This window comes from Pseudoalteromonas lipolytica (assembly GCF_900116435.1).
GTDB classification, from domain to species: domain Bacteria; phylum Pseudomonadota; class Gammaproteobacteria; order Enterobacterales; family Alteromonadaceae; genus Pseudoalteromonas; species Pseudoalteromonas lipolytica.
The window spans coordinates 1-115,343 of record NZ_FPAZ01000005.1; the positions used below are offsets into that span (position 1 = coordinate 1).

The 115,343-nt window shown below is 41.8% G+C and carries 102 protein-coding genes and 1 other RNA gene; 49 read left to right on the forward strand and 54 right to left on the reverse strand.

Annotated features, from left to right (window positions below; translation table 11 throughout):
* The 5 genes from BM378_RS05860 to BM378_RS05880 form a co-directional block, all read right to left on the reverse strand.
* On the reverse strand, positions 1–243 hold a 243-nt coding region (locus BM378_RS05860), incomplete at its 3' end, for a transposase domain-containing protein (protein ID WP_218158192.1).
* A gap of 136 nt (positions 244–379) precedes the next feature.
* Complete coding sequence (gene dolP, locus BM378_RS05865) at positions 380–946, reverse strand: division/outer membrane stress-associated lipid-binding lipoprotein (protein ID WP_036971254.1); 567 nt, start codon at positions 944–946, stop codon at positions 380–382.
* Positions 946–1,533, reverse strand: a complete 588-nt coding sequence (locus BM378_RS05870) for an SIS domain-containing protein (RefSeq protein WP_036971252.1) — start codon at positions 1,531–1,533, stop codon at positions 946–948. The genes dolP and BM378_RS05870 overlap by 1 nt, the downstream gene beginning before the upstream one ends.
* Before the next feature lie 31 nt (positions 1,534–1,564).
* On the reverse strand, positions 1,565–1,936 hold the full coding sequence (locus tag BM378_RS05875) for a YraN family protein (protein WP_036971250.1): 372 nt from the start codon (positions 1,934–1,936) through the stop codon (positions 1,565–1,567).
* 25 nt (positions 1,937–1,961) lie between these two features.
* Positions 1,962–3,839, reverse strand: a complete 1,878-nt coding sequence (locus BM378_RS05880) for a penicillin-binding protein activator (protein WP_065978175.1) — start codon at positions 3,837–3,839, stop codon at positions 1,962–1,964.
* Positions 3,840–3,900: 61 nt separating this feature from the next.
* Between BM378_RS05880 and rsmI the strand changes: the two genes are divergently transcribed.
* The 4 genes from rsmI (at position 3,901) to BM378_RS05900 (ending at position 8,450) form a co-directional block, all read left to right on the forward strand.
* Positions 3,901–4,758 (forward strand): 16S rRNA (cytidine(1402)-2'-O)-methyltransferase, encoded by an 858-nt coding sequence (gene rsmI / locus BM378_RS05885; RefSeq protein ID WP_036971244.1) that lies wholly within the window; start codon positions 3,901–3,903, stop codon positions 4,756–4,758.
* A 42-nt stretch (positions 4,759–4,800) separates the two neighbouring features.
* An RNA gene (rnpB, locus tag BM378_RS05890) (RNase P RNA component class A) lies at positions 4,801–5,166 on the forward strand.
* A 185-nt stretch (positions 5,167–5,351) separates the two neighbouring features.
* Positions 5,352–5,594: an HP1242/YdcH family protein gene (locus BM378_RS05895; protein WP_036971241.1), complete on the forward strand. Its 243-nt coding sequence runs from the start codon at positions 5,352–5,354 to the stop codon at positions 5,592–5,594.
* A 171-nt stretch (positions 5,595–5,765) separates the two neighbouring features.
* Positions 5,766–8,450, forward strand: coding sequence for a M14 family metallopeptidase (locus tag BM378_RS05900; protein ID WP_036971238.1), 2,685 nt, complete (start codon positions 5,766–5,768; stop codon positions 8,448–8,450).
* A 325-nt stretch (positions 8,451–8,775) separates the two neighbouring features.
* On the opposite strand, the gene BM378_RS05905 is transcribed toward BM378_RS05900, so the two are convergent.
* Both BM378_RS05905 and BM378_RS05910 read right to left on the reverse strand, forming a co-directional pair.
* Complete coding sequence (locus BM378_RS05905) at positions 8,776–10,236, reverse strand: Gfo/Idh/MocA family protein (RefSeq protein ID WP_074988818.1); 1,461 nt, start codon at positions 10,234–10,236, stop codon at positions 8,776–8,778.
* Positions 10,237–10,418: 182 nt separating this feature from the next.
* Positions 10,419–11,492: a mechanosensitive ion channel family protein gene (locus tag BM378_RS05910; RefSeq protein ID WP_074988819.1), complete on the reverse strand. Its 1,074-nt coding sequence runs from the start codon at positions 11,490–11,492 to the stop codon at positions 10,419–10,421.
* A gap of 122 nt (positions 11,493–11,614) precedes the next feature.
* Here BM378_RS05910 and BM378_RS05915 point away from each other — a divergent pair, with 122 nt between their 5' ends.
* From BM378_RS05915 to BM378_RS05925, 3 genes are all read left to right on the forward strand, one after another.
* Positions 11,615–12,583 (forward strand): YihY/virulence factor BrkB family protein, encoded by a 969-nt coding sequence (locus BM378_RS05915; protein WP_036971231.1) that lies wholly within the window; start codon positions 11,615–11,617, stop codon positions 12,581–12,583.
* Positions 12,584–12,665: 82 nt separating this feature from the next.
* Positions 12,666–13,508, forward strand: coding sequence for a pirin family protein (locus BM378_RS05920; RefSeq protein ID WP_036971229.1), 843 nt, complete (start codon positions 12,666–12,668; stop codon positions 13,506–13,508).
* A 9-nt stretch (positions 13,509–13,517) separates the two neighbouring features.
* Positions 13,518–14,495, forward strand: coding sequence for a glutathione S-transferase family protein (locus BM378_RS05925; RefSeq protein ID WP_074988820.1), 978 nt, complete (start codon positions 13,518–13,520; stop codon positions 14,493–14,495).
* Between the two features lie 28 nt (positions 14,496–14,523).
* Here BM378_RS05925 and BM378_RS05930 read toward each other — a convergent pair whose 3' ends face one another.
* From BM378_RS05930 to BM378_RS05945, 4 genes are all read right to left on the reverse strand, one after another.
* Positions 14,524–15,099, reverse strand: coding sequence for an AAA family ATPase (locus tag BM378_RS05930; RefSeq protein ID WP_074988821.1), 576 nt, complete (start codon positions 15,097–15,099; stop codon positions 14,524–14,526).
* Positions 15,100–15,191: 92 nt separating this feature from the next.
* A complete protein-coding gene (locus tag BM378_RS05935; protein ID WP_036971221.1) occupies positions 15,192–15,449 on the reverse strand; it encodes a hypothetical protein in 258 nt (85 codons plus the stop codon).
* Positions 15,449–15,895, reverse strand: coding sequence for a hypothetical protein (locus tag BM378_RS05940; RefSeq protein ID WP_065978169.1), 447 nt, complete (start codon positions 15,893–15,895; stop codon positions 15,449–15,451). The genes BM378_RS05935 and BM378_RS05940 overlap by 1 nt, the downstream gene beginning before the upstream one ends.
* Positions 15,896–15,900: 5 nt before the next feature.
* Positions 15,901–16,239 (reverse strand): DUF883 domain-containing protein, encoded by a 339-nt coding sequence (locus BM378_RS05945; protein ID WP_074988822.1) that lies wholly within the window; start codon positions 16,237–16,239, stop codon positions 15,901–15,903.
* A gap of 470 nt (positions 16,240–16,709) precedes the next feature.
* Between BM378_RS05945 and mraZ the strand changes: the two genes are divergently transcribed.
* The 16 genes from mraZ (at position 16,710) to lpxC (ending at position 34,440) form a co-directional block, all read left to right on the forward strand.
* Entirely contained in the window at positions 16,710–17,168 is a 459-nt protein-coding gene (gene mraZ, locus BM378_RS05950) for a division/cell wall cluster transcriptional repressor MraZ (RefSeq protein ID WP_065978167.1), read from the forward strand.
* Positions 17,169–17,197: 29 nt separating this feature from the next.
* Positions 17,198–18,133, forward strand: a complete 936-nt coding sequence (rsmH, locus tag BM378_RS05955) for a 16S rRNA (cytosine(1402)-N(4))-methyltransferase RsmH (protein ID WP_036971210.1) — start codon at positions 17,198–17,200, stop codon at positions 18,131–18,133.
* Positions 18,133–18,459 (forward strand): cell division protein FtsL, encoded by a 327-nt coding sequence (gene ftsL, locus BM378_RS05960; RefSeq protein ID WP_036971208.1) that lies wholly within the window; start codon positions 18,133–18,135, stop codon positions 18,457–18,459. Before rsmH ends, ftsL begins: the two co-directional genes overlap by 1 nt.
* Positions 18,456–20,273 (forward strand): penicillin-binding transpeptidase domain-containing protein, encoded by a 1,818-nt coding sequence (locus BM378_RS05965; RefSeq protein WP_074988823.1) that lies wholly within the window; start codon positions 18,456–18,458, stop codon positions 20,271–20,273. Before ftsL ends, BM378_RS05965 begins: the two co-directional genes overlap by 4 nt.
* Entirely contained in the window at positions 20,266–21,744 is a 1,479-nt protein-coding gene (murE, locus tag BM378_RS05970) for a UDP-N-acetylmuramoyl-L-alanyl-D-glutamate--2,6-diaminopimelate ligase (protein WP_074988824.1), read from the forward strand. Before BM378_RS05965 ends, murE begins: the two co-directional genes overlap by 8 nt.
* Positions 21,741–23,129: a UDP-N-acetylmuramoyl-tripeptide--D-alanyl-D-alanine ligase gene (locus tag BM378_RS05975; RefSeq protein ID WP_074988825.1), complete on the forward strand. Its 1,389-nt coding sequence runs from the start codon at positions 21,741–21,743 to the stop codon at positions 23,127–23,129. The genes murE and BM378_RS05975 overlap by 4 nt, the downstream gene beginning before the upstream one ends.
* A complete protein-coding gene (gene mraY / locus BM378_RS05980) occupies positions 23,123–24,205 on the forward strand; it encodes a phospho-N-acetylmuramoyl-pentapeptide-transferase (RefSeq protein ID WP_036971198.1) in 1,083 nt (360 codons plus the stop codon). Before BM378_RS05975 ends, mraY begins: the two co-directional genes overlap by 7 nt.
* Complete coding sequence (gene murD / locus BM378_RS05985; protein ID WP_074988826.1) at positions 24,206–25,531, forward strand: UDP-N-acetylmuramoyl-L-alanine--D-glutamate ligase; 1,326 nt, start codon at positions 24,206–24,208, stop codon at positions 25,529–25,531.
* Positions 25,528–26,703 (forward strand): cell division protein FtsW, encoded by a 1,176-nt coding sequence (gene ftsW / locus BM378_RS05990; protein ID WP_036971195.1) that lies wholly within the window; start codon positions 25,528–25,530, stop codon positions 26,701–26,703. Before murD ends, ftsW begins: the two co-directional genes overlap by 4 nt.
* On the forward strand, positions 26,700–27,776 hold the full coding sequence (murG, locus tag BM378_RS05995) for an undecaprenyldiphospho-muramoylpentapeptide beta-N-acetylglucosaminyltransferase (protein ID WP_036971193.1): 1,077 nt from the start codon (positions 26,700–26,702) through the stop codon (positions 27,774–27,776). The genes ftsW and murG overlap by 4 nt, the downstream gene beginning before the upstream one ends.
* Positions 27,777–27,790: 14 nt before the next feature.
* Positions 27,791–29,227 carry a UDP-N-acetylmuramate--L-alanine ligase gene (murC, locus tag BM378_RS06000; RefSeq protein WP_206770699.1) on the forward strand — a complete coding sequence of 479 codons (1,437 nt, stop codon included), beginning with the start codon at positions 27,791–27,793 and terminating at the stop codon, positions 29,225–29,227.
* Positions 29,224–30,144, forward strand: coding sequence for a D-alanine--D-alanine ligase (locus BM378_RS06005; RefSeq protein WP_074988827.1), 921 nt, complete (start codon positions 29,224–29,226; stop codon positions 30,142–30,144). The genes murC and BM378_RS06005 overlap by 4 nt, the downstream gene beginning before the upstream one ends.
* Position 30,145: 1 nt before the next feature.
* Positions 30,146–30,925: a cell division protein FtsQ/DivIB gene (locus BM378_RS06010; protein WP_065978161.1), complete on the forward strand. Its 780-nt coding sequence runs from the start codon at positions 30,146–30,148 to the stop codon at positions 30,923–30,925.
* A complete protein-coding gene (gene ftsA, locus BM378_RS06015; protein ID WP_036971185.1) occupies positions 30,922–32,154 on the forward strand; it encodes a cell division protein FtsA in 1,233 nt (410 codons plus the stop codon). Before BM378_RS06010 ends, ftsA begins: the two co-directional genes overlap by 4 nt.
* Before the next feature lie 21 nt (positions 32,155–32,175).
* Positions 32,176–33,426: a cell division protein FtsZ gene (gene ftsZ, locus BM378_RS06020; protein ID WP_036971183.1), complete on the forward strand. Its 1,251-nt coding sequence runs from the start codon at positions 32,176–32,178 to the stop codon at positions 33,424–33,426.
* A 102-nt stretch (positions 33,427–33,528) separates the two neighbouring features.
* Positions 33,529–34,440, forward strand: a complete 912-nt coding sequence (gene lpxC / locus BM378_RS06025) for a UDP-3-O-acyl-N-acetylglucosamine deacetylase (RefSeq protein ID WP_036971181.1) — start codon at positions 33,529–33,531, stop codon at positions 34,438–34,440.
* 276 nt (positions 34,441–34,716) lie between these two features.
* Here lpxC and yjjG read toward each other — a convergent pair whose 3' ends face one another.
* From yjjG to BM378_RS06040, 3 genes are read right to left on the reverse strand one after another with little or no spacing between them, the layout of a single operon-like run.
* Positions 34,717–35,391, reverse strand: a complete 675-nt coding sequence (yjjG, locus tag BM378_RS06030; RefSeq protein ID WP_074988828.1) for a pyrimidine 5'-nucleotidase — start codon at positions 35,389–35,391, stop codon at positions 34,717–34,719.
* Positions 35,392–35,403: 12 nt separating this feature from the next.
* Positions 35,404–35,943: an inosine/xanthosine triphosphatase gene (gene yjjX, locus BM378_RS06035; RefSeq protein WP_074988829.1), complete on the reverse strand. Its 540-nt coding sequence runs from the start codon at positions 35,941–35,943 to the stop codon at positions 35,404–35,406.
* Positions 35,944–35,992: 49 nt separating this feature from the next.
* Positions 35,993–36,892 (reverse strand): phosphoribulokinase, encoded by a 900-nt coding sequence (locus BM378_RS06040; RefSeq protein WP_036971173.1) that lies wholly within the window; start codon positions 36,890–36,892, stop codon positions 35,993–35,995.
* A 168-nt stretch (positions 36,893–37,060) separates the two neighbouring features.
* Here BM378_RS06040 and BM378_RS06045 point away from each other — a divergent pair, with 168 nt between their 5' ends.
* Positions 37,061–37,930: a TolB-like translocation protein gene (locus BM378_RS06045; protein ID WP_065978157.1), complete on the forward strand. Its 870-nt coding sequence runs from the start codon at positions 37,061–37,063 to the stop codon at positions 37,928–37,930.
* 64 nt (positions 37,931–37,994) lie between these two features.
* A complete protein-coding gene (locus tag BM378_RS06050) occupies positions 37,995–38,360 on the forward strand; it encodes a hypothetical protein (protein WP_074988830.1) in 366 nt (121 codons plus the stop codon).
* Positions 38,361–38,525: 165 nt separating this feature from the next.
* Here the strand turns inward: BM378_RS06050 and BM378_RS06055 are convergent, their stop codons facing one another.
* The 6 genes from BM378_RS06055 to BM378_RS06080 all read right to left on the reverse strand — a co-directional run bounded on the left by BM378_RS06055 (position 38,526) and on the right by BM378_RS06080 (position 43,895).
* On the reverse strand, positions 38,526–41,096 hold the full coding sequence (locus BM378_RS06055) for a M1 family metallopeptidase (protein ID WP_074988831.1): 2,571 nt from the start codon (positions 41,094–41,096) through the stop codon (positions 38,526–38,528).
* Between the two features lie 112 nt (positions 41,097–41,208).
* Entirely contained in the window at positions 41,209–41,886 is a 678-nt protein-coding gene (locus BM378_RS06060) for a site-specific integrase (protein WP_074988832.1), read from the reverse strand.
* A gap of 105 nt (positions 41,887–41,991) precedes the next feature.
* The gene (locus tag BM378_RS06065) at positions 41,992–42,342 is read right to left on the reverse strand and encodes a DUF2750 domain-containing protein (RefSeq protein WP_036971160.1); all 351 of its coding nucleotides are present in this window, start codon (positions 42,340–42,342) and stop codon (positions 41,992–41,994) included.
* 17 nt (positions 42,343–42,359) lie between these two features.
* Positions 42,360–42,938: a glutathione S-transferase family protein gene (locus BM378_RS06070; protein WP_036971158.1), complete on the reverse strand. Its 579-nt coding sequence runs from the start codon at positions 42,936–42,938 to the stop codon at positions 42,360–42,362.
* Between the two features lie 60 nt (positions 42,939–42,998).
* Positions 42,999–43,280, reverse strand: coding sequence for a peptidylprolyl isomerase (locus BM378_RS06075; RefSeq protein ID WP_036971157.1), 282 nt, complete (start codon positions 43,278–43,280; stop codon positions 42,999–43,001).
* Between the two features lie 75 nt (positions 43,281–43,355).
* Entirely contained in the window at positions 43,356–43,895 is a 540-nt protein-coding gene (locus BM378_RS06080) for a glutathione peroxidase (protein ID WP_371915649.1), read from the reverse strand.
* A 111-nt stretch (positions 43,896–44,006) separates the two neighbouring features.
* Between BM378_RS06080 and BM378_RS06085 the strand changes: the two genes are divergently transcribed.
* The 3 genes from BM378_RS06085 (at position 44,007) to BM378_RS06095 (ending at position 47,727) form a co-directional block, all read left to right on the forward strand.
* Positions 44,007–44,519 carry a GNAT family N-acetyltransferase gene (locus BM378_RS06085; protein WP_074988833.1) on the forward strand — a complete coding sequence of 171 codons (513 nt, stop codon included), beginning with the start codon at positions 44,007–44,009 and terminating at the stop codon, positions 44,517–44,519.
* Positions 44,520–44,630: 111 nt separating this feature from the next.
* The gene (locus BM378_RS06090) at positions 44,631–46,580 is read left to right on the forward strand and encodes a hybrid sensor histidine kinase/response regulator (RefSeq protein WP_074988834.1); all 1,950 of its coding nucleotides are present in this window, start codon (positions 44,631–44,633) and stop codon (positions 46,578–46,580) included.
* 19 nt (positions 46,581–46,599) lie between these two features.
* The gene (locus tag BM378_RS06095) at positions 46,600–47,727 is read left to right on the forward strand and encodes a response regulator (protein ID WP_036971147.1); all 1,128 of its coding nucleotides are present in this window, start codon (positions 46,600–46,602) and stop codon (positions 47,725–47,727) included.
* Positions 47,728–47,762: 35 nt separating this feature from the next.
* On the opposite strand, the gene queG is transcribed toward BM378_RS06095, so the two are convergent.
* From queG to BM378_RS06130, 7 genes are all read right to left on the reverse strand, one after another.
* Positions 47,763–48,914, reverse strand: a complete 1,152-nt coding sequence (queG, locus tag BM378_RS06100) for a tRNA epoxyqueuosine(34) reductase QueG (protein ID WP_206770709.1) — start codon at positions 48,912–48,914, stop codon at positions 47,763–47,765.
* Positions 48,915–48,973: 59 nt separating this feature from the next.
* Positions 48,974–50,191 (reverse strand): methyl-accepting chemotaxis protein, encoded by a 1,218-nt coding sequence (locus tag BM378_RS06105; RefSeq protein ID WP_074988893.1) that lies wholly within the window; start codon positions 50,189–50,191, stop codon positions 48,974–48,976.
* Positions 50,192–50,278: 87 nt separating this feature from the next.
* Positions 50,279–50,977 (reverse strand): glycerophosphodiester phosphodiesterase, encoded by a 699-nt coding sequence (locus BM378_RS06110; protein WP_065978148.1) that lies wholly within the window; start codon positions 50,975–50,977, stop codon positions 50,279–50,281.
* A complete protein-coding gene (locus tag BM378_RS06115) occupies positions 50,974–51,840 on the reverse strand; it encodes a DMT family transporter (RefSeq protein ID WP_036971141.1) in 867 nt (288 codons plus the stop codon). Before BM378_RS06115 ends, BM378_RS06110 begins: the two co-directional genes overlap by 4 nt.
* Positions 51,841–51,926: 86 nt before the next feature.
* Positions 51,927–53,453 (reverse strand): polyamine aminopropyltransferase, encoded by a 1,527-nt coding sequence (locus BM378_RS06120; protein ID WP_227006841.1) that lies wholly within the window; start codon positions 53,451–53,453, stop codon positions 51,927–51,929.
* Positions 53,443–54,261 carry a hypothetical protein gene (locus BM378_RS06125; protein ID WP_036971135.1) on the reverse strand — a complete coding sequence of 273 codons (819 nt, stop codon included), beginning with the start codon at positions 54,259–54,261 and terminating at the stop codon, positions 53,443–53,445. The genes BM378_RS06120 and BM378_RS06125 overlap by 11 nt, the downstream gene beginning before the upstream one ends.
* Before the next feature lie 16 nt (positions 54,262–54,277).
* Entirely contained in the window at positions 54,278–55,126 is an 849-nt protein-coding gene (locus tag BM378_RS06130; protein WP_227006840.1) for a DUF350 domain-containing protein, read from the reverse strand.
* Between the two features lie 181 nt (positions 55,127–55,307).
* Here BM378_RS06130 and rnr point away from each other — a divergent pair, with 181 nt between their 5' ends.
* The 3 genes from rnr (at position 55,308) to BM378_RS06145 (ending at position 60,607) form a co-directional block, all read left to right on the forward strand.
* A complete protein-coding gene (rnr, locus tag BM378_RS06135; RefSeq protein WP_036971133.1) occupies positions 55,308–57,773 on the forward strand; it encodes a ribonuclease R in 2,466 nt (821 codons plus the stop codon).
* Between the two features lie 14 nt (positions 57,774–57,787).
* Complete coding sequence (gene rlmB, locus BM378_RS06140) at positions 57,788–58,534, forward strand: 23S rRNA (guanosine(2251)-2'-O)-methyltransferase RlmB (protein WP_036971130.1); 747 nt, start codon at positions 57,788–57,790, stop codon at positions 58,532–58,534.
* A gap of 171 nt (positions 58,535–58,705) precedes the next feature.
* Positions 58,706–60,607, forward strand: coding sequence for an alpha/beta hydrolase family protein (locus BM378_RS06145; RefSeq protein WP_227006839.1), 1,902 nt, complete (start codon positions 58,706–58,708; stop codon positions 60,605–60,607).
* A gap of 82 nt (positions 60,608–60,689) precedes the next feature.
* On the opposite strand, the gene BM378_RS06150 is transcribed toward BM378_RS06145, so the two are convergent.
* Positions 60,690–61,616 (reverse strand): manganese-dependent inorganic pyrophosphatase, encoded by a 927-nt coding sequence (locus BM378_RS06150; protein ID WP_036971127.1) that lies wholly within the window; start codon positions 61,614–61,616, stop codon positions 60,690–60,692.
* A gap of 151 nt (positions 61,617–61,767) precedes the next feature.
* Here BM378_RS06150 and BM378_RS06155 point away from each other — a divergent pair, with 151 nt between their 5' ends.
* Both BM378_RS06155 and mutM read left to right on the forward strand, forming a co-directional pair.
* Complete coding sequence (locus BM378_RS06155) at positions 61,768–62,277, forward strand: hypothetical protein (protein WP_036971124.1); 510 nt, start codon at positions 61,768–61,770, stop codon at positions 62,275–62,277.
* Positions 62,270–63,079 (forward strand): bifunctional DNA-formamidopyrimidine glycosylase/DNA-(apurinic or apyrimidinic site) lyase, encoded by an 810-nt coding sequence (gene mutM, locus BM378_RS06160; RefSeq protein ID WP_036971121.1) that lies wholly within the window; start codon positions 62,270–62,272, stop codon positions 63,077–63,079. The genes BM378_RS06155 and mutM overlap by 8 nt, the downstream gene beginning before the upstream one ends.
* Before the next feature lie 50 nt (positions 63,080–63,129).
* On the opposite strand, the gene BM378_RS06165 is transcribed toward mutM, so the two are convergent.
* From BM378_RS06165 to BM378_RS06180, 4 genes are read right to left on the reverse strand one after another with little or no spacing between them, the layout of a single operon-like run.
* Positions 63,130–63,618, reverse strand: a complete 489-nt coding sequence (locus tag BM378_RS06165) for a DUF3299 domain-containing protein (protein WP_036971118.1) — start codon at positions 63,616–63,618, stop codon at positions 63,130–63,132.
* A gap of 8 nt (positions 63,619–63,626) precedes the next feature.
* The gene (locus BM378_RS06170) at positions 63,627–64,919 is read right to left on the reverse strand and encodes an ABC transporter permease (protein WP_074988836.1); all 1,293 of its coding nucleotides are present in this window, start codon (positions 64,917–64,919) and stop codon (positions 63,627–63,629) included.
* On the reverse strand, positions 64,906–65,604 hold the full coding sequence (locus tag BM378_RS06175) for an ABC transporter ATP-binding protein (RefSeq protein ID WP_036971112.1): 699 nt from the start codon (positions 65,602–65,604) through the stop codon (positions 64,906–64,908). Before BM378_RS06175 ends, BM378_RS06170 begins: the two co-directional genes overlap by 14 nt.
* A 16-nt stretch (positions 65,605–65,620) precedes the next feature.
* Positions 65,621–66,694, reverse strand: coding sequence for a CDP-glycerol glycerophosphotransferase family protein (locus BM378_RS06180; RefSeq protein WP_174403865.1), 1,074 nt, complete (start codon positions 66,692–66,694; stop codon positions 65,621–65,623).
* A 217-nt stretch (positions 66,695–66,911) separates the two neighbouring features.
* Between BM378_RS06180 and BM378_RS06185 the strand changes: the two genes are divergently transcribed.
* The 3 genes from BM378_RS06185 to BM378_RS06195 all read left to right on the forward strand — a co-directional run bounded on the left by BM378_RS06185 (position 66,912) and on the right by BM378_RS06195 (position 69,778).
* Complete coding sequence (locus tag BM378_RS06185) at positions 66,912–68,018, forward strand: phosphoribosylaminoimidazolesuccinocarboxamide synthase (RefSeq protein ID WP_036971109.1); 1,107 nt, start codon at positions 66,912–66,914, stop codon at positions 68,016–68,018.
* A gap of 294 nt (positions 68,019–68,312) precedes the next feature.
* Positions 68,313–69,380 (forward strand): CDP-glycerol glycerophosphotransferase family protein, encoded by a 1,068-nt coding sequence (locus BM378_RS06190; protein WP_036971106.1) that lies wholly within the window; start codon positions 68,313–68,315, stop codon positions 69,378–69,380.
* On the forward strand, positions 69,377–69,778 hold the full coding sequence (locus BM378_RS06195; RefSeq protein ID WP_036971103.1) for an FAD synthase family protein: 402 nt from the start codon (positions 69,377–69,379) through the stop codon (positions 69,776–69,778). The genes BM378_RS06190 and BM378_RS06195 overlap by 4 nt, the downstream gene beginning before the upstream one ends.
* 62 nt (positions 69,779–69,840) lie before the next feature.
* Here BM378_RS06195 and BM378_RS06200 read toward each other — a convergent pair whose 3' ends face one another.
* Positions 69,841–70,593, reverse strand: a complete 753-nt coding sequence (locus BM378_RS06200; protein ID WP_036971101.1) for a glycosyltransferase family 25 protein — start codon at positions 70,591–70,593, stop codon at positions 69,841–69,843.
* A gap of 126 nt (positions 70,594–70,719) precedes the next feature.
* Here BM378_RS06200 and BM378_RS06205 point away from each other — a divergent pair, with 126 nt between their 5' ends.
* On the forward strand, positions 70,720–71,556 hold the full coding sequence (locus BM378_RS06205; RefSeq protein WP_036971098.1) for a sulfurtransferase: 837 nt from the start codon (positions 70,720–70,722) through the stop codon (positions 71,554–71,556).
* On the opposite strand, the gene BM378_RS06210 is transcribed toward BM378_RS06205, so the two are convergent.
* From BM378_RS06210 to BM378_RS06220, 3 genes are all read right to left on the reverse strand, one after another.
* Complete coding sequence (locus BM378_RS06210; protein ID WP_036971096.1) at positions 71,531–73,069, reverse strand: tetratricopeptide repeat-containing sulfotransferase family protein; 1,539 nt, start codon at positions 73,067–73,069, stop codon at positions 71,531–71,533. The genes BM378_RS06205 and BM378_RS06210 overlap by 26 nt on opposite strands.
* A 55-nt stretch (positions 73,070–73,124) precedes the next feature.
* A complete protein-coding gene (locus BM378_RS06215; RefSeq protein ID WP_036971094.1) occupies positions 73,125–75,557 on the reverse strand; it encodes a TonB-dependent receptor in 2,433 nt (810 codons plus the stop codon).
* A 181-nt stretch (positions 75,558–75,738) separates the two neighbouring features.
* The gene (locus BM378_RS06220; RefSeq protein WP_074988837.1) at positions 75,739–76,095 is read right to left on the reverse strand and encodes a DUF5522 domain-containing protein; all 357 of its coding nucleotides are present in this window, start codon (positions 76,093–76,095) and stop codon (positions 75,739–75,741) included.
* Between the two features lie 43 nt (positions 76,096–76,138).
* Between BM378_RS06220 and BM378_RS06225 the strand changes: the two genes are divergently transcribed.
* Entirely contained in the window at positions 76,139–76,459 is a 321-nt protein-coding gene (locus tag BM378_RS06225; RefSeq protein WP_036971092.1) for a hypothetical protein, read from the forward strand.
* Between the two features lie 94 nt (positions 76,460–76,553).
* Here BM378_RS06225 and BM378_RS06230 read toward each other — a convergent pair whose 3' ends face one another.
* On the reverse strand, positions 76,554–77,522 hold the full coding sequence (locus BM378_RS06230) for a class 1 fructose-bisphosphatase (protein WP_036971090.1): 969 nt from the start codon (positions 77,520–77,522) through the stop codon (positions 76,554–76,556).
* 161 nt (positions 77,523–77,683) lie between these two features.
* Here BM378_RS06230 and BM378_RS06235 point away from each other — a divergent pair, with 161 nt between their 5' ends.
* Positions 77,684–80,113 (forward strand): zinc-dependent metalloprotease, encoded by a 2,430-nt coding sequence (locus tag BM378_RS06235; protein WP_036971088.1) that lies wholly within the window; start codon positions 77,684–77,686, stop codon positions 80,111–80,113.
* A 151-nt stretch (positions 80,114–80,264) separates the two neighbouring features.
* Complete coding sequence (locus BM378_RS06240; protein ID WP_036971085.1) at positions 80,265–81,047, forward strand: YggN family protein; 783 nt, start codon at positions 80,265–80,267, stop codon at positions 81,045–81,047.
* A gap of 151 nt (positions 81,048–81,198) precedes the next feature.
* Here BM378_RS06240 and BM378_RS06245 read toward each other — a convergent pair whose 3' ends face one another.
* The gene (locus BM378_RS06245; protein ID WP_036971082.1) at positions 81,199–82,824 is read right to left on the reverse strand and encodes a methyl-accepting chemotaxis protein; all 1,626 of its coding nucleotides are present in this window, start codon (positions 82,822–82,824) and stop codon (positions 81,199–81,201) included.
* A 103-nt stretch (positions 82,825–82,927) separates the two neighbouring features.
* Complete coding sequence (rsuA, locus tag BM378_RS06250) at positions 82,928–83,626, reverse strand: 16S rRNA pseudouridine(516) synthase RsuA (protein WP_036971079.1); 699 nt, start codon at positions 83,624–83,626, stop codon at positions 82,928–82,930.
* A 58-nt stretch (positions 83,627–83,684) separates the two neighbouring features.
* Between rsuA and zapE the strand changes: the two genes are divergently transcribed.
* Positions 83,685–84,791, forward strand: coding sequence for a cell division protein ZapE (gene zapE, locus BM378_RS06255; protein WP_036971077.1), 1,107 nt, complete (start codon positions 83,685–83,687; stop codon positions 84,789–84,791).
* Positions 84,792–84,855: 64 nt separating this feature from the next.
* Here zapE and BM378_RS06260 read toward each other — a convergent pair whose 3' ends face one another.
* A complete protein-coding gene (locus tag BM378_RS06260; RefSeq protein WP_036971073.1) occupies positions 84,856–87,888 on the reverse strand; it encodes a TonB-dependent receptor plug domain-containing protein in 3,033 nt (1,010 codons plus the stop codon).
* A 341-nt stretch (positions 87,889–88,229) separates the two neighbouring features.
* On the opposite strand from BM378_RS06260, the gene BM378_RS06265 reads away from it, so the two are divergent.
* On the forward strand, positions 88,230–90,368 hold the full coding sequence (locus tag BM378_RS06265; protein ID WP_065978134.1) for a winged helix-turn-helix domain-containing protein: 2,139 nt from the start codon (positions 88,230–88,232) through the stop codon (positions 90,366–90,368).
* Between the two features lie 358 nt (positions 90,369–90,726).
* Here the strand turns inward: BM378_RS06265 and BM378_RS06270 are convergent, their stop codons facing one another.
* The 3 genes from BM378_RS06270 to BM378_RS06280 form a co-directional block, all read right to left on the reverse strand.
* Positions 90,727–91,776: a metallophosphoesterase gene (locus BM378_RS06270; RefSeq protein ID WP_065978133.1), complete on the reverse strand. Its 1,050-nt coding sequence runs from the start codon at positions 91,774–91,776 to the stop codon at positions 90,727–90,729.
* 915 nt (positions 91,777–92,691) lie between these two features.
* Positions 92,692–93,021, reverse strand: coding sequence for a 5-carboxymethyl-2-hydroxymuconate Delta-isomerase (locus BM378_RS06275; protein ID WP_065978132.1), 330 nt, complete (start codon positions 93,019–93,021; stop codon positions 92,692–92,694).
* Between the two features lie 10 nt (positions 93,022–93,031).
* Positions 93,032–93,619 carry an outer membrane beta-barrel protein gene (locus tag BM378_RS06280; RefSeq protein ID WP_065978131.1) on the reverse strand — a complete coding sequence of 196 codons (588 nt, stop codon included), beginning with the start codon at positions 93,617–93,619 and terminating at the stop codon, positions 93,032–93,034.
* 101 nt (positions 93,620–93,720) lie between these two features.
* Between BM378_RS06280 and BM378_RS06285 the strand changes: the two genes are divergently transcribed.
* From BM378_RS06285 to BM378_RS06310, 6 genes are all read left to right on the forward strand, one after another.
* Positions 93,721–94,191, forward strand: coding sequence for a CreA family protein (locus BM378_RS06285; protein WP_065978130.1), 471 nt, complete (start codon positions 93,721–93,723; stop codon positions 94,189–94,191).
* A 3-nt stretch (positions 94,192–94,194) separates the two neighbouring features.
* Positions 94,195–94,977, forward strand: a complete 783-nt coding sequence (locus tag BM378_RS06290) for a hypothetical protein (protein ID WP_036971055.1) — start codon at positions 94,195–94,197, stop codon at positions 94,975–94,977.
* Positions 94,978–94,984: 7 nt separating this feature from the next.
* Positions 94,985–95,605, forward strand: coding sequence for a LysE family translocator (locus tag BM378_RS06295; RefSeq protein ID WP_036971052.1), 621 nt, complete (start codon positions 94,985–94,987; stop codon positions 95,603–95,605).
* 7 nt (positions 95,606–95,612) lie between these two features.
* A complete protein-coding gene (locus BM378_RS06300) occupies positions 95,613–96,128 on the forward strand; it encodes a gamma-glutamylcyclotransferase family protein (protein ID WP_065978129.1) in 516 nt (171 codons plus the stop codon).
* Complete coding sequence (locus BM378_RS06305; RefSeq protein ID WP_065978128.1) at positions 96,125–97,672, forward strand: serine hydrolase; 1,548 nt, start codon at positions 96,125–96,127, stop codon at positions 97,670–97,672. Before BM378_RS06300 ends, BM378_RS06305 begins: the two co-directional genes overlap by 4 nt.
* 68 nt (positions 97,673–97,740) lie before the next feature.
* Positions 97,741–98,661, forward strand: a complete 921-nt coding sequence (locus tag BM378_RS06310) for a histone deacetylase family protein (protein WP_036971046.1) — start codon at positions 97,741–97,743, stop codon at positions 98,659–98,661.
* Here BM378_RS06310 and BM378_RS06315 read toward each other — a convergent pair.
* A complete protein-coding gene (locus tag BM378_RS06315) occupies positions 98,658–98,951 on the reverse strand; it encodes a DUF4144 family protein (protein WP_036971045.1) in 294 nt (97 codons plus the stop codon). The genes BM378_RS06310 and BM378_RS06315 overlap by 4 nt on opposite strands.
* A 78-nt stretch (positions 98,952–99,029) precedes the next feature.
* Here BM378_RS06315 and BM378_RS06320 point away from each other — a divergent pair, with 78 nt between their 5' ends.
* Positions 99,030–101,534 (forward strand): EAL domain-containing protein, encoded by a 2,505-nt coding sequence (locus tag BM378_RS06320; protein ID WP_036971043.1) that lies wholly within the window; start codon positions 99,030–99,032, stop codon positions 101,532–101,534.
* Here the strand turns inward: BM378_RS06320 and BM378_RS06325 are convergent.
* The 10 genes from BM378_RS06325 to dnaG form a co-directional block, all read right to left on the reverse strand.
* A complete protein-coding gene (locus BM378_RS06325) occupies positions 101,531–102,340 on the reverse strand; it encodes a DUF2797 domain-containing protein (protein ID WP_036971040.1) in 810 nt (269 codons plus the stop codon). The genes BM378_RS06320 and BM378_RS06325 overlap by 4 nt on opposite strands.
* A gap of 46 nt (positions 102,341–102,386) precedes the next feature.
* A complete protein-coding gene (locus BM378_RS06330) occupies positions 102,387–104,885 on the reverse strand; it encodes an EAL domain-containing protein (protein WP_065978127.1) in 2,499 nt (832 codons plus the stop codon).
* Between the two features lie 94 nt (positions 104,886–104,979).
* Positions 104,980–106,266: a phosphoribosylamine--glycine ligase gene (purD, locus tag BM378_RS06335; protein ID WP_074988838.1), complete on the reverse strand. Its 1,287-nt coding sequence runs from the start codon at positions 106,264–106,266 to the stop codon at positions 104,980–104,982.
* 16 nt (positions 106,267–106,282) lie between these two features.
* On the reverse strand, positions 106,283–107,104 hold the full coding sequence (locus BM378_RS06340; protein ID WP_065978125.1) for a class I SAM-dependent methyltransferase: 822 nt from the start codon (positions 107,102–107,104) through the stop codon (positions 106,283–106,285).
* 96 nt (positions 107,105–107,200) lie between these two features.
* A complete protein-coding gene (gene purH / locus BM378_RS06345; RefSeq protein ID WP_065978124.1) occupies positions 107,201–108,787 on the reverse strand; it encodes a bifunctional phosphoribosylaminoimidazolecarboxamide formyltransferase/IMP cyclohydrolase in 1,587 nt (528 codons plus the stop codon).
* 241 nt (positions 108,788–109,028) lie between these two features.
* Positions 109,029–109,319, reverse strand: a complete 291-nt coding sequence (fis, locus tag BM378_RS06350) for a DNA-binding transcriptional regulator Fis (RefSeq protein ID WP_002957804.1) — start codon at positions 109,317–109,319, stop codon at positions 109,029–109,031.
* Positions 109,320–109,340: 21 nt separating this feature from the next.
* Positions 109,341–110,312 (reverse strand): tRNA dihydrouridine synthase DusB, encoded by a 972-nt coding sequence (dusB, locus tag BM378_RS06355; RefSeq protein WP_036971025.1) that lies wholly within the window; start codon positions 110,310–110,312, stop codon positions 109,341–109,343.
* Positions 110,313–110,572: 260 nt separating this feature from the next.
* A complete protein-coding gene (gene prmA / locus BM378_RS06360) occupies positions 110,573–111,454 on the reverse strand; it encodes a 50S ribosomal protein L11 methyltransferase (RefSeq protein ID WP_036971022.1) in 882 nt (293 codons plus the stop codon).
* A 66-nt stretch (positions 111,455–111,520) separates the two neighbouring features.
* A complete protein-coding gene (gene rpoD / locus BM378_RS06365) occupies positions 111,521–113,374 on the reverse strand; it encodes an RNA polymerase sigma factor RpoD (protein ID WP_036971019.1) in 1,854 nt (617 codons plus the stop codon).
* Between the two features lie 123 nt (positions 113,375–113,497).
* Positions 113,498–115,249 carry a DNA primase gene (dnaG, locus tag BM378_RS06370; RefSeq protein ID WP_036971774.1) on the reverse strand — a complete coding sequence of 584 codons (1,752 nt, stop codon included), beginning with the start codon at positions 115,247–115,249 and terminating at the stop codon, positions 113,498–113,500.
* Positions 115,250–115,343 lie beyond the last annotated feature (94 nt).

The window sequence follows — 115,343 nt, forward strand, 5'->3', positions numbered from 1 at the left end:
AGGCAAGGATATGTCGAGTCTGTTAGCAATATCCCACACAGTTTCGTTTCGGAATAAACTCATTCCAATTACAGACCACATAATAGCTTCTAGCGGTAACCGCCTTCTGCGAACAGTGGCAACTCCCGCATGTTCAAATGCTTGTTCAAGAATATCTGGGTCAAGAACCTGCTTAAGTTTGTCGAGTGTATGTACATCATCTAAAAAGGAGGACATATCATCGAAGTGTTGAATTAGAGACATAAAAAAATCCGATACTATTTCTAATATCGGATTGTGAAGCTATGAAAAGATCAGTCAAGTGATCATAAAAATATGCTTAACTGATCTGCATTACGCTTAAATGCGGGTTTTTTATTAATGAATATTGAGTGATTAACTATAAATACTCAAACACCTTAATGACACGCTCTACACCTGAGATGTTACGGGCAACATCAACCGCTAAATTAGCCTCTGTATCGCTCACTAAGCCCATTAAAAATACCTCGCCATTCTCTGTGACAACTTTAATGTTATTGGCACTGATGTTCTCTGCGGTAATAAGCTGCGTTTTAACTTTTGAGGTTAACCACGAATCGTGAGTTTGCGTACTCATGCCTATATTTGAGCTGATGCGAATTTGATTATGAATTTTACGAATACCGTCAACACCTTCGATTGCTCGTTGCGCTTCGTCTTTCATTTCTTGGTTGGCGACTTGGCCGATCATCAGCACAATGCCATTAACGCTCACAACATTCACATTCGCGTATTTATGTATGCGCTCGTTTTCACTCAGTGCGATAGAGCTTTTTATTTCGATATTATTATCGTCAATTTGCGAGCCAATAGTACGACGGTCATTGGCCGCAGTGACAGCACCTGCGGTACCAGCAACAACTGCAGCTGCACAGCCTTGCAGCAATAAAATGGTACCAAGTACAATAAGAGACTGTTTAAACATTAATTTTCTTCCTGTGGGAATAAGGTTAAATCGATAAGCTCGCTCAGGCAGTGCAAGTTCACTAAATGAGATTCAACAATGCGGCTAGGGCGTTTTGATGGCACGCGGATTTCAACATCGTTAGGGCCAAGCAAGCCAACTAATTCACCCCCATCGTCACCTACTAACACAATCACTTTCATATCGCGAGTTAACGCCGCTTCTACGGCAGAAATTATTTGCTTTTCATTACCATTGACGGCGATAGCTAGCAGTAAGTCACCTTGTTGTGCGAAAGCACGGATTTGCCTTGCAAAGGTTTCGTGATCATCAATATTGTTGTTGGGACCTAAGTTAACTTGCTCCTGTGCCAAGGCTACTGCAGGTAGACACGGACGCTCAGTTTCGTAAAAGTTAATTAATAAACCAGCCATATGTTGTGCAAGCATATGGCAACTCGCGGTACCACAGCATAACAATTTATTACCATTGATAAGGCTTTGTGCAATGGTAAATGCCGCTGATTCAAGGGCGCTTGGGAGCACCTCGCCAGCCGCAATTTGAACTTGAATATTCTCGGTGAAAATCTTTTTTATTGTATCTTGCATAACCTACCAATTAAGCCGACGCCAAGCGGCGTTAGTACACATTTTTAAACCAGTTTATTTCGCTATTTAGTTCACCTGTTATGGCAACATAATCAATTCGCATAGCCTGATTTGATAATTTTTTTTCAGCAAGGTAATGGGCGATCGTTCGTCTAAGCCGTTGCTGTTTTTGCTTACTGAGCGCGTAATTTGCACCACCGCGAAGTTTGTTTTTTCTAAATTTCACTTCAACAAACACCAAGGTTTGCCCTTCGCGCATAATGAGATCAAGCTCACCATATTGGCATAAATAATTACGCCCAATGGCTGTTAGGCCATATTGCTTTAAATACTGCTCAGCCTGTTGTTCATAGTACAGGCCTTTTTCGCGGCTATTGTGCCACAATTGTTTAAACCACGACATGCTTTCATCCTTGTGCTGTCGTTACTTAATCAGCCGAATTAATCCCTGTTGCCGATTGCATAAATAACGGAATCGGTTGCTCTGTTGCTAATTCAACGGCAATGATTTGTTTGTTTTTGTACTGCGCCCAATCTAACGTACGGGTAACATACCCATTCGTTTCAATACTTAATTCGCCACTGATGCCAGCAAAACGTTTTCCTTGAATCATACTTAGTTGCTTAACATCACCTAATAGGCTGGTTGCATCATATGCCATGGCAAATAAGCGCTGACTTATATCTGTATTTTCAGGCCATAAGCGTTCGTATTGCTGACGCAAGTTATGCTGCTTTATCTGACCGTCAAGCATCCAAGGTAGTTCAGTAAAATACAGCCCTTCTAGATCACCTTTATCGGTACTGTCTATTTGTTTGCTATGGCTTTTAGAGCTTGCGTATAGCGGAATACGATCTGCGAAAGTACTTACATTAACATCTAAGTACGGTTTGATGAGGCGAGTTTCAGTTGCATCACCTAAAATATAAATAACATCAATATCGCTACGCGAGCGAGTTTCACTTTCGACTTCTTGCTTAAAGAGCGACTTAACCACTTGGATCCGCTCTTTACTTTGGTCCACTTCTAACAAGCCCGTGATAGTTTTTGGCATGTCATCTTTACCTGCGTAAAAACCAACTTGTGGTTTCACTTCACTGTAACGTTGCCATTGTTGGTTAAAGTACTCAACGAGGCGCTGGCCGTTACTGTTGTTTGGAGCAAGTAGCATTGGCTTTTGGTAACCAGCGGTTAAAAAGCGCTCTAATGCTTGTTGTATTTCGTGTTCAGGGCTTAATGCAAAGAAAAAATGCTGCTGTGAGATACGCTCACCCTCAAAACTATTAAGATGCATAACAGGGTAATCAATCAGCGTTTGTGCTGTGCTTAGCTTTTCAATATTACTTTTAAGCAATGGGCCAATCACAAAGTCAGCTTTAAATTCACTGAGTTTTAAGCTGATTTCAGCGGCAGAAAGTGATTCATCAATAAACAGTGTTTGTTCAAGTGGATGAGTATCAAGTGCGGCAAGTACACCCGCTTTTAATGCGTCGCCTAAGCGTTCGTTAGCGCCTGATAGTGGAATAAGCACCGCTAAACGATTGACATTAAGAGGCTCAACTTGCACAAGCTCAGTGACTTTCTTAGGTAAAATCTCTGCTGCAGGGTGACCTGGATAGCGTCGCATCCAGTTATTCATCGCTTGATGTAATTCAACCGGCGCCCCTAAATACACTTGGTGATAAAGCGCCAGATTAACCCAACCTTGTTGTACCACCGAGCCGCGATTAAAGCGCTCAAGCGCATAAGAAGATAGTTGAGTAAGGCTTGCCCATAAGTCTTTATTTAAATCAGCAACCGTGAAATTATTTTCGTTGCTAATGGTTGATGCTGCAAAGTAATAAGGCATTGCTTGTTTAGGCATGCCTTGTGATGCATAAACGCGAGCCGTTAAATATTGATGCCATGCTTTATGCTCTGGCAAGGTGAGTTGTGATTCGAGCAACTGTAGTTGCTCTAATGCGCGATCACTTTTACCTTGTTTCTCTTGTGCTAAAGCAATGTAAAGCTTGTTTTGAATTTGATCTACGCTTGGTGTGCTCTCGAGCTCAAAACAGATTGTTTCAAGCAATGACCAGCGCTGCTCAGTAATTGCTGCATCGCGAGCGGTATAAAGTAATTGAATTTTATCGGCACCTTGGCGATTTAACGCTGCTTGGTACATTGATTGCGCATCGGTTAGTTGTGATAGGGCTGTGTTTGCTTGCCCCGACTGATTTTCTGCCGTATTTGATGGTTTTTCGGTTGTGCTACAAGCCGATAACCCCGACAATACAATTAATAGACTAACAAGTTTAAGTCGCACAATGATTTCCCAATACGTTAACGCGATTTGCTTATATTACTGACTGACGCAGGAGACCTCAATGTTAAATGAGGAGAATTCAGATAAAATCGGCACTCTTTACATTGTAGCCACACCAATTGGCAACTTTGATGACATCAGCCAGCGTGCCATACAAACCCTATCTGAGGTTGACTTAATAGCCGCTGAAGATACTCGTCACACAGGAAAGTTGCTAAGCCACTTTAATATCAAAGCAAAAACCTTTGCTTTGCATGATCACAATGAAAAACAAAAAGCCCAGCAAATCGTCGATTGGCTAGAGCAAGGAATGAATATCGCGTTGGTTTCAGATGCGGGCACGCCACTGATCAGTGACCCGGGTTATGCCGTGGTAAACTTGTGTCGTGAGCAAGGTGCACATGTTACACCAGTACCTGGTGCATGTGCAGCCATTACGGCAGTGTGTTGTTCTGGTTTGCCGACCGACCGCTTTCAGTTTATCGGTTTTACACCTGCAAAAAGTAAAGCCAGACAAACTTTTTTTATTGAGGCTGTTAATTCAGGTATCACGAGCATTATGTACGAAAGTACCCACCGCATCATGGCAAGCCTTGATGATTTAGAAGCCGCATTAGGCTCAGACCAACCGGTGGTATTTGCCAAAGAATTGACCAAAACATTCGAAACTTTTTTCAATGGCAGCGTTGCTGAGCTAAAGCAGTTTTTAACGAATGATCCAACAAAGCAGCGCGGCGAAATAGTATTAATGCTGCCGGGTAAAGCGAAGCAAAGCGATGATATCCCAGAAGATGCCCGCCGTATGCTTGGCTTACTCGAAGCCGAAATGCCACTTAAAAAAGCCTGTGGCGTGGTTGCAGAGTATTTCGGTTTAAAGAAAAACGCGCTTTATAAAGCAATTATTGACGAAAAAGACTAATTCTTTACTGCACTCGGCTGCATGCTCAGGTATACTGCGCGCCGAGTCAGCCGAGATAATCGCTGCCTGCAACGAAAATGCGCAGGGGGAGGAAAGTCCGGGCTCCACAGGGCAGGGTGCCAGCTAACGGCTGGGGGGCGCGAGCCTACGACAAGTGCAGCAGAGAGGAGACCGCCAACTTCGGTTGGTAAGGGTGAAAGGGTGCGGTAAGAGCGCACCGGGCCACTGGTAACAGTTGGTTGCAAGGTAAACTCCACCCGGAGCAAGACCAAATAGGGTTCTATCATTTTAAATAATGAACGCGTGGCCCACGTGAGAACCGGGTAGGTTGCTTGAGCCATAGAGCGATTTATGGCCTAGACGAATGATTATCCACGACAGAACCCGGCTTACTGGCTGACTCACCAAATTAATGAAAGCCCACAGTGAAAACTGTGGGCTTTTTGCTTTCTAAATCACAAGCAATTTTTAACCAAGTATAATCATTCCCTAATCGCCATCATTATTGATCTTGAACAAGGTTGCTACGTTGACTCTGTTTCACAGAATGATACAGTGAATTTGAACTTTAATTCTAGCCAAAGGAGCTGCCCATGCTAGGCGAAAAACACTCGTTATTGAATGAATTCCCAGAGTTTAATGAATTAATCCACAACCTTGCCAAAAGCGATGCCCATTTTAAAAATACCATGCAACGATACGATGACATGGATAAAGAAATTAGAGAGCTTGAGCTTAATAGTTCTCCGATTGATGACAGTGAAATGCATGAAAAGAAACACCAAAGAGCTGCGCTGAAAGACGAACTTTATGATTTCTTAAAAGCGAAAGCATAAAACAGAAAATGACACCTAATGCCCCTTGCTCTTATGACTCTCGCTGACAAGGGGTGTTATTTCCCAGTTAACCCTAATTTATACCTTTCTAACGCTTTTAATTCCCTTATTTTCAATAGTTTTATATGTTAGTAACTGTTTATTCAGATTTTTTAAATGGGTGGAATTTATATGTTTGCGAAGGGAGCAATCAAAGCCGTCTCACTGTGTATTATGGCTATGTCTGTCAGCCTGAGTGCCGCAGCAAGTATCAACAATACAGAGACTATGTGGCCAGGCACGGTTTACAACACGGATATACCTACATTTAAGCAGGTTCTTGGTTATGATGTAGGTGAGCGCATTACTAATTACAACGATATGCGTCGTTATTTAACAGCCCTTGAGCAAGCCGCTCCTGAGCGTATTAAAGTTTTTAAGTATGCAAACAGCTGGGAAGGTCGTGAGCTTGTTTATGCGGTTGTTGGCACCGCTGAGCATATTCGCTCATTAGAAACCCTTGCAAAAAACACGCAATCGCTGGCAGACCCGCGAAGTACATCTGCGAAAGATGCAAAGTCACTCATCAAAAACTTACCCACTTCAGTGTGGCTGCAGTATGCAGTACACGGTAATGAAATTAGCTCGACCGATGCGGCACTGTTCACCGCTTACCATTTATTAGCGGCACCGAACGATACCATTAACAGTAAAATATTAGAGAATACCGTTGTATTTATTGATCCCCTACAAAACCCTGATGGCCGTGAGCGCTTTGTTTCTCGCTATTATGCCACTGTCGGATTAGAGCACAGCGCAGACCGTTTAAGTGCAGAGCATAATGAGCCTTGGCCTCGAGGTCGAGTTAATCATTATCTGTTCGATATGAATCGTGATTGGTTAGCACTTACTCAGCCTGAAACAAAGGGTAGAGTAGCTGCAATTAATAAATATAAACCTCAAGTGGTGGTTGATATTCATGAAATGGGCGGCGATCAATCATATTATTTTGCGCCGGCTGCTCAGCCATTCAATCCCCATATGACAAAAACGCAAATAGCCAATATGGATGCCATTGGCCAAAATCATGCTAAATATTTTGATGAGTTTGGCTTTGATTATTTTACCCGCGAAATTTTTGATGCTTTTTATCCTGGGTACGGTGATAGTTGGCCTGTATTTTATGGTGCGTCAGCATCAACCTACGAAGTAGGCTCTGCTCGCGGCCATGTTTTTGAAAAAAACACTGGTGAACTTCTCACTTATTTTAATACAGTGAAGCGTCAGTTTGTGGCATCAATTTCTACCGCCGAAGGTGCAGCTAATCAACGTGAGAAGCTACTTAATGACTTTTACCAATATCAAGTTGATGCAATTGATTCAGGTAAGAAGAGTAAAGAACGTGTGTATATTTTACCGAACCAAAGTAACCGTGAAGGAACGCATAAACTTGCTACGTTAATGGCTGAACACGGCGTAGAAGTTCAACAAGCAAATGAAGATTTCAAAGCATGCGGTGTTAAATATAAAGCGGGTAGCTACTTTATTGATACAGCGCAGCCGCGTGGTGTATTTGTTCGTACCACATTTACAGACCAAGTTGATATGGCTGAAGCCTTTGTAAAAGAACAAGAAAGACGCCGTGCTCGTAACCTAGGCGACGAAATTTATGATGTCACAGGCTGGTCGCTGCCAATGATGTTTAATGTTGATAGCGATAGCTGTAGTAAGGCTGTGAGCGCTGACAGTAAAGTGGTTCAGGCTAACGACACACTGATTGGTAAAGTGAATAACCCAGAAGCCTCAGTGGCTTATATTGTTGCTTGGGGCGACACGGCCGCTGCACGCTTTTTAACCGCAGCGCTGCAAGCAGGCGTTAAGCTTAAAAGTGCTGACCAAGCATTTGTATTAGGTGATAAAACTAACTACCCAGCGGGCAGTTTAGTGATTGAAAAGCGCTTAAACGATAAAGACTTACTGACTAAAATTAGTCAAATTGCAGAGCAAACAGGTGCAATAGTCGATGGTGTTGATTCAAGCTGGGTAATTGATGGCCCCAGCTTTGGTAGTAATAAAACAGTACCAATGGTGGCGCCAAAAGTGGCGATTGCATGGGATGTACCTACCAGTGAGCTAAGCGCTGGTAACACCCGTTTTGTTATAGAAAGACAGCTCGGCTATCCGGTAACGGCTATTCGTACACCAATGCTTGCATGGGCTGATTTAAGTGATTACCAAGTGTTGATTTTACCGGAAGGTAATTACGAGCAAGCATTAGGTAAATCGGGCGCGGCTAATTTAAAAAGTTGGGTTGAAGCTGGTGGCGTGTTGATTGCACTCGGTAATGCAAACCGCTTTACCACCCATGCTGATTACGGCTTATTAGATGTTAAGCGCGAGCAAGCCTACCGAGAAGAAAAAGCCGACAGCAGCGATGATAAAAGCAGTAAAGTGGCAGGGCAGTTATTCGCTTCTCGTGATGATTTAAAAGCAGCGAGCATCGAACCACACACCTCGCCAGACTATGTAGCCGGTGTACTTGCTAATGTTGAAGTAGACCAAGAGCATTGGTTAACCGCAGGCGTCGATAAAAATTTAGTGGCGGTGGCTTACGGTAATGATATTTACACGCCAATTAAACTTAACTCAGGCAAAAACTTAGCGTGGTTCACAGGTAAAGACGATGTACTGGCGAGTGGTTATTTGTGGCAGCAAAACAAAGCTCAGCTAGCTTACAAGCCGCTCCTTGTTCATCAACCACTAGGTAAAGGCATGGTGATAGGCTTTACACAATCACCGACGTATCGCGCCTACCTTGAAGGCATGAATGTATTGCTCACTAACACGATTTTCCGTGCTGCAGCTCATGCTCAGTAAGGTTTAGAACAAATCGAAATGCCCGGCCAAGTTGCGTAATGCCAGTCAGTTAAGCAGTTTTTTGAATAAATATGTGAATATTATTCAGTTAAAGCTGCTTAAAGCAGGTGGGGATAAAATTAGCTAAAGACCATATAGCAAAAGGGCTACAGTAAGATTTTTATAAATCATCGCTGTAACCCTTTATTTTATTGGTTTTTCCTTAACTGATCTGCATTAGGCCAAGTTGCGGGCTTTTTCGTGTTTAAAGCTTCTCTCAACATCTAAAATAAAAAAGCCCGCAGGGCAAAGGGCGGGCTTTTTAGTGTTCCATGGAGAGGAAGTGTTAAGACACAATCCCGAGTGGCTTACCTGTTTGCCAAGCGCCACGGGTAAAGTCTGGTATCGTTTTGCTGTTACTTCTGTCTGCAACCGATGCCATACTTTGTGGAAAGATAGATGACCAGGCTGCAGCATCGTAAACATCTTGATCCAGTGGTTCATTGTTACGCAAGCAGTAAATCATGCGCCATAACATTATGAAATCCATGCCGCCGTGACCACCGTTGCGAACGGCTTCTTCACCCATACGTTGCCATAATGGATGATCAAACTCTGCACGCCATTTTTCCATATCGTGATCCCAGCGATGGAAATTTTGCATATGTGGTTTACGGCCTTGTGAGCCCGCACTTTCCCATGCTGCTACTTCAGCTTCATATTGCTGCTGGTAGATTTTTGCAATGGCTGGTGGTACATCTTCTAGGGCAATGCGGTTAGGAAAACCTGCAAATGTCCCATTAGTACCTTGAATTAGGTTATGGCGGCTGTACGGGCGTGGGCTTGTGGTGTCGTGCTGAACCATAATGCTTCGGCCTTTCACTGTTTTAATAATGCTGGTGTTCATGTCGCCAGCAGTAAATTTCAGTGAACGACGTTCGTGGCCTGCAGGAAATTCACGTTCTGCGTAGGCTGCACGGCCAAGTGCAGGTGAGCTGACTGATGTTACGAAATCAAAGCGATCACCCCGGTTGATGTTCATATATTGAGAAACGGGGCCTAAGCCATGAGTGGGGTATAAGTTACCGTTTACTTTTGTATGCCAGTAAGTACGCCACGAGCCGGTACTGCGGTCAATTTCTTTCATTTGCCAACGCAGGTCATGAATATAAGCGGCTTCACCATGCAGTAACTCGCCAAATACGCCTTTACGAACCATGTTTAGAACCATTAACTCGTCACGGCCGTAGTTAACGTTTTCCATCATCATGCAGTTCTTTTGAGTGCGCTCAGCAGTGTTTACTAGTTGCCAGCACTCTTCCATAGTGGTTGCTGCGGGTACTTCAACAAAGGCATGTTTACCACTTTCCATGGTTTCAACACTCATTGGTGTGTGCCAACGCCAAGGTGTTGAAATGATCACGATGTCGATGTCATTGCGAGCCAGCATGTCTAAATAAGCTTTATCAGAACCCGTGTAAGCAGTTGGTTTAGGTAAGCCTTTTTCAACAACATAGTTAATTGATTTCTCGAGCATGAGCTGATCTGTGTCACAGATAGCTTTAATTTCAACACCTTCAATGTGGCAAAGGTGTTTTACATGGCCGCTACCACGTTGACCAACGCCAATAAAACCAACACGTACCACATCCATCGCAGGCACAGCTAAGCCCATTACGCTTTTACCTTGTGACGCAAGTGGTGTGCTTTGATTATCACCTTGTTGGCTTTTCGCACAGCCAGTCACGACTGTCGCGGCGGTAATAGCTGCGGCAGATTTTAAAAAACGTCGTCTATCTATTGTCATAACGATACCTAAATCACTGAGATTATTTTAATAGTGGGTTTCAGTTGTTTCTTTTTATCTTAATTGAAAGACAATTACAAAAGTTAACAGGTAATCAAAATTGCTGCATGTCCGCAATAATACATACAGCTAACACAGTTCAATCTTGATTTAATAGATGTATTTAATTTACAGGATAAATATTAAATAATATTACTGCCTTGCTCAGGATCGCGAGATTGATCGGCTTGTTCACGAATATCATCTGCATCACTACTTATATCATCCAAGCTATGGTCGTCGAGAGTGTTTGATGTTTGTGGGGGCAAAGTGGTGTGATGACTGGTGTGCTCGGCATCGGTATTTAAAATAATTCGTTCGCGAGCATCATCTGGCATACTAATTTTTTCTGCTAAATAGGTGTTTACTAACATTCGCATTAGCTGAGATGCTACTTTAACCGTGCTATGTTCACTGCTGTTTACCCAAAAATAAATGGTTAAATTAAGCGTGGCAGATCCAAGCGATTCAATGAGAACCTGACTGGGGGGATCATTAATAACGGCAGGGTTTTGACTTACGACTTGCATGGCTAATTGCTGAGCATAGCGAATGTCATTATCGTAGCCAATGCCTACTGTAAAATGGCCGCGCATTTTGGGGTTCGCAGTAAGGTTTTTAATGACATTTTTATAGACGGTAGCATTCGGTATTTGAATATGATTACCATCAAAATCCACCAAAGTAGTGGCGCGAGCTGTGACTTTTTTTACTACCCCTAAGCGGCCATCTACTTCTATAACATCGTCAATCCGAAACGGTCGCTGTACGCTTAGTAGCATACTCGAGATAAAGTTCTCGGCGATATCACGAAATGCGAAGCCAAGGATCAAGCCCACCAATCCTGTACCACTCATGATAGCGATGGCAAAACTGGTCAGCCCTGCAAGACGTAAAAATAAGTACACCCCAAACAAAATAATAACGATGCTAAAAAAGCGCCGTGTAACGACATGTAAAAGCTTACTTTCACTCACAAAGCCCAGTGGTTTAATCAGTACATATGACAAAGGGCGAGCCAGTAAGTAGCAAATAATAATGGCGACAATACCGAGTGTGAGAGCCGGTAACATTTGCCAAGCAGTGTGTAAAAACTGCGTAACTTGTAAATTTAAATCGTACCACGTAAGGCTTTCAATTGGCGTCGATGTCGTGGTTGATAGTATGGGTGTGATTAAATTAGTTACTTGATTAGTAAGATATAAATAAAAATTCATTGCACCACTCCATGGATTATAGCCGGGCAGTTATAAGCGTAGCTCAATGCAAGTTAGGCGCCATTATTAGTGGCAAGTAGTTTGCAACGACACCTTAAGCTAAGTAGAAAGTGAGGAAGAATATGTCTCAGGGCAATCGCGGTTTTCAGGCTCGCTCGCCGCTGGAAATCCCATTACGAGGTTGGTGGGATATAAGCAAACGGGTATATCATAATTTATCACAAGATAATTTATCGTTTGTTGCGGCAGGTGTCGCATTTTATGCACTGCTAGCAATCTTTCCTGCACTGGCTGCCATTGTGTCTATTTATGCCTACTTTGCTTCACCAACGGACATTCATGAGCAATTATCTAAAGTGATTGCAATTTTACCTGCCAGTAGTCGCGATATTATTTTACTGCAAGTGAGTGAAGTGACGCAGCAATCGCAAAAAGTCTTGAGTATGAGTGCTATAGGCACTTTATTGTTAACAGTCTGGAGTAGCAGTAAGGGCTGCCAAGCGCTGATCACGGCCTGTAATATTACATACCATCAGCATAACAAACGGCAATTTTTTGTGGCGTTACTGGTCCGTTTTTTATTTTCGTTGGGCGCTATAATCGTCGCTCTCGTGGCGTTATTAATTATTGGTATTTTACCTATTGTGCTTAATCTGGTTGGCCTAACAGAGTTAATAGATTTAATGATCACGCTGATAACTTGGCCGCTGCTGGCAATCATTTTTAACGGTGCATTGGCATTTTTATACCGCTACGCACCTCATCGAAACCCCGCTAAGTGGCGTTGGATCACACCGGGTTCAATGCTCGCGACTGTATTATGGATCGGGGCATCGGTTGGTTTTTCATTTTATGTCTCGCAATTTGCACGTTATAACGAAACCTATGGCTCTTTAGGGGGCGTGGTTATTATGCTGATGTGGCTTTATATCAGTGCTTATATCATTATTTTTGGGGCGGCAATTAATGCCAGTGCTGAACAGCAAACGGTCATTGATAGTACTGTCGGCCCCGAAAAAGAAGTCGGAGAGCGCGGAGCAACTGTAGCAGATACATTGATGACACAGCAGACTAAACATTCTTCTGAATAGAACGATTGGCGCTAATTTTACGCATGGTTGTTAGTTAAATTGGCGTCTACAATCATTTCATATAATTTACGGGAGTAACGTTATGAAAGTGATTCAACAATTAAATAGCCATGCCACTCAAGATGGTGATGGTGTCAATATTAGCCGTATCCCAGGCTTTGATGGAAAATACTTAGATCCATTTTTAATGATCGATGAGCTTAAGTCTGACGATCACAGTGATTTTATGGGGGGCTTTCCTGCACACCCTCATCGTGGCATTGAAACCTTCACTTATATTATTAAAGGAGGGTTTGAGCACCAAGATCAAATGGGTAACAAAAAAGCGATTCGTGCAGGAGATGTGCAATGGATGAGTACTGGCTTTGGTGTGATCCACAGTGAAATGCCGTTAGCAGATGCAAAAGAAGGCATGCATGGATTCCAAATCTGGTTAAATATGCCAAGTGCAGAAAAGCTCAGAGCACCGCGTTACCAAGATACAACAGAAGCCCCCGCACCGGTGACTCGTAATGATCAAGGGGTTGAGTTAAAAGCGCTTGCAGGTAGTTGGCAGTTTGCCAGTGAAGAGCAGGTTTCAAGCTTACAAGATTTAGCCGCTAATGGCATGTTAGCTGATGTGACTTTGCCTGCCGGCACTGAATTTAAACACGCGCCTCTTAAGCAAACTAAAGTCATGTTGTATATACACACGGGAGAAATTAACACTGAACAGGGAGGGCCTGTTAAAGCGGGGAGCTTGTTAATTTTAGAGCCTGGCAGTGACATTGAATTTAATTCGCAAACGGGGGCGGGTGTCTTGGTGCTTGCGGGCGAACCACTAAAGCAGCCGATTGCTCATATGGGACCTTTTGTTATGACGACGCAAGCAGAGTTACATCAGGCTGTACGAGATTATCAACAAGGTAAATTTGGCACACTCTAGGAGGTTATCGTGGGATTACTTGTAAACGGCCAGTGGCAAGATAAATGGTACGACACAGACAACAACCAAGGTGAATTTAAGCGTGAATCAGCGCAGTTGCGTAACTGGGTAACGGCTGATGGTAGCAAAGGGGCAAGTGGCGATGGGGGATTCAAGGCTGAGAAAGGTCGGTATCACTTGTATGTTTCATTAGCGTGCCCATGGGCTCATCGCACGCTGATTTTTCGCCATTTAAAAGGCCTTGAAGACTACATTAGTGTCTCGGTTGTGAGTCCTGACATGCTAGAGCATGGGTGGACATTCGATAAAGATAATCACAGCACAGGTGATGCTTTATTTGATAGCGACTACATGCATCAAATTTATACACGTAACAAAGCTGATTATTCTGGCAGAGTGACGGTACCTGTACTTTGGGATAAACAGACCCAGCGCATTGTCAGTAATGAGTCTGCAGAGATTATTCGGATGTTTAATAGTGCATTCAATGAACTTACTAACAATGAACGCGATTTTTACCCTGCAGCGCTACGTACTGAAATTGATGAAATAAACGAGTTTGTTTATCACAATATCAATAACGGTGTGTACCGTGCAGGCTTTGCAACAACGCAAGAAGCGTACACCGAAGCGTTTGATGATTTGTTTGCCGCTCTTGATAAAATTGAACAGCGTTTGACTCATAATCGCTACTTAGTGGGCGACACACTCACAGAGGCTGATTGGCGTTTATTCACGACCTTAATTCGCTTTGACAGTGTTTATGTGGGTCATTTTAAATGTAATTTACGCACCATCGAAAGTTACCCTGCAATTAGTCATTATTTACGCGAGTTATACCAAATTGAAAAGGTGAGTGAGACGGTCGATTTTTACCACATAAAACGTCACTATTACTTCAGCCATACGATGATAAATCCGACGCAAGTGGTGCCAAAAGGACCCGATATAGACTATGGCCGAGCGCACAATCGTGGCCAATTATAGTACTCAGAGTAGCAGCTCATGTGAGCTGCTACTGATACCCTTTCATTACGTCGCGAATAGTGTCGATACCAAACATGACTTTTTGAATAAACGACTCAGCGCTTTTTACGAGGTTAAAATGCGGGTGCTGCGACCATACTGCTTGTAATTTATCATCTAGCAAAATTGCTTGCTGGTCAGACTCGTTACGAACAGGGTTGTTACTGTGGATACTTTGCCCTGACTTGGCCGCGGTTTCAAAAAAAATCACAGCATCATATTGATTAAGTTCAGTGTGAAGATCGGTCCCTAAGCATTGAAAAAACTCCGCCTGATCACCTGGCCAATATGCGAGACCATCTAAGCTACCACGATCGCACAGCATTAAACGATCAGGGTGCATAGTACGTTGAATATGTTCAAGGTGTTTCTGTAAGCTGAAGATAGCTTGCTGGTGAGCTTTTACAAGGTGAGGGGCATTACCCCGTTCTATTCCGCCGCCAAATAACATGGTTGCCGATTCAGGCACTACCACAATTTGTTTCGAGAACTCGCGTCGTAATAAGTCGATTGCTGTTGTTTTACCGCCACCGGGGCCACCGGTTAATACAATCCGTTTTTTCAATTAGGTTATCCTGTTAACACGCAAAACTTATTTACACGGTAAAGAAAAGACTAACAAATGAGAAGTAAAAAGCGTATTTTTTGTGATAAAGATCACAACAGTCGTAACAGCCAGCTAAACTGACTGAGTTGTTTGAGTTTTCCATGCTGATGATCATCATTTTTTAAAGCCCCATAACCTACACCCGCCGAAAAGGCACTCGCAAGCCCGACTTTAGTAACGGCGAATCGCTTTAAGCGATAATTAAATGCTTGGTGATGTTGGCGTTTCAATTCATCGAGTAAATCCATTTGCTGGCTTAAGTTATTAACCTTTTTCTGCGGTTTTTTTATGAAGTAATCAATAAACATCATTTTTCCTTATTGAGGTTTAGTAACTGTCGAATACTTGTTATGGTTTTATCAAAGCCAATTTTGCTGCTGATATAACCAATATTTTTCCACAGCCAAATTAAGCAAAGTATTTGCATGGTAAACAGCGATACCGCTGACAGCCAAATTGATTCACTTAGACTAAATATAGCAAGACCGATGGATGCTAATAGTCCAGCCCAAAGTAACACCAATCCCCCAGCAAAACAGACGATCAATATTATGGTGAGTGCCAGTGAACGCATTGACAAACGCCATTCAGCAGCAGCTAAATCTTTGCAGATCCCCATTTGTTGACGGTAATCAACGTAAAGCTGTTTAGTGTAGTCAGTGAGTTTGGCAAGATGATCTTGCCACTGATCAGCATGGAGTTGCTGATCAGTGGTTTCTTGCGTTTTCTCATCAGTAGGGTGAGAGTGCGGCATAATCGTTACTTATTACGACGGATTAGTGCGCTCACTAGCATACCTGCTGCAAATGCAATACCCGCTGTCGCTAATGGGTTTTCAGATGCTAGTTGACGTGTTTTGCCGCTGTATTCATTTATTTTTTCACGCGCAACCGCTTGTTTTTCAGACAATGTTTTTGCCGAATTAGTAGCTCCCTCTCGAACACTGTGTTCAGCGCTTGCTGCACGTGATGATAGAGCATCAACGGCATGATGCGCTGCTTCGGTTGCTTTTTCAGTAAATGGCGCCTCTACTTGAGCCGCTTTCGTATCTGCACTGCTTGTGGTGCTTGAATTCGATTTGTTTGTTGCGGTAGTCATAATCATTCCTTAAAAATTGCCATTAAATTGGTAAGTACACTGTCGCAACCTTCGTACCAATAAATAATATTATTTAATATCAGATTGTTATGGAATTAATGGCTCATGTAAGTCGGTATTACCCGTAACTATTGCAGGGTTATTGCGTAAAAATTACCGAATTCGATTTTATTCTACTAATTTGTAATTATTCATTGGTCATTCATTAGCCATTTTTACCCAATAGCTTGCCAAGAAAACCGCAAAAAAGATTTTTTTCTTTGTTTCCCACTTTTTCCCACGTAATTCAGTAGCTTTGCTTGAAGCCTTATTTTTTCTGGCTTTACAAGCAAGTTATGATGATCTGCTTACTTGACAAAATAGCTTGTCAAGCCCTAAACTGGAGCACTGTGGTAAAAAGTGGTTTTTAGTGGATCAAATTGGATCAGTAATAATCGTTAACGATTTACAACCTAATTTTAAGGCAAGCTATGTTTCGGGGTGCGAGCTCTCTGAGTTTGGATGATAAAGGACGCTTTGCGGTACCGACTAAGTACCGAGATGCGATCTTGTCTGAAGATCAGGGCACCGTTATTTGCACCGTAGCACTTAATGAGCCTTGTTTGTGGTTATATCCGTTGGCTGAGTGGCTTGAAATTGAAGCGCGGTTATTAAAAATTTCTAATATGAATCCACGTGCACGCCGAATGCAACGCATGTTGCTTGGTAACGCTACAGAGTATCAACTCGATAAAAATGGCCGAATTTTGCTTGCACCGTCTTTACGTGCACATGCTGAACTTGGAAAAAAAATCATGTTGGTTGGCTTGATGAATAAGTTTGAGATTTGGGATGAAGATCGTTGGCATGAACAAATGCGCCAAGATACTGAGATAGAACGCCTAGGCGATTTTGAGGCGAATCCCGAATTCGATAATTTCTCACTCTAACCACAAATAAAAAAGGCAAAAAATAGCTAATGACAGCGCAATTTGAACATGTCTCTGTACTGATGGAAGAAACCATAAATGCTTTGGACATAAAGCCCGAAGGTATTTACATGGATGGCACATTTGGTCGCGGTGGACACTCAGGACAAATTTTAGCGCGTCTAAATGATCACGGTCGCTTACAAGCAATCGACCAAGATCCGCAAGCTATTAAAGCTGCCGAAAAATTTGCTGATGATGCCCGTTTTTCAATTGCTCATACCCGTTTTTCTAATTTAAAAACGGTGGCGGAAGACAATGACTTAATTGGTAAAGTCGATGGCATTTTATTAGACATTGGTGTGTCATCACCTCAACTAGACGATGCAGAACGCGGTTTTAGTTTCATGAAAGATGGCCCGCTTGATATGCGCATGGACCCAACCAGTGGTCGCAGTGCTGCACAGTGGTTAGCCGAAGCGGAACTTGAAGACATTACCCATGTGATCAAAACCTTTGGTGAAGAAAAATTTGGTCGTCGTATTGCTCATAAAATTATTGAAACTCGCGAGCACACACCGATTACGAGTACCAAACAATTGGCTGATTTAGTTGATCAAGCCGTGCCAGTAAAAGATAAACATAAGCACCCTGCAACACGCACCTTTCAGGCGATTCGAATTTATATCAACAGTGAGCTCGAAGAAATTCAAACGGCGCTTCAAGCTGCTGTTGAAGTATTAAAGCCGGGTGGACGGCTGGTGGTTATTTCGTTCCACTCACTCGAAGATCGTATTGTTAAGCAGTTTATTAAGAAACAGAGTAAGGGAGAGGCGATACCCAGAGGTCTGCCTTTAACAGATGCACAAATAAATAAAAACCTGACGTTAAAAGCAGTGGGTAAAGCCATTAAGCCGAGCAAGGAAGAAATTGAATTAAATCCTCGTTCGCGCAGCTCGGTGCTAAGGGTTGCACAGAGGTTGTAATGAAAGCAAAAGCGACACATCGCCAACCAAATTTATTTTTAGAGATTTTCAAAGGCCTAGGAGCTAATAAGCTGACCTTGGCCTTGTTGGTTGTGATTCTCGCATCGAGCTTGAGTGTCGTGCAGGTAACTCACTTAGCTCGTCAACAGTTAATAGAACAAGATAAGTTATTGCAAGAGCGTGATGAACTAGACCTTGAATGGCGCTACTTGTTGGTAGAAGAAGAGTTTTATTCACAGCATGCACGTATCGAAGAAGTTGCAACCATGCAATTAGAAATGAAACGGCCAACCAGCCAAGACGAAAAGGTGGTAATACTGCAATGATAAGCAGAAGGAAAAAGCCAACTAATACCTTGATCACATGGCGCTTTATGCTGGTGTGCTCGGTTGTATTTTTAGTCTTTATGACGCTGGTAGCGCGTGCCGCATTTTTGCAAGTAATTGAACCAGACAAAGCGCGTTCAGAAAGTGATAAACGCACAGTACGTGTTGAAAAACAACATGTACAACGCGGTATGATCTTTGATCGCAATGGCAAAGAGCTGGCGGTAAGTGTGCCTGTGGTTAGTGTGTATGCAGACCCCAAAGCCTTGCATAAATCGTTGGTCAGCAAAGTGCTTCGCCAAGCGCGTAAAAATGGTGAAGATCAAAATGCACTGGCAGAGAACACCGCAGAATTAAATAGACGCATTGCCGCTTATTACAGCAATGATATTCGTTGGCGTGAGCTGGCGGATGTACTGCGTATTGAGCCAACTAAAATCAATGCGCGCCTGCGCGATAATCCGAAACGCCGATTTGTATATTTAAAGCGTCAGGTAACGCCTGCGGTTGCTAATTATATTGGTGATTTACGTTTGCCTGGTATTCATTTACTCGACGAATCAAAACGTTATTATCCTGCTGGCGAAGTGACTGCGCACGTGATTGGTTTTACCAATATAGATGGAAATGGTATCGAAGGAATTGAAAAGTTATACGAGCAGCAATTAACGGGTGTTGAAGGCCAGCGTACTATTCGTAAAGATGCCCAAGGCCGCGAGGTTGAAGTACTTGATGAGCGTGAGCGTGTAGAACCAGAGAATATCCATTTAAGTATTGACCAACGTATTCAAGCCATTGCTTATAAAGCGGTGAAGTCAGCCGTATTATCTTACAAAGCAACATCGGGCTCGGCTATGGTCGTAGATGTAAAAACCGGTGAAGTACTGGCAATGGTTAATAGCCCTTCATTCAACCCTAATAATTTAACAGATGCAGCACCACACAAGCGTCGTAATCGTGCTATTACCGATTTGTTTGAACCGGGTTCGACTGTTAAGCCACTAGCCATTTTGGCTGGTTTAGACTACGGCTCAATCCAACCGGATGAAATTATTGATACTTACCCTGGCTGGATGCGCGTTGGCGGCAGTTTAGTACAAGACACGCGTAATCACGGCGAAATGAGCTTAAGAGAAATCTTAAAGTACTCAAGTAATATGGGTGTGACGAAGGTCAGCCAAACCGTACCGAAAGACTATTTTGTGGGCCTTTATGAAAAAGTTGGCTTTGGCAGTGACAGCGGCACCGGAATGGTCGGTGAAAGCAGTGGCTTATTTTATCCACACCGTCGTTGGTCTGATCACGAAATTGCCGCTTTATCGTTTGGTTATAACTTAGCGGTAAGCACGGCACAAATGGCGCGTTTTTATGCCATGTTAGGGTCGGGTGGCGTTATGCGTCCTTTGACTGTGCTGAAGCAAGATTCAATTCCTGAAGGCGAGCGTGTTTTTCAACAAAAGGATGTTGAAGCCGTTGTTCACATGATGGAAAGTGTATTTGAAAAAGGCGGTACGGCACAAAAAGTTCACGTAGATGGCTACCGTGCAGCGGGTAAAACAGGGACCTCTAAAAAGGCCGCTGTGGGTGGTTATGGTGACGAATATGTCGGTTATTTTGCAGGTATAGCGCCAGCCAGCAATCCTCGTTTAGCTGTTGTGGTAATGATAAATGAACCGGGTGGAGATGTTTATTATGGCGGAGCGACGGCAGGTCCTGCATTTGCAGAGATTGTCTCCAATGCCTTAAGAATTTTAAACGTCGCACCGGACAAAGATGCGGTTGCGTACGTGGAAGGCAAAGATAACGATGCGTGATTTAAAACCCATTCTTAATCATATTGACGTGGAGGCTAATTCTTTATTAGTCAATCAACTGCGTCTAGATAGTCGCGATGTTCATCCCGGTGATGTATTTGTGGCAATTAAAGGCCATCAGCTTGATGGCGGCCAGTTTATAAAGAAAGCCATTGAAAATGGTGCGGTTGCTGTGATTGCTGATCGCTTATGTGAGTTTGAAAGTCATTTCGAACCACTTTACTTAGTGTCTGACTTAGCTAAAAAGCTGCCAGCACTCGCTGCTGCATTCTACCAACAGCCCTCTGCTGAGTTAGATTTAGTGGGCGTAACAGGCACCAATGGCAAATCAACAACGACGGCAATGATCGCGCATTTAGCGCAGCAATGTCATAAATCTGTAGCGGTTATTGGTACGCTGGGTTATGGTCACCCTGAACAGCTAACACCCTTAGCCAATACCACTCCATCAACTGTTGATTTACAACGTATTTTATCTGAACTACGTGATCAACACATGAATGTGGTTGCAATGGAAGTTTCATCGCATGGTCTGGTGCAACAGCGCGTTGATCATTGTCAGTTTAAAGCCGCCGTTTTTACCAATTTGTCGCGTGATCACTTAGATTATCATGGCACAATGGATGCGTATGGCGATGCCAAATTGATGTTGCTGCGTGATCATAATCCAGAAACTGTTGTGCTTAATCAAGACGATGCACAAGTCGAACAGTGGTTAGAAAAGTACGACTTCAATAACCTAATTTGTTATGGCCATAAAAATTTAGCACCGAAAGGCGCACGCTATGTTTATTTTAGCGATGTCGTTTATAGCAACACCGGTATTTCGGCAACGTTCGAAACAAGCTGGGGTCACGCTGAGGTGCAATCTGCATTATTTGGTGAATTTAACCTCTATAACCTAGCAGCAGCAATGGCCACGCTATTAGGTATGGGTTACCCGCTTTCACAGTTAGTAGACGCATGTAAATCATTGCAACCGGTTGCTGGGCGCATGCAAGCGTTTAGCGCACCGGGTCAACCAACTTGTATTGTTGACTATGCACATACACCAGATGCACTTGCACTGGCATTGCAGGCTTTACAAAAGCATGTCCCCGGGGGCGTGAGCTGTGTGTTTGGTTGTGGCGGTGACCGCGATAAAGGCAAGCGTCCAATGATGGCAAAAGCGGCTGAAGGTAATGCTGATCGTATTATCGTCACCAGCGATAACCCACGCAGTGAAGACCCAAATGCAATTATTGCTGACGTGGTCGCAGGACTTGAGCACCCAGAGCGCGCGCACTGCGAAGCAGACCGTGCTCGTGCAATTAGTTATGCAATAGAGCAAGCAAATGCCGATGATGTGATTCTTATTGCAGGCAAAGGCCATGAAGACTATCAAATTATTGGCGATCAGCGTATCGACTTCTGCGACCGCCAATATGTACAACAACAACTAAAAGAAAAATCGCAAGGGGCGCAGTTATGATCCCGATGGATTTTGATTGGCTAGCACAGGTTCTAGCAACCGATTACCACGGTGGTAATCACAAAGTGAAAAATATAAATACCGACACACGCACACTGTGCGAGGGTGAAGTATTTTTAGCATTACAAGGGCCTAACTTTGATGGCCATAAATTTGTAGCGCAAGCAAAAGAAAAAGGGGCGATTGCAGCCATTGTTGCGCGCCCTGTTAACGTTGATATTGTGCAGTTTGTTGTCGCAGATACTCGCATTGCGCTGGGTCATATTGGGGCGGCGGTGATGGCAGAAGTCTCACCAAAAACCATCGCAATAACAGGCAGTGTTGGTAAAACGACCGTAAAAGAAATGTGTGCAGCAATTCTGTCAGGCCACGGTGAAGTGCTCTCGACTAAAGGCAACTTTAATAACGATATTGGTGTGCCGCTAACATTGTTGTGCCTTGAGCCTCAGCATGAATATGCCGTGATTGAATTGGGTGCTAATCATATTGGTGAGATTGCTTACACTGTTGCCATGACAAAACCAGATGTGGCTGTTGTGTGTAATGTTGCCGCGTCGCACTTAGAAGGTTTTGGCTCGTTACAAGGCGTAGCGACAGCGAAGGGTGAAATTTACGATGGCTTAAAACCGGATGGGGTTGCCATTGTTAATTGTGATAGCGACTTTGCTGATTATTGGTTAGATAAACTGACTCACCGAACAGTAAAGCGTTTTTCTACCACACAACAGTTAGATTATTGGGCTGAAGATATAGTGCTTGATGAACAAGCGCGCGCTTCATTTATGCTGTGTACAACAGAGCACAAAGTCCCTGTAACGCTTGCTTTGCCTGGTAAGCACAATATTGCTAATGCGCTTATCGCTACCGCGTTAACCACTGAATTAGGTGTGAGTTTAGACAGTATTGCAACTGCGCTTGCATCCATGGGCGAAGTAAAGGGACGTGTTAACGTACTGAAAGTATCAGATAAGCTAACGGTAATTGATGATACTTACAACGCAAATGTGCAGTCAGTTAAAGCAGCCATTGATTTATTGAGCGATATGCCCGGACGCCGTATTTTCGCCTTGGGTGATATGGGCGAACTTGGTGAAGAAGCACGTTTTTATCACCAACAAGTGGGTGAGTATGCTCAGCAAAAGGGCATTGATGAACTTTACAGCCTTGGCGTATTGAGTAAGTCGGCCAGTGATGTTTTTGAAAAGCCAAATCGTCATTTCTCAAGCCGTGAGCAATTATTACAACAATTACAAAGTGTGCTCGCTGAATCTCAGCAAAAGACCACCATTGTAGTGAAAGGATCGCGAAGTTCTCGTATGGAACTTGTGGTAGCAGATTTAGTTAACAGCCAGCAAGATGGCAACAATGGGGTAACGTCATGTTAGTGTGGTTGGCAGAGTATTTAACACAGTATTACAGCGGCTTTAATGTGTTTTCATACCTGACGCTGCGAGCGATTTTAGGTATTTTAACCGCCTTACTTATTTCACTTTATTATGGCCCTAAGCTTATTCGCGGTTTACAAAAAATGCAGATTGGTCAAGTGGTTCGCCATGATGGTCCGGAATCTCATCTGTCTAAAAAAGGCACGCCTACTATGGGCGGAATTTTGATTCTTGGTGCGATTTTTACCAGTACGCTGTTGTGGGCTGATTTATCAAATAAATATGTGTGGGCAACGTTATTTGTTGTGGGATCATTAGGCGTAGTGGGCTTTATTGATGACTACCGTAAAGTAATTCGTAAAGACCCCAAAGGTCTCATCGCTAAGTGGAAGTACTTTTGGCAGTCAGTGATCGCCTTAGTTGTGGCAAGCGCACTTTATTTTACTGCGCAGCAAGGCACTGAAACATCGTTAGTAGTGCCGTTTTTTAAAGATGTACTGCCACAACTTGGCTTGTTTTATATCGTCATGACTTACTTTGTTATTGTCGGCACATCTAACGCGGTAAACCTAACGGATGGGCTTGACGGTTTAGCAATCGTTCCGACTATTTTAGTCGCGTCGGCTCTGGCCATTATTGCTTATTTAACGGGTAACGTGAATTTCTCTAGCTACTTACATATTCCTCATTTACCGCTGGCAAGCGAACTGGTTGTGGTGTGCACCGCGATTGTGGGTGCAGGGCTTGGTTTCTTATGGTTTAACACATACCCAGCACAAGTATTTATGGGCGATGTGGGCTCGCTTGCGCTTGGCGGCGCACTGGGCATTATTGCGGTATTAGTTCGCCAAGAATTAGTGCTCATTATTATGGGCGGTGTGTTTGTGATGGAAGCTTTATCGGTAATTTTACAAGTCGGTTCATATAAGTTACGTGGGCAGCGCATTTTTAGAATGGCGCCTATTCATCACCATTATGAGTTAAAGGGATGGCCAGAACCACGTGTGATTGTGCGCTTTTGGATTATTTCGATTGTGCTCGTGCTTGCGGGCCTTGCGACATTGAAGATCAGGTAAATGACAGTAATTAACGAGATTAAAAATAAACACATAACAGTGCTCGGACTCGGTGTAACCGGTCTGGGCATTGTGCGTTTTTTATTGTCTCAGAATATTCAGCCAAAGGTTGTGGATAGCCGAGAGCAGCCGCCAGGTGCTGATTGGCTAGCTGAGCATGCGAGTGAGCTGGTTACCCACTTTGGTGATTTAGATAATGCAGCGCTTAGCAATACCGACATCATTATTATCAGCCCTGGGCTTAGTTTAACAACGCCAGCAGTCGCAAAAGCAATGGCTGCGGGGGTGGAAGTGATTGGTGATGTTGAGCTCTTCGCGCGCTTAACAGATAAGCCTATTGTGGCAGTGACGGGGTCAAACGGAAAATCAACCGTGGTGACGCTGGCATTTGAGGTACTCAAAGCTGCGGGTTATAAAGTGGGCCTTGGCGGTAATATAGGCACAGCTGTACTTGATTTATTCGCGCATGACTACGATGTTTTTGTGCTTGAGTTATCCAGTTTTCAGCTTGATACCACCCAGAGCTTAAAAGCACACAGTGCGTGTGTACTCAATGTCAGTGAAGATCATTTAGATCGCTACCCAAGCTATCAAGCTTATATCGACTCGAAGCAACGTATCTATAATGGCGCAGCGCTTTGTGTTGTGAATGCCATTGATGCGGCAACACACACTGCAAAGCAGCCGCAGTTAAGCTTTGCACTTCGTAATGCCGATTACTCTTTAGTTGATCAACAGGGTGAACAATATTTTGCAGCACAAGGTAAGCCTCTGTTACCTGTAAGCAGCTTAAATGTTGTGGGCACGCATAATCAACAAAATGCATTGGCAGTGATGGCGTTATTAAGCCCATTTGAAATCACAGCCGAGCACTATCAGCAAGCATTTAGTGCCTTTACTGGACTTGCGCACCGGTGTCAGTTTGTCGCTGAAATTAGTGGTGTAAAGTATTTTAATGACTCAAAAGCAACGAATGTTGGCGCGACTATCGCCGCAATTGAAAGCCTAGCTGATCAAGCTAAGCAATTAGTTGTCATTGCCGGTGGCGATGCGAAGGGGGCTGATTTAGATGCCCTAAAACCGTATTTGAACGACAAAGTAAAAGCCTTGGTCTGCTTTGGTAAAGATGCAAAAGCATTAGTGGCGCTTTCAGATAAAGGCCACCTTACTAGCAACATGCATGAAGCAGTGCTACTTGCAAAACAGCTGAGTGATCAGGGCGATATCGTATTGCTTGCCCCCGCTTGTGCCAGCATAGATATGTATAACAACTATATGCAGCGTGGGGATGACTTTACCCAGTGCGTATTGGCGGAGGCAGTATGATTGCATTTGCTGATATTCGTGACGCGCTTACACCTAAACAATCTGCACAACTTTATGATGTGCCGTTGATGTATTGCATGTTGATGTTGATTGGGGTTGGCTTTGTGATGGTGACCAGTGCATCGATGCCTACTGCTGAGCGTTTATTTGATAATCCTTATCACATCATTATTCGCCATAGCATGTTCTTAATTATGGGCTTTTTCTTATTCTGGATAGCCACCAATGTCCCAATGGATTGGTGGAAACGCAGTAACCCTTATTTACTCTTGCTGGGCTTAGCTTTACTGGTACTGGTATTGATAGTTGGTCGTGAGGTCAATGGTGCAAAGCGCTGGATACCAGTAGGACCCATTGGTTTTCAGGTAGCAGAAGCCGCTAAGCTGTATTTTTTTAGTTATATTGCTGGCTACTTAGTGCGTAAGCGCGCAGAAGTGCAAGAAAACCTGAAAGGCTTCTTTAAGCCGTTAGCCGTGTTTGGTGTGTATGCTTTATTGATATTGATGCAGCCTGACTTAGGCACCGTAGTGGTTCTGTTTGTTACGACGGTGGGCTTGCTCTTTCTTGCGGGTGCAAAACTATGGCAATTCTTTGGTCTTATATTAACGGGGATTGCTGCGGTAGTCGTGCTGATTATTGCTGAACCTTACCGTATGGCACGTGTTACAGGCTTTCTTGAACCTTGGGAAGACCCGTTCGGAAAAGGTTACCAATTAGTACAGTCGCTAATGGCATACAGTCAAGGTGGCTGGTTTGGTCAAGGCTTAGGTAATAGTGTGCAAAAGCTACAGTACCTTCCCGAAGCACACAATGACTTTATCTTCGCTGTTATAGGTGAAGAGCTAGGGTTTTTTGGGGTGTTAAGTATTTTAGTGGTGCTTGCAATATTTGTTTTTAGAGCCTTGCTTATTGGTCAAAAAGCGTTGAAGTGCGGTAAAGAGTATGAAGGTTATTTTGCCTTTGCGATTGGTATTTGGTTTGCCTTTCAAACCATGGTAAATGTCGGCGCAAGTGCGGGGATCTTACCGACCAAAGGCTTAACCTTGCCGTTTATTTCGTACGGTGGTTCTAGTTTATTAATTATGACCATCGCAACAGGTGTACTTTTGCGAATTGATTTTGAAACCAAAATGGCGACAAAGCAAGCTACCTCACGCGGAGGCAAACGATGAGTAAAAAATTACTTGTAGTTGCTGGTGGCACCGGTGGGCATATTTTCCCTGGTATTGCGGTTGCAGATTTTTTAAAGCAGCAAGGTTGGCAAGTAAGCTGGATTGGAACACCCGATAGAATGGAAGCCAATGTTGTGCCCAAACACAATATTGAAATTGACTTTATTAACGTAAAAGGTGTGCGCGGTAACGGTATAAAGCGCTTGATTAAAGCCCCTTTTATGGTGATAAATGCCATTTTGCAGGCGCGTAAAATTTTAAAAGCGCAAAAGCCTGATGTCGTACTCGCCATGGGCGGCTATGTGACAGGCCCAACAGGAATTGCCGCAAAAAGCTTAGGGATCCCTCTGGTTATTCATGAACAGAATGCAGTGGCAGGTATGAGTAACCGTTGGTTAGCAAAGTGTGCGAATAAGGTTTTGGCTGCTTTTCCTTCGGCTTTTGCTAAAGGGCAGTGTGAAATCGTTGGTAACCCAGTGCGCGCTAGTGTTGCGACGGTAACGGCTAAGCAAACGCAAACGCCGATTAATGTGCTAGTGGTTGGTGGTTCGCTGGGGGCGCAAGTATTGAATCAGACTTTACCGGCTGTATTCAGTGAGCTTTCAGCGCAAACAACGCTTAATATATGGCACCAAACGGGTAAAAATAATGAACCTAATGTCACCGCGAGCTATCAACAGTTAGGGTTAGCTGATTTTAGCAAAGTGACTGAATTTATTGATGATATGGATAGCGCTTATCAATGGGCCGATTTGGTAATTTGCCGTGCTGGTGCATTGACAGTAAGTGAAATCGCTGCGGCGGGTCGAATGGCTCTATTTGTGCCGTTTCCACATGCAGTGGATGACCATCAAACGGCTAATGCAGGGTATTTAGTCGCCGCGCAAGCCGCTTTGCTGATGCCGCAAAGTGAGTTTACAAAAGATGCGGTTGTGAATGTGTTATCACCTTACTTAAACGCACCAGAAAAAATTTCAACTATGGCAAGTAAAGCGAAACAGCTTGCCATTTTAGATGCCACAGCCAATGTTGCGAAGTGCTGTGAGCAGCTAGCAAATAGAAGAGATAAGTAGTGAAAGAAAGCACGATGAAAGAAAACAGCACTCGTCCTGCGATGCGTCGAATTGACACCATCCACTTTATTGGTATTGGTGGCGCAGGGATGGGTGGCATTGCCGAAGTACTTGCTTTTGAAGGCTACCGTATTACCGGCTCAGATATCGCACACAGTGCCATGACAGAACGCTTGATTCATGTCGGCGCAGAAGTGTTTATCGGGCATGATGAAAATAATGTCAAAGATGCCAGCGTGGTCGTGGTATCAAGTGCGATTAACGATCAAAACCCAGAAATTAAAGCAGCAAAAGCGGCGCGTATTCCGATTGTTCGCCGTGCAGAGATGCTTGCAGAATTAATGCGCTTTCGTCATGGCATTGCCGTGGCTGGAACACATGGTAAAACCACGACGACAAGTTTAATTGCGAGCATTTATGCACAAGCAGGGCTTGATCCCACTTTTATTATTGGCGGCTTGCTAAACAGTGCGGGTAGTAATGCAAAGGTTGGGAAAAGTGATTTTTTAATTGCCGAAGCCGATGAGAGTGATGCGTCGTTTTTACACTTACAGCCGATGGTGTCGGTGATCACAAATATCGAAGAAGATCATATGGATACCTATGGTGGCAGTTTTGAGAAAATGAAAGACACCTATGTCGACTTTATTCATAACTTGCCATTTTACGGTTTAGCGGTTGTTTGCATAGATTCTGAGGTGGCTGCAGAGCTTATTCCTCGTTTTGGTCGCCCAGTGATCACCTACGGTGAATCGGCCGATGCTGATTACCGCATGGTTGATTTTAGCCAGACAGCCAATACCTGTTCATTCAATGTAGTGAATAAACACGGTGAAAGCTTAGCTGTTAGCTTGAATATGCCAGGCAAGCACAATGCATTAAATGCAACCGCTGCGATTGCGGTGGCAAAAGATCAAAATATTGCAAATAATGCAATTTTAGAAGCGCTGGTAAAATTTGAAGGTGTAGGCCGTCGTTTTCAACATTACGGCACATTTGAAAATGAACGCGGTAATGTGATGTTAGTCGATGATTATGGGCATCACCCATCTGAAGTGGCCGCAACCATTGCTGCTGTACGTGAAGGCTGGCCAGATAAACGGTTAGTCATGGTATACCAACCGCATCGTTATAGCCGTACTCGAGATTTATACGAAGATTTCGTTAAAGTACTTGCCGATGTCGATCAGTTATTACTGCTTGATGTTTATGCTGCAGGTGAAGAGCCCATAGTCGGTGCTGACAGTAAGAGTTTATGTCGTAGTTTACGCCAACGCGGCAAAGAGCCATTGCATGTAGCAAGCAGTGCAGAGCTTGCAGGTGTGCTTGCTGATGTAATGCAAGATAATGATTTAGTTTTAACGCAAGGCGCTGGTAACATAGGCCAATTAGTGAAAAAGTTAGCAGCAAGCAACTTGTCTATTGAACAACTTAAGCAGGTAAATGTATGAGCCAGACAAGCGACAAATTTGGCAAAGTAGCAGTTCTTTTTGGCGGTACATCAGCTGAACGAGAAGTCTCGCTTAAATCGGGCCAAGCCGTATTGAACGCATTGCAGAGTGTTGGCGTTGATGCCATCGCATTTGATCCTAAAGAACAGCCTCTTTGGCAATTAAAAGAGCGCAATATTGAACGAGTATTTATCGCACTTCATGGCCGAGGCGGTGAAGATGGTACGATTCAAGGTGCGCTTGAATTTATGGGACTTCCTTATACTGGCAGTGATGTATTGGGCTCTGCATTGGCTATGGATAAAGTGCGTTGTAAGCATTTATTTAAAGCAATGGGTTTAAGCACAGCACCTTACACCGTTGTTGATAGCCGCCATGAGTTTGATAGCCAAGCAATCATAAATGAATTTGGTAAGGTGATGGTTAAGCCATCACATGAAGGGTCAAGCATTGGTATGGCTGAAGCGCATACGGCTGAGCAGTTAGATGCCGCTTTAAATGCGGCCTTTAAATTTGACAGCCAAGTACTCGTAGAGCAATGGATTACGGGTCGTGAATTTACCGTTGCTGTTTTAGGTCAAGATGTTCAGCCTGTTATTGAAATGACAACACCGAATGGTTTTTACGACTATCAGGCTAAGTATCAATCAAATACCACGCAGTACCATTGCCCTGCAGATTTATCTCAGCAAGAAACACAATTATTGCAAGATATGGCTCTTAAAGCCTTTGATTTGGTTGGCGCGAGTGGCTGGGGGCGTGTTGATGCAATGCGTGATGAACAGGGGAATTTTTACTTATTAGAAGTGAATACAGTCCCAGGCATGACCGAAAAGTCGTTGGTGCCAATGGCGGCTAAAGCCAATGGTGCAAGTTTTGAACAATTAGTTGTTCGCATTCTGGAGCAAACACTTTAATATGCATCCTTTTTTGAAGAAAGCGCAACAGTTAAAACAGCAACTTAATTGGTCGCTGATTTTTGGTGTGAGCTTTTTTCTGGTGGTCATTTTTTCTTTAGTAAAGATTACCACAGGGGTGTCTGATTGGTTGGTTGAAAACAAAGATGCGCAAATTAAGCATTTATCAGTGCTTGGACAGCCTCAATACACTGATGAAAAAGCAATTATTAGTGCGATAAAAAAAGCCGACTTATCGAGTTTTTTTGAATTGGATGTCAAACATGTGCAACGCTTGGTACAAAGTCTGCCATGGGTCGCAACGGCATCGGTAAGAAAACAGTGGCCAGACACCTTACAAGTGTATGTGGTTGAGCACCAAGCGGTAGCCCATTGGAACAGTGATTTACTCTTGAATCAATCAGGGGAAGTGTTCCAAGCAAGTAGTGATAAATTACCTGATACGCTACCGCAGCTATATGGCCCTGAAGGCAGTGAAATAGAAGCTTGGACGGCTTTTCGTCAGTTTCAAGCAATGCTAAGGGTGAATGATTTAGAGCTGACAAGTTTAGCGCTCTCTGAGCGTTTTTCGTGGCAGTTATGGCTTGATAACGGCATACGCCTGAATTTAGGCCGCAAAGAAAAAGCGAAGCGTGTACAACGTTTTATTGACGTTTATCCGCGCATGGAACAACGTGCAGATGCACAAATTGATGTTGTTGATTTACGGTACGATACCGGTCTTGCAGTGAGCTGGAAGCCACTTCAAGAAGAACAATTAGAAAATAAGAGTAAGGCATGACTAAGTCAGCAGAAAGAAACCTAGTGATTGGATTAGACGTTGGCACCTCAAAAGTAGTGGCCACCGTTGGTGAAATCACCGCAGATAATAAGCTCAGTATTGTGGGGGTAGGCAGCCAGGTATCGCATGGTATGGATAAAGGCGGCGTAAACGACCTTAACCTTGTTTCTGAATCGATTCGTCGTGCTATTGACGAAGCAGAACTGATGGCCGATTGCCGCATTAGTTCAGTGTACTTAGGTATTTCTGGTAAGCATATTCAGTGTCAGAATGAAAGCGGTGTGGTTGCTATTAACAACACCGAGGTGACAGATGAAGACATTGAAAATGTGATTCATATTGCGCGTTCAGTGCCAATTTCGGCAGAGCGCAAAATGCTGCATGCATTACCGCAAGAATACAGCATTGATATGCAAGAAGGCATTAAAAACCCATTGGGTATGAGTGGCGTGAGAATGGAAGCGCGAGCCCACATTATTACTTGCTCAAACGACATGGCAAAAAATATTGAAAAATGTGTAGAGCGATGTGGTCTTGAAGTGGACCAACTTATCTTTACTGCATTAGCGTCATGTTATTCCGTACTGACGGATGATGAAAAAGAGTTAGGGGTAGCGGTGCTGGATATTGGTGGCGGTACAATGGATATCACCATTTATATTAATGGTGCGCTTCGTCACTCAGCCGTTATTCCTGTTGCAGGTAATCAAGTAACGGGTGATATTGCAAAAATATTCAGAACACCTATATCACATGCAGAGTCACTCAAAGTACAATATGCCTGTGCAAGCAGCCAAATGGCGAGCAACGAAGACACGATTGAAGTGCCAAGTGTGGGTGGGCGACCTGCGCGTATTATGTCTCGTCATACCTTATCTGAGGTTGTTGAGCCGCGTTTTAGAGAATTATTTGAGCTGGCTATGGAAGAAATACGCCGCTCAGGTTTAGAAGACCAAATTGCTGCGGGTCTCGTCATCACTGGCGGAACAGCAAAAATGACAGGGGCAATGGAAGTGGCAGAAGACATTTTCCAAATGCCAGTCAGAATTGGCAAACCAATCGGGATTGTTGGTTTGACAGATTATGTGGATGATCCTTCGTACGCGACCGCGGTTGGTTTGTTACAATACGGCCGTACTATGCAATCGATGAATGCACAAAAATCGAAAGCTGAAGGTGATAATAATTGGTGGAACCGTATTACGAAGTGGTTCCAAGGTGAGTTTTAAAGCTCAAGTCGGAGAGTAAAGATGTTTGATATGATGGAACAGCACAGCGAAGAAGCTGTCATTAAAGTAATTGGTGTGGGCGGCGGCGGCGGTAACGCTGTTGAACACATGGTAAAACAACAAATTGAAGGTGTACGTTTTATTGCGGCAAATACGGATGCACAAGCATTACGTAATTCATCTGCCGATGTAACCGTGCAACTAGGTACACAGATCACCTCTGGTTTAGGTGCGGGTGCAAACCCTGAAGTAGGCCGTAATTCAGCAGAAGAAGACGCTGAAACTATCCGTGCTAGCCTTGAAGGCGCTGACATGGTCTTTATCGCAGCCGGTATGGGTGGCGGTACAGGTACGGGGGCTGCGCCTGTGGTTGCAAAAATTGCAAAAGAGTTAGGGATCTTAACGGTTGCAGTGGTTACTCGTCCGTTTGATTTTGAAGGTAAAAAGCGTGCTGCAGCGGCTGAACAAGGCATTAATGAATTGTCAGAAATTGTAGACTCTCTTATTACAATTCCGAACAATAAATTGCTTAAAGTTTTAGGCAAAGGGACTACACTATTAGATGCCTTCGCAAAAGCAAATGACGTGTTATTTGGTGCTGTTCAAGGCATTGCAGAATTAATCACACGCTCAGGTCTAATCAACGTGGATTTCGCCGACGTACGTACTGTAATGTCAGCGATGGGAACTGCGATGATGGGCACAGCGTCAGCATCTGGCCCAGACCGTGCACAAGAAGCAGCAGAAGCCGCTATTTCAAGTCCATTACTTGAAGATGTTGATTTAACAGGTGCTAAAGGCATTCTTGTTAATATCACTGCGGGCATGGATATTGCGATTGAAGAATTTGAAATTGTGGGTAACCACGTTAAAGCATTAGCGTCTGAAAATGCAACCGTGGTTGTTGGTGCGGTAATTGACCCAGAAATGAGCGACGAGTTACGTGTAACTGTTGTTGCAACAGGTTTAGGGGGCGATCGTCGTCCACAGTTTGGCATCGTTGATAATGGCTTTAAGAAAGCATCAGGCTCTGATGTACAAAGCTCAATGAACCAAACGACTAGCAGCATGTATGTACCAAGCTTTGCAAGTCAAGGCAGCAGTGATGATGTGAGCATGTCAGCAACATCTGAAAAGCAAGAGCCTGTAAAGCAAAGCACAACAAGCAGCTCTGTCTCGTCAAAGACAGCTGAGAGCAATAAAAAGTCTGATAAATCAGAGGGTGGCGATTATTTTGACATCCCCGCTTTCTTAAGAAAGCAAGCTGACTAAGGCTTTTTACTGATAATTTGTTCGATAAATAAACAAATTTGGCAGCTGGATGTATTTATGATACAATCCGCCGTCTAACTGTAACTATAAGTGAGCGAACCTATGATTAAACAGCGTACGATTGCAGAAGTAGTCAAAGCCATAGGAATTGGACTTCATAAAGGTGAGAAGGTCACTATTACTCTCCGACCTGCGAGCGCAAATACTGGGATAGTATTTCGTCGTGTGGACCTTGATCCGGTTGTTGATTTTGAAACAACACCTGAAGCCGTTGGTGATACGCAATTGTGTACCTGTTTAACAAACAAAGATGGTGTTCGCTTATCAACGACTGAGCACCTAATTGCTGCGGTAGCGGCAATGGGTATTGATAATCTAATTGTTGAATTAGACAGCTCAGAAGTGCCTATTATGGATGGTAGTGCATTACCATTCATTTACTTGTTACAAAAAGGCGGCATTAAAGAAGTAAATGCAGCTAAGCGTTTTATTCGTATTAAAGAAAAAGTACGTATTGAAGAAGGTGATAAATGGGCTGAGATCGAACCATACGATGGTTTTCACATCGATTTCGAGATCGCATTTGATCATCCTGCTATCAATGAAAGTCGCCAACGTATTGGTTTAGATATTACGGCACAAAGCTTCACTGAAGAAATCAGCCGTGCGCGTACTTTTGGCTTTATGAAAGACATTGAATATATGCATGCAAACAACCTAGCCTTAGGTGGTAGCATGGATAACGCAGTTGTTTTGGATGAATTTAAAGTATTGAATCCAAACGGCTTACGTTACAGTGATGAGTTTGTTAAACACAAAATCTTAGACTGTGTGGGTGACATGTTTATGACGGGCCATAACATTCTAGGTAAAATCACGGCTTATAAGTCAGGCCATGATTTAAACAATAAGTTACTTCGTAAAATTATGGCGACTGAGTCAGCATGGGAATGGGCAACATTCGATACGCCAGTGACGATGCCAGCACCAGGCCTAGAAGTAGCAACAGCTTAATCGCACGCATATTACAGTTATAAAAAATGACGCTTTAAAGCGTCATTTTTTTGCTTTACGATAAGCATAACTTGTATTACCAATCCGCAAAAATACTTATACCATTCCGCAAAAATACTTAATCATTTTGAGTGATTAAACCAGTCGCTACCTGCGTTAAAAATTTCTGATTTAGAACAACTAAATAACTAAATTTTTGCCTTGTTATCAACGCGGTTTTATTGCCTCAAAATAGATCACTAAATTAAGCGGAATGGTATTAATCATTTTGAGTTGCTATAAACCAAGAATAGCTTCCAGTTCATATAACTGATTTATTTGGTAGGTGGGTGTAATCCCTTCAGGTAACTCAACGCCAGGGTGCTGAAGCCAGCAGGTATCAATGCCAACATTATGGCCACCGAGAATGTCACTGGCTGCGGTGTCACCCACCATTAAAATCTGTTCTTTCGGTGGATTATCCATTAACTGAAAAGTGTGTTGAAAAATCTCGGGTGCGGGTTTGGCTTTACCCACTAGCTCAGAAATCACCAGCCAATCAAACATGTCTTGCAGTCCTGTATGCTCTAGGCGCTTTTGCTGAAGTTTGGCAAAACCATTGGTAATGATACCCAATCTTGCGTGAGGCTTTAGCTTATTGAGTAGCTCAACGGCACCGGGCAATGGCACACAAATAGATGCCATCGCTTCTAAAAAGGCATCATTAAGCGTTTGAGCGGGCACATTGAGTTTGTTTGCCCATTCGGTAAAACGGGTTATCTGTAGCTCATTGGCAGTAATTTCATGCTTTTGATAGGCAACCCATAGTGGTTTATTGGTTAATTGATAGTCATGATAATCTGTCTCTGTAAAGTCTACGCCGTAATTGGCGAACATTACTTTAAGACCTGCAAATGCGTTAAAACTAAACAGGGTTTCATCGGCATCAAATAAAACATGTGTATACTTCATGATATTCCAAGTTTATTGGTTATAAAGTGTAGGGTGTAAAAACGGTGCCATAGCCAATGTAAGCGCTTGTATATAGGTGCTTTCGCGTGTTGCATTGTGATTGGTTAATAAGCCAATTGCACCACCTTGCTGTTTGATATTGACGTTATTGAAAGCTTCATCCATCACATCGCCCAACTCTTTACCCGCAAGTAATGCCTTGAAGAAAGGAGGGAGTAAAGGTAAGTTGCTGCTGCGACCGACACTGAATTGTTCGCTATTGGCAATAACGACGAATGCAAACGTTGCTGCGCCGTAACTGAATTGCTCTGCGCCACCTTCCATTGCTGTGTAGAAATCGGCTTCGTAATGCGCTTGGCAGTATTTTACGCGATTTTCTGCCCCTATGCGGGTTTCATCTTCACCTAAAGGTTGGTCGGGGACGCCAGACGGTGCGTGAACACCTTGGCACTGAATGGTGTGCTCAGGAAAGTAAAGGCTAAAAATATGTTTAGCAGCATTCACTTTTACAGGATTTTTAGATCCCACTATTACATTTAATGTCGTTTTCAAGCTGACTACTCCATCATTCCAGGCTGAGTCAGCAGTGTACCCGAGTCATTTAAATCGGCAAGTCAACGGGGGCTAAATTTTCAAGGGCACGTTTTTTTAGAATAATATCTTTAATGAGTGGTGTTAGTACCAGCTCCATGGCTAAGCCCATTTTTCCTCCAGGCACCACTAGCGTATTGATACGTGACATAAAGCTGCCTTCTATCATGCGTAAGTAATAGGGGAAGTCCACATCTTCAATACCTCTAAAGCGAATAACCACAAAGCTTTCATCAAGCGAGGGAATATCTTTTGCACTAAATGGGTTTGAAGTGTCTACAGTCGGTACGCGCTGGAAATTGATGTGAGTACGAGAAAACTGAGGGGTGATTTGGTTTATATAGTCATCCATACTACGAATAATAGAACCCATTACCGCTTCACGCGTGTGGCCTCGCTCTGAGGTGTCGCGGATTAGTTTTTGGATCCACTCAAGATTGATAATTGGCACCATACCAATCAATAAATCAACATGCTTTGCAACATCGTGATCTTGGTCTACTGCACCGCCGTGTAAGCCTTCATAAAAGAGTATATCTGTATTCGATTCTAAGTCTTGCCAGGGTGTAAAAGTCCCCGGTAGCTGATTATAAGGAACGGCTTCATCAAAGGTATGTAAGTAACGTCTGATTTTACCTTGGCCTGTTTCGCCGTATTGATAAAACAGTTGCTCAAGCGCACCAAAGTCATTCGCTTCACGGCCAAAATAACTGATATGTTTGCCTTCTTGCTGTGCTTCTCGCACTTTTTTATCCATTTCTGGTCGTGTATAACGATGAAAGCTATCGCCTTCAATAAAGGCCGCATCTATATTTAAGCTTCTAAAAATATGCTTAATGGCATTGGTGGTGGTGGTGGTGCCAGCGCCAGATGAGCCGGTAATTGCGATGATAGGGTGTTTAGCTGACATAGTTGTTCTCGTTATTTGTTAAGCCGTGCAGTGTTACTTTTACCAATCAGAAAAACTGATAAAAAACGAACACGTCCTAGTTATAAAGGTCGAGCATAGTAAGGTCAAGTGACTGCCTGATTAAATAACGCTATCATGAGCCAATAAAAATTAAAACGAGAGAACATAATGAGATTACTTACCTCTTTCCTTTTTGGCGCATTTGGAACGTTTTTAAGCAGCCAAGCGGACGCAGCTATGCCTAAAAGCGAAGTGTTACTGGCTGATCTTGAGACCCCTTATGGTATGAAGGTAACAAGAATTACGGATAATAAAAGTTACAATAACCAACCGTTCTTAATTGATGAGGGGCTTTATTACACGCATGAGGTGCTTGGCGATGATGGACAATCGCAAACAGATTTATATTTCTATAATTTTACAACTCAGCAAGCAACAAATTTAACGCACTCTGCGGTTAGCGAATATTCACCCACATTAATGCCTAACAAGCAGGCGTTATCAGCCATCGTTGTGGAAGAAGATGGTAAGCAAAAGCTCTGGCAATATCCGTTGCAGGGTGAACAATCTGCTGCGCGTATCTTCGAGTGGATTGAGCCTGTAGGTTACCATGCATGGGGCGCCGACAATGACCTTGTTATGTTTATTTTGGGCGAACCACATACCTTACAATATACCACGGTTGCAGCTGCTAAACCGAAGGTCGTTGCGAATGCTATTGGCCGAACCTTACTTTTTGATGCGCAAACGAATAGCTACTTATTTAGCTACCACAAAGATAAGCAACATTGGCTGGCGCGTTTTACACCCCAATTTGAGCAAGTAACAGATATTTTACGTCTACCGGCACAATTACAAGATTTCACCTTGTTGGATGAGCAGACGGTTATTTATGCGATTAATAATCGCGTTTATAAGCGAGATTTAATGAATCCAGAGCCTGTTTCTCAATGGTTAGATTTAACGTCTTATTGTGAAACCAAAATAACACGTTTGAGTTACCATAATAAGAAACTTGCCTTTGTTTGTGATAAATAAGTAACGCTTTTTAAGGGATTACTGTAATGTGGCTACTACTTCTCGTTTTAAAATAGGCGCGCATTTGTCTTTCTCTGCAGAACAACTTACTGAACAACTGATAAAACTTGGCTGTCGTAGTAACTTTAAAATAAAAAATATTAATGAGTTTATGCCCGCTAATTCCAAAGAAGCATTTTATGTGCATGAACAAAGCGGGCAGGCTAAATTAGTCATTAGGCCTGTTTTTGAGGTGTTTAGTGACGACTTTGAAGCATTGGACGGCATCTCTCGCATTAAAGATTATTTCCATAGCAGTGAAATGACACGTTTTCCTACACGTATTTATAAAAGTGCTCAGCCTATTCATTATGGGCTCGCATTTAAAGTTACTTCAGTGTTAGCGGCAGAACAGTTTATTAAGCAATTTAATAAAATTTTAACGCAATAATTTTAACGCAATAATTTTAACGCAATAATAGTGTCGCTATTTTAATGAACGCAAGTTGGTTAATTGCATTATAAGTTAATGACAGACACGGCTATAAGTGCGGACTCGTTAAGAGTAATGGTAATAAAAAAGGGTCACAGTGTGACCCTTTTTTACATTGTGATGTTAACGTTTAAGAAAACTATTCACCGAGGCCAGCTCGCGCTTTTTAAGCGAAAGGCAGTCATTGACGCTTTCTTCAAGCTTGCTGAGTGAGCGCTCATACCCTGGTACTTCAGAGATTTTATCAGTGAAGAAGGTTTTTGTTGTGGCTAAGCTTTGAGCATCACAACTTGCCGTTGTGAAAAACGGTAAGTTCGGTACAAAAAATGGCGGTAAGTTTTTAGTGATGGCATCATAGTTGTTATAAATCCAATCAATGAACAACGCTTGGCGTTCTTTACCATAACTTAGACCCCCTAATAAAGTACGCATATCTGAGGCCGTTACTTCATCAGTTAGGCTGTACTCAAGGACTGCTTTTTGTAGCTCTGGTTTACCAAAATAACCCATTGCAGCAAGCATTTTTGTGCGTACTTGCGGATCTTTTGTGGTTTTGAACGTTTCTTTGTACTTCGCGAGTAGTTTTTCATCACCATGATAAGCTGCAAGGTTTAAGTAGGTTGATGCTAAATATGGGTCAACATTTTCAGGATTGTTTAAGTAAAGTGCGGCTTGTGCTTTAGCCGTATCAATGACTTTGCGATCTTCACCATCAAAACCTAGTCGGCTGATCACTTGTGCTCGTAGCTGAGATACTGCAGCATCTTCATCAGCTTTGGCTGTTAAGCCATATTGCTTCGCGGCAGGAGCAATGCTCTTACGGATAAACTTAGGCCATAAGTCGCGGTTGCTATCGTCTTCAAAAACACGTTTTTGCGAAGCTAAGTAACCCAATGCTGTATTCGCTACAAGTGGGTGTGCATCGCTCACAAATGTTTCTAGGGTTTGCATTAAGCGGGCCGCTGAAATAACACCGGCATCAAGTAAAGAGTCAGCGGCAGAAAGGAGTGCCAAACGCTCACGGACTGTTAATTTGTCAGCTGCGTTATCTAGCAGGGCATTAAACTGCGCATCGTCTAGTAACCAACGGTAATAGCCCATAGCTCCTTGATCTGGGTAAATCCACTCAGGTTCAAAATCAAGTGTTAGCTGTTGTGTTTCTTTGTTTAGCAGCAAGTTAGCTGTTTTTACTTTGTCACCTGCACCATATTTTATAGCAACAGGCACGTTCCACAGTTGAGCAGGGGCTTCAACACCTGCATTCACAAAACGGCTCTGGCTGATGGTAATTTTCTTACCGTCTTGGGTTACTTTGATAAGTGGAAAAGAAGATTGCTCAATAAATGACTTTAATACACTCGCCACATCTTTATTTGAAGCTTCACCTAATGCTTGCCACAGGTCAGCTGCTTCAGCATTTTTATACGAGAATTTTTTCAAGTAGGCTTGAATACCTTGCTGAAAAGCATCTTCGCCTATCCAGTTTTCAACCATAGACAGTACCGCGCTCCCTTTACTGTAAGCAAGGCCAAGGCCATCCATGATATCAGCTTCAGTTTTAATCGGTTTACGAATGGGTTTCGTGCTTAAGCGTGCATCTAATGCCATCACATAGTTTTGCGGTAAATTTAAGTGTGATTCAAATTCAGGATTAATTTGTGCCGTAATTTTTGCCGCCATCCAGCTTGCAAATGCTTCATTTAGCCATAAATCATTCCACCACTTCATGGTAACAAGGTTACCGTACCATTGGTGTGCAAGTTCGTGTGCAATGATTGATACATTACGTTCTTTTTTGCTACGAGTCGCGGTCGCTAAGTCAACTAATAGAATGTCTTCACGATAAGTTACAAGACCAGCATTTTCCATTGCACCGAATGGAAACTCAGGCACTGCAACAGAGTCTAATTTTTTATAAACGTAAGGGATACCAAAGTAATCTTCCAGTGCTTTGAGAACGCGAGGCATATTTTCTTTGGCGTAATCCGCAAGATGAATCTTACCTTGTGGCGTTAATACTCTGCCAGGAATTGGCATGCCTTTAATTTCTAGCTCTTCAAAAGGACCGACCGCCATTGCTACAAGATAAGAGGGAATAGGAGGCGTTTTATCAAAATAGTGTGTTGTCATATCGCCATTGACCGTGGTTTTTAATACCGGCGTGTTGGCATACACTTTTTGTGTTGTCGGTGCAGTAATCGTTAACTGAAACGGAATTTTATAACTCGGTTCGTCAAAAACAGGGAAGGCACGGCGTGCATCACTCATTTCAAATTGAGTAAATAAATAGGGAGTACCTTGATCAAGCGTTTTATATAAGCCCACACTTTGGCGGTTATAAGGCGCAGTAAAATCAACCGCTAGCGTATACTTTCCAGGTTGGATTTTTTCATCACATGAAAATTTTACTTTGCCTGTTTTCAGCATGTCTGCACTTAGGTCACAATTTTCGTCACCTAGAATTTTTGCCATACTGACCGCGTAATCAATACCGTTTAATTCAATATAGTTCGTTGCTTTGAGTACTTCGATGGCAATTTCAGTGTGGCCAGAAAAAGTGTCTTTAGCAGGATCAAGTGTCAGCTCTACCTGTTGTGAGCTAGGTTTTGCTAGTTTTTCTATTACATATTCATTGGCATGGGCTGAGCTAACCGCAAGTGCAACACTCACAGTTAATAGGCTTTTTAAGAACATAAGTATCCCTGATTTTTTGTTGTTAGAAAGGCACTGACTTTGAGTGCTGTCTTCCATGCTATCAGGTTTTAAATTGAACAGTAATAATTAGTTAGTAACAAAGTTTGTCAATTTAATGATGGCGTTCAATGAAGCGTTGCCAGTGCAAATGTGGATTAATTTGCCTCACATTTTGTAGAATGCCGTTAAGCAACGACATATCGTTAAATAAAGAGCCTGAAAACTCTTTAAAGCCCATTAAATAGTTAAACGCATCTTTACTGTTAGCTTGTATTGCATGAATACGCACTTGTTGTTCAAAGTTGAGTCTTAAACTGCTGATAGCCGTTTTCATCCCTTGTTGATCAACATTGGGAATGGCACATTTTTGTAGATAACCAGCTCGTTCACCTTCACCAGAAAACCAAATACGGACTTTTTCACTGTAACGTCCTGACTTAGAGGGTAAGTCAAACATTAAGCGGGTATGCCCTTGTGCTTTTAAAAAGTCTAGGTATGGGTCAAGCCCTGCTGCGAATAAGGCATCATGAATCGGCACAAAGCGTGACTTTATCTTGCCGTGGGTATGAAAGTGAAAGCAACGCACATCTGACAATGTGACAATATCATCAAGGGTGAGATGGCCAATTTCATCACTGTAAGCGCCAGTATAATAAGCAAAAAGAGGAAGCCAAAAATGCCAGTGTTTTGCTTGTTCACGGGGCAAAAGCTGATCACTAAAGATGTAACCAGTATACAGGGTATGTAACTCCATGGCCGAAAAGGGCCTACGACCGAGATGGGACTTCAACCTAATACCTTGATAATAAAGATGTCTTGAAGAGTATACCTGAGAAATGTAAAGTTTCCAGCAAATGGCACTCTGTAACCACAGTACCATTTGCTGTCAATATAGTTAGTCGCAAAGGGCCTTAGCAAGACCTACAGGCTCTATTTCGACACATACTTGGTCGTCGTTCCAATTTAGACCAACGAGCGCATCATCCTCGTTTAAGTCTTCAACCCACTCATCTAAAAATTCGTCTAAACCAATTTCTACCGGTGTATAGTCATTCCACTCGTCTTTACATTGTGCTTTTGCAGCGTCTTCTGTGCCCCATAGCAACAACACATCGGTGTCGCTAAATTGGTTTGATTCACACACAACAAAACCACCATCTTCGGCACCAAGTGCCCACATAGACTCGTTTAAACGTACTTTTTCAACAAAGTTAACTAATTCTGATTCTATTTCGATATCGCTCATTTGCTTAACCCTTATCATTAATTTCGTGGATCTGTGTGTTTTACAGCTGCTTTTGCTGAGAATTGTTGATAAAAGTCCGCTAAATTCTCGAGTTGACTCCAATCAGTTAATTCACGAAAGCAAATCCAATCTAGCAAGCAGTATAAACTGATGTTGAGGTATTCACAGCTTTTAAATGCAGGCTCAGATAAATGACTATTTAAATAGCGCAATGTTTCAGCAATTCGTTCATTTTGTAAATTAAAGAACAATTTATCGTCTTTTGTATCAAATCCTGAGCGCTGGCACAGTAGCATTTCAACGAGCGAATCATTGCAGGCGTTAATAATGGTTAAAAGGTTTTCTTGCTGCCAGCTCAATAAAGGTTGATCTGACTTTTCTAATAAGTAGCGAATAATTGAGTTTGAATCGCATACACTAAAACCATTATCAATTAATACCGGAATTTTTCGAGCGGGATTGTGTGCAATCATAGTGTGTCTATCTTGCTGTGAAAAAATATCTAAATTAATAAACTCAAGCGCAATATCATTGTTCAGTGCCCACATTCGTATCCGGCGGACATACGGTGAAGTTGTTGAACCAAGCAGTTTCATAGATTAGTTTCCTATCAAAAAAAAAGCCGCGAAAGCGGCTTTTAACGATTCATTATGAAGTTAGTCTGTTCGGCTAGTTACTTCAAGTAGATGATAACCAAATTGAGTTTGCACAGGCCCTTGCACTTGATTTATTGGCGCTGAAAAAACAACTTTATCGAATTCTGGAACCATCATGCCCGGACCAAATTCACCTAACGCACCGCCATCTTGGCCTGAAGGACAATTTGAGTGAGTACGCGCGAGTTCTGCAAAATCTGCGCCTTGTTCAATTTGTTGTTTAAGGTCTAGACATTGTGCTTCACTGTCTACGAGTATATGTCTTGCGCTGGCTACTGCCATAATAACTCCCCATTGTGTGTTTTTCTAAATTAAATAATGAGTTTAGTTCAATATTTGCTGAACGAAAGGTTAAATTTATTTTGCAGCTAACTGCGCTTCAATCGCGTCACGCATAGCTTTTGATTCTGGTTTGGTTTTACTGTTAAAACGCTCAACCGTTTTACGGTCTGCCGAAACAATATATTTGTAAAAGTTCCAATTAGGTGAACTTGTTGCTTCGTTTAGGTGCTTAAAAATTGGGTTTGCGTCACTACCACGCACCGCGCTGGTAGCGAACATGGTAAAGGTAACACCGTAATTAATGTAGCATACTTTTGCGGTGTCTTTTTCGTCATCTTCTTCTTGGAAAAAGTCATCAGAAGGGAAACCAAGAACAACGAGACCACGGTCTTTGTATTCTTTATGAATTGCTTCTAAACCCTCAAACTGTGGCGTAAATCCACAGTTACTTGCGGTATTCACTATGAGCAATGGCTTACCTTTAAATTCGCAAAGATTAACACTTTCTTTTGAGCGTAATTTACGCAGCGTTACATTGGTAAAGTCATCACATTGAGTTTCTGCGACTGGGTCTTGAATTGACGGGGGAGATTCTGCTGCAAGATGAGTAGACATAAGGCTTGCACAGAGTAACAAAGCATATTTATTCATAATGATTTCCTGCTAGTTATTTGTGATGAATATACGCTAATATGCGAGAAAGTGATCATTTAATTTCAGTTATTTATGACTATTCGAACAGCAACAGAACACGACTTAACACAGATTGTCGCTATTTATAACGAAACAATTCCTGGGCGTATGGTAACCGCAGATACCGAAGAGGTAACGGTGGCTGAGCGACAAACATGGTTCGCAGCCCATACAGAACAAAGGCCGATTTTTGTGTATGAGCAAAACTCGAAAGTACTTGCATGGCTCAGCTATAAATCTTTTTATGGGCGTCCAGCGTATGATGGCACAGTCGAAATTAGTATATATATTACCTCAAACGCTCAGGGGCAGGGGTTAGGCAAAACGTTGCTTGCGTTTGCAGAGGAGCATGCCAAAACGCTTAATATAAAAGTTTTGCTAGCGTTTATTTTTAGTCATAACCTGCCGAGCATTAAACTGTTTAATCGTTTTGATTATCAGGTTTGGGGAGAACTGCCTGAAGTTGCAATTATGGATGATAAAGCATACAGCCTCGTTATTTTAGGTAAGCACTTAGATCTTAAAGTAATAAAAAAAGCAGTGTAAATTTAGTGACTTTGTTTTTTTTCGACTACTCTAATTAGGTAATTATCATTAATTTGAGCCTAGTGTACTGTGCGAAGAATATTAATTGTCGATAGTAATAGTGTTTTAGCAATGCGCGTAAAAGTGTTATTGGAACTCATTGGCTGTAAAGTCGAGTTATTGCACTTTTCGATGATAGATGACACTGTTTTAACTCAAGAATTTGATTTAGTTGCGGCTTCTCATGGTGTGCCGACAGAAACTATAAAGAAACTGAGTGGGGTGTTTTCGCAAGAGAATTTTTTATTGCTTGCACCCAAAGCACAGCGTAGTGATTTACTCGAGCACTTCAGTGAAATTAATCGCTTGCTGCCTAATTCAGTGGTTATTTACCCATTTTTTGCAAACAAAGAAATTAGCACTTTATTAGAAGGGGTGTTAGAGCTGGGTAGTGACAACATCTTAAAGCTGCCCACGGTATTGGTTGTTGACCATCTCCCAGAACGATTAGAAAAAATTACTCAAAACTTAAAAGGCGCGCACATTAAAACCTTTAAAGCTGGGAGTAAGCTTTCAGCGATTGAAATAATAAATCAACACAGCATTGATTTATTAATAAGCGACTTTACCTTTGAAGATGGCACTGGACTTGAGTTGTTTAACAAGCTGAAAGGGACGCAGCCTAACTGCCGTTGTTTACTGTATACCTCAAAGCCTGAACAGGTTTCGATGATTGAAGCTATTCGTCAGGGGGTGGAGGATGTGCTGGTTAAGCCCGTTGATGATAATAGCCTATTACAGTCGGTTCATAAATTATGGCAAACGGAGCTACTCAAACGACACAACGCAGAGTTAGTTGAGCGTTTACAAAATACCGTTGATGCTCTCATAGAAAAAGACAGCCTGTTAAGGGTTATTTTTAAACACACTCCCGATGCGATTATATTGTTTGATCGCACGGGTAAAATTATTGAAACCAATGATGCCTGTGAACTGTTATTTGAAAAACCGCTTAAAGAGTTTGAAAACTGCTCGGTGTTTGACTTTTTTGATACACCTTCAATAAACCGTATTAAAGATAAAATAAGCACCCTGAATAAAAATCGTCAATTTAGCTGTGACTTAAGACTGCTTAAAGAAAACGGCAATGAGGTTCCTCTGGTAGGCTCGTTTAACGAAATAGATCACCATGGTGAAATTGCGTTGGCGGTTATCTTTAAAAATGTTACCCACCTGAAAGAAAAAGAAGACTTGCTGCTTGAAGCAAAAGACATGCTAGAAGAAGAAGTTAAAGCGCGTACTGCACAACTTGAGCATGCTAAAAACGTTGCCGAGGCCGCAAATCTGAGTAAATCAGAGTTTTTAGCTAATATGTCTCATGAGTTAAGAACTCCCATGCATTCTATTTTAAGTTTTGCACGCTTTGGGCTTGAAAAAGTTGCGAATGACGATCTAAATAAAGATAAGTTAAACAAGTATTTATCGCGGATAGAGCAAAGTGGAGAGCGGTTGTTATCGCTGCTTAATAACCTACTCGACTTATCTAAATTGGATGTTGGCAAGTTTCCATTTAACCCTCAAAAACACAATCTGATCAACATTATAAAAACCAGTATTGATGATGTGTCTGGCACAGCATTTGAGCGAAATATAATGATTCGTTTACTGGAAACTGGGCAAGATATCGTTCTGGATTGTGATGAAGAACAGATCAATCAAATTATGCGCAATTTATTAGGAAACGCGCTGAAATTCAGTGAACCGTTCAGCGAGATAGATATTCAGTTATCAGTGCAAAATAACATCGCTGAAGTAGCGGTTGTTGACCGTGGTATTGGTATTCCAGAGTGTGAACTTGAAAAAGTATTTGCCAAGTTTGAACAAAGTAGCAAAACCAATAGTGGCGCAGGAGGCACAGGCCTTGGGTTAGCTATTTGTCGGGAGTTTGTGAGTTTACACCAAGGCACTATCTCCGCACATAACAACGAATATGGGGGCGCTACAATTTTAGTGCGATTACCTTTGAATATAGATTTGCCTCAGCATTTAGCGACTGAAGAGCAAACTATGAAGCTTAATTAACAAAACGGAAGAACTAGACATGGCCTTGAAGCGAATTTTAGCCGTCGATGATGAACCATTTAACTTAGAAATAATTGAAGAGATCCTCGAAGAACTCGATTTTGAGCTGAAAATGGTCAACAGCGGTCCAGAATGTTTAGATGTTGTTGAAGCGTTTGATCCACAAGTTATCTTGCTGGATGTTAGCATGCCACAAATGAGTGGTTATGAAGTATGCCGAAAGTTAAAAGAAAACCCGAATACAGAAAAAATAATCGTTATGTTTGTGTCGGCCAGAGGCACGGTTGAAGAGCGTATGGAAGGGTATTCTGTAGGGGCTGAAGATTATATTGTAAAACCTTTTGGGCATGATGAATTAAAGCTCAAGCTACAACACTTAAACCAAGTACTGATCGAAAAAGAAATGCTTGAACAACAAGTGGAAGACGCCACATCAACAGCCTTTAATGCAATGGCTAACAGTAGTGAAATGGGCCAAATTGTTAATTATATCGAGCATATCGGTTTAATTGATGATGAAAAAGAGTTGGGTAAAGCATTACTTCATTGTTTAAGCGCATTTGACTTACAAAGTAATGTTGAATTTCGCTTAGCATCGGGTCTAGAGCACTTTTCAGTGTCAGGTGTTTGTTCGCCCATTGTTGTTGAGCTATTTGAAATGCTTAAAAACAAAGGCCGTTTACATGAATTTTCGAGTCGAATTTTAGTAAATTATGAAATGATTAGCTTACTCATTTTGAATATGCCAGAACAAGATCCCGATAAACATGGCCGTATTCGTGACCACATTTGCTTTTTAGTGAGTGTGACCGAGCAGCAGCTTAAAGCGATAATTACAAAAAAAGAACTGGTTAAACAGCAACAGCAACTGAATGACGCAGTGTCTAAAGTACACAGTAAGTTTAAGGGGCTCATAGAGCTTTTGAATGACAATCGTATTAATAACGAAGCGGTGTTTAAACAGTTACAAGAGGATTTGGAACAACGAATACCCACAATGGGATTAGACGAAGACCAAGAGATCTTTATTTATCAAAAAGTCGATGAAACCATTCAAAACTCAGTAGCGCGTGAAGAGTCAGTGCAGGGAGTAAAGGCCGCATTTAAAGAGATTGAAAACGATTTATCGGTCTTATTAAAGCAATGACACACTCATTGAGTACGCGCGGTGCTGGCCGCGCTTTAAGCATCTCGTGGTAAGCCTTTTTCAACAATACGAATCAAACGTGCGGTTTTACGTAATTTAAGCTGACGCTTGTTCTGCTGTTGTGAAAGCGCCCACTCTATGTGCTCTGCGACCAGTGGCGTTGCACTTTGAAGCGCCTTTTTAAGCGCGATAATAATTGTGTCGCTATAGTCAGCATTACCAAGTCCAACCGCTAGATTTCTTTGCCAGCGTTCATGGCCAATACGACGAATCGGGCTGCCTTCAGTGTTTTTTAGGAATGTGGCTTCATCCCATGCAAAGAGTGTGAGTAAGTCTTGATCTTTTAATTGCGTTCGAGGATGGAAGTCGGCTTCATCGGTTATTTGTCCATAACGATTCCACGGACACACGAGTTGACAGTCATCACAGCCATACACACGGTTACCAAGTAATGAACGGTACTCTTCAGGAATAGGGCCTTGCAGCTCAATCGTGAGATAAGAGATACATTTACGGGCATCGACTACATACGGCTCAACAATCGCACCTGTCGGGCACAGAGTCATACACGCCACACACTTGCCACAGCCTTCAAAGGTATTCTCGTTATCGATAGGCAGTGGAATATCAACAAATAACTCGCCTAAGAAAAACCACGACCCCGCTTCTTTATTTATAAGAAGGCTGTGTTTTCCACGCCAGCCTAACCCTGCTTTTTCTGCTAATTGTCGTTCAAGGACTGGCGCAGAGTCCACAAATGGGCGAAATCCTAGCTGACCTACTTGTTGTTCTATTTTTTGGCCTAATTTTTTGAGGCGATTACGAATGAGCTTATGGTAGTCGCGACCTAGCGCATAGCGACTTATGTACGCTTTTTCGGTTTGCTTGAGGTTTTTAGCAAAGCTGGCATCGGGTGGAAGGTAGTTCATTTTAACCGAGATAACACGCTGAGTACCCGGCACTAATTCTGCTGGACGGGCACGTTTCATCCCATGCGCAGCCATGTATTCCATGTCGCCGTGGTAACCCAAATCTAACCAACGTTGAAGCTGGGCTTCGTGCTGAGTGAGATCAATATCGGTGATCCCGACTTCTGCAAAACCAAGGTCTTTACCCCATTGCTTAATTTGCTGCGCGAGTTGCTGGTAATCGATAGGTGTTGTCACGGTGAATAAAAAAGTAGCCAAGGAATGGCTACTTTATCATAGTTATAGAAAGCTTAGAATTAAAAGCGTTTCAGCGCCCATTAAACAAACCGCTTTAGCTGTTGTTGGGTTTGTTGGCTAAGTAAATGTGATTGCTCACAATCAGCAAGGGATTCATCTATTTGCTGTTTCGCTTGCTCACCTAACGCCACAATTTGCTCGACACTTTGGTGTGTTTGAGTTTGTGTTTGTTCTAGTAAATGAACAGCACTAACAATCTGTTGTAGCTGCTGTTGATTTTGCTCAAACTCACTCAGCATGTTGCTAAACCCTGCTGAGGTATTGCTAATGGCTGTTTCAGCTTCACTTGAATGGCTAATTAATAACTCAGACTCTTTATTTGTTTCGTTTACCAAGCTATTCATTTGATTAATAAAGTCGCTAATTTGACGGGTTGCATCGTTCACTTTTACAGAAAGAGTTCTAACTTCATCAGCAACAACCGCAAACCCTCGTCCAGCTTCACCGGCACGTGCAGCTTCAATGGCGGCATTTAAGGCTAACAAATTTGTTTGATCAGAAAACTCTTCAACCATTTTTAAAATAGCACGAATATTTTCACTGTTTTCTTTTAAACCCGACACGGTCGCAGAAAAGTTGCCGAGAATTTGGCTGATCATGGCCACTTTTTTTACCAGAGTAGATAGTTCCGCAGCTGAGTGTTGTACAAAACTTAGGTGCTCACTGTTAACCGTATGAACACTGTCGGTGTTTGCAGAAATATGCTCTAAACTTGTCGTAATTTGATTACTTGCATCGGTAATTGTATGGCTAAACGTAATTTGTTGATGGCTAAGCTTCGCTGTTTGCTGCATCGACTCTGTCATTTTTGAACTACTATCGGCACTGGCTTGCGCACTTTGGTATGTGGTGGCCAGTAGCTGGCTTAGGTGAGATGTAAAAGTATTGTATTGCTCGCTTAAATCGCGAAATTCATCAAAGGTAAAGTGTGGGAGTTTTGCCGATAAGTCAGCATCATGACGATTAATTTGCGCTAAAGTATCGCGCATAGCCTGTACGGGCCGCACAATTAAAAAACGCATATAAAAAAGTGTGAAAATAAAACTGCCAACAATAACGAGTGTCATGAGCCAGAATAGCCCTGTGCTTGCTTGCTGTTCAGATAAGCTACTGTAAAGCCAAATTAAAGTAATGACCTGAAAGGCAAACACAAACCCCAAGTTACCGACAATTTTACGCGTTAAGGTGTAAAAGAAAGTTTGTTCGATAAAATTATAAATGCGCATATAGCTACTCATTGAGGTGTTATGTTGATTCATGTCGGGCGTTTCTTAGTCTTATTTAATTCCACGTTATTCGACACAGTATAGCTTATTCTTTTTGAGTCACAGCGACTGCAGTGTCATTTGTGTATGGCATGGGAAATTAGTAAAAATTCCATCCACGCCATAATCAAGCATTAACTCGATATCTTCTACCTTATCGACCGTATACGCATAGACTTTAAGTCCACGTTGTTTGGCATCGGCAACAAACTCATGGTTTATAAAGTTTTTATCAATATGAATGCTGTAGGCATGCAACTTTTGCGCAAACTCACTGTAATTGATAGGAATTGATGCGGTTAACGCGCCAATCTTCACCCAGGGTAACTTTTGCTTGAGCCACATGAGTTGATGATGATCAAAGGATGAGACTAAAAGATTATCTCTTGATAACTTTCCAGTGCTAATGTTTGATTCAATAAGCTCTACAAACTTATCAAGTGAAAAGGTATGTTTGAGTTCTAAATTGAGCAGTGTTTTATCATTAACCCAATCAATCGCTTGCTGTAGCGTTGGCACTATTTCGCCATTACCTGCATCGAACTGTTGAATTTGGGCTTTGCTGCAGGCATTCACTTTACCGCGACCTGATGTGGTCCGGTCAAGCCATGTGTCATGAATAATCATATAATCATCAAGGCAGCTTTGTACGTCGATTTCAATACCGTCAACAGCCAAATCTACAGCGGCTAATATGGCACTTTTGGTATTTTCTGGGTAGGTACCACTGGCACCTCTGTGAGCGAATACTTTTATCATTGCGTGTGTTTCCGAGTCACTGACCATGTTTCATAAAAAGCGGCGCTTATAACCAAAACGCCCCCCATAATTGTGCTTATTGTTGGTTGCTCATGCAAAATTAAAAAAGCCAAAAACGTGCCGTATAGCGGTTGCAAGCAAGAAATTAATCCAGCCGTTGAGGCTGATAAGTGTTGTAAACTTGCAGCAAAAAGTGAATGCGGCGCTGCTGTAAAAATAATCCCAGCGGTGATCAATAGCAGCCAATTAATTGTATCAACTTGTAATGGTGGTACTTCAAGGAAGGCGCACAGCATAATACAGGCAATCCACGTTTGATAAAGCATGGTCTGTGGGCCACCGTATTGGCTAAAGTAACGCTTATGAATAATATTTCTAAAAGCAAAAAAGAAGGCTGATAAAATACCGATCGCAATGCCAAGCGTAACTTCATTCCCAAGGCTTGCATCTGGGATGAGTAAGTAAATACCGAACATCACCACTACAGCGCTAATAATATCTTTCAGTTGCGGTTTACGACCATGAAAAAGAGGCTCTAAAAATACAGTGATCACGGGGTAAGTAAAAAAGGCAATCATGCCAACAGCAATACCGGCTAATTGCATTCCTGCAAAGTAGGTTAACCAATGAATACCGACTGTCACCCCGAGTAATAGAGCAATAAGATAATCACGGCGAGAGTGGAGTTTAATCGCCTTTTTTTGGATATAAAGTAAGATCAATAAGGCACAACCGGCAATACCTGTTCTGTATACGGTAATGTCTAATGCACTTAAGTTAATGAGCTTGGCAAACAACGCAGTTCCACCAAATAGCAACACTGCAATGTGTAAGTACATAAGACTTTGTTTGTGCGCCTGCATTGCGACCCTTGTTATTATTATGCTTAACTCTCTTTTTAACGGTAATCCTTTGCTTTGTAAACCATCCTATGGGCTAATCCATTGGTTTAGTTCCAGTGTTTCCAGCCTTTTAAATAATAGTGCAGCACATTGGGCTCATCGAGGGTCGAGACTTTTTCGTTATTTGCACTGATATCTGGCGTAAAAATAAATAGCTGTGCATCATTTTCTGGCCGATAGTAACGAGTATCTACATTGAGTATTTGATGATTAGCACATTGAAGTTTACATGCCATAACAAACCCCCACTCACCAAATGAAGGAACGTTCAAGTGATAAGGCAAAGTATGGGCAAAGCCTGCTGCACTCATCGTATTATTAATTGACCAGAATGCGCGTTTTGCGAAAAACGGGCTGGTAGCTTGCGTTACGACGATTCCATTGTCGGGTAAGCGACGTTTTACTCGTTGGTAAAATTGTTGGCTATATAATCGAGCTAAATTGATTGCTTTAGGATCTGGCAAATCAATAAAAATAATATCAAACAACGTTTTATCTTGTTCTATAAATACATATGCATCCTGATGAACCACCGTGACTTTAGGGTTACTGAGCGAGTGTTGATTAAGCTCTGTAAGGTTGTAGTTAGATCGAGCAAGCTCTGCGACGCTAGGGTCTAAATCAACAAGGGTAATGGATTCTAGTTGTGGGTATTTAAGCAGCTCTCTGGCAGCAAGACCATCACCGCCCCCTAAAATTAAAATGCGTTTTGCATTACCGTGCCTCACCATCGCTGGGTGAATAAGCGCTTCGTGATAACGGTATTCATCTATCGAAGAAAATTGTAAACCGCCATTCAAATAGAGGCGAATGTCATCTTTGTGGCGCGTTAGAACGATTTGCTGATAGGGCGTTTGTGCTGAGTGAACCACGCGATCATCATAAATTTGGCTCTGCCAATGATGTGTGAGTTGTTGACTGGCATATAAACTCAATCCTAATACTGCGCTGACTAATACAAGCGTTAGTCTGAGTATTTTCCGTCGGTTGCGGCTTATATGGTCTACAAAATACCACAGTAATAACAGTGCAATACTGAGATTCATTAAGCCAAAGCTAAGTGACGTTTTAAATACACCTAACCACGGCAAAAATAGAAAAGGAAATAACAAGGTCGCCAGTAGGGCGCCAAAGTAGTCTATTGATAATACATTGGCAAGATTGGCTTTTAACGCGTAGTGCTTTTCCATCAAACGGCTTAAAAGCGGAATTTCTAAACCAATTAACACCCCGATTAATGTGGTTAATATGACACTGATTGCCTGTAACGGCAAAGAGTATGCGTAAGCAAAGTAGAGAAGGGGAACACTAAGCCCGCCTAACAATGCGAGCACTAGTTCAAAGGCTATAAAATACACCAATAAGGGGTTATCAGGGACAAAGCGCGAAAAATACGACCCGATGCCCATCGCCGCCATATAAACGCCGATAGTGAGAGAAAATTGGGTGATGCTGTCACCCAAAAAATAAGCCCCTGTTGTGGCAATTAATAGCTCATAAATAATAGAGCATAGACCCGCAACAAAAATACTAAACAGTAAAATATGGCTTTCACGGATTGTTTTACTTTCCACCAGAACCGCCTCGAGAGCGAAAACCTGGGCTGCCAATACTCTGTTCTCGTAATTGTTTATCTACCGTGATGTTGCTGTGATAAAGAGAGTACATAAGCCAATCACGTTCATCATCATTTTTGCTGTAAGCATACATAGAGGCAAGACCAATGGGGGTGAAAAAAAGCAGCACGATAGGCCAAACGGCGACACGGGTTTCCATGGCTTTTATGGCTTCGGGGTTTAATTTATTGATTGGCTTATATGTAATATCAGAGCCTTCACGCTCTGCTTCAAAGCGATGTAGAACCACAAAAATGCACATGCCCGCTACTATTCCTGATAGCCACATAAAGGGTAATAATATGTTGCTATTGCCTTTAATCGGAATGATGCGAAACGAATAACTAAAATGCTCTGCACGTGTGTTTGGGCCAAAACTGCTACTAACATAAGCACTGTATTGGCCTTTCTTAGGAAAATGCACCTCGTGATGAACTTTCTCTCGGTACTCGGTCCATTTACCTTCTGAATCTCGACCCGTTTCAGCCCATAGTTCATCAGAATAACTGAATAGGTAATTACCTTCAGGATCAAAAATTTCAATATCGATGGCTTTCCATGAGTTCAAAGGTAAGCGGCCTTTGATCTCGAAACGCATCATTTGGCCATCTTCAGGAACATTAAATAAATAGGGCTTATCTTGGCCATCATATTCTTTGAAGTTGCCATATTGGCCATTTTGCAGAGGCTCTTGAAGGTCTGCGCGTATCAAAAAACAGCTTAAAAAAGCAATCGACGCGATAGTAAACAGCTTATAGATGTTCATCCTTACTCCAATAAGCTTAAATAGCGATCGTGATAATCACTGCAACACTTATTGCGATGCTGCTTTCGATAACGGCAACAGCGGTATTATTGTCATGCATAGCTTGGTCAAGAGAGATTTTACTGAAGATAATTTTATCAACCAAGTAACGTACGATCGGCAAGATTAAGAAGCCAAACAACGCATCAATAAAAAATAAACTAAGACTTTGTTGCCAAGTATGAAAGCCACCAAGCAGGGCATGGCACAGAATGATTGCTAACGCTAACATGGTACCTGAGAAGCTCATCGCTACAGCTTTATTGCCTTTTTCAAGCTGTTCATGCAGGTCAAAAGCAGTGAGGTGATCATAGCCTTTAGCAAACATGATCAGCAAAAGCTGTCCGAGTGCGTAAAATACAATGGCTGATAACCACGTCCCTTCACCTGTTAAAGCGCCACCAATGATTAAGGCTGCAGCCATGTAATTAGCAGCTTGTACTAAGCCAACGGCTTCATTTTGTCGATTAATTAACTGTTCTTGGTTGCAGAATAAACGCAGCAGTAACTTATCATTTAGAAAGCGTGAGCATGTTAATAACACCATGCCGAGTACACTATACAGCGATACATTAATTAAGTCGGTCAGTAGACCTTTGCTTGGTCCTGCTAGTACAAAACCATAAATAATCGTAATAGCGCCCAAATAGCCACCAATTGATAAACCTAATGCTGTATTGGCATTATCTGTTAACTGATTTGTGGTGTTGTAGGGGGTTGCTAAGTTATACGACAGCTTAGCGAGTGCGATTATCGCGATAAAAAGAGCGATGTATGCGCTGTTGTACGCCATTGCTGCAAGGTAGTGGGTTAAATTAATATCCATATAAATTTGTTAGGTTGTTGTTATTTTCAGAAAATATTACCACATACTCTTTACTGCGAAGAATATCAACGTGTTATTTTTGGCATATTTAGTTAATTTCTTAAAAGTTTCATAGCATTTGCCTGTCTCATTGCGTGGTTATGGGTTAAAATAACAACATAACCAACTAACAAGATAGTGAATGACAAAACAGGATCCCAATCTCAGTCGAGAACAAGAAAAGTACGAAAACCCAGTCCCTAGCCGTGAGTTTATACTTACTCACTTAGAATCTCGCGCTAAACCAGCAAACTTCACACAACTTTGTGACGAATTACACGTGGATGACACTGAACGCCAAATTGCGTTTAAACGTCGTTTGCGCGCTATGGAGCGTGACGGTCAGTTGTATTTCAATAAATTTAAATGCTACGCGTTGATTGATGAATCAGGCCTTGTGAAAGGCAAAGTAGTTGGCCATCGTGATGGGTTCGGCTTTTTAGAAGTTGAAGGCGAAAATAAAGATTGGTTTATCGCAAAACACCAGATGAACATGGTGCTGCATGGCGACATTGTGCTTGCTAAAGGCAATCGCAAAGGCGGCAGTGGTAAATGCGACGCGCGTATCATTAAAGTGTTAACGAATGAGCGCGCCCCGATTGTTGGTCGTTATTTTGTTGAGCATGGCATTGCGGTGGTTGTTGCCGAAGACCCGCGAATCACGCAAGATATCATGATACTGCCTGGCAGTGAGAATGGCGCGCGTCATAATCAAATGGTGCAAGTTCAGATCACGCAAAACCCAAGTCGTCACATGAATGCAGTGGGTAAAGTAACGGAAGTATTGGGTGAGCATTTAGCCCCCGGTATGGAAATTGAAGTAGCACTTCGAAACCATGATATTCCGCATGTATGGCCTGAAGCCGTTGAAAAGCAAGTTGCCCATTTAGGTGAATTTGTTGATGAGCAAGCAAAGCAAGGCCGAGTCGATTTACGTGATTTACCATTAGTAACAATTGATGGTGAAGATGCACGAGACTTTGATGACGCCGTTTACTGTGAGCGAAAACCATCAGGTGGTTGGCGTTTATGGGTCGCGATTGCTGATGTATCACATTATGTTGGTATGAACACGCCACTGAATAAAGAAGCGATAGAACGCGGTAATTCAGTGTACTTTCCTGAGCAAGTGATCCCCATGTTGCCGAAGGTGTTGTCAAATGGTTTGTGTTCATTAAACCCCAATGTTGATCGCTTATGTATGGTTGCCGAGATGACCGTATCTGAGCAGGGCACCTTAGAGAATTATAAGTTTTACGAAGCGGTGATGAATTCACATGCCCGTTTTACTTACACTAAAGTGCATGCAATTTTGCAAGGTGATGAAAGGCTGTGCGAAGAATACGCGCCAATGGTGCCGCATTTAACTGATTTACATCAAATGTACATGGCACTGAAAGCAGCTCGCCAAGAGCGTGGTGCAATTGAGTTTGAAACGCTAGAAACGCGTTTTGTGTTTGATGCTCACCGAAAAATTGAATCAATCGTCCCTGTGGTGCGTAATGATGCGCATAAGCTCATTGAAGAATGCATGATTTTGGCGAATGTATCGGCAGCTCGTTTATTAGAAAAACATGAGGCCAGTGCACTTTATCGTGTGCATGATGAACCTGATGCTGAAAAGCTTGGTTTTTTCAGAAACTTTTTATCTGAACTGGGCATTGAGTCAACATTGTCAGATGAGCCGACACCAAAAGAAATAACACAGGTACTTGCAAAACTAGGTGACCGTCCTGAAGCCGAGTTAATTCAAACCATGTTATTACGTTCGATGAAACAGGCTGTGTATCAACCAGACAACATTGGGCACTTTGGTTTGGCGTTACCTGCTTACGCGCATTTTACATCGCCAATTCGCCGTTACCCTGATTTAGTTGTGCACCGTGCGATTAAAGCTGTTTTAAAAGCACAAGGCCAACAAACGTCGGGCGAGTATGCTTACAGTAATGATGAAGTTGATATTTTAGGCGAGCAATGTTCAACCACTGAACGTCGCGCAGATGATGCGACCCGTGAAGTCGCCGATTGGCTTAAATGTGAGTTTATGCAAGACCATGTTGGCGATGAATTTGGCGGGGTTATTTCATCGGTCACTAACTTTGGTTTATTTGTTCGCATAGACGACTTACAAATAGATGGCATGATCCACGTAACGAATCTTGGCAATGAATACTTCCATTATGACAATGCAAAACACTGTCTTATTGGTGAGCAAACTCATACGATTCATCGCTTAGGCGATAAAGTGACGGTTCAGGTATCGTCTGTCAGCTTAGATGAGCGTCGAATTAATTTAGTGTTTGCTGGTGATGTGCCGCAAGACCGCTATGCGCGACGCCGTGCGCAAAGTGCACCTGCAAAACCGAGTATTCGTGCGCAGTTAAAAGCAGGGAAAATCCCTGGCAAAAAAGGGGAAGATAGTCGCTCAGACCCTAAATCTTCAGAGAAAGACAATGCAAAGCGTGGCAAGTCTTCTCATGCAAAAGGACGTAAAAAACCTAACAGCAAACAAGCGGATGTTGTAAAAGCAGGTAAGAAGAAGAGCAAGAAAAAAGCCACCAAAAAGGCAAAAAGACCGGGCAAGAACGCCCGAAAACGTACTAGCTGAGGAGCAAATAATACGTGAGTAATGAATTAATTTTTGGTTTTCACTCAGTTGAAGCTATTTTAGCAAAAGAGCCTGAGCGCTTTTTAGAAATTTATGCGCTAAAAGGGCGTGAAGATAAGCGTTTAAACCCGATTATTGATGAAGCTCGTAAGTTCGGTATTTCAGTGCAATTTATGCAGCGCAAAGCACTTGATAACAAAGCCAATGGTGAACAGCACCAAGGGATCATTGCTAACGTGAAAGCATCGCGAATGTACAATGAAAAAGATCTCGACGAAATCATTGCCCGCGAAGACACGCCTTTCTTGTTAGTGTTAGATGGCATAACCGATCCGCATAATTTAGGTGCGTGTTTACGCAGTGCGGATGCAGCAGGCGTACACGCGATTATTGTGCCTAAAGATAAGTCTGCAAAGCTTAATGGCACAGCACGTAAGGTAGCCTGTGGTGCCGCTGAAACAGTGCCTTTAGTACAAGTGACAAACCTTGCACGCACATTACGTGAAATTAAAGACGCAGGTGTGTGGGTTGTTGGCACAGCGGGTGAAACTGACACCGAATTATTTGATGCTAACTTAACAGGTCCAATGGCCATAGTGATGGGAGCCGAAGGTGACGGTATGCGTCGTCTAACTCGCGAGCACTGCGACCTACTCGTTAAAATACCCATGGCAGGCACGGTATCAAGTTTAAATGTATCGGTTGCGACCGGTATTTGCTTATTTGAGGTATTACGTCAGCGTAATGCGACGCAGCTTTAATTTAAAGTGAAATAGAATTTCTATTTTGTTTAATAACCACTTCTTTTTGAGGTGGTTATTTTTTAAGTAAGAAGAACAATATTCATACTGTCTATTAACCTCTGTATTTAATTTGGAGTTGTTTGTGTTAATATCCTGTTTATATTAAGAGATTAATTTAGAAGAGGAAGTATGATTAAAGGAATAATAACGTTATTGTTATTGATGGCATTGGCTGTTAATGCAAAAACATCACCTTGGGATGAATATGCTACACTTCCAATCGTAGAGCAACCTAGCCTATCACCAAACGGCGAACTCATAGCCACACTTTATAATACTGATTCAGGACCAACAATAAGTGTTACTAAATTCCCTGAAATCAATTTCAAAGTCCTTGCTCGTCTAAAAAAAGATAAAGATCGTGTCGACTTTATTCGTTGGTCTGGTAATCGCTACATTATCGTTTCAGCAAGTTATCCTGAATATGTAAATGGGCAGTTTTTAAGAGTTTCAAGGCTTTATTCTATAAATGTAGAGACTTCAGAGACTAAAGTGTTAACATCGCCGCGTTTTACTGATGAACGATGGTACAGATACCAGTCATTTAACTTAGTGTCATCATTAAAAAATGAAACTGATTATGCACTCATTTCGACTTATGATAAGAATGATAGAGGCTATGTTGTTTATCGTGTTCATTTAGGTTCGTCTAAATTTGATAAAATTCAAAGTAATAAACATGAAATCGATAGTTGGTACGCTGATAGTCAAGGTGTTGTTAGACTTGGGATATCAGTTGCAGAAAAAGATGATACATTTATGGCCTCCATTTGGTATCGAGCAAATAAAGAGTCTGAACTAAGCAAGATTCATTCTCAAATTTGGGGTGAAGATGACACATTTTCTATCGAAGCTTTATCAAATGATGGTACTAAGGCTTATGTGCTCTCTAATAGAGAGTTAGGGCGTGAAGCATTGTGGCTTTATGATATAGAATCTGGTGAGTTCGAAAAGTTACTTTTTAGTGACGATAAATACGATCTTGATAGTGGAATAACAAATAATGAAGGTGAGTTTATTGGTGTATCTTACTTCGATGATTATTACCAAACTCACTACTTTTCAGAAGAAGATGGAAAACAAGAGCAAATGGTAGCAAACCTTTTTAAAGGTAAGCAAGCTACGATTAGCAGCCGAAGCCGAGATCATTCTAAGTTGTTAGTGTCAGTGTCTAATGATGTTGTGCCACCAACTTATTACTATTTTGATTTAAACACACAAAAAGGAGGGGTTTGGTTATCAAAGTACCCCTATTTGGTGAGAAAATCATTCGCGTCAGTACAAAATTATAGTTTCAAAGCAAGTGATGGTATGGAGATTACGGGGTATTTTACAAAGCCTAATAATGTTGAAAATCCGCCTCTTATTGTTATGCCGCACGGTGGACCACACAGTCGAGATTATAAGTATTTCAATAAAAAGCTTCAGTATTTGGTTGAGTTAGGATTCTCTGTGTTACAGATTAACTTTAGAGGATCAAGTGGCTTTGGAAGTGCGTTTGAAACAGCTGGTTATTTTCAGTGGGGAAAACGCATGCAACAAGATGTTTATGAGGCGATGGACTGGGTAATCCAGCAGGGCTTAGCTAAAAAAGATAATGCATGTATTTTTGGCGCTAGCTATGGTGGGTATGTTGCATTGACGGCTGCATTTCAACAGCCAGATCGTTTTAAGTGCGTGATTAGTATTTCAGGCGTGTCTGATCTTGAAACATTCGTTACTAAAACTGAAAGGCAAGGAAAATATTTAGGTAATATTGTTGATGTCAAAGATAGTGCCTCCATAAGTGCGTTAGCAGAGGTTTCTGCGATTAAAAAGATTAATCATATTAAGGCTCCAATCTTGTTAATTCATGGTAATAACGACACACGTGTTAATTATCATCAGTCTAAAGATTTTTATGATAAAGCTAAAAAACACCTAGATATAAAGTATGTTGAAATAGAAGATGGCACACATTACTTTGATGATCAAGAGAGTCAGGAGAAGCTATTCTCTGAAATAACGCCGTTTTTGAAAAAGCACCTTTAATAAAGCTTTGAAAAGTAAGTTAATAAAAAAGCCGATTTAATATCGGCTTTTACTTATCTATATTCGGCACCGCGAATGACTATTAGATTTTTGCGAATGCGTCTTGTAGTGGCGGTACAACTTGCTTTTTACGGCTTAAAACACCATCTAACCATACTTTGCCATTCTCAGATTTAACATCATATGCCGCTTCAATAACAGCAACGTCATCAGAGCTTATCAGCATTTGTGAGCCTTCTTTCATGATATCTGTTAATAGTAGTAATACTGAGTGACGGCCGCCTTCTTCTTTTAGCTTCACGATGTCAGCTTCAAGGTCTGCTTTGATCTCATCAAAAACAGCAAGGTCAATGACTTCTAGTTGACCAATACCGACTAGCTTGCCGTTCATGTTGAAGTCTTTAAAATCACGCATAACTAGGTCGCGAGCTGGCGTGCCTTCTACTGCAGATTTTACTTTGAACATTTCCATGCCAAGTTCTTTGAAATCTTCGATACCGGCAATGTCAGCAAGTGCTTCAACACACTTAATATCAGCAGTGGTGCATGTTGGTGATTTAAAGATAACGGTGTCGCTTAAAATAGCGCATAACATGATGCCTGCGATGTCTTTCGGGATTTCTACATTGTAAAAATCATACATCATTTTAATAATGGTATTTGAGCAACCCACTGGGCGAATCCAACACTCAAGAGGTGTTGATGATGTTAAGTCGCCTAATTTGTGGTGATCGACTACACCTACAACGCGTGCTTCGTCGATGTCATCAGGTGCTTGTGTTTTTTCTGTATGGTCAACGATATAAACGTCTTCACCTGCGTAGCTAAGTTTAAGCTCAGGTGCTTCGAAGCCAAATTTATCTAAGATAAATTGTGTTTCAGGTGATATTTCACCTAAACGCGTTGGAATGGCCGGTTCATTGATTTGGTTTTTTAAGTAAGCAAGCGCAATTGCACCGCAAATTGAATCTGAATCAGGGATCTTATGGCCCACTACATACATTGACATTGACGGAACTCCTTTAAATTTGGCAGATATTTTAGCAAAGTCTCTACAGATTGATACATAACAGACATGAAATTTTGTTGATCAATTACAACTGCCAATTAACCAGAATTTTAGTTACACTTTAACGTATTGAAAGTAGAGGAAGATACACATGCGATTGAGCAGAAAAGCGTGGAATAATGTGGTCATTATTTCAATGCTATTGATGATTTTTTTCTTCAATGGTTTACATAAAAAGCTCAATACTCAACCTGCAGAGGACGGCATGCACGCGCTGCTACCTGAACAAAGTTTTATTTTGGCGATGGCATTTCCCGAACTTAAAATTGAGCGAATTGGCACTTCTTGGCGTAGTCAAACCTTACAAGAAACAACATGGCACGGGGATGAACAAGTGTTAGAGCAATTAGTTGAGCTGTGGCAGCATCAACAGCTCAATCTTGCAAGTATACCTGTGAGTAAGCTTTCGAAGACATCAGCGAACTATGTTGCTTCAGTGTGGTTAGCGGGTGAGCAATTACCTGCGGTGTATCAACTTTATACCATTGAAGGAAATTACTACCTACTCGATAAGCAGTTACAGCGTGTATTTGCGCTTGAACACGCCGATGCCACTCAGTTATTTCCGTTATATCCGTTTAAGAGAATGACAGATGCCTGAATTACCAGAAGTTGAAGTAAGTCGGTTGGGGATTACTCCGCATGTGCTCGACCACGTAGTGACTAAAGTGAATATTCATAATGCCAGCATGCGCTGGCCAGTGCCTGATGATGTATATCAGTTACAAGGTCTTAAAGTTACCTCGATTGAACGCAGAGCAAAGTATTTATTACTGGGTTGTGAGCGTGGAAGTGTCATATTACATTTGGGAATGTCAGGCAATTTACGCGTTGTGAATGCCGATGAACCACTTAAAAAACATGACCATATCGAGTTTGTTTTAGAGTCTGGAAAAGCGCTTAGGCTAAATGATGCGCGCCGCTTTGGGGCATGTTTATGGCAAGCACCTGGCGAATGCCATACTTTACTGACCAAGCTAGGCCCAGAACCTCTTACTGATGATTTTTTTGCTGAGCGTGTATACGAGCAATCAAGAAACAAGAAAGTACCGGTTAAGCAATTTATTATGGATAATGCCGTGGTTGTTGGTGTGGGGAATATCTACGCCAATGAGTCGCTATTTAAAGCGGGGATCCACCCCAAACGTGAAGCGGGAAAGGTATCCTTAAAACGTTATCAACAATTAGTGCCTATAATTAAAGACACACTAGCTGCGGCGATTACTCAAGGCGGCACGACGTTAAAAGATTTTGCGCAAAGTGATGGTAAACCGGGTTATTTTGCTCAGCAATTATTGGTGTATGGCCGCAAAGGTGAGCCGTGCGTTACCTGTAAAGAGCCGTTAAAAGAAATTAGATTAGGCCAAAGAAGTACCGTGTTTTGTGCAAATTGCCAAAAATAAGCGTGTATTAATAAGGCAGTAAAAAGCACGCCCGTTGGCGTGCTTTTTAATTATAGCTCGAACGGGGCAACACCGACGGCTTTCATTTTATAGCCTACTTGGGCTATTTCACCGGACCAAGTCTCAGTGCTTATTACCCCTGTTACCACAATGGCATCATATAGGCTCTCGATTGGTACGCCACCTTTAATGGTTACATGAACAATTTGATTAGGCGGTGGAGGTGGTACATGAATACAAGCACCAAAATACGGCACAAGTAAAAACTCAGTAATTACCTCACTGTCCCCTTCAAGCGGGACGACAAAGCCCGGAAGGCTGACTGATTGGCCATCAAGTTCTTTGACTACAGGAGCATCAAGGTCTGGTTGTACCCAGTTTTGCTCGCTGCCTTCATGGTTTGCTTGTGCTTGCGTGTCAATTTGCACGTGCCCTTTAGGGATTAAATCTTCCCAGAAGATTTCCTTTGGTGGTCCAGCATAAGCCCCTGTGCATAGTAATAATGTCGCTAAGACTGCGAACTTTTGAAAAAACTGCATAACATTCCTTAAATTTTAATACTCATACCATCTGCAAGTGAGTAGAAATACGCGCGGGTCGCAGGAATTAACCCAACAATAAAGCCTGCTGCTATTATCGCAGCTAATAGCATGAGTTCATAGGATGACAATAACGCTATATTTAGACTTATTCCTGCATGGCTTTGCAAGTAATCTGCGCTCAGTAGCATTAAGCCATAGAACAGTACAATGCCGAGCAGGCAACCTAACCCAGTGATGAGAATCGATTCAACACTGATCAAGGTGAATATATGCCACGGTCTCGCGCCAACAGAACGCAAAATTGCCAACTCTCTTCGGCGTTGGTTTAGGCTCGATAACAGGCTAGTTAGCATACCAAGTAAACTAATTAAGACCACGACGATGGAAAACAGCAGCAAGATTTTTTCGACAATTGACAGCATCTCCCACAGTTCACGCAATGTGACTCCCGGCATAATCGCTAATAAAGCCTCCGGTTTATATTGGTTGATATTACGGCGAACTTGTAATGTGTAAAGCGGTGAATCGAAGCCAAGCAAAAAAGCGGTGATTTGCTTAGGATTTCCAACCAAATTAATCTCGTCATGCTCATGCTCATGCTCATGCTCATGCTCATGCTCATGAGATTCATCTTCGACATGGTCGGCTTCGTGCGTATGAGATTTACCATGAATCGTGTCAATTGCAGCAAGTGGTATATGGAGAGTTTTATCAACCGGCGTACCTGTTGGCTCTAAAATACCGACTACCGTGAATGGGTTATCATCATGATTATGAAAACTAGTGTTACCCATGCCATGCGCAATAACGACTTTATCGCCCAATTTATAATTAAGCGAACTGGCAACTTCTGAACCCAGCACCACTTCAAATAAGTGATTAAACTGCTGGCCTGATGCAAAACGAAGAGGCTGCTTTTTTCCGAACCGATAATGGTTGAAATAATCTTTATTGGTCCCGAGCACTGCAAGGCCTTTGTGACTATCACCCAACGACAGTGGAATGGCCCATTTTACGCCACGTTGTTGCGTAATGTATTGATAGCTGTGCCAGCTAACCCCGTTATTAGCATGGCCAATACGAAACACCGAAGATAACAATAATTGGATGTCGCCGGTGCGAGCACCAACAATTAAGTCAGTGCCGGAAATCGTGTTACTAAAGCTACTTTTAGCATCGACCCGCACTCGCTCAATTGACATCAAGAGCATGACGCTAATGGCAATCGTAAATAAGGTGAGTAAGGCACTAGCTTTGCGGTTTAGTAAACTTTTAATCGCGAGTTTAAGCAGCGACATGTGTGCCTCCTTGTAATTCAACAAGGTTAACACTGCGCTTAAAAAGCCCTTGCAAGGTTTCGTCATGGCTTACAAATACCAGTGTACTGTGCGTTGCTTTAGCTTGTTCAAACAGCAATTTAACGAATGCTTGGCGATTTTGTGTATCGAGTGCGGAGGTCGGTTCATCGGCAATAATAATTTCAGGGCTGCCAATGAATGCACGTGCAGCTGCAACACGTTGTTGCTGACCGATGCTCAGTTTAGAGACAGCCTGATGCTGTAACGCATCTGTCAAACCAAGTGCTGTTAAAAGACGACTTGCTTCAAGGTTAATAGAAGGGCTGTTATTAAGCGCCTGCTTTTGCCGTAATTTAGAAAATTGGCAGCCTAAAATTACGTTTTCAATAGGTGATAAATACGGCAATAAATTAAAGTTTTGAAAAATATAACCAATGTGATCGGCTCGAAAACGATCGCGTTTACTATTACTTAATTGGTTAACAGCCTTATCTAAAAGAGTGATAGTCCCTTGGTTGGGAGTGGTGACGCCCGCAAGCAAAGACAATAGCGTCGACTTACCACAACCACTCGGGCCATGTAAAAACACATGCTCACCTTGCTCAATATGCAGCGAAGCAATATTAATGGTGGGCGAAGCTTGTTGTGCGTGCCATTTAAAAAGCACATTTGAAAGCGTGATCATAACGACCTATTCGTTGTTACCATCGCCAGTAATTTAACTTTTTACGCATTTTAAAATTACGAATAAAGTTACGTGGTTTTGGCTTAAGTACTGGATTGTTCAATAGTAATTCATTGCTTGCTGCAAGTACACGCTGACTCGATAAGCCATCTTGGTAGGGGTGCAACTGCTGACAAAAGTGCTCAATTTTTGTCATCAGCTCAGTAGGCGTTGTGAGCGCATAATTGATTGCTTCTTCAACTTTATCTGGGTTTGTTACATCAATCAGGTGCTCACCGGGTGCTTGATTACAAAAAGTTACCACGGGCTTTCTTTGCAGTAAAAACATCAGCAGAATAGAGGAGGTATCACAGAGCATGACATCTGCCGCTTGTAGTAGCGGTAATACGTTATCGGTTTCTACGAAAGTTAAATTATCGTTTTGTAAGTCTTTATATTGCTCGACTAACTCACTCGGCATTTTTGGGTGGAATTGCACTAAAATACGCCACTTACCTTGCTGACTGTATGCTTTAATGTGTTCGTAAAGTTTAGGGGCTAGCGATAATCGCTTTGAAAACGTTGAGCAGATCAATAAGGTTTTTCTAGGATCATTTGGGTTTTTATAAGGGTTATTTGCGATCTGTGAAAAGAACGGATCGAGCGTTGGCCAACCGGTTTCTTTCACTTCAAAAAAGCCATGTTTTGTTGCAAGTGCCTTAAATGGAGCCGTTGTATTCGGTCCTTGAGTACAATATAAGTCAAAACAACCACGAATTTTAAAGTGATCATTCTCGCCTTTTCTGTTTAGCTTTCCGGCATCAAACCCATGAAAAACGCCGACTTTAATTCCTGGAATAAATGTAGGAATAATATTTGAAGGTGCATAAACAACATCAGGTTGCCAGTTGTGAATCTCTTCTATAGTACTCAGAGTCTGTTCACCTTCATTTAAGAATTCATGATTAACGTTGCTACCCTCTAAAAACCACCTAACTTGGCCACCGCGCGCTAAGATCTCTTGCTGTAATGGGCGCAAAATAGCGTACGAATAGTTTTGTGAAATATACATTAAGTATTTTTTTTCTGCGGTAGCTGTTAAGTAATCCAAAAAAACCTCCTATTGCGAGAGGCGTATTATAGCTAAATATTGTTTATGACAGCAAAATTACGGAGATTTTAATTTTTTTTGATTTTATCTGCGGAGCCTCGTAGCGGATCTGAGCGCAATGATTGAGCTTTCACAGCGTCTAGATTATTATAGGCGGCCATAACCCCAATCCCATACATGTGCTTTTAAGAGCATGCCAAATACTATCGGAGATAGCATGACTAGCTATAAAGTTTTAGACGTAAACGATGATTTACCGATCCGTACCAAAGGTGCGGTACACAGTGGTAAAGTGCGTTCAGTTTATTGGTTAACTGATGAGGACAGCGCGCGTTTAATTAGTGAAAAAGGGTATCAGGTTCCAAAGGGGACTGAGCTTGCTATTATGGTTATCTCTGACCGTATTTCAGCATTTGATTGTATTTGGCAAGGTGAGAATGGCTTAAATGGCGTGCCTGGTAAGGGGATCGCGTTAAACTCAGTTGCATCTCATTGGTTTAAATTGTTTGATAAAGCAGGCCTTGCTGGTAACCACATCGTTGATATTCCTCACCCTTATGTGTGGATTGTACGCAAAGCAAGTACAGTCAAAGTGGAAGCAATTGCACGCCAATACATCACGGGCAGCATGTGGCGCGATTACGCAAAGGGTACTCGTAACTTTTGTGGTATCGATTTACCAGAAGGTCTAACAGCAAATCAAAAGCTAGATAACGTACTTATCACTCCTTCAACGAAAGGAATTATTACCGGCGTAGCTGAGATCCCCGAAGTGGATGATGTCAATATCACGCGTGAAAACATCACTAATAACTTGTCAGTGTTTAATTTTAAGTCGGAAGATGATGTTGCGAAGTACGAACAGTTACTGGTTGAAGGCTTTAAATTAATCAGCGAAGAGCTTGCAAAACTTGACCAAATTTTTGTAGATACGAAATTTGAGTTTGGTTACGTTGAAGACGTTGATGGTTCTGACAAACTTATATATATCGACGAAGTGGGTACACCTGATTCATCACGTATTTGGGATGGGCAAGCGTATCGCGATGGTAAAATTATCGAAAACTCTAAAGAAGGCTTCCGTCAGTTATTAATCAATAATGTGCCTGACAGTGATGTGTTATTAAACAAAGATCGTATGGATGAGCGTGAGCAGCTTGCAAAAGACTACACCTTGCCAGAATCTGTGATGCTTGAGGTATCTGATACTTATGTGGGTATTGCAAGTAAGATCATTGGCCAAGAGATCACTATTCCAAGTGATCCACGCAGTGAAGTGATTGCCATTTTAGATACAGAGTACGGCTTAATTAAGCAGGGCTAAGCTGTATTCTTTCGCAAGTGACGCACCGGTGTAGCGTATAAAAGCCAAGTTTGCTAAAAGGGCACTTGGCTTTTTTGTTTCGAGGGGGGGGAAATATCACTCGTTTTATTATCTAGGTAGAGCAGAGAAAGATTAATGCTTCATTGTTTTAAGAACTTTGATACCCTCTGTATTCTAAAAGTCTAATTTAGTTTGATAGGGTGTTATTAGCCTCTTTTTATTTAGGTTAGATGGCTGAAACAAAAAATCTATTTATGTACAATGAGCCCCCTTTTGGTAATTAAGTTGTGAAAAATGCAATTATACTTTGACGTACTGCACCTGTATTACATTCCTCAATATGTGCCAGTTTTACAGGAATTGTTATCAAAAGGTCATAAAGTTTCGATGGTTTTTTACAAGAACCAAGATAGGCGAAGTGTAGATGTTAGCCATAGCTTTATAAATAAAAACTCAATAAATGCTATTTGGTTAGCAAGCAGTGATGATGCATTTAATTTTTATCAAAACTCAAATGCAGATTGGATCGTGTTTGGCAATAGCTTTGAAAAAGTTGAACTTTTAAATAAAAAGACTGTTTTAATGCAGCATGGAATTGGGCCAAAGCAGTGTTATTACGATGTATCTCAAAACAAAACGACAGTGCGTTTTGTAGAAGGTGAGCATAGGTTAGCGCGTTTGAAAAGTCTTTACCCACATAGTAACTTTATCGATGTTGGTTATGCGAAGCTTGATCCCATATTTAATCAAACACTTGAAAAGCTTGATTTAAGTGATTTAGGATTAGATCCTTGTAAAAAAACACTCTTATATGCCCCTACTTTTTACCCCAGCTCTATTGAATGTTTTAGCGATGATTTTCCCTCTCACTACCGTGATTTCAATATAATTATAAAACCTCATCATTTTAGTTTGTTTAAACAAAGGTATAAAAAGCAACGTTTAAAGCTAGAGCAATGGGCAACGTTTAATAATGTGTACGTAGCAAGCGAGTATGATTTTGACCTTACCCCTTTTTTGGACATTGCTGACATTATGATATCGGATGCTTCATCAGCAATTTTTGAATTTGCGGCATTAGGTAAACCTGTTGTTTGGTGTGATTTTTACAAGTTACGTTGGTCTTACAAAGGAATTTTCTCTTTTAGATTGAAAGCAAGGTTGGATGACGATATTGAGTATTTCCATCAGCTTTGTAATCGAGCTAGCTGCTACGAAGAATTACAATCTATCATTGGGTTTGCAGAACAGCAACCTGCTGAATTTGTTGAATTAAGGGAAAACATTATTTATAAGCTTGCAGGGAAGACGGATGGACACTCAGCAAAGAGAATTGTCTCTTATTTAGAGGAGCATAAATGAAACGTGTTATAACGTTTGGTACGTTTGATATTTTTCATGTAGGGCACATTAATATATTAGAACGGGCAAAAGCGCTTGGAGATTATTTAATTGTGGGGGTTTCTTCTGATGACCTTAACTTATATAAAAAAGGACGAAAACCTGTATACAGTGAAGCAGATAGACTAAAAATTATTAGTTCGATGAAATGTGTCGATGAAGTATTTATTGAGCATTCATTGGAGCTTAAAGCTGAATATATCAAAGATCACCAAGCTCAACTTCTTGTTATGGGAGATGATTGGGCGGGCCGTTTTGATCAGTTTAAGCATTTATGCGATGTAGTCTATTTAAAGCGAACACCATCAATCTCAACAACTGAGATAATTGAAGTTGTGCGCGATCCTTCGAGTAAATAACAAAAACTACCACATTATTTTGTGCGAGTGAATTGACCGCCTGATATTTGTTCAACTTAATATTAGGTCTCTTTTTCGGTCATTATTTTCTCTAACTCTGCAGTTTTCACTTTTCGCTGCAAATACATGCAAGTTCTGTATTTGAGGTTCCTAAGGAATGTGGATCGTGATGAGTGCCTTCCAGAATTTGCCATCACTATATCACTTTCAAAACTTCTGTCTTCTGAAATTGGATAGGGTTTGATACCTAGCATTTGCAGCCCTACCTCGCTATGGAATTGCATATCCACATCGACAGGCCGGCAGAAGGGTTTTCGAGTAAGTAATTTTTTTGCTCCAGGTAAACTTATTAAGTATCCCTGTGTGCCATTTGGGGCTTTTCGATAATTACCAAGTGTGAAATTATGTTGAAGGCTTTTGCTATCAATAAACGGAAAATCTCTGTTGTCAGAAAGCTTAATGAGATCCCAACCATGCAGCGAACTTGATAATTCTATGATTGATATTAGGTGCTCTTCAATAAACAGGTCGTCTTCAAGCACTAAACAATAATTAATTTTTTCATCGACCATTTTTTGCCATATACGCATGTGGCTTACATAGCAGCCTATTTCGCCTAGCGTTAAGTCACGATGATATTTTTGTTTATTGTTTTGCGGTGAATACCACTCATCTAATTGCTCTTTAGTGAGTTCCTTGCCAATTGTCGCAGGAAACCTCTCGGCGCTGATACCTAAGTTCGCAAGTCTATTATTGAGTGTTTTCCAGCGCTTTTCACTGCCTTGCATGTTAATGACAAATATAGGAACTGACATGACTTCTATTAATTAACCTTTTCTAATTTTTATTCTAACATTTAGAATAAAAGATACATCCAGAATTTGAAAGTTTGATGAATTGCGTTTGCAGCGTTTAAACACTTATGATTAAACAGGAATTAAATGAAAAATATAGTCTCAGCCTCATGGTTAAATAATAACCTGACAGCGAAGGATCTGGTTATTTTTGATGCGGGTATGGTTCGCCCAGGTCAGGAGGGCAGCTACGCTCCAGCCGCTATGCTACCGAATGCACAGCGCTTTGATTTTAAAAATACACTGGCTGATAACAGTAATCCGGTCCCAAGTATGATGTGTAGTAGCGAGCAATTCACCGAACACATGCAAGTCGCGGGAGTTAATCAGAATTCACGTGTTGTTATTTATGAAGACCAAGGTTTATTTAGTTCAGCACGGGCATGGTGGATGTTTAAGGCTATGGGCTTTGATAACGTAAAAGTCTTAAGTGGAGGTTTAGCAAAGTGGTTGGCTCAGGGATTTGATGTTCACTCTGAGTATTATACGCCGACAACAAAAGGTAACTTTGTTGCACAGCCCCGTAAAGATTATTTTATCACGGCAGATCAGGTACTAAATTCACTTTCAGATACGAGTATTATCACGCTAGATGCAAGGCCTACAGCTCGTTTTACTGGCGAGCAAGCAGAGCCACGTGATGGCATGCGCAGTGGTCATATTCCGGGTAGTCGTTCTTTACCTTTGTCAGATGTATTGAATGACGGGGAGCTTAAGTCTCTTGATGCACTGCACACATTGTTCAACTTACATGTAAATGGACACACTCAGCTGCAATTTAGCTGTGGCTCAGGAGTGACGGCCTGTGCCCTTGCTTTGTGTGCGGATGAGTGTGGTTATACTAACCTTCGGGTTTACGATGGTTCTTGGAGTGAGTGGGGCGCTTGTCACGATTTACCTATTGAAAAAGGCCCGCATCAATAAATGCAGCGTAGTTATGCCAGCTGCCGATACTATTTTTGTTAAGTGGCTGGCGAATTTGCTTTTTACTCGCTGTCGCTGATGCTGCGTTATTTTTATAAAATGCCAAACAGCTTGCTTGCCAATTTAAGTTACAAAATGCATAGAGCTTTTGGGTTTGTTTAATTGGCTCTTCGACTAACTGCTCGTAACTCTGTAAATACACTTGTTTAGGGTACTTAGTGGCAAAGTGCGTCGCTAAAGCGGTGTAGTCTTGGTGAAAGGCGACAATATCGTAAAATGTAAAGCTGTAATGGTGAAAGACACTTTGCGGGTTATATAACTGCCTGTAATTGGCTACGCTGCAATCATGCCAATTTCGTTGCATACACACTATTTTGGCGTGAGGAAAAGCCGCTAAAATAAAATCAATATAGTAAAAATTAAACGGTTGTTTATCACAACTGCGCAGTGTGTTACTGAGTTTTTCGGCTCGTTGTTGGTAGTGGGTTATTGTTTGGTGAATGTCAGCGCTAGCGTAAGCCTTGGCGAACATTTCACTATCAATAACACGGTTTGATTGTGTGCCATGTTGCATGAGTTGTGCGATATCATTCAGTTCGCCAATCCCTTGTAATTCATCACTTTGGTTAAGTATTTTTTCAACGAGAGTGGTGCCTGAGCGCGGCATCCCTACAACAAACACAGGGGCAAAGTCAGAGTTACTAGGGGATAATTGACTGTGTGTGCTGTGTCTCATTAATGTTTGGCAAAACTGACGATGTTGCTGTGATTGATAGTTAAGTTGTTGCGCAATAGCTTGTTTACTGTGCGTAAAGTACTTAAATGCATTCTCGTAGTCGTTTAAATGCTCATAATTTAAAGCAAGACTATGGAAATACGCCTGTTGATCACTCGCTGTATGTACGCGTTTAGCTTGGGGGTGTAACACGTTTAAGTGCTGCTTAGCTTCTTCGGTATTGTTCAACTCGGCCAGTGAATAATGGGCTTGATAATAGTGCTCGTGTTCAGTAATAAGCTGCTTTAATAGTGTTTTAGCTTCGCCAAACAGGCCGTGAACTTTTAAGGCCACTGCTAAGTTATAGCTTATTTGAGGTGTTTGCTTATCAAGTTGATAGGCTGATTGTTGAAATGTAAGGGCATCATCATAATAGCCTAAGCGAGTTGCAATGTTGGCGAGTGTATCTAACTCCAACGCACTGTAATGCTGTGTTGCCATTGCACTTTTATAATGAACAGTGGCGCGACTTATCTCCCCTCGCAATATAAGGTGCTTAGCGAGGTTTAAATGATAAATATTTAAAGGCTCAATACTGAGGGCTTTTTCAATTAACTTAACCGCTTTATTTAAATCACCGGCAGCTGTATTTACTTCACTGAGTAAAAAGTAGCTAACGTGATCATGCGGGTTTTGCTGCAGGCGTAAAACTAACTGCTGGTGGGCTTCAGCCAGTTGTTTATTCGCTAGAAGTTGATGTATATGTGTGCGAAGCGCGTGTTGAGTACTATTAAGCATGGTTCATCTTAAAAGCCTTGCGGTAAACCAGCAAGGCTTTTATGAGATAGGCTAATTATAGCTCAAAGTTATAACTAAATTTTAAGCCAATAGTACGGGGTGCTGTTGTGTAGTGGCCATATACACGTTGTAACTCAGGTAACTCTTTGTTTAGCTCAGCATATTGAGACTGTCCTGCCCATGACTTATCACGGCGTACAGAGGTAAATGCATACTTATCAAAAAGGTTATCGATGTATAAGGTTGCTGACCACATATCGCCTGTAATTTTTGCTGATAAATTGCTAAGAGCGTAACCTGGCAGTATTTCACCGTCGGCTTTTAAACCTACTTTTGTGATTACATCGCTTTGGGCTGTAATCCCGTAGTTTACGCTAAGTAACTTATCACCGAGGATGTCTTGCTCATAACGCAGACCAAATGAGAACTGATGTTCAGGTGCTCCCGGTAAACGGTCTCCTTTTGCGCCGTCATAGTAGCTTTGATAGTGTGCAAGTTTGTCATCAAGAACACCAAATAAATAAGGTGTATCTTCAGTTAGCTCTGCTTTAGCGTACGCGTAGGTTGCATAAGCAGCCCATCTGTCGCCGATCATGGCACGGGTAGACAGTTCAACACCTTTTGAGTTGGCAGAGCCTGCATTTGACGTGATAAGTTCTTGGCCGTTAACAGTACTGCTGCCGACTTGCGCATCTTTCCAATCAACGTTGAATAGCGCGGCATTAAAGTGCAAGCGATTACGCAACCACGATGATTTAAAACCAAGTTCGTAGTTAACGGTGGTATCCGGTTTATAATCTTCTTCGTTTGGAAGTGCACAAACGATTTGTTGCTCTGGCAATACGTCTGGGCATGGTGCAATCCCATTACCACCACCAATACGGAAACCTTCACTGACGGTAAAGTAAGCAAGAATACCATTATCAAACGTGTAATTAGCATTAAACTTAAATAAGTTACCACTATCGCTTGCACTGACATTTTCCATTACTAGGTTATCAAGTGAATCAAAGTCGCCTGAATATAGTGGTGTTGCAGAGCCCGACGTGGTCGATACGTCATATTCATAAAAACGCGTACCTAAAGTGACATCAAACTGATCAGTGATGCTGTAGCCAATTTCACCGAAAATAGCTTTTTCAGTGGTTTCACTATCTGAAATGAGAATGTATTCAAGATCTTCTTCTACATTTAAAATGCCACCCCCCCAGTACTCAGTAAGACCCGGCGTATACTCGCGGTCATCAGAGTGGCTTTCTAGTTTGTTGTAGAAACCGCCGACAATCCAGTTGAGGTTACTACTGCTGTTTGATACGAGGCGCAGCTCTTGAGTGAAATTATCGCGCTCTGATGTATCGTGCGTGTAACCAACAAATGCAGGGAAATCAGCATAGCCAGACCAAATATCGTAGAGTAGATCTGTTTGGTCTCGTTGACCCGACTGCTCGTAGCTTGACCAGCCAGATGCTGAAACAAGTTCAGCAAAACCAAGATCTGCTTTTATTTCTAAGCTTAATAAATCGTTTTCTTCTTCACCAGGTTCAAGCACTCGCGCGACATTGTCGTATTTACCTGATACGCCTTGCAAAGCACTGCTATCAGCCAACGAGCCGTATTGCGATGTTGAGTTGCCGCCATTTTCTTGTTTTTGATAGAAGTAGTTAAGCGTTGCATCAACTGTTTCTGTTGCTAACCAACGCAGTGATAAGCGGGCAGTGGTAATTTGCTCATCGTTCACGTCACTGACGCTTTTAAGGTTCGCATTAACGTCGCTACTGTCGCTAAAGTCAGGATTTGGGTTAGACACACCCGGCTCTTTAACCACGTGGGTGTAATCAATGTAACCTGGGTTATCGTAATAGTTCAAGCTGGCACGTAATGCGAGTTTATCGTCAATGAGTGGGGTGTTAAATACCACACCAAACTCACCGCCAGTGCCATCACTTTCATTCATGCTGAATACATCACCGGTTACTTTACCTTCAGTGATATCAAGTTCTGGCTGCTTTAATAAATAGCGAATTGCGCCACCTAAAGTACCTGCACCATACAGGGTGCCCTGCGGACCAATGAGGACCTCTACACGGTCAACATCAGTTAAACGCAAATCGATGCTGAGCGGTATTTCACCAACATAAGTTGCAACAGTGCCACTGTCAGAAATACGGTCTGAGGTATTTGTATTAAGACCACGTACAATGATCGGAGACCCTTCACGACCACCTTGGTCAGAAATTGTTAAACCGGGTACCCAGCGTGCAACATCTTCAAGATCGCCAATATTCTGATCGCTAATTACATCACCATTTAAAGCGGTGATATTAAGTGGCGCATCTTGTACTGAACCTGCTCGTCGCGTTGCAGTGATTTGAATAGTTTCAATTGATTTATCAAGTTCAACAGTATCATCAGCAGCGAGTGCGATGTTGCTATTGATTAAAACCGCAGAAATTGCACTGGCAAGTAGAGCAGGCTTAAAGGTATTCATGTTTGATTCCGATAAAGTTACAGTAAAATTATGCTTAAAAAACACACTAAGTTAATAGTTTAAGCAATAAATAAGGGATATTAAGTGAATTTATATCCAATTATAATGTATTTTTATTCTTGCAGTCATGCGTTATTTGCAATTAAATGCAAAATAATTGAATAAATACTCTACTTTACTGTTATTTATCGGTAAATGGGCAGTGAGTGCAGCCATTTGAACAGCAATGACCACGCTTTAAAAAGAACCAGCGGCTAAATACCATGTAGTTGTTCTGCATTGTGTAATCGAGATTTTCTATTAAGTTTCCATGATGCGAAAAGGGTTTTGCAAAAGCCAATTGCTGTGCAAGGGGCTGTTCATATAGTGTAGATAAAAATAGATTTATCTTTTTAATTGTACAATCACGGCATAAACAGGATGTTGCGGCGTCATCAAGTGGTAAAATAGCAGGTAACTCATTACACCAGCATGCGTTTATATCGTCGGCACGACATGTCAGTGTCGCATTACACTGTGAACAACTAAGGATGGTCATTGGCTAGAAGTAATTTTTTGATATTAATAGGTAAGCATAGCAAATGGATAAATTAGACGCACTAAGTCAGTTTGCGAGTTTTGGTAAGAAACGCGAGCAAGCTGTGGCTGTAATCGTTAATACCGCAGATGATCAAGGCGCTATATATACACTAACAAAAGCAACTTTTTGTAATGTGCTAGAGCGTGTGATCAGCAATGAAATTGATATTGATGAGTTAGAATTATGGGCGAGTGTTTTAGAGTCACGCCAAGATATCGATGAAAGTGCTGTTGAAGGGGCTATTTTCGCGTTGAGTAATGCTGAGCAAATGGGCGAGCTGAGTAAAGAGACGCTGATTACGTTATTAGCACTTATTAAGTAACTTTTGTTGGCCCTGTGATTGCACAACCGGGAGTGAGAAATAAAAAACCGTGCTGCTTTAACAAACACGGTTTTATTATTTTTAATAGCTGTCGCTACTTATGATAACTCAAGCAAGTTTCTACTTCGTTTTTGGAACCTAAAATCACCGCGACACGTTGGTGAATGGCATTAGGTTGGATATCCATAATGCGCTCAGTGCCGGTAGAAGCAATACCGCCAGCTTGTTCAATTAACATTGCCATAGGGTTTGCTTCGTATAGTAAACGTAATTTGTTTGGTTTATTGGGATCTTTTGTGTCAGTAGGGTAAGTAAAAATCCCCCCTCGACATAACACGCGGTGAACATCTCCGACCATTGCGGCAATCCAGCGCATGTTAAAGTTGCGTCCACGAGGACCTGTATCACCAGCAATCAAGTCAGTAATGTAGTTTTGCATAGCCGGTTGCCAATGACGTTGGTTAGAGGCGTTAATTGCAAACTCACTGGTCTCTTCAGGGATACTGGCAAAGTCTTCTGTTAATAAAAAGGTACCGTGTGTTTTATCTAACGTAAAAAAGCGAGTGCCTTTACCCGTTGTTAATGCCAGTACTGTCGATGGGCCATATAAAACATAACCAGCCGCGACTTGGTTTTTACCTGGTTGCATGAAAATACTTTGGTCAGCTGGGTCTGCACCTTCAGGGGCTTCCATTATTGAAAAAATAGTACCAACTAAGGAGTTTATGTCGGTATTTGATGAACCATCTAGCGGGTCAAACGCCACAATATACTTTGCGTCCGGATTCCCTGCTACAGTGAAATCTTCTTCTTCAGAAGCGATGGCTTTTACGTAGCCCGATTCTAATAAGATATCTTTTAAAAGCTGGTTGGTAAGGACATCAAGCTTCTTTTGTGTTTCACCTTGAATATTTTCATCAAGAGTTGACCCTAATACGCCAGAAAGGGCGCCTTGGCCAACACGGAATGAAATTTCTTTACATGCCGCAAGAACCGTTCTGATCAATGAAATCAGTTCTCGTGGGCAGCCATCTTCTAACAATACCGGTGGGAGTCTACGCATTCTATTTTCCTGATAACGTTGTAGCTAGACATTTTTTAGTGTGAGAGAGAATGTCTTAGCAAGCGCTGAATTTCGTCTTAAATAGCTGTTTTTTATCGGCGATACTTTATACTGCCTAATACCTGTACAGTATTTAAAACGCGAATAACAAAGATAAGATTATGCAAAAAATACCATTACTACGATACCTGCTCTTAGCTGTGTTACTTACTATGATAACCCAAGCACACGCAGCAATTAAGTCTATAAATGATTTTACTGAAAAAATGACACATTTTTCAGGTTACTTTTCCTTTTATTACGACACTGAAAACGGCAAAGTCTATGTTGAGGTAGATAAACTCACGCAGCCGTTTTTATTACAACAAAGCTTGCCGTATGGCGTTGGCTCGAATGATATTGGTCTAGACCGAGGGCAACTTGGCAATACCCACCTTGTGCAGTTCGAGCGTTTTGGCGATAAAGTCATGTTACGTGCACTCAATACGTATTATCGCGCTAACACTACCAATGTCGCTGAACAACAAAGTATAAAAGAGGCATTCGCGTCAAGTATTCTTGCCGGCTTTGATGTTGTCGCCCAATCCGATTCTGCCACCCTAATTGATTACACTCCTTACTTATTAAGTGATGTGCATGGCGTTACTCGCAGCTTAGCAGCTCGGGGGCAGGGTAGTTTTAATGTAGACGCCAATCGAAGTGCGGTGTATTTAACGCGCTCAAACGCATTCCCAGAAAATACTGAGCTTGAAGCGGTTTTAACCTTTCAAGGTAGCAACCCTGGTAAGTATGTTCGTCAAGTTAGTGCGCACCCTTATGCCCTGACAGTGCACATGCATCACTCTTTAATTAAATTGCCCGATGATAACTACACGCCGCGTAAATTCCATCCGCAGGCTGGTTTTTGGAGTATTGAACATAAAGATTATGCGGCACCACTGGATGAAACCATGTATGTGCGTTATATCCCGCGTCACCGTTTAGCTAAAAAAGATCCAAGCTTACCAGTTAGTGAGCCCGTTGAGCCGATTGTGTATTATTTAGATCCAGGTGTGCCTGAGCCAGTGAAAACGGCACTGATAGATGGGGCTAAATGGTGGAACGATGCTTTTACAGCAGCAGGCTACAAAAATGCCTTTATTGTGAAGGTGCTGCCTGATGATGCTGACCCTATGGATGTGCGTTACAACGTGATTCAATGGGTGCATAGAGCAACCCGAGGATGGTCATATGGCAGTTCAGTGATTGACCCACGTACGGGTGAAATAATTAAAGGCCACGTGACTCTTGGTTCATTGCGTGTACGTCAAGATATCTTACTAGCAGAAGCATTAGCTGCCCCGTATTTAGAAGGAAATGAAGTGGCAACGCGTTTACATGCGATGGCGCTTGACCGTATTCGTCAACTCAGTGCGCACGAAGTAGGGCACACACTGGGTATTTCTCACAACTTTGCAGCGTCTGTTGGCGACAGAGCCTCTGTCATGGATTACCCGCATCCTTTATTAAGTTTTAATGAGCACGGTAAATTGGATGTTAGTCGCGGCTATGCATCTGGGATGGGCGTTTGGGATACTCAAGTCGTTAAATATGGCTACAGTGATTTTAGCAATCAAGATGAAACAAAGCAGCTTGCTGCTATTCTTGCCGAAAACAAAAGTAAAGGTCTTGAGTTCATCTCAGACAGTGATGCTCGGGCACAAGGTGGGGCACACCCTACGGGACATCTTTGGGATAATGGCAGTTCGCCCAGTGATGAATTAATGCGTGTACTTGCTGTGCGCAAACAAGCACTCGCTAGTTTTGGCATTCATAATATTAAAACGGGTACTGCATTGTCGCAGTTAGAGGAAATGTTAGTGCCGTTATATTTGTTCCACCGCTATCAAGTTGAAGCTGCAGTAAAGCTCGTAGCTGGCGTAAACTACGAATATGAAGTACGAAATGGCTCACAACCTAAAGGTGCACAGGTGGTTGCAAAACAAACGCAACAATTAGCCGTTAATGCGCTTCTTGAAACGCTTAAGGCTGATAATCTTGTCTTGCCTGAATCGATATTATCGCTTATTCCGCCAAAAGCGTACGGAGAGTCAAAATCACGTGAGAGTATTGTTGGTCGTACAGGACTGACCCTTGATGCAATGGCACTTCCCGAAGTGGCGGCGACACATAGTTTAAGCTTACTGTTTAATAGTCAACGTGTTAACCGTTTGGCACAACAACACGCCAGAAGCGATGCGTTTTATGGGTTAGATGCGTTAATAGCACAAACGTATCAGCAAATTTTTGAGCAAAAAATGGGGGACGGCCTAGCGGGTAAAATAACTCAGCGTGTACAACTGTTAACGGCAAAGCAGTTCGCTGATTTAGTTGCCAGTGATGAGGTTGATCCTGAGGTGCAAGCGCAGTTTCGTTATTACTTGGCAAAGCTTGCAAAAAGTTATCAGCAAGAGTCAATGCTAGGCAGTGCCTCGGTAGGGAACAGTGCATTTAAGCAATTTTTGAGCGAGCAGGTGTCGCAATTTTTAGACACGGGGAAATGGCCGGATAACTTTAAGGCATTACCCATGCCTCCGGGCTCGCCAATTTAACTTATTAGTCTAAAAAGTAAAACGCCAAGCCTTACCATGGATGAACGTTTGAGCTATTGCGAAAGCGACGTTAGGCCTTGGCGTTTTACTTGCATAAAATTGGATATTTGCTAATCTAGCGGCCTCTCTTTTTTGTCTTTTTGGGGTGTATATGGCGTTACTCTCTCGCTCGTTATTGGCAGCGGCCATTGCATTCTCTAGCTTTTCTAGTTATGCCTCGTTAGAAAAAAAACAATGTGAGGTCGAGCTAAGTCATGGCTTAATTATTACTGACGATGTCATTCGTATTGTTGATAAAGGCCAAACTCGTGTGCAAATTAATAATAATAACCAGCTGTTTATTCGTGGTTATTGGGTTGATTTAAATCCAGAAGAAACCAAAGTTGTTGAGCAATTTAGTCTTGGTATCCGAGATACGGTGCCAGAATTAGTTGAACTGGCCACTGACGGTGTGAATTTAGGGTTGAGCGCAATTGAACAAGTTGTTGAAGGGATGTCTGATAAAGAGCCTGAAGTGTTAAAAACTCAACTACAATATGTAGAACGCGCGTTGATGGATAAATTTAAGCGCGGTGATGACTTTTTCTTTATTGCTCCGCAATCATTATCGAAAATTGATGATTTCTTTACTAAAGAGATCAGTCAAAAAATTCACTCAGCGGTGCATGGTTCATTAGGCGCTATTTTAGTTTCGTTAGGGGATGCCTTTAAATCTCGCGAAGGAAATATTGAAGACCGCATCAACGACATGGGACAGCGTATGGATATTATATCTAAAGAAATAGATAAGTCCCTCCAAAAGAAAGCAGAGCAACTTGAAATGAAAGCCTCTGAGTATTGTGAGTGTTTGAACTCGTTAGATGTTACCGAGTCACGGTTGCAAAAAATAGTACCAGGGATGGCTGACTTTGATTTGGTACAGATTAAATCCTAGTACAGTTCAGGCCTTAGTTAGGTAATCAATAATAAAAAGCCCAGTTGTTTTCTGGGCTTTTTAGTGTCATGTACTGTGTTGTTTTAAATGTGCTGACACACTGAGAACTCATTATGACAAATGCACATAAATAACACGTTAAGTGTACTCATTAGCTAAACTTAGCTGTTTCGGTTTCTAAGTTTGTGGTGAGGCCTTTAATTAAATCAGTCGCAGTGTGTGCTTGATTTGATACATTGGCTGTTTGTGCTGCGGTATCAGAGATGGTCACAATACGTTTTGCTGTATCTTCACCTGCATCTAGCTGCTCCTTCGCTGCAATTGCAATTTGGTGACTCATTTGAGCAATGGCACTAAGCGAGCTGGCGACGCGATTAAGTGCTTCGTTTGCTTTAGTCGACTTTTCTACCGTTTGTTCACTGGTTGCAATACTTAACGACACGGATGATTTAGCGTCTTGCGTTGCTGATTGCAGTTTCCCAATCATATTACGTATTTCTTCGGTACTGGTTTGAGTACGCTGCGCAAGACCACGCACTTCATCGGCGACAACGGCAAAACCACGACCTTGCTCCCCCGCTCGGGCGGCTTCAATGGCTGCATTCAGAGCAAGTAAATTTGTTTGCTCCGCAATACCTTGAATAACGCTAAGTACGTTAGCGATATTATTTACCTCATCATCAAGTACTTGAATGTTATTGCCCGCATTGTCAATTTGCTTCTCTAACAGGGCAATGGTTTCGGCTGCTTCGTTGGTTAAATGGCTGGCACTTTGCCCTTGATTCTCAGCTTCTTGGACTGAATAAGCGGCTTGCTCAGCATGCTCAACGACGGTTTGCGCTGAGGCGGTTAATTCGGTAATTGCAGAGGCGACTATCTGCGTTTCCTCATTTAAGCTGCGAGTAAGTCTATCAAGTTCAATTGAACGTGATTCATTGTCAACACTTTGATTTTGTAAGCTGTCGGTCACGTCTTTAATACCGCCAACAACGCCTCGCAAACCTTGTTGCATATAATGCATAGCGGCAATAATGCTTTCACTAGGAGCATCTTGGCGAATAGGCGAATGCAAATTACCACGCGATACGTTTTTAACAATGCCAATTACTTCATCAATTTCACCGCCTAAAGCATTGGTGAGTGATGAGCCAAACCGAGCGATAGCAAACGTGAGAGCTATCGCAATGAGCATTGATAAAGCGAGCAACCATTTTGCGGTGCTCCAGTAGCGCTCATCAACTTCTTTTGCGCTGATACCAGTACCAACATACCAACCGAACAGAGGTGTTTTTTGCACGACAGAGGTTAAGTCGACGGTTTCACCGTCACGGACAGAGTCCCAATGATAAGTAATAATTTTATTGGTAGTATTACCCACCAGTTTTTCAACCATGCGACCAATACTGTTACCACTGGCATCTTTAAAGTCATTAAAGCTCGTACCATGCAACTCGGGATCATGCGGTGTGGCAACAAAATCAAGGTTGTTGTCGACCACATACACGTATTCAGAGTCGTGATATTTATTTTCTCTAAGTACTTGGATTGCGAGTTTTTTGGCTTGTGCTTCTTCAAGTTGACCGTTTTTAACCATCAACTCAAACTGTTCTACAATGTTGGTAGTACTTTTCATTAGTTGGTTTATGCGAGCGATATTGTCGCTTTCACTGGCATGACGTAATGATTGCAAACCTAGTAAAGCTATCGCTGATAACGCGATAAAAATAGCGATAGCAAAAAAGGTGATTTTTGTTTTTAAAGCTAGTCCTGATAACACAGTCAGCCTCCTTTATTATTTCCCCTTTAATCTTCTACCATGTTTATCAGCATTAATTAAGAAAAAATGACAGCGTTATCATGATTTTTACTCAAGTCCCTATTTAGAGTATCAATTCAGCGTCTGTTAGCGGACGATATTCACCACTCTTTAAGTTTTCATCAAGGTGAATGTCGCCTATTTTTTCACGATGCAATTCAACGACTTTATTGCCAACAGCGGCAAGCATTCGCTTAACTTGATGGTACTTACCTTCGCAGATTGATAAACGTAAACTGTAACTCGCAAGTTGCTCAACAATGGCTGGGCGAGTTAACTCTTTTTCGTTATGTAATTGCACACCTTGCTGCAGAGCTAAAATAGCATCTTCATCGATAGGCTCTTGTGTTTCAACTAAGTACGTTTTGAATTTATTGTGTTTAGGAGCCGTAATTTTGTGTGACCAATCGCCATCGTTAGTGATGATAACAAGACCTGTCGTATCGATATCTAAGCGTCCGGCAACATGAAAATCACTCATGTTTGGTTCGTCTAATAAATCAAACACAGTTGGGTGTAAGTCATCTTTATTTGCGCATACATAGCCTGAGGGCTTATTGAGCATAAAGTAGCGTTTACCTAAAAATACTAACGGTTCGCCTTGCCAACGTACATCGTCTTCTTGAGTTATTGAATAATCAAACGAGGTGATCACCTCACCATTAACGCTAGCGTACTTACGCTTTATACCCGCTCTGGTTTTACTGCGAGGTAACTCTGCAATATGGCTGATAAATTTATCTAAACGGCATGGAAATTTCATTGGGATCACATTTTTAGTCGGCTACAATGGCGGCGAGTATAGCGGATACTAGTGACCTATGACAGTACAGCAAGGACAAATTTTACAGTACTACAATGCGCAAATAGAGCAGGGAGTCTTAAGTGATGATGTTGCTCAGCGCAATGCCATTACTGCGCTTGATAGTTTAGCCTTTGAGCTAACAGCGCCAACACCTTTCTGGAAAAGACGAAAGCCAATTAAAGGCCTTTATCTGCACGGCCCAGTTGGACGCGGTAAGTCGATGCTGATGGATGTGTTTTTTCATCATGTCGATATCAAAGAAAAAGTGCGGTTGCACTTTCACCATTTTATGAAGCAAGTGCATGCACGTTTGGGAGAATTACAAGGACAAAAAAATCCGCTGTCTGTTATAGCCAAAGAGTGGGCCGCGCGAATTAAACTACTTTGTTTTGATGAATTTTTTGTCTCTGATATTGGCGATGCAATGATTTTAGCAGGGCTTTTTGAAGCGCTATTCGAGCATCAAGTTGTACTGGTTGCCACCTCAAATTGTCAGCCTGAGAGGCTATATTGGAATGGCCTACAACGTGCACGTTTTTTACCGACTATTGATTTATTACAACAACATTGCTGTGTGATGAGTGTTGCGGGCGAGACTGATCATCGGCTTCGCTTTGGAAAACAAAATAAACACTTTGTTATCAATAATGATGAAGCAATAAAAGAGCGCTTTTATGCGCAAGAGCAAGCAATTACTGAGAATCAGGCTATAACGGTTCACAATCGAAGTATTTGCTTCGTGCTAAAGGCAAAAGAAGCCATTATGTTTGATTTTATGGCGCTGTGCTCAGGAGCACGCAGTACGGCTGATTATATCTATTTAGCTGAGCAGTTTAAACGAGTGTATTTGCTTAACGTCCCCGTTATGGGACGAGGTGCGACAGGTAAGCAGATAGTACACGGTATTGAAGATAGTTATCAGCGTGAGAAACAAGATTTGCAAGAACATTTTTTAGATGATGAAGCGCGGCGTTTTATTGCTTTAGTGGATGAATTTTATGATAGAAATAGGCTGTTGATTATATCAGCCGAGGGGAGCATAAGTGAGTTGTATCAAGGGCACAAGTTAGCATTTGAATACGCCCGAGCAGAATCACGCCTTATTGAGGTACAAACATGGTGAAAAAAGACGAAGCCATTACGCTTCGCCTTTACCAGGGATTGCTTGGGAGCATTAAAATATTTTTTTAGAAGCTATATTGCGCTCCAATAAACATATAGCGGCCTTTACCACCACCCCAATCAGAGTTGAAGTTACCTGTTCCATGTGGGAAAAACGCCCCATTGTTATCAAAGATGTTGTTAATACCACCTGATAAACGTAATTCGCTGTTATTATCTAGTTCCATAGTGTATGAAGCTGCTAAGTTGTGTTTTATAAATGAGCCAAACTTTTGAAATGCAAGTGGCTCAGGGTTACTAATACAATCAGCTGATTCATTTGCACACTTTTCAGTATTTTTGGCAATCGCTTTTTCGTAATCTCGATCTAGCTGTTCATCTTCTCGGAAGCTTCCTTGGAACTGAGAGCTCCAACGAATACGTAAGTTTTCATTGCTCCACGAAAGCGAGAATGCAGCTTTATCTTTACCTCGTCCATAGCCAACATAGTTGGTTGTTACGAAATCACCATCTTCACCTAAAAATGTTTGAGAGTGTTCAATGATATGGTTGTAATCAAGTTTGACTGCGATATTACCCATGTCATCTAGGTCAAAGTTATAGGTAGCTACAACGTCATAACCGCGAGTTCTAATTTCATCAAGGTTATATTCACGCTGCTGTATCTTATTGATTTGTCCATCACTACCGCGGGTAATATCATTACAAAATGGGTTAGTCGTACCATAGCCAGTATTTGATGCGTAGCATTGATATAGAATATTCTCATTACTTATTTCATCAATTGCATCCTCAATTGCGATATCGTAATAATCAACCGCTAAATTGAAGTCTTTTAAACTCTCTGGTGAATAAGTGAAGCCAGCAGTATAAGTATCTGCGGTTTCTTCTTTTATATTACTGTTACCAGATGATGGAGAATAACCGCTGTTGTCATCATCAAGTTCAAAACTAGCATCCTCTGTAATTAGAGCTGCGATAGCTGGATCTAGACGACAGTTATTGTGACCTATATCGTCAGAAGTTGCTGTCACCCCATCACAGATGTCTTTGTATGAATCGTAATCACCACGTTCAGGTGACATGAATTCGGTAATTGTAGGAGCGCGTTGAGCTCGTGCATAATTTGCACGTAAAGCGAGTGTATCAACAGGTTTCCAAAATAACCCTAACTTATAACTAGCAACAGTGCCTACTTCGTCAATGTCGTAGTTAGAGATACGTATTGATGTTTCAGCGTCTAAACTTTTTGCTAAAGGAGCATCACGTAAAAGGGGAATACCAAACTCTGCGAAGGCCTCAACTACATCAATTTCACCGTAAAATTCTGGCATGTAGTTATAAGTAATACCGCCCGTTTGCATGTCTGTAGATGTTTTAATGTCTTGCGAATCTCTACGGTATTCACCACCAAAAACAGACGACACATAACCCGCTGGTAATTCGAATAAATCACCACTAATGTAACCCATTAAGGTAAGTTGTTCATTGGTTGTTTCAAGTACTGGTGTCGAGCGGATCCAGTCAGCCATTTCAGGTGTGATAGAGCCTTCACCAAATAAATTAACAGCCACACAACCTTCATCACGTGCATCACTGTCAGCACATTGAATAGTGCCATCATTTAGCTTTTCAGCATCAAGGGCTTGTGCTAAACGTACTAAGCTAAGTTCATTGGCGCGTACTTGTTTTTGCTTGTATCGACCATAACCTACAGAAACATCCCAATCCCACATTTCATCAAACATAGTGCCTTGTAAGCCCGCCCATGTTCGAATTGTCTCGCGGTTATTGTCAGTGCTAATATTGCCCACTTCATTGAATCTTCGGTCCCAATATATACGGTCTTTATACGGGTCGCTATCGATAATTCTTTGCGGTACGTAAGGGTTATCAATAGGAATATAACCAGCTGAGAATGGTTCTGCTTCACCAGTCGTTGGGTTAATATAAACGACCTCACTGCCTTCTGATGTGTCTTCTGGTGATTTGTTATTAAATGAACCACTTTTACTAAATTGCACTTGCGCATATGCAGTAGTGCTATCATTGATATCAAAATCAGCTTTTAGAGCAAGTGATAAGTTATCACTCGGTACGTTTAACATTACATACTGAGCTGAGTTGATGCCGTATAATTCTTCGTTTCCAGCCCAATCATCACGTAAATTTGTACCGTCATACCAAAACTGCGTATCATTCTTTGAGCTTTCTAAGAAAACACCGCCAGGAAGACCGTCACTTCTATCTCGCCAATCAGCACGTGTGGTATCGCGCATACATTGGTCGCCCGTAGTTGTGCCAACACCATTACATAGTTCATCTTCGTTATAGAATACGTCGGCTTCCATCTGGGCACGTTTTCTATCGTAGTAACTAATACCAAAATCGCGGTCCCAGTTTGCACTGACATACATATAACCACGATCTTCTGCAAATGAACTGCCGTAGTTTGCATCTATGGTAAAGGTTTTACCTCCACCTTCATCAGTGCGGCCAGTTTTAGCCGAAAAGTCAAAGCCTTCTTTTTTCGACTGGGTAATAATATTAACTACACCGGCTACGGCATCAGCGCCATAAGTAGCAGAGGCACCACCACTAATGATTTCAACACGTTCAACCATACCACTCGGGATAGTGTTAAGGCTTACATAGTTACCACTGTAACTATTTGCTACAACACGACGACCATCTATTAGGGTAAGAGTTCTATTAGCACCTAGATTACGAAGTTCAACAGTTGATAAACCTGTATTAGAGTTATTTGATTGGCTAGTTGTGTTACCAATATCTATACCTAAACCGGGCATATTATCCACAAGTATATCTGATAAATTAGATAAACCAGTGTCTTCAATCGCCGCTTTGTCCATCGTTACTAAGGGGGTTGTTACAGAAAAACTATCACGCTTTAAGCGCGAACCAGTAACAATGATTTGCTCAACGTCTTCTTTGGCTTCGGGTTTAACATTAACAGAGTTCGTTGTTTGTTGACGGTCAATTTTAACTTCTTCAGCTTCATTTGCATAAGCTTGCTGGCATAAAGCGCTCGTTACAGCAAGCGCGATAGCACACGGTTTGATTAGTTGATTTCTCACGGGTGTTCCTACTTATGTTGTGTTTATTTTTAGTTCTAAAAAACCAGAGTGAAGCTCAATTAAGGGCAGTTAAGTATAAATGTACAGCGAGCAACACTCTGGTTGTCAGGTATTGACGTTAAAACTTTTATATAAATGTGAATGCAACTACAACTAACCATGACTCGTTTATGTCTCTATTTAACATCTATTGAATGTCTATTTATTTAAAATCAGTTGGTTAACTGTGAAGTTGCTATTAACTAGTTCTTAACTTTAAAGCTGGTTAAAAGGGAGGATTTAAGATAACTTGAATAAGCTATATACTGCTGCATACCAACAATGAGGGTTATTTTGAGTTAATGGAAACAACTAATCGTGCTTATCAATTGGGTCGTTGTGTTATTAACCCGCTAGAAAACAAACTGATCCATGATAATAGCGAGCAAATCTTACAACCAAAGTTTATTGAATTACTCGCTTGTCTTGTTGCGCGTTATCCTGAAGCTATTACCCGAGAAGAGTTAATCAATATTGTATGGGAGGGGAATTTTTATGTTGGTGAAAAAGCATTAACCAATGCAATATGGCATTTACGTAAAGCATTTAAAGAGCTTGACCCTGAACAGACTTATATAGAAACGTTGCGTAAAACAGGGTATCGACTGGTTCAACCTCCCTCTGAATGTGCGTTAAGTGGAAACGAAAAAAACAAAAGTAGGCGCTTATCATTGATTAGGCCGATTCTTGCGGGGGCTTTTGTAGCCATTTCTGTTATTAGTGTTGTTGCTTTGTATTGGCAGTTTTCTACCCAACCTGATAATCAAGATAATACTGCATTTTCACTCCCCCTTAACAGTATCGAAAGCGTAACGGCAAGCCCCGGGCGAGAAATATACCCTGCGATATCAAACGACCAGCATTATTTAGTGTATTTATGGCGACAGTTAGGCAAACCGACCAACTTATACTTACGTGATTTGCACTTTCCTGAGCACCCAGCAAAACAACTCACTGACTCACCTTACACTAAAGGCCACTCTGTATTCAGTCCTGATGCAAAGACTCTCTATTATTATCGGTATCAAACAAATAAGTTTTGTGAGATTGTTAAACTCTCTTTAGTGAACGCAACCAGTGTGGTACTGACTGAGTGTAGTCGTCAGTTTCGAACTGATTTAGACATTAGTGCTGATGGTCGTACATTAGTTTATATTGATGAACAAATTTCTGAATCTGGTAAGTCTGTTAGTCGCTTAAAACTACTTGATTTACATGCTAATCAATTAAGTGAAACATTTATACCCTGTACAGATCACTGTGACGTAATCGATGAATCAGTGTCATTTTCTCCGGATGCTCAGCAAGTAGTGGTGACTCGAAATGTTGAAAATGATCAAAAAGCATTGTTTTTAATCGATGTGTCTTCTGGGGAAAGCCGCCGCATTACCGATAATTTTGTTGATATTCATGGCGTTGATTGGCATCCACATAAAGATAAACTGGCTTTTACAGCTGTGGAAGCAGGAAAGCGTTATGGGTACTTTTACGACATAAGTGACAACTCTTTAATAAATACACAAATTGCAGGTATGAGTTCACCTAACTTTAGTAGTGATGGCAGTGTGTATTATCATCAGTGGGATCTCGATAGAGTGATCACGCGCTTGAAAATAGACGAGCAAGTTGCAAGTTCACCTTTTTCAATGCTTTCAACTAATTTTAGCTCTCGTTTTCCTGAATATAACGAGCAACAGAATAAACTTTTATATGTATCTGATGAATCTGGTAGTTCACAATTATGGATTGTGAACCCTGATAGTAGTTCTCGCAAACAGCTTACTGATTTTAGTCATGTTACAGGGCAAATACTCGATCCTACGTGGTCACCTGATGGCCGCTATATTTTGTTCTTTTTGGAAAACAAAGGACGCACGTCTTTATATTTTTATGATTTCAAAGTCGAGCAAAGCCAAGCGCTAACGCTGCCATTTAAGCCTGATATTAAGCCGAGATTTTCAGCAGACAGTCAATCGTTTTTGGTGTCGGATGGTGATTATTTATACCGTTATGATTTAAATGGGCAAATTAAAGGCAAGGCTGTAAATACTAAAGCTCGTTATGGTATTGAGACATCGCAAGGCGATATATTATTTAGTAACTCAAATGATGCTATTTGGGTTAAGCATCACGACACAGGTGTAGAAGAATTACTGGTACAGGATATTAATTTAGCGCATCACTATACATGGTTATATGTTGCTGAAAATGCTTTTCATGAAGGGCGTATTTATTACTATAAAGTGCGCTTAGGCGACTACCGTATTAGCTATTATGATTTAGAAACACAACGTCATTTTGATTTAATTGCGTTACCTGAACGAGCATACAGCCGCTCATCAGGTTTAACCTACATACCTAATGAGCGTTGGTTAGTCTATACCGCTTATTTATTGCCTGAGATAGAGATCAAGCGTTTACCTGCCGAGTTTATACCCTAGTTTCTCTAACTCTAGTTTTGCTGCCTCTGTTTTACAGCTTTGCCGGTAAGTATTAAAAGAAAAGGTATGTATATGTAATTACGGTGTCTTTATCTGATAGCCAAGGCAGCGAAATAGGGGACAAATTCTGTGTAAAACAAGAGGGCTTAAGGCTAAGCGCGTACAAGACTAAGTGGGTTTTAACACTGTGGGTTTAAAACTAAATGCCTTAAGTGCAAGTACGTCTTAATCTGTTCAGTTACCTGTTATTCATTACCCATTACCCATTACCCATTCTCATTAACGGTGTAGTTAACTGCAACATTAAGCACTCCTTTAAGCATTGGGTGGTTAATGTTGCAGCTTTAAATTGCATTTATTACAGTGGCTTTTTTTCACCGGTAAGCGTTGCTCTAAAAAACTGGTTGTTTTCCCATAGGAGCAATTCACCTTCTTTTCCTCGTTTGATTGAGCTGTCGATCGCGATAACCTTACCATCGAAACGCGTTTCGATTGATGGCATTGAAGTATGGCCTACGATTACTTTACTCGCTTGTAACTTTCTTAGCACGCCAGCAACGGCTTCATCTTTAAGTTGCTCATCTCTAAAGTAGCCTCGATACCAGATAGGGCCTGTTTTTCCATGTAAAGTAGCCCATAAAGGATTGGCTTTTAATTCCTTCTTACTTTTAGATATGCTGTCTCTAAACGCTTGGTTTGCACTTTCAAGTGTCATGTTTAGATTCAGAAAGTCCTCATGAATGCCCCCATGTAAAAAAATAAAGTCATTTAATTTTATAATGGTTGATTTACTTCTTAACCAGCGGCCTAACACACTTTGCACGCTGTATTGCTCTGTTAGATTATCGTTAAAAAACGAGACGGTATGTTTATATTTGGGGTGCAGGTAGCGTTGGTCATTTCGCAAAACTAGATATTCATGATTACCGAGAAGGTAATGAACGTGACCTCCGGCAATTGCTGCTTGTTGCTCAAGCTTGAATACTAGCCAAAGTGCTTCTGTAACAGTGTCGCCACGGTCAAAAATATCGCCAGTTATGATTAGGTGCCCAGTACCATACTGCCAATTTAATGCGTCGTTTATTACACCATTGTTGATGAGCAATTTTTTAAATATTGCAAATTGCCCATGGATATCACTGATTGCAGCAAACTTTTTTACATCACTATATTGGTCATTGTCTGTCGCTTTAAACTCCTCAGGAATAGCAAGTGGGCCAGCATAGTTTGTAATTTCTAGCTTGCTGTTAATCACATCAAATTGTTGGATGTGATTGTTATTATAAAATAAATAAGGGCCATCATCATACTTGGTGATTTTTTCATCGTTATTGTGTGCCAATGCTGTGGTGATAAACAATGAGTTTGTAAGAAGTAATGTGTAAATTAAAAACTTAGAAAAGAGCATGTTAATACCTCGGGTTCTCTTTAATTGCGTATTACAAAGCTTTAAGAGATATAAAGCAAAGTGAGTAAATATATAAAGAGCAGATTAATGTAACGAAAATAATAAACGTAAAATCAAGCATTAAAGCCAGTACACCTTTTTGCTCTTCACGATACTTATGCTTTCGCTTTACTATGGAGTGATTATTCATTTTTACCTCCTAATTTTCTATGTGCGTTACGTTTTTTGTCTCTATCATCAGGTGCTAGGGATGTACTCGAAGGTGTTAATTCATTGCAACATCCATTTCTAAGGTAAGGCGAAAAGAGCACCTGTAATGAGTTATCGCAAGTACAGAATGAGGTAACAAATCATTTAAACTCTATTTTTGATGGCTTATATGTCTTTTTTACATCTATTTTTAAATATTGTTTAATAAAAACAAATCGTTATGTTTTTTGATAATTTAAAGAGAAGCGAATAAGATTGTAGCTATGTAACTCATTAGTCTAAAGCCAGTACCTAAAAGCCAGTACCTAAAAGCCAGTACCTAAATGCTAGTAACTATGTAATATTCGCTCTCTTTTGATGGTTTATTAGCTTGTTTTATTACTGAGTCACACCTTGAAAAAGCGACTACTAAGAGTAAGAGCATTCGGCGCTGAAATAGTGTTAGAGGGAGAGTAAAGCATTGAGTGAGAACCACGACACTAATCTAAGTGTACTGAGGATGTTCGCTTAATGACTAAGCAAGCAAGTTATTATCATTTTTAAACAGCACATTCTTTTGATTTAAAGGGAGAGCTGAATATGCACAGAGTTGCTCATTGGGTTTTGCATTGTTGCCCAATGAGCGTGGTGAGTGCTTACTGCTTATTTGTTGCCTTAAATAGAAATGAAATGCTTATGAACAGAGTTTCTAACTCAGCAAATTGTTTAACACTTGCAGTAAATGTCTGGGTTCATGTCGGAAATGTTGACACTTAAGCTGTACGAACGACGACAGTATGTTCTTAAACAATTCAGCAATTGCTCACTCAAGAGTTGCTTTTGTTCAACGGTACGACCTTGCATTATCGATGCGCTAATGTGAATAAAACCGTCTTTTCCTTCACCTAGCTGGTAGTGTTGATAAGCGATGGCACGCGTTTTTATGGTTGATAGTTCGAATAAACCAGAATCAAAGACTGCCAAGTGTACTTTTTCAACCAGCACTTGCGGAAGAATTGGTAAGTCTTCAGAGTGTTCAATAACAATATGCGGCATGGGGTGTTCCTTAAAAGCGGTAGCTAAAACCGATGTTTGTCTGAAATTGGTTCAACACATCACCGTCGAAATGCCAAAGGCATTGTTCGTTTTCTGATGTGGGCAAGGTACATGACACATTACTTGCATTATTTACAATAGTCGCCAACCAGCGACTTTCAACATAAACACGTACATTGTCGGTAAATAAGTACTCAGCACCGGCATATAAGCCTGTGGTAAAAAAGGTATCAGACTCTGTAAAGTTGGTACTAACATGGTTTGCACCAATTTGTGCACCGACAAAGCCACTGATGTTTTTACCTAGAGGCACTTCAACAGCACTTTGAAATAGTAGGTATTGCATCTCGATTTTCTTATCAGTCTGTGCTTCCATATTCAATGTTGTTGCTGAGTAAAATAGCCCATACCGTGCTGATTCAATAGTTCGGTCAATGCTGAATGTAAATTGACTATCATCGTCGAGATCAATTTTTAGGTTTTCTTCGGTTTCTAATGATTGACTGAAATTCTTGCCAAAACCTGCACTGACAGAATACCCAGCAGAGGCGGTGAAACTCGTTAGCATTAAGCACAATACAGTTAGCGACTTTTTCATTGTTTAGGTGCTCGTTGTTGAGGATGTTTTGAGATAGTATTGAAACATAGCAGGCAAATTGTTGTAAATGCATAACGCGCGTTTTTATAAGGATAACTAATATGAAGTTACTGAAATATGTAGCCTGTGCAGCGACTTTGGCGTTGCTCAACGGCTGTTCGGATGAGGCTGCGTCAGTCAGTTTAGGGCTATTTACGACTAAAGATATTAAAGTTGTATCACAACAAGACCCACTTATTAGCGGTGTAACCTGTCATATTAGTCATATTGAGGCGAACCTCGATTTTGCCGATCCATCGGATATGTCGATATCGTGTCGTCAAACGGGACCAATTACGGCTCAGCAGTTACAAAGTATCGATCGTAGTAAATCTGGTGAAGTGGTGTTTAAGTCATCGAAAAGTATTTTATTTAAATCGTTAAAAGTCCGTCGCATTTATGATGCGCCAACGCGTACTTTATTGTATCTGTCTTATTCAACCAAAGAGTCAACAGGCAGCCATCATCACGCCTTATCTACGGTGCCTTTGTATAATACCGAAGCATGGCAGTGGGCACTTTCACAAGAGTAAATTATGTTAGCACTATTTAAATCAGCCCCATTAGTTGATGAACAAGAACAACAATGGTTAATAGACACGTTTATGTGGGCTGTTGAGCACTTTGACAGCGATTACTTTTTAAATCAGACACAAATAATTTTGCCGAATAGTCAGTTCTTTCCTGACAGTGTGTCTAGCATTGAAGACATGGCAAAAAAGGTATTTGCCCGCGTTGTTGATTATGCCGGCATGCAAGCGTGGCCAGTTAATTTGGTCTCGCCCTCGCAATTAACACCACAGGTATTTCCTCATTTTGCGTTTCAAGACTCATTAAGAGGGGAAAGTGCAACGCTTATGGTACCTGCCAATCATTTGATTAATGTGTCGTTTAACCAAAATCAAATTAACCAACCACAAGATTTAGTGGCGAGCTTTGCTGGTACGTTGGCAACCATATTGATTCATCATGTTGGCGTGTTACCGCCAGGTGGAAAAGAGTTTTTACCACAGGCCAGTGATGCACTTGCGTGTTATTTAGGGTTTGGGGTTATGATGAGTAACACGGTCTATCAGTTTAAAGGTGGATGTGGGTGTGGTTATAATCCGTATGCAAATCGTCAGGCTGCATTAACAGAGCCTCAAACGTTATTTATGCATGCACTGGTCACGCACTTTAAAACAGACAATCAAACTAAAAAATATTTGAAACCACATTTACGTAGCCAATATAAAAAAGCACAAAAGCAGATAAAAGCCTTTATTAATGATAGCGCTAATCCTTTGCTACTTGCTTTAGATGAACAAAAAGTAGGTTAGTTAGCACGTGCAATATGTTGATGAATTTTTATTAATTGCTGTGGCGCATTTTTTTGCTGTGGCAAGCCCCGGCCCTGATTTTGCTGTTGTGCTTAAACAAAGTATTCAACAAGGGCGTAAAAATGCGCTTTGGACTAGTGCGGGAGTGGGCGCGGCAATACTGCTGCATATTGGCTATTGTGTTTTAGGCGTGGCGCTTATTTTGTCACAATCACCCAGCTTATTTATGGTGCTTAAATACGTGGCAGGTGCATATTTAGCTTATTTAGGCGTACACGCAATTCGCAGTGCTAAGCCCGCTCACACTGATGAACAAACACTCACGGAAACTGCACCTGAATCCTACTTCAAAGCGTTTCGACGTGGCTTTTTTACTAATGCGCTTAATCCTAAAGCGACATTATTTTTTATGTCGTTATTCACACTTGTAATTAGCCCAGATACGCCAGTTGGAGTGCAAGCTAGCTATGGGGTGTATATGGCTGTGGCTACTTGGCTGTGGTTTTCATTTTTATCACTGGTGCTTTCCAAGGCATCGGTTCGCGCATTTTTTTTAAAGCGTGGTTATTGGTTTGATAGAGGCATTGGTGTGGTGCTAATTGCCTTAGCCATTCGTGTAGTCGTGTGAGGTGATTATGACAGTATATAACTTTTCATTTGGGTCAAACATGTCGTCAAGTCGTCTATTAGCTAGGCTGCCTGAAGCAAAGCGTGTCGGGACAGCGGTATTGAAAGGCTACGAACTGACGTTTGATATGGTGAGCACAGATGGCTCAGCTAAATGCAGTATTCGTCAAACCGACGAGCCTGAAGCGTTAGTTTATGGTGTGGTGTATCAGTTAAATTTAGCTGAAAAAGCGATATTAGATGAAATTGAAGGTCCACGATACGATTGTGTTGATGTGTGTGTAGAACTGGTTGAAGGTGAGCAATTGACAGCGCATTGCTACATTGCAAATACATTAGACAGCGCGTTACTGCCATTCGACTGGTATCTACAGCATGTTCATCGCGGCGCACTTGAAGCTGGCGTGCCAAATCATTACAGTGAAGCTATCCTATCGCGAGACAGTCGCGATGATCCAGATAAAACCCGAGCAGCGAAAGAGTTCGCTATTCATAACAATAAAAATCACCAAGGTACATTATGACATTCCGTAAATTAGCCGTAGCAGCTGCGCTGTTAACTAGCTGTGCATTTAACAGCTATGCCGATATCGACACGAAAAAAATAGAAAAAGTTATTGAAACCTCAATGGCACGTTTTGATGTACCGGGGATGGCTGTTGCGATTGTTGAAAATGACAAGGTAGTGCTAGCTAAAGGTTTTGGTATTGCGAACCTTGATACCGGTAAAAAAGTGAACAAAGACACGTTATTTGGTATCGCCTCTAATACAAAAGCGTTCACGGCAGCCGCGTTAGCAAAACTGATTGATGAAGGTAAGTTAAATTGGGATGACAAGGTGATTGATCACCTACCTGAGTTTCGTTTATACGATTCGTACGTGACCCGAGAAATGACCATACGCGATTTATTAAGCCATCGCAGTGGCCTTGGTTTAGGCCAAGGCGATTTGATGATCTGGCCTGACACGGATAAATCGATTGATGAGATTATCGCAGGTCTAAAATATTTAAAACCGGCAAGTAGTTTTCGCAGTAAGTATGCGTATAACAATTTAATGTTTGTTACGGCAGGCGAAGTCGTTGCACGCGTCTCAGGCATGAGCTGGAATGATTATATCGAAAAAAACATACTACAACCCCTTGCGATGGAGAATTCACGAGCAGGTTTTTCACGCATTCCTAAAAGCAATAAAAATTGGGCAATAGGCCACATTCCGATGGATGGTCAGTTACACCCATTTTTCGTTAATTACTTAGAAGATTTTCGTGGTGCAGGTGCAATAGCATCCAGTGTAAACGATATGAGCCAGTGGCTACGTACACAACTTGCTCACGGAAAAATGCCTAACGGTGAGCAACTATTCACAGAAAAACAACAGCAGCAAATGTGGCATCCACACATTACTTCACTGGCATCAAAAAGTGCCTATGACATGTATCATCAGCAATTTAGAGGTTATGGCTTAGGGTGGAGTATTGAAGACTTTCATGGAATTAAAAAGCTAGGCCATGGTGGTGGGATTCTTGGCATGGTTTCGCAAGTAACGTTACTCCCAGAGAAAAACCTTGGGATTGTCATTTTAAGTAACCAGCAAGCATTCAGTGCATTATCAGCTGTGACTTACGAAGTATTGGAAGATGCCCTTGAACTTGACGATAAAGATTGGGTGGAAGAGTTAGCGAAAAAGCATTTTGAGAACAAAGAAAAGGCCTACGCGAACGCTACGCCAGAAACCCCCGCTGATTATCAACCTAAACTGCCTAATATTAATTACACAGGCACATTGCATGATAACTGGTATGGCGATGTAATAATTGAAGAATTAAATGGTCAACTACGTATTGATTTCACTCATACCAAACGTTTAAAAGGCCAGCTTGAGCATTACACGGGTAATACGTTTATTGTTAAATGGGATGAGAAGCTGCTTGAAGCAGATGCGTATATCGAGTTCCAAATGAACCCCGATAACCGTGTCAGTAGCGCGACAATGCGTGCCGTTTCGACCGAGGTCACTGACTTTAGCTTTGACTTTAGAAACCTCGATTTACAGGCTAAAAAGTAAACCAAAGTCGCAAAGCCGCCACATGGCGGCTTTGTTATAATCGGAGAAAATTGTTCAAGGAGCATGTTATGAGAACGGCTGTTATCTCACACCCAATGTGCCGTAAACACAAAATGATAGAAGATCATCCAGAGTGTCCAGCACGATTAGATATGATCACTGATCGCTTACTGGCAAGCGGTGTTGATATTGCGGTAACTCATTTACAAGCGCCCAAAGCCACCCGGAATGACTTCTTACGTGCTCACGATGAATCCCTTGTTCGGCATGTTGAGCAAACGATTCCAAGCTCAGGCCTTGCTGAACTAGATGGTGATACATGGTTATGTCCCGACTCGATGAAAGCCATTGAGCGAGCTGTAGGGGCGGGCATACTTGCGGTTGATGAAATTCTTGCTGATAACATTGATGCAGCATTTTGTTCTATAAGACCCCCTGGCCATCATGCTAACCGTACCACTTCTGCAGGGTTTTGTGTCTTTAATAATTTAGCAATTGCGGTTAAGTATGCCCAAAGTAAAGGGGTTCAGCGCATTGCAATTGTTGATTTTGATGTCCACCATGGTAATGGTACGCAAGACATCTTTTTAGACGATGAAAATGTATTATTTTGCTCTTTGTTCCAACATCCTTTTTATCCGAATACGGCTGTTGAAAATAATCAAACTCTGGTTAATTCCCCCTTGCCAATTGCCAGTGATGGTAATGATTTAAAAGCTGTTTATCTTGAGCAATGGCTTCCTAAACTGACTGAATTTCAGCCTGAGTTATTATTCATAAGTGCGGGATTTGATGCTCATTTAGAAGATGATATGGCAAGCTTAAAGTTTGTAGAAGATGACTATGCATGGCTAACATCTCAGCTCGCTGAGCTGTGTGAGCAACAACACTGCCGGGGTATTGTGTCTTTTTTAGAAGGGGGATACGCTCTTTCTGCATTAGGTCGCAGCGCCGTTGCTCATGTAAAAGCGCTGGTGGATGCGCCCTAAGACTCCAGCAGTGAAAATGCTTGTTGCGTAGTCAGTCTCGTTACCTTACTGAGACAACAAATACCTTCTTGAGTTAAATGTTGCGTTACGCGCTTTGCCAGATCTGTATCACTCAATGGGGCGAGTTGGTTATTATTTAAGTCAAAGTGCTGGCCGTTTTTGGCTATTAAAATGACCTGATTTTTTTGATTTTCATCTAAATTAAATAAGAAACTCTCCAGATCACTCTCATCTTTTAAGTAATCCAACTCCTGCTGTGCGCAGATGATCAAGGGAAATGATTGGTGCATTTATTGTCCTGCATCAAAGCTACATAGGTTGAAATGATTATAATTGCTAACTCCTTTCAAAACTAGGTAAGTTTGCTTATGAATCAACCAAGACGCCATCAAAAGGTCGGTGATGTTTTCTCGCAAAAGCTGGTATCGTGCCCTGCGCATACTCCGCTGGTTGATGCTGTGCGGTTGATGCATGTTCATAATGTAACGGCTATTTTTGTTAAACACGAACAATCAATTGTCGGTATTTGGACCGAAGCTGACTGCTTGCAGGTAGACATTACCAGCCCTGTTTTTAAAGATGTGGCGATTCACGAGGTGATGTCGGCGCCAGTTGTTTCTGTGCCAAGTCAGTGCTTGCTGAGTGATGCGACATTGCGTTTTCAGCAACATGGGATTCGTCACTTGTTGGTATTGGATAACGATAAGCAGCCCGCGGGAATGCTCAGCCTTTCTGATATAGTTCATAATCAAGGGCTTGATCATTATTTACAGTTTAGACCCATTCATGAGCAATACCGCACCGATTTAGAAATTGTGGACTCAGCGATGTCTATCGAAGGCGTGGTTGATATTATGCGCGCGAAGCGCCTTGAAAGCGTTCTTGTTTATAATCAAGCGTTAGACATTCATGGCATTATTACGCAGCGTGATATTGTTGGGTTGATCATTCAAACTGAATGGCTAAATCCTTGTTGGCAGTATGCAAGTTATCCATTGATTGAAATTGATAGTGAAAGCAGCCTATTTGATGCGTACCGATTGATGTCTGATCGAAATGTACGTCATCTTGTTGTGAGAGATACCGATATTTGTGGCGTTATTTCATTTGCCGATTTGATTACTGAAATTGAATCGGCTTATTGCTGTGAATTAGAGCGTGCAATTGAACAACGCGACATTGCACTACAAAAGTCTCAGCGTAACTTATTCCTTGCTAATAAGATTATTGATGCTTCACTCGATGGCATTATGCTGACTCAAAGAGACGGCACGATTATTCAAGTAAACCCCGCGTTCACAAAGCTAACAGGTTTTGCTGAGCATGAAGTCATCGGCAAACGGCCGAGTATTTTAAGTTCTACAAAACACAGTCGTTCTTTTTATCAGAAAATGTGGCATGCCATTGAGTACGACGGAGTTTGGCAGGGAGAAATTTGTAACTGCAAAAAAGGGGGGGAAGAGTTTGTTGAGTGGTTGACCATCATTAAAATTAAAGACCCTAATGTTGATGAAATTCTTTACGCTGCTATTTTCAGTGATATCACGGAGCGTAAGCGCGCAGAAGAAAAGATTTCACAGCTTGCCTATTACGATGAATTGACCGGTCTGCCTAATCGACGCTTATTTAATGACCGGCTTTCAATCGCATTAAGTGCGGCTAAGCGAAACGATGATCTACTCGCTGTGATGTTTATTGATTTAGACCGCTTTAAAGAAGTCAATGACAGCTTAGGGCATGATGCTGGCGATAACTTATTAGCGCAAGTTGCAGATCGTATTTTATCTATTCTCCCCCAAGGAGACACTCTGGCGCGTTTAGGTGGCGATGAGTTTGTATTGCTGTGCGAAGTGAGCCGTGTTGAAACTTTATTGGGCTTCGCAGAGCAAGTATTACAACAAGTCAGTATGCCACTATTAATTAATGAACATGAGGTTGCGATTACTGCTTCAATCGGCGCGGCTGTTTACCCCGATGATGGCATTGATAGTGCAACGTTGCTTAAACATGCCGACATAGCGATGTACCGTGCTAAAGAAGTCGGACGAAACTCATTTCAGCTCTTTAAGCCCGCGATGAATGCACGTTCTTTAGAGCGTTTAGCGATGATGAGTCGTTTACAAAATGCTATCGAAAGCGATGAATTCGAATTGTACTTTCAGCCTAAGCAGCATTTAAATAGCGGTAAAATATTAGGCGTTGAGGCATTATTACGCTGGCAAGAGCCGAGTTTAGGTGTGATATCGCCTGCCAAATTTATCCCCCTTGCAGAAGAGCTTGGTTTAATTGTTAAGCTTGATTTATGGGTGATCGAGCAAGCCTGTAAGGAATTAACCAAATGGCGGCAATATGATATTGAGGCAGGCCGTTTAGCGATTAATATTTCGGCCAATCATTTACGTCAGGGGTTGCTGGCATCTAATGTTGCGCGTTTACTTGAACAATATGATGTAGACCCCCGCAAGTTAGAAATTGAGCTAACAGAAAGCTGCTTTATTAGTCATTTTAGTGAAGCGAAGCAAGAGTTACTTGCACTAAAAAAACTCGGTGTGCATATTACGCTTGATGATTTTGGCACGGGGTATTCTGCGCTAAGTTATTTAACCAAGTTACCCATTGATACATTGAAAATTGATGCCAGTTTTATCGCCAAAGTGCCGGATGAATATGGCAATAGTGAGATTGTAACTGCAATAATTACGCTTGCAAAAAGTCTAAGTATTCATGTGGTTGCTGAAGGCGTGGAGAAAATAGAGCAGCTAAACTATTTGCAAATGCTTAACTGCGATACCATCCAAGGGTATTACTTTTGCCGCCCCATAGCGAAGCAGCAATGGTATGACTTTTATCTTGCTAAAGCCCAGAGTGCTTAACCCAGAGTGACTTCATAAGACGTAAATTTACGAATATTAATGACGCCAGTATCAAAAATGAGGTACTGACCTTTAATACCTTGAAGTACGCCAGATACCTCAGGGTTTTTATCAAAGTTAAAAGAGCTAACCTTTGTCGGATACTCGCTAACAGGGTAGTCTAGTTCAACAACGTCTTCGTTAAGTTTTTCAATGGCTGTTGCACCAAAAAGCGCTGCAAGTTCAGAGAGCTTAGGCTCTATTTGCGGAATAAGTTCTGCAGCAGCAGCTTTTAAATCGATGACTTCTGATTGGCCTTTTAACATGTTTCGCCAGTTCGTTTTATCGGCGATAAACTGTGCTAAAGCAACTTCAACAAGACCCGATTGAAGTCGAGTTTGCACTTTAAAGATAGGAAGTGCTTGGGTCGCGCCTTGGTCAATCCAACGAGTGGGGATTTGCGTGTGACGGGTAATACCGACTTTTAATCCAGAAGTGTTTGCTAAATAGACATAATGAGGGATCATGCAGTTTTCTTCCCCCCATTGTGGCTCGCGGCAAGTCCCTTTATCAAAGTGGCATGTTTCTGGTTTCATAATACACATATCACAGCTAGCGAGCTTACGCATGCATACAAAGCAGTGACCTTGCGAGTAACTTTTTTTGGTTTTCTTGCCGCAGTTGCTACAAAAAATATTGCCTGTAAAAGTCAGTGTCAGTGTTTTGCCAATGTAATCATTTAAAGAAACGAGTTCATCACCAATTGGCAGGTGGTATTGAACGGGTGCAGCGTGCGACGATTTTAATTTGCGAAGTGTGCCTTGCATCTTTACATAGCCCCTAAAGATGTAAAAAAGGCTAGTGTAACATGCTCTATTTAGAATGTGTGGCAATTAACGACAGGTACTCATCGAATGGAATCGCTTTGCTGTAATAAAAACCTTGTCCTTGGTCGGCGCCCATTTTAATTAATAACTGTTCTGTCGTTTGATCCTCAATGCCTTCAACGGTGATATTCATATCCAGGTTATGAGCCATATCAATGGCTGTTTTAACGATAACTTGGTGTGTCTCGTTGTTGGTAAGGTCGAGAATAAATGACTTATCAACTTTAATGGTACTAAATGAATAATTAACTAAATAATTCAATGAAGAGTAGCCTGTACCAAAGTCATCAAGAATCACTTGGCTTCCTAATTTATTTAATTCATTTACGAAACGCACCATATCAGTGTGATTTTTTATCAGTGCAAATTCAGTTAACTCAAATTTTAACTGCGCAGCAGAAACCCCGTGCTTTAAGATACTGTTTTCGATTTTTTCGATTAATTTAGGAATGGCTAAATTTTTAGCACTTAAATTCACACTAATCGTGTGATCGTAATAGCCTTGTTGATTCAGTTTTGCCACTGTCTGACATGCTTTTTCGATAACCCATAAGCTTAGCTCGTTGATAAGGCCTGTGCGTTCAGCAAGTAAAATTAGTTGCTCAATATCAAGGTGCTTATCGGCTGATGGCCAGCGCAATAGCGCCTCAGCACCCACGATAGTTCCGGTGCGTAAATTGACAATGGGTTGCAAGTAAATGGCGAGAGAGTTGCTGCGAATCGCGTGTTGTAATGACACCGCTAAACTTAAATCCATGTCGATATGTGGGGCGGTTGTATCTGTATTTTGGTGCTTTTGTGACAGCCCTAAATAGCCGCGTTGTAACCAAGAGTCAAAACCATCATTTTCCACAGGTTCTGTAATACTGAAGCGGTAATAAAGCTGTAAATCTAGCCCTGATATTTGATACTGCTTTGGCAGTTGTTTGCAAAGCGTATTGAGTTCTTCGTTGAGCTCGTCTTGCGGTTGAATTTTGGTTGAAACAAAAGCCAGTATGCCGTTGCCTAAATCGGCTACCTTTGGGGCGGTATCCAGTGAGGATTCTAAGCTTATAAACTGTCTTTGTTTGCTAAGTTGGTGCTCTAAAGATTTAGCAACTGTGGTAATGATATGACTGCTTTGGGTCGGATTTAAAATGCTCATTAAGGCATTAAACTGCTCGATTTTTAACAAGCATAAGTTGGCGTTTCTATGCTCATTTATCATTCTCATGTAGGCTTGCTTTAACATGGCCTGATTAAGTAATTTTGTTTGCTGCGAATGAGTCGCATGATACAGCGCTTTCTCTCGTTGGTACCGTACACGGTCGGCCAAAGCCATTGCCATTAATACGATCTCGCATAAAATCGCAATTAAAAATAGGTGGCGAGTTGCAAAACTGTAAGGGATAAAACCCGTTAATTCGAGTGGTTGTACAGCAGCACCTATTATTAACGGGACCCATGACATCACATAAAACTTTGCCCAACGAAAGCCACTCACGAGCTTTTTGTAAATCATGCAAATACATAAAATATACAGCGGCACCATTAAGGCAAAGAAAATCTTTGACGAATGGTACTCCAACATAAAGAAGCTAATTAAGCTAAAACTGAACAGTAAGGCTAAAAAGCTAATGCTGAGTTTGTAGAGCCGACAGTTGTCTTTGTGGTAACGCAAAAACATGGTGCAAAATGCGACCGTGAAAAAGGCAATGGCATAGTTACTAAAAACGACGTGTTCATTAAAAAATAGTTGCCATGAAAGAGGCCATAAATAAAAACCAAAACCCAGTACTGAGCCCATAAGTAATAAGGCTGAAATGATATAACCAATGTAAATTAGGTAAACACGGTCACGAATACCAAAAAATAACACTAAGTTATAAAGGGCCGCCATGATAAGCACGCCAATAAATATCCCCCAAATCCCCACTTGTGAGCGAATGAGGTGTTGAAATTCGTTTTTACCATAAATTTTGATGGGTGTTTTGCTGATACCAACCGTATCAATTTTTACAACCAGAGTTGTTTGTTCGTTAGCCTGTAATGTGAGTAACGCATGAGGCGTACTGTACTGAAATAAGTTAAGCCCCGTAACTTTATCGCCTAATCTCGTTTTTTTGATCAGCTTTTGATCAGCATCCAATTCAAACAGGGTTAAATAGTCAACCATGGGATTGTCGAAGTGGATAAATAAATCAATTGCTTTCGATTGTCTATTTTCCAGGTCTAGCTTGAGCCAGTAATCTTTTGCCGCTAAATCCCATTCTATGTACTCAAAGGGTTGCTCAATTAATTTCTTTGGCTCAGAAAGGAACTCTTTAAGGGTTAATGATTCAGTGTCGTCAATACGGTAAGCTGTGTGGGTGTATACAGGCGCTGTTTTATCAATAGTATAACGAGTAGGGCTTGCAAGGTGAGTCGACAAAGTCGTGATGATAAAAAACAAAGTTGCAAGAATAAAAAATGAAACAAAATGATATTTCAGCGCTTTATTATTCAAAATGGGTTCTTTAACAAATTAATACTTTACTACAGTGTAGCATTAAAAAAGCGCAGTTAAACTGCGCTTTTTTCACAAGGGTACAGGTTCGACCTTAATGCTGTTCACGTGCAATAGCACGGTAAGCGATGTCGGTGCGATACTCCATACCGTCCCAGCTGATTTGCTCAACTAGTTTATACGCGCGTTGCTGTGCTTCGGTTACCGTATTACCTAGTGCGGTTGCACATAATACGCGACCACCCGCGGTTACAACCGCATCACCATCTTGCTTAGTGCCAGCATGGAATACCTTTTCGCCTTCAGGGTAATTAACAAGTAAACCGTTAATTGCATCACCTTTCGGGTAATCACCAGGATAACCTTTCGCTGCAAGAACAACACCCACTGCTGCACGCGGATCAAATTCAATGCTTGTTTTATCTAATTCTTCACGGTTAGCCGCTTCAATTAATTCAACAAGATCTGATTTCAAACGCAGCATCATTGGTTGTGTTTCAGGATCACCAAAACGACAGTTATACTCGATCACTTTTGGTGTACCGTCTGCAGTGATCATTAAACCTGCGTACAAGAAACCAGTGTAAGGGTGGCCTTCTTGCGCCATACCTTCAACCGTAGGGTTGATCACTTCATTCATAACACGTTGGTGAATTTCATCTGTAACAACGGGGGCAGGTGAGTATGCACCCATACCGCCAGTGTTTGGACCTTTATCGCGATTGTAAGCACGTTTGTGGTCTTGGCTTGTGGCGAATGGCAATACGTTTTTACCATCAACCATGACGATGAAAGACGCTTCTTCACCTTCTAAGAACTCTTCGATAACCACACGGCTACCCGCTTCACCAAAGCTATTACCTGCAAGCATGTCGCGGATAGCTTCTTCAGCTTCGCTCTCAGTCATTGCAACAATAACACCTTTACCTGCCGCTAAGCCGTCTGCTTTAACAACAATTGGAGCGCCTTTTTCTTTTAAATAAGCAAGAGCAGGGTCGATTTGTTCAAATGTTTGATAATCAGCTGTTGGAATATTGTGTCGTGCTAAAAAGTCTTTCGTGAATGACTTTGAGCCTTCCAGTTGTGCCGCACCAGCTGTAGGGCCGAAGATAGCAAGACCGTGTTCACGGAATGTATCAACAACACCCAGTACCAATGGCACTTCAGGACCTACAATGGTGAGCTCTACAGCGTTTTCTTTTGCAAATGTAACAAGACCTTCAAGGTCTTCAACATTGATTGCAACGTTTTCAAGTTTTGGCTCTAGTGCCGTACCAGCATTACCTGGCGCAACGAATACCGTGTTTACTTTACTATTTTGGGCAGCCTTAAACGCAAGTGCGTGTTCGCGGCCGCCACTGCCGATGACAAGTACATTCATGGCGAAATAATCCTATTTAAAGCGGTTTTTTAAACTTCAGCGTCATGCGGTCACTTTCACCAATCGCTTTATATTTTGCAGCGTCTTGTTCGTCAAGCGCTAAGCGTGGTGGCAATGTCCATACCCCTTTAGGGTGATCTGCTGTGTCGAGTGGGTTTGCATTAATGTCACTAGTTGCTACCAGTTCAAAGCCTGCTTGTTTTGCAATATCAATCACATAGCTTTGTTTCATATAACCTGAAGATTTCTGATCGTCATCACTACGAGATTCAGGAAGGCGATGTTCAACAACGCCTAGTGTGCCACCAGGTTTAAGTGCTTTATAAAATGCTTTAAATGCACTTAAGGTGCCTTCTTTCTCTTTACCCATGTACCAGTTGTGTACATTTCTAAATGTGAGTACTAAGTCAGCACTGCCGGCTGGGGCAATATCAAGGTGAGTAATGGGAGCAAATTCAGTGAGTTTCACTTCACTAAAACGTGCATCATCGCTCATCTTTTTCTTAAAACCCGCTAATGAACGTTGATAATAACCGACTTCTGAATCAGCTGGGAAATGTGCCGCGTAATAGACGCCATGACCTTTTACAGCCGGCGCTAAGATTTCGCTGTACCAACCACCACCAGGGGCAATTTCTACCACTGTCATTGTCGGTTTGAAACCAAAGAATTCAAGGGTTTCAATAGGGTGGCGATATGTATCGCGCGCGCTGTTTTTAGCGTCACGTTCACTTGATTGTACAGCACTTGTAAGCGCTGATTCATGGTTGTGACTGAGTGCGTGTGCAGATGCAAGTGCTAGGCTTGCAACAAGTAGCGATTTTACGGCAAATTTCATCATCTATTCCTTCATTTTTAGGGTTATTAATAATCAGAATACGTGAATTAGTAGCAAACAAAAAGGGTTAAACAATTTGCTTAACCCTTTATGTGATTAGTGGCGGAAATGGCGCATACCAGTAAATACCATTGCCATACCCGCTTCATCAGCTGCCGCGATAACTTCTTCATCGCGCATTGAACCACCAGGTTGAATAACCGCTGTGATACCAGCGTCGCGAGCTGCATCAATACCGTCACGGAACGGGAAGAATGCATCAGATGCCATTACAGAGCCTTTTACTTCAAGGTTTTCATCAGCTGCTTTAATTCCTGCAATTTTCGCTGAGTAAACACGGCTCATTTGGCCGGCGCCTACACCAATAGTCATACCGTCACGAGCGTAAACAATTGCGTTTGACTTAACGAATTTTGCAACCTTCCAGCAGAATAATAAGTCTTTTAATTCTTGCTCAGTAGGCTGACGCTTAGTAACAACTTTAAGGTCACCTTGGGTTACCATACCTAAATCACGGTCTTGAACTAAGATACCACCATTAACACGTTTGATATCGTGACCTGTTGTCTTGGCAGACCATTCACCGCATTCTAATAAACGTACGTTTTGTTTAGCTGAAACGATCTGTGCTGCGGCTTCTGATACTTTAGGAGCAATGATAACTTCTACGAATTGACGAGAAACAATCGCTTCGGCTGTGTCTGCATCTAGCTCTTTATTAAAAGCAATGATGCCACCAAATGCTGATGTAGGGTCAGTTTTGAATGCACGGTCGTAAGCTTCAAGAATATTTTCACCGATAGACACACCACATGGGTTCGCATGTTTTACGATAACACAGGCGGGTACGTCGAATTCTTTAACACACTCTAATGCAGCATCCGTATCTGCGATGTTATTGAATGATAATGCTTTGCCTTGAAGTTGTACTGCAGTTGCAACAGATGCCTCTGCAACGTCATTTTCAACATAGAAAGCAGCATCTTGGTGTGAATTTTCACCGTAGCGCATGTCTTGCTTTTTAGTGAATTGCATGTTGATTGTACGAGGGAATTTAGTCTCTTCAGCAGCTTCCTCTGTATAATCAGGAACCATTTTGCCGAAGTAGTTTGCAATCATACCATCGTATTGTGCTGTGTGCTCATACGCAGCAATCGCTAGGTCAAAACGTGTTTTATACGTTGTTGAGCCATTGTTGCTTTGCATTTCGCTGATTACACGGTCATAGTCTTTCGCATTAACAACGATAGTCACGTCTTTGTGGTTTTTCGCTGCAGCACGCACCATTGTTGGACCGCCGATATCAATGTTTTCAATTGCATCTTCAAGGCTGCAGTCTTCTTTCGCAACTGTATTTGCGAAGGGGTATAAGTTAACTACAACGATATCGATAGCAGAGATATTGTTCTCGCTCATTACATCTTCATCTTGGCCGCGACGCGCAAGAATGCCGCCATGAATTTTTGGATGAAGTGTTTTTACGCGACCATCCATGATCTCAGGGTGACCAGTATGGTCAGATACTTCAGTGACTTTAATGCCATTATCAGCAAGTAATTTGCAAGTACCGCCTGTTGATAAAATATCTACGCCTTGAGCTTCAAGAGCGCGAGCAAATTCAACGATACCGGTTTTATCTGACACACTTAATAGTGCGCGACGAATTGGACGATGTGTATCCATTGTAGTTTTGATTACCTCAATGTTTGAGCTAGCTTAGAAAGGCGGTATTTTAACTGAATATTGCTGAGAAAACGATGTTTTAAGCGTGAGGAATTTGCATAGTTTTTAACGGTTATAAAAAAAGCACCCTAAGGTGCTTTTTTGTCGAGTATGCAGTGACCCACATACTCGCGTTGTATTGGATTGGTAACCTATTAAAACGACAGGGCGCTAGAATGATTACGATTTCAATATAACGGTATTAGTTCATGCCATATTTTTTAAGCTTCTTACGTAAAGTACCACGGTTGATACCTAGTAAGATTGCTGCACGAGTTTGGTTACCACGCGTGTACGTCATTACTTCTTCAAGTAATGGTGCTTCTAGCTCAGAAAGAACAAGGTCGTATACGTCTTGTACGTCTTGACCATTAAGTTGCTTCAAGTAGTGATGAACCGCTTTTTTCACTGCATCACGCAACGGCTGTGGTTTCTCGTGTGACTGTACATGAGGGTTTGTGATAAATGGAGAAGTCACGTTTTGTTCGAACATCGTTATATGTCTCTTTCTTTCTTAGTTAGCTGCTAGTGTTTTAAAGTATTGCTCTAATGCGTCGACTTGTGCCTGTGGGTTATCTAACGCATTAAATACTCGCCTAAACTGACCGTCACTGTCATGGGTTTGCAAATACCAAGATACATGCTTACGAGCGATACGCGCTCCCATTGGCTCACCGTAAAACTGATGAAGGTTTGCTAAGTGCTCCATCAAAATGCTACGCACCTCTGCAATTTCAGGTGCTGGCAAATGTTCTCCAGTTCGCAAATAGTGGTCTATCTCCCTAAATATCCAAGGGCGACCTTGGGCGGCTCGACCAATCATAATGGCATCTGCACCCGTATAATCCAAAACCTGTTTTGCTTTTTCTGGTGATGTAATATCACCATTGGCAACGACAGGGATCGACACTGAACGTTTAATATCCCTAATCGTGGCGTACTCTGCTTCACCTTTGTACATACATGCGCGCGTACGCCCATGTACAGCCAAAGAAGCAATGCCATAACGTTCAGCTATTTTCGCAATCTCGACACCATTACGGTTATCCTGATCCCATCCAGTACGGATTTTTAAGGTGACAGGGACATCGACAGCATTAACAACTGCATCGAGTATCTCTTCCACTAATTCAGGAAACTGTAATAAGGCTGAGCCTGCGAGTTTCTTATTCACTTTTTTAGCTGGGCACCCCATATTAATATCTATGATCTGTGCACCGTTGCTAACATTGAATTGTGCTGCCTGTGCCATAAGCTCAGGATCGGCTCCGGCAATCTGCACCGAGCGAATACCCGATTCACCGCTGTGATCCATACGGTTCATCGACTTTTCGGTTTTCCACACTTTTGGGTTTGACGAGAGCATTTCAGATACCGCAAGCCCCGCACCTAAGCGACGGCAAAGTTGTCTAAATGGTCTGTCTGTAATGCCTGCCATTGGCGCGACAATTACGTTGTTCTCAAGTTGGTATGAACCGATACGCACTGTTATTCAATAGGCCTCTTTTCAAGGGGCGCTAAGTTTACGGCTTTTTTTGCAAAAATCAAAGGCTATAAATTGAACAAAAGTGACTTTTTTTTGCCTATTTTGTATTGACTTTTGATAACAGTTTGACGGGCGGGTTGATTTGTTTGTTATTTAACCAGAAAAAAATTCGCGTGAAAATAGATAACAAATTGAAGAGTGTAAAAATAAGGTAAAGCCTGTTAAATACTGGCTTTACCTATTAAATGTTCAGATGTGTATTATGACTTTTTGGTACCACTAACACGTGTCCATTCACCTTCAACAGCAATCTCGTCAAGTGCTAAAAACGGTGCGTAAACATCGGCAACAGATTGTGCTTGTTCCTCTAAAATACCCGACATAGCAATTTTACCGTTGGGCTTTAATAGTCCCAAAATGACTTCATGAAGCTCTTTAAGAGGTTGTGCTAAGATATTCGCAACAACCACATCAGCACTAAAATCAGGTTGATCTTCAGGTAAATACACTTCGAGCTTGTCTGCAACACCATTGCGCTCAGCATTATCGCGACTGGCCTCAATTGCTTGAGGATCAATATCGATGCCGATCATACGTTCAGCACCTAATTTGATCGCTGCAATTCCTAAAATACCTGAGCCACACCCGAAGTCGACGACCGTTTTTCCGGTTAAATCTTGGCTTTCTAGCCACTTTAAGCATAGCGCTGTCGTTGCATGTGTGCCCGTGCCAAAAGCAAGACCAGGATCAAGCAATACATTGACTGCATCCGGTTCTGGAATATCACGCCAGCTTGGACAAATCCATAAGCGCTCACCGAACTTAATCGGGTGGAAGTTATCCATCCACTCACGTTCCCAGTCTTTGTCTTCAAGTTGCTCAATTTTGTATACGAGTTTGTCAGCGAGCGTCGGTTCAGCCTTAAGTACGGCTACGACGCTGTCCATATCATGATTAGCATCGTATAAACCAATCACCGTGGTATCAGCCCACAGTTGTACTGTACCAAGTTTTGGTTCATAAATAGGGGTGTCTTTCGCATCAACATAAGTAACCGATGCGCTGCCAGTGTCCATAAGTAAGTCGCTGATCATCTCGGCATTATCAGCGTTTGCATTTATGCGAATTTGGATCCAAGCCATGGTCGTCTCTCAAATAGAAAAAAGGCCGCAACAGCGGCCTTTTAGTTAATATATTAATAATGCTATTTATTTAGCATCTAAGAAGCTTTTTAGTAAGTCTGAGCGAGAAGGGTGACGTAATTTACGTAACGCTTTCGCTTCAATTTGACGAATACGTTCACGTGTTACGTCAAATTGTTTACCTACTTCTTCTAAAGTATGGTCGGTGTTCATGTCGATACCGAAACGCATACGCAGTACTTTAGCTTCACGTGCTGTTAGACCTGCTAATACGTCATTGGTTGCGCCTCGAAGAGATTCCATTGTTGCAGAATCAATTGGCGAATCAATGGTTGTATCTTCAATGAAGTCACCTAAGTGCGAATCTTCATCATCACCGATAGGAGTTTCCATCGAAATTGGCTCTTTAGCGATTTTAAGTACCTTACGAATTTTATCTTCAGGCATTAACATACGCTCAGCTAACTCTTCTGGGCTCGGCTCACGGCCCATCTCTTGTAACATTTGACGAGAGATACGATTTAACTTGTTGATCGTCTCAATCATGTGCACAGGAATACGGATGGTACGCGCTTGGTCAGCAATTGAACGCGTAATTGCTTGACGGATCCACCATGTTGCATAAGTAGAGAACTTATAACCACGGCGATATTCGAACTTATCAACCGCTTTCATTAGACCAATGTTACCCTCTTGGATAAGGTCTAAGAATTGTAAACCACGGTTGGTGTATTTTTTCGCAATTGAAATTACAAGACGTAAGTTGGCTTCAACCATTTCTTTCTTTGCACGGCGCGCTTTAGCTTCACCAATGCTCATTCGACGGTTGATATCTTTAATACGCTCAATGCTTAAGCCAGTGCTTTCTTCAATTGCAGATAACTTGCTAATACAACGAATTATTTCTGGTTTTACTTCTTCAAGTGCTACTGAGTACTTCTCGTTTGCAGCAATTTCAAGATCAATCCAAGCAGTGTCTGTTTCGTTGTTAGCGAAGTGCTTCACAAAGTTTTTCTTTGGTAGCTTCGCAATTTGTACAGCTTGCTTCATGATAAGACGTTCTTGTACACGAACGCGATCCATCATTTCACGCATGTTGTTTACCATGCGATCAAACTGTTTAGGAACTAGTTTAAATGTTTTAAACAGTTCACCGATTTCAAAAATAGCAGCTTGTGAATCAGGGTGTGAGCGGCCTTTTGCTTCGAATGTATCGCGTGCTTTATTGTAAAGCTCACGCAAATGTTCGAAGTGGACACGTGCTTCTTCAGGATCTGGACCTGTGTCACCATCTGCATCATCATCGCTGTCATCATCGTCGTCGTCGTCGTCATCGTCGTCTTCGTCGTCGAGCTGCTCTTCATTTAGATCTGAACCGATGTGAGTCGCAGAAATTTGTGATTCGTCTTCATTATTAGGATCAAAGAAACCAGAAATAATGTCGCTTAAGCGCATTTCTTCTGCTTCAAACTTGTCCCATTGCTCGAGTAGATATGTAATTGCTTCAGGGTATTCAGCAACAGAAATCTGAACTTGGTTGATACCTTCTTCAATACGCTTGGCGATAACAATTTCGCCTTCACGCGTAAGTAGCTCAACAGTACCCATTTCGCGCATGTACATACGCACAGGGTCAGTCGTTCGACCGATCTCTTTTTCTACAGTCGCAAGTGCAGCGGCCGCGGCTTCTGCTGCGTCTTCGTCTGTCGTTGTTTCTTGCATCATTAATTCATCGGCATCAGGCGCGTTTTCACTTACCTTGATACCCATATCATTAATCATGCTAATGATATCTTCTACCTGATCTGAGTCGATAATGTCTTGTGGAAGGTGATCATTAACTTCTGCAAAAGTTAAATAACCTTGCTCTTTACCTTTTTGAATCAGAAGCTTTAATTGTGACTGAGGAGTTGGATCCATAGAGATTTTTTCTTCCACTCTGAAAGTTGATACAACAGGCGCCAGCTCGCTTAAAAAATAAGCGACACGAAAACTAACTAGACGCAGTGAATAGCACAGTATAACAGCTTTATTCAATTCTGACTAGCTGTTGCTGCCTTTTAACGCTTGCGTCAGTAAGTGGCATTCTAGCCGTTCTTCGCTGCTTAAGCCTTGGGTCTTGTCTTTTATTAATAGGGTCTCTAGTCGATAATTTAAACACTGGTCTTCAATAAATTTAAAAGTATTTTTGAAAACTGTCTCTAAACGATCGTCATTTATTTGATGCTGCCAAGTTGCTAATTTCACTAATGCATCATATTCAGCGCTATCTCGGAACGATTCTAAGATTTGCGCGGTTGTAATACCATGTCGTTCACGTGCTAAATGCTGTATCCGTAAAAATAGCTCAATGCCGGCAATTTTCATTTCAGCAAGTTCAGGCATGTAAGCGATGCTCGTTGCTAGATTCGGATGCTGCAATAAAATACCTATAGCTTGACGCATCGGCGTTATTTTAAATTTACGCTCAATTGCATGTTGCTGCTTCGGGGTTTTAACCCGATTACTCAATTGCTCTCGTGTACGACCAATTAATCGGCCTAAATGTTCCAGTATATTTTCTTGGTAAAATTCACTCGGTATTTTTTCGATTAAAGGTAAGGCATCACTGAGTAACTTTGCTTTGCCAGCGTCTTTCGTTAGGTCAATCTCTTGGCTTAGCTTGCTGAACAACACTTTGCTGAAATCATCGGCCTCTGCTAGGCGTGCTTCGAATGCCTCTTTTCCTTCTTTTTGTACCAATGAGTCGGGGTCTTCACCGTCAGGTAAAAAGACAAATTGAAGTGATTTGCCATCAGCTAGATAAGGTAGGGCATTTTCGAGTGCGCGCCATGCTGCATCACGACCCGCTCTGTCACCATCATAGCAGCATATCACTTTATCAGTGGTTCTAAACAAGGTGTGCATGTGCTCAGCTGTGGTTGCTGTGCCAAGTGCTGCTACAGCGTATTCAATGCCTTGCTCTGCTAAGGCAACCACATCCATATACCCTTCAACAATTAAAATATGTTCAAGTTTCTTATGTGCTTGTTTAGCTTCGTATAGACCATAAAGCTCAAAACCTTTGTGGAAAATACGTGTCTCAGGAGAGTTAAGGTATTTTGGACCTTGATCGGCTTGCATCACGCGACCACCAAAGGCAATAACCCGGCCTCGCTTATCACGAATAGGAAACATGAGCCGATCACGAAAAAAGTCAAATTGGCGACCCGGCGACTTTTCAGACGCGAGTTTTAGCTCAATTAATTGCTCTTTTTGCTCTTTATTTCGGCCTAATTGCTGGCACAGTGCTTCCCATTCACTTGGCGCATAACCAATCATGAACTTTTTAGCGGTTTCACCGCTTAGGCCACGGCCTTTTATGTAATCAATTACCGCTTTTGAGTTGCTATGGTGTTTTAATTGGTGCTGATAAAAACGGGCGGCATGAAGCATTAAATCGTAATCGGAACGTTTTTGCTCAGCGGTACGCTGTGGACCTGAACTAGTGCCTTGCTCACGTGGTACGTCTAAATTTAGAATACTAGCCAGCTCTTCAATAGCATCAACAAACTCTAATTTGTCGTATTCCATGACAAACGAAATGGCATTACCATTCGCTCCGCAACCAAAGCAGTGGTAAAACTGTTTATCTTGAGAAACAGTAAATGACGGGGTTTTTTCGTTGTGAAAAGGGCAACATGCTTGGTAGTCTTTCCCGGCTTTTTTTAGGCCAACTTTTGAATCAATTAGCTCAACAATATCAGTTCGAGCGAGCAAATCATCAATAAATTGTCGAGGGATTTTTCCGGCCATAGCTGTTGTTTTTCCTGCGCTATTTTTGCGTTCTAAAGTGAGATTTGAACACAATTACTCTCTTTATGAAAGACTAAAAACAAGAAACCGAGCA

Bases quoted from the DNA above. Each gene is read 5' to 3' on its own strand.
- dolP (WP_036971254.1), bottom strand. From the start codon at position 946: ATGTTTAAACAGTCTCTTATTGTACTTGGTACCATTTTATTGCTGCAA.
- BM378_RS05870 (WP_036971252.1), bottom strand. From the start codon at position 1,533: ATGCAAGATACAATAAAAAAGATTTTCACCGAGAATATTCAAGTTCAA.
- BM378_RS05875 (WP_036971250.1), bottom strand. From the start codon at position 1,936: ATGTCGTGGTTTAAACAATTGTGGCACAATAGCCGCGAAAAAGGCCTG.
- rsmI (WP_036971244.1), top strand. From the start codon at position 3,901: ATGTTAAATGAGGAGAATTCAGATAAAATCGGCACTCTTTACATTGTA.
- BM378_RS05895 (WP_036971241.1), top strand. From the start codon at position 5,352: ATGCTAGGCGAAAAACACTCGTTATTGAATGAATTCCCAGAGTTTAAT.
- BM378_RS05900 (WP_036971238.1), top strand. From the start codon at position 5,766: ATGTTTGCGAAGGGAGCAATCAAAGCCGTCTCACTGTGTATTATGGCT.
- BM378_RS05905 (WP_074988818.1), bottom strand. From the start codon at position 10,236: ATGACAATAGATAGACGACGTTTTTTAAAATCTGCCGCAGCTATTACC.
- BM378_RS05910 (WP_074988819.1), bottom strand. From the start codon at position 11,492: ATGAATTTTTATTTATATCTTACTAATCAAGTAACTAATTTAATCACA.
- BM378_RS05915 (WP_036971231.1), top strand. From the start codon at position 11,615: ATGTCTCAGGGCAATCGCGGTTTTCAGGCTCGCTCGCCGCTGGAAATC.
- BM378_RS05920 (WP_036971229.1), top strand. From the start codon at position 12,666: ATGAAAGTGATTCAACAATTAAATAGCCATGCCACTCAAGATGGTGAT.
- BM378_RS05935 (WP_036971221.1), bottom strand. From the start codon at position 15,449: ATGTTTATTGATTACTTCATAAAAAAACCGCAGAAAAAGGTTAATAAC.
- BM378_RS05940 (WP_065978169.1), bottom strand. From the start codon at position 15,895: ATGCCGCACTCTCACCCTACTGATGAGAAAACGCAAGAAACCACTGAT.
- BM378_RS05945 (WP_074988822.1), bottom strand. From the start codon at position 16,239: ATGACTACCGCAACAAACAAATCGAATTCAAGCACCACAAGCAGTGCA.
- mraZ (WP_065978167.1), top strand. From the start codon at position 16,710: ATGTTTCGGGGTGCGAGCTCTCTGAGTTTGGATGATAAAGGACGCTTT.
- rsmH (WP_036971210.1), top strand. From the start codon at position 17,198: ATGACAGCGCAATTTGAACATGTCTCTGTACTGATGGAAGAAACCATA.
- ftsL (WP_036971208.1), top strand. From the start codon at position 18,133: ATGAAAGCAAAAGCGACACATCGCCAACCAAATTTATTTTTAGAGATT.
- BM378_RS05965 (WP_074988823.1), top strand. From the start codon at position 18,456: ATGATAAGCAGAAGGAAAAAGCCAACTAATACCTTGATCACATGGCGC.
- murE (WP_074988824.1), top strand. From the start codon at position 20,266: ATGCGTGATTTAAAACCCATTCTTAATCATATTGACGTGGAGGCTAAT.
- BM378_RS05975 (WP_074988825.1), top strand. From the start codon at position 21,741: ATGATCCCGATGGATTTTGATTGGCTAGCACAGGTTCTAGCAACCGAT.
- mraY (WP_036971198.1), top strand. From the start codon at position 23,123: ATGTTAGTGTGGTTGGCAGAGTATTTAACACAGTATTACAGCGGCTTT.
- murD (WP_074988826.1), top strand. From the start codon at position 24,206: ATGACAGTAATTAACGAGATTAAAAATAAACACATAACAGTGCTCGGA.
- ftsW (WP_036971195.1), top strand. From the start codon at position 25,528: ATGATTGCATTTGCTGATATTCGTGACGCGCTTACACCTAAACAATCT.
- murG (WP_036971193.1), top strand. From the start codon at position 26,700: ATGAGTAAAAAATTACTTGTAGTTGCTGGTGGCACCGGTGGGCATATT.
- murC (WP_206770699.1), top strand. From the start codon at position 27,791: ATGAAAGAAAACAGCACTCGTCCTGCGATGCGTCGAATTGACACCATC.
- BM378_RS06005 (WP_074988827.1), top strand. From the start codon at position 29,224: ATGAGCCAGACAAGCGACAAATTTGGCAAAGTAGCAGTTCTTTTTGGC.
- BM378_RS06010 (WP_065978161.1), top strand. From the start codon at position 30,146: ATGCATCCTTTTTTGAAGAAAGCGCAACAGTTAAAACAGCAACTTAAT.
- ftsA (WP_036971185.1), top strand. From the start codon at position 30,922: ATGACTAAGTCAGCAGAAAGAAACCTAGTGATTGGATTAGACGTTGGC.
- ftsZ (WP_036971183.1), top strand. From the start codon at position 32,176: ATGTTTGATATGATGGAACAGCACAGCGAAGAAGCTGTCATTAAAGTA.
- lpxC (WP_036971181.1), top strand. From the start codon at position 33,529: ATGATTAAACAGCGTACGATTGCAGAAGTAGTCAAAGCCATAGGAATT.
- yjjG (WP_074988828.1), bottom strand. From the start codon at position 35,391: ATGAAGTATACACATGTTTTATTTGATGCCGATGAAACCCTGTTTAGT.
- BM378_RS06040 (WP_036971173.1), bottom strand. From the start codon at position 36,892: ATGTCAGCTAAACACCCTATCATCGCAATTACCGGCTCATCTGGCGCT.
- BM378_RS06045 (WP_065978157.1), top strand. From the start codon at position 37,061: ATGAGATTACTTACCTCTTTCCTTTTTGGCGCATTTGGAACGTTTTTA.
- BM378_RS06055 (WP_074988831.1), bottom strand. From the start codon at position 41,096: ATGTTCTTAAAAAGCCTATTAACTGTGAGTGTTGCACTTGCGGTTAGC.
- BM378_RS06065 (WP_036971160.1), bottom strand. From the start codon at position 42,342: ATGAGCGATATCGAAATAGAATCAGAATTAGTTAACTTTGTTGAAAAA.
- BM378_RS06070 (WP_036971158.1), bottom strand. From the start codon at position 42,938: ATGAAACTGCTTGGTTCAACAACTTCACCGTATGTCCGCCGGATACGA.
- BM378_RS06075 (WP_036971157.1), bottom strand. From the start codon at position 43,280: ATGGCAGTAGCCAGCGCAAGACATATACTCGTAGACAGTGAAGCACAA.
- BM378_RS06080 (WP_371915649.1), bottom strand. From the start codon at position 43,895: ATGTCTACTCATCTTGCAGCAGAATCTCCCCCGTCAATTCAAGACCCA.
- BM378_RS06085 (WP_074988833.1), top strand. From the start codon at position 44,007: ATGACTATTCGAACAGCAACAGAACACGACTTAACACAGATTGTCGCT.
- BM378_RS06090 (WP_074988834.1), top strand. From the start codon at position 44,631: ATGCGCGTAAAAGTGTTATTGGAACTCATTGGCTGTAAAGTCGAGTTA.
- BM378_RS06095 (WP_036971147.1), top strand. From the start codon at position 46,600: ATGGCCTTGAAGCGAATTTTAGCCGTCGATGATGAACCATTTAACTTA.
- BM378_RS06105 (WP_074988893.1), bottom strand. From the start codon at position 50,191: ATGAGTAGCTATATGCGCATTTATAATTTTATCGAACAAACTTTCTTT.
- BM378_RS06110 (WP_065978148.1), bottom strand. From the start codon at position 50,977: ATGATAAAAGTATTCGCTCACAGAGGTGCCAGTGGTACCTACCCAGAA.
- BM378_RS06115 (WP_036971141.1), bottom strand. From the start codon at position 51,840: ATGCAGGCGCACAAACAAAGTCTTATGTACTTACACATTGCAGTGTTG.
- BM378_RS06125 (WP_036971135.1), bottom strand. From the start codon at position 54,261: ATGAACATCTATAAGCTGTTTACTATCGCGTCGATTGCTTTTTTAAGC.
- BM378_RS06130 (WP_227006840.1), bottom strand. From the start codon at position 55,126: ATGGATATTAATTTAACCCACTACCTTGCAGCAATGGCGTACAACAGC.
- rnr (WP_036971133.1), top strand. From the start codon at position 55,308: ATGACAAAACAGGATCCCAATCTCAGTCGAGAACAAGAAAAGTACGAA.
- BM378_RS06145 (WP_227006839.1), top strand. From the start codon at position 58,706: ATGATTAAAGGAATAATAACGTTATTGTTATTGATGGCATTGGCTGTT.
- BM378_RS06150 (WP_036971127.1), bottom strand. From the start codon at position 61,616: ATGTCAATGTATGTAGTGGGCCATAAGATCCCTGATTCAGATTCAATT.
- BM378_RS06155 (WP_036971124.1), top strand. From the start codon at position 61,768: ATGCGATTGAGCAGAAAAGCGTGGAATAATGTGGTCATTATTTCAATG.
- mutM (WP_036971121.1), top strand. From the start codon at position 62,270: ATGCCTGAATTACCAGAAGTTGAAGTAAGTCGGTTGGGGATTACTCCG.
- BM378_RS06165 (WP_036971118.1), bottom strand. From the start codon at position 63,618: ATGCAGTTTTTTCAAAAGTTCGCAGTCTTAGCGACATTATTACTATGC.
- BM378_RS06170 (WP_074988836.1), bottom strand. From the start codon at position 64,919: ATGTCGCTGCTTAAACTCGCGATTAAAAGTTTACTAAACCGCAAAGCT.
- BM378_RS06175 (WP_036971112.1), bottom strand. From the start codon at position 65,604: ATGATCACGCTTTCAAATGTGCTTTTTAAATGGCACGCACAACAAGCT.
- BM378_RS06185 (WP_036971109.1), top strand. From the start codon at position 66,912: ATGACTAGCTATAAAGTTTTAGACGTAAACGATGATTTACCGATCCGT.
- BM378_RS06190 (WP_036971106.1), top strand. From the start codon at position 68,313: ATGCAATTATACTTTGACGTACTGCACCTGTATTACATTCCTCAATAT.
- BM378_RS06195 (WP_036971103.1), top strand. From the start codon at position 69,377: ATGAAACGTGTTATAACGTTTGGTACGTTTGATATTTTTCATGTAGGG.
- BM378_RS06200 (WP_036971101.1), bottom strand. From the start codon at position 70,593: ATGTCAGTTCCTATATTTGTCATTAACATGCAAGGCAGTGAAAAGCGC.
- BM378_RS06205 (WP_036971098.1), top strand. From the start codon at position 70,720: ATGAAAAATATAGTCTCAGCCTCATGGTTAAATAATAACCTGACAGCG.
- BM378_RS06210 (WP_036971096.1), bottom strand. From the start codon at position 73,069: ATGCTTAATAGTACTCAACACGCGCTTCGCACACATATACATCAACTT.
- BM378_RS06215 (WP_036971094.1), bottom strand. From the start codon at position 75,557: ATGAATACCTTTAAGCCTGCTCTACTTGCCAGTGCAATTTCTGCGGTT.
- BM378_RS06220 (WP_074988837.1), bottom strand. From the start codon at position 76,095: ATGACCATCCTTAGTTGTTCACAGTGTAATGCGACACTGACATGTCGT.
- BM378_RS06225 (WP_036971092.1), top strand. From the start codon at position 76,139: ATGGATAAATTAGACGCACTAAGTCAGTTTGCGAGTTTTGGTAAGAAA.
- BM378_RS06230 (WP_036971090.1), bottom strand. From the start codon at position 77,522: ATGCGTAGACTCCCACCGGTATTGTTAGAAGATGGCTGCCCACGAGAA.
- BM378_RS06235 (WP_036971088.1), top strand. From the start codon at position 77,684: ATGCAAAAAATACCATTACTACGATACCTGCTCTTAGCTGTGTTACTT.
- BM378_RS06240 (WP_036971085.1), top strand. From the start codon at position 80,265: ATGGCGTTACTCTCTCGCTCGTTATTGGCAGCGGCCATTGCATTCTCT.
- rsuA (WP_036971079.1), bottom strand. From the start codon at position 83,626: ATGAAATTTCCATGCCGTTTAGATAAATTTATCAGCCATATTGCAGAG.
- zapE (WP_036971077.1), top strand. From the start codon at position 83,685: ATGACAGTACAGCAAGGACAAATTTTACAGTACTACAATGCGCAAATA.
- BM378_RS06265 (WP_065978134.1), top strand. From the start codon at position 88,230: ATGGAAACAACTAATCGTGCTTATCAATTGGGTCGTTGTGTTATTAAC.
- BM378_RS06270 (WP_065978133.1), bottom strand. From the start codon at position 91,776: ATGCTCTTTTCTAAGTTTTTAATTTACACATTACTTCTTACAAACTCA.
- BM378_RS06275 (WP_065978132.1), bottom strand. From the start codon at position 93,021: ATGCCGCATATTGTTATTGAACACTCTGAAGACTTACCAATTCTTCCG.
- BM378_RS06280 (WP_065978131.1), bottom strand. From the start codon at position 93,619: ATGAAAAAGTCGCTAACTGTATTGTGCTTAATGCTAACGAGTTTCACC.
- BM378_RS06285 (WP_065978130.1), top strand. From the start codon at position 93,721: ATGAAGTTACTGAAATATGTAGCCTGTGCAGCGACTTTGGCGTTGCTC.
- BM378_RS06290 (WP_036971055.1), top strand. From the start codon at position 94,195: ATGTTAGCACTATTTAAATCAGCCCCATTAGTTGATGAACAAGAACAA.
- BM378_RS06300 (WP_065978129.1), top strand. From the start codon at position 95,613: ATGACAGTATATAACTTTTCATTTGGGTCAAACATGTCGTCAAGTCGT.
- BM378_RS06305 (WP_065978128.1), top strand. From the start codon at position 96,125: ATGACATTCCGTAAATTAGCCGTAGCAGCTGCGCTGTTAACTAGCTGT.
- BM378_RS06310 (WP_036971046.1), top strand. From the start codon at position 97,741: ATGAGAACGGCTGTTATCTCACACCCAATGTGCCGTAAACACAAAATG.
- BM378_RS06315 (WP_036971045.1), bottom strand. From the start codon at position 98,951: ATGCACCAATCATTTCCCTTGATCATCTGCGCACAGCAGGAGTTGGAT.
- BM378_RS06320 (WP_036971043.1), top strand. From the start codon at position 99,030: ATGAATCAACCAAGACGCCATCAAAAGGTCGGTGATGTTTTCTCGCAA.
- BM378_RS06325 (WP_036971040.1), bottom strand. From the start codon at position 102,340: ATGCAAGGCACACTTCGCAAATTAAAATCGTCGCACGCTGCACCCGTT.
- purD (WP_074988838.1), bottom strand. From the start codon at position 106,266: ATGAATGTACTTGTCATCGGCAGTGGCGGCCGCGAACACGCACTTGCG.
- BM378_RS06340 (WP_065978125.1), bottom strand. From the start codon at position 107,104: ATGAAATTTGCCGTAAAATCGCTACTTGTTGCAAGCCTAGCACTTGCA.
- purH (WP_065978124.1), bottom strand. From the start codon at position 108,787: ATGGATACACATCGTCCAATTCGTCGCGCACTATTAAGTGTGTCAGAT.
- fis (WP_002957804.1), bottom strand. From the start codon at position 109,319: ATGTTCGAACAAAACGTGACTTCTCCATTTATCACAAACCCTCATGTA.
- prmA (WP_036971022.1), bottom strand. From the start codon at position 111,454: ATGGCTTGGATCCAAATTCGCATAAATGCAAACGCTGATAATGCCGAG.
- rpoD (WP_036971019.1), bottom strand. From the start codon at position 113,374: ATGGATCCAACTCCTCAGTCACAATTAAAGCTTCTGATTCAAAAAGGT.
- dnaG (WP_036971774.1), bottom strand. From the start codon at position 115,249: ATGGCCGGAAAAATCCCTCGACAATTTATTGATGATTTGCTCGCTCGA.